Consider the following 115343-nt stretch of genomic DNA (forward strand, 5'->3'; position numbering starts at 1 on the left):
GTGCGGTGCAGCAGCCAGCCGATGTAGGTCGCCAGTTGCTGGGCCTCGGGGCCGGGCAGCAACATGCAGTAATTGAGCGCGTGCAGGAAGCGCCGTTCGGAAATCCAGCGCCGGCGCTCCACCAGTTCCTGATGCATGATCGCGATCTGCCCGGCGGGGCCGCCGAAGCCGATGCAGCCTAGTTTCAGCCAGAAGGGCCAGGCCTGGCGCAGGCTGACAGGCTCGGGCAGGGGCAAATCCTCAGGGGGCGTTGTGCTCAAGTGCGACTCCACGTTCGATTGGTGCGAGCCGCTATCAAATCAGGTTTTTGTTGCATTCGACAGTACCCGGTCAGGCATGCGCCAGACTCCAGCGAAACGCCGCATTCTGATCACTCTTCCGCGCCTCGACCCAATGCGAACCCTCGGGCGTGGTCTCACGCTTCCAGAACGGCGCACGGGTCTTGAGCACATCCATGATGAACGCACAGGCCTCGAACGCCGCATGTCGATGCTTGCTGCTGACGCCAACGAACACGATCGGTTCGGTCACCGACAGCGCGCCGACCCGATGCACGATCTCCACCGCCAGCAGCGGCCAGCGTTCGCGGGCCTGTTCGGCGATCTGTTCCAGAGCCTTCTCGGTCATGCCCGGATAGTGCTCCAGAAACAGCTCGGTCACCGACTGCCCGACGTTCAGATCCCGCACGTAGCCAATGAAATTCACCACCGCGCCTACCCGTGGATTGCGCGCATGCAGGTCGGCAATCAACTGACCGGCATCGAAGCCTTTACGCTGGACTCGAACACTCATGCCTCACCCCCCCGTGACCGGCGGAAAAAACGCAATCTCGTCGAAATCCTCGATCGCCTGATCCGGCTGGCACAGCTCCTGATTCACCGCGCACATCAGGTTGCCGGCGCCGAGCACCTCACGCCAGATATCGCCGCGCTGCATCAGCATCTGCCGCACGTCTTCGACGCTGGCGAGGGTGCTGCTGGCCGGAATCTTTTCACCGCCCAGATTGAGCCGGTCACGGTAGCTGGCAAAGTAGTTGATCAGAATCATTGCGGGTTCTCCCATTGAAAGTGGCCAGAGCGGCCGCCCTGTTTGCTCAGCACGCGGATGTCGCCGATGACCATTGCCCGGTCCACCGCTTTGCACATGTCGTAGATGGTCAGCGCGGCGACGCTGGCGGCGGTCAGGGCTTCGAGTTCGACGCCGGTCTGGCCGGTGAGGCGGCAGGTGCTGGTGATCTGCACGCGGTCCGGCTCGCAGGCCTTGAGCTCGACGTGGATCGAACTGAGCAACAGCGCATGACACAGCGGAATCAACTCGTGGGTGCGCTTGGCCGCTTGAATCCCGGCGATCCGCGCCACGGCGAACACATCGCCCTTAGGGTGGCCGTTGGACTGGATCATTTGCAGGGTTTCCGGGCGCATCTGCACCCAGGCTTGCGCGGTGGCTTCGCGTCGGGTCGCGGCTTTGTCGCTGACGTCGACCATGTTGGCGCGACCCTGATCGTCGAGGTGGGTGAGGGTGTCGATCATGCGCTGGGCTCCTGGATCGGGCTGTAGATTCGCGGGGCGTTGCGGTGCGGGACGTGGATCAGGTTCAAGCGGTGCTTGAGCGCCCAGCGCACGGTCAGCGCAGTAGGGGCGGACAGGCTGACCAGGGTGCCGAAGCGGGCGCGCACGGCTTTGTGGATCAGTTCGAGGCTGCAACGGCTGGTGACCACGACGAAGCCCTGACGCGCATCGAGGCCTTCGAACTTAAGGGCGCCAATCAGCTTGTCGAGGGCGTTGTGGCGGCCGATGTCTTCGCGGCACAGCAGCGCTTCGCCGTCTGCGTCGAAGTACAACGCCGCGTGCAGGGCGCCGCTGCTGCGGGCCAGTTGCTGGGCCTGTTCGATGCGCTGGCGGATACCGTCGAAGTGCGCGGCCGGTGGCAGCGGTATCGGGGTCAGGAATTCCAGTTGCGGCAGCGCCTGCTCAAGGGCTTCCACACCGCAGAGGCCGCAACCGCTGGTGCCCGCCATCTGCCGCCGATGATCTTTCAGAGCCCAGAATGCACGACTGGAAATCTGCACGTCGGCCTGGCAGGCCTGGTCGAAATGGGTCAGGCGGATGTCATGGATATCGTCGAGGCTGTCGACAATGGCGTTGCTCAGGCTGAAGCCGCGAATGAAGTCCTCGATGTTGCCCGGCGAGACCATCATCACGGCTTGATTCAAACCGTTGTAGCTGATCGCCAATGCGATTTCTGCCGCGAGGGCTGCGTGGGACACCGGCGCGTCGTCGAGGTATTCGCGGTAGGCCACTTGCGCCGGTTGTGGCGCGGGGGCGTTGGCGTCGCCCGGCTCGATGAGTTGTTCAACTTGGCACAGCATCTTGAAAGTCCCCGAAGCGCTGAAGTGGGTTCAGGCTACGGGGCAGGGAAAAGTGCGTCCAATCGCTTGTTCCGATGCAGTGATTGGATTGGTCGATCACTGCGGGTGAACCTGAAGACGTTGCACCGAAGTGCAACTTTTCAGGGTTGCTTGAGGGGGTGTTAAACGGCAGGCATCTCGATCCCGAACATCTTGCGCGCCTCGGCAAAACACTTCTCGGCAATCGCCGAGCGCGGTTCGGTCTTGCGCATCACCAGCCCCAGCGGCGCGAGCACGCTGGCATCCGGCAGGTTGATGAAGGCCAGATGTTCGATCGGTTCTTCCAGGCCGCTGTCCAGCGGCATGATCGAGCAGCAGAAGCCCTGGTGAATCGCCTGCAGCAGTTGGTAGGTCGAGTCGCTTTCCATGATCGGCTGCGGATTGAGGCCGCGACTGCGGAAACTCAAATCGATGGATTTGCGGTAGTGCATGCCGGTGGTGATCATCCCCAGCGGCAGTTCGGCGGCGTCTTCCCAGCTCATCTCCGGGCCTTCGAAATGGAAGTGGCGGGTGTCGTAGAGCAGGCCGACGCGGGTTTCGCCGATCTCGAAGAAATCGAAATAATTCGGGTTGACGTGGTCCAGATAACACACGCCCAGGTCGAGCTGATTGTTGCCCAGACCTTCGATGATTTCGTCCGAACTCAGTGACGACAGGCTGTATTTCAGCTCCGGATAGATCGCGGACAAACCCTGAATGTAATTGACCGGATTGAAGTTGCTCAGCGGCACCAGCCCCAGGCGCAGGCTGCCGACCAGTTGCCCCCGGCAGGCAGCCGCTTCGGCGAACAACCCGTCGTGGGCCGCCAGCAGCGTGCGGGCCCAGGCCAGTACGCGCTCGCCAGCCTGGGTGAAACCTTCGAAGCGCTGGCCGCGATTGACCAGCACCAGATCCAGCTCGTCTTCCAGATTGCGCAGGCGCATCGACAGGGTCGGCTGGGTGATGTGGCAGCGCGCGGCGGCCTGGCCAAAGTGACGGGTTTCGTCCAGCGCGATCAGGAACTTGAGTTGTTTGATGTCCACGATGGCACCTGCTCGATTGAGAATTTTGATTGAGTATTGACGCAGATGCGTACGGCGCACGGAAAGCGCAGGGGGTGACGATCCCACTGATCGCGTTTTACGTCCAATCGGAAGCGTTTAAGAGGCTATCGAGGGTTTCGATGACGGCCGGTTCCATTGGCGCGGACGGGAGTCGAAGTTCTTGGAAAAACGACCGATAGAGCGGGTCGATAGTGCGGTTGGTTAGAGTGATTAGACAGTCTTGATAAGTGGCACTTAGGCTCTGGTCCAATTGAATTGGCGAATGCCGGAGAGTGCCATGAGTGTTAAAGCGGATGCCTTGTTTGTTCCCTTGAATATTGCCGTGCTGACGGTCAGCGATACTCGCGATTACGCCAGCGATACCTCCGGCCAGTTGCTGGTCAGCCGCTTGCTGGAGGCGGGCCACACCTTGAGTGAACGCAACCTGCTCAAGGACGACCTGTACAGGATCCGTGCCCAGGTCGCGCAGTGGATCGCCGACGACGGCATTCAAGTGGTGCTGATCACCGGCGGTACCGGCTTCACCGGGCGTGACAGCACCCCGGAAGCGGTGGCTTGCCTGCTGGATAAGCAGATCGACGGCTTTGGCGAGCTGTTCCGCGCCATCTCGATTCTCGACATCGGCACCTCCACCGTACAAAGCCGCGCGCTGGCGGGCCTGTCCAACGGCACGCTGGTGTGCTGCCTGCCGGGTTCCACCGGTGCGTGCCGCACGGCGTGGGAAGGCATCCTTGCCGAGCAACTGGATAACCGTCACCGCCCGTGCAACTTCGTCCCGCACCTCAAACCGGTGCAAGCCTGTGGGCCACGGGGATGAGTACGCTCGGACTGATGCCGGTCGAGGAAGCGCTCGACCAACTGTTGACGATGGCCAACGAACAACGTCTGCCGGACAGCGAACGGGTGCCGCTCAATGAGGCGCGCGGGCGAGTATTGGCCAGCGATCTGGTCGCCACCCTCGACCTGCCGCCATGGCCAAACAGTGCCATGGACGGCTACGCACTCAATCTTTCGGACCTGCATCGCCAGCCGTTGAGGGTGTCGCAGCGGGTCTACGCCGGGCTGGCGCCGGACGCCTTGCTGCCCGGCACCTGCGCCCGGATTTTCACTGGTGCGCCGTTGCCCCACGGCGCCAATTGCGTGGAGATGCAGGAAAACGTCGAGGTGCTGGAGGACGGTCGCGTACGGTTTCTGCAACCGCTGAAAGCCGGCCAGAACATCCGCGCCCAAGGGCAGGAGAACCGTGTCGGCGACACCTTGCTGCGCGCCGGCAAACGCCTCGGCCCGTTCGAACTGGCGGTGGCTGCGGGGCAGGGTATGACCCATTTGCCGGTGGTGCGTCGTCCGCGGGTGGCGTTGCTGTCGACCGGTGATGAGCTGGTGGAACCGGGGCAGCCACTGCGTCCCGGCAGCATCTACAACAGCAACCGCACCTTGCTCGACCACTGGTTGCGCGAACTGGGTTGCGAGGTGATCGACGCCGGGATTCTTCCCGATCGCCCGGCGCAGACCCGGCTCAAACTCGAGCAACTGCAAGTGGCGGCCGATCTGATTCTGACCACCGGCGGCGTGTCTGCCGGTGACGCCGATTGCCTCGGCAAGGTACTGCGCGACAACGGCAAACCGCTGCTGTGGAAACTCGCGATCAAACCCGGCAAACCGCTGACGGTCGGCCATTTCGGTACAGTGCCGGTGATCGGTCTGCCGGGCAATCCGACCTCGGCGCTGGTGACGTTCGGCCTGCTGGCGCGCCCGTACCTGCTGCGCATTCAAGGCGTGGAAGAGGTAATGCCGTTGAGGTTCACGGTCAACGCCGGGTTCGACTGGCCGAAACCCGGCAGCCGTCGCGAATACCTGCGGGTGCGCCTGGAGGGCGGGCAGGCGGCGCTCTATCCGAACCAGAGCTCCGGGGTTCTGCTCGGCGCGACCTGGGCCGACGGGCTGGTGGAAATCCCCGAGAACAGCACCTTGCAGATGGGTGATCCGCTGCGTTTCATTCCGTTCAGCGAGTTGTTCTGAGCGCGATTAAAAGGTGCAGACCGCTTGCCGGGAAACTGTCGAAGACTGTGAAGGCGGCTATCGGGTCAATCCCAGCCGCTCGTGCCATTGGGCGATGGATTCTTCGGGGTAGACCTCGAATTGCTGATCCTTCGCGCTCGCCTGCACTTCGACCCACGGCGCTTTCGAACCGAGCATCAGATGGGTGTGTTCCGGCGGCACCGGCAGCGGCGTGTCGATGGCCGAGGCGAACGGGTGGATCAGCTCCGGCCACTCCGGGCTGAACAGCCACAGAGCGCTGCCACACAACGAGCAGAAATGGCGTTCGGCGGTACTGCGGTGGGCGCGGGTATCGCCTTCTTCTTTCATCTTCGCGTGGTAGATCGTGATGTTCTTGCGACCGCGCACCTTGAGGCTGGCCGCGTCGCCGCCGAGATTGATCGCATAGCCGCCTCCGCCCTGGGTCTTGCGGCAGATCGAGCAATAGCAGCGTTGATAAGGGTAGGGGTGGGCGCTGTCGAGGGTGAATGAAACCGCGCCGCAGTGGCAGGAACCTTCGAGGTGCATGGTGGCCTCCGATGTTTTTGTCGATGCGGTTCAGCCTAGAAGAGATGTCGCGGCTGTGCCGCCGCCATCGCGAGCAAGCTCGCTCCCACAGTTGGAACTCATTTCAAGTGCGGGAGCGGGCTTGCTCGCGATGAACGATAACGCGGTGCAACTGGACGCCTACGAAAAGCCCGGTCAGCATGTCCGCAAAAAAGGGACCCCGACCCATGCGCCGACTACCTTCCCTGGCCGCCCTGCGAACCTTTGAATGCGCTGCCCGTCACGCGCATTTCGGCCGCGCCGCCGCCGAGCTGTGCGTCACCGACAGCGCCGTCAGCCATCAGATCCGCCAGCTCGAAGAGCAACTGGGCGTGTCGCTGTTCATCCGCGAAGGCCGGCAGATTCGCCCGACCATCGCCGCCGGGCGCTTGATGCAAAGCCTGCAACAGGCCTTCGAGCTGATCGGTGATGCCTGCGACGAGTTGCGCGATCCGTCCTCGCTCGCCGTGTTGCGGCTGGCGGTCACGACGGAGCTGGCGCAGAAGTGGTTGATGAACCGTCTCACCGATTTCTATGCGCGTTATCCGCACATCACCTTGCATCTCTACGAACAACCGATCGACGCCACGGCGCCCGGCGAAGACATCGACCTGGCGATCACCTACGGCACCGGCCCGGTGGACAGCAGCGCGTATTTCGTTCGCCCATTGCCGGCGTTGCAGTTCTTCCCGGTGTGCAGCCCTGGCCTGTTCAACCAGGGCAACTTGAAAACTCCGAAGGACCTGGCCCGGCATTGTCTGCTGCACGATGATCAGGACGGCAAGACCTGGACCGCCTGGCTGACCGGCCATGCCGGCGACCTGCGCCCGGAACGTCAGTTGTATTTCGCCCACGCCGGGCTCGCGCTGGAAGCTGCAGCGCAAGGGCAGGGCGTGGCGATGGGCGACAACCTCACGGCGCAGGAAGACTTGCAGAACGGGCGACTGGTGCGGCCGTTCACCTCCAGCATGACCGCGTTGGGCCAATACGCGCTGGTCTGCGAGCGGGTGCGGCTGGAGCGTCCGGCGGTGGCGCAGATGCTGGAATGGTTCAACGATCAACTGGCGGATTGATGAGTTGAATTCAACTGTTCCGAAATAATCATCGTTGGCGGGTCGACCGCCCGCGACCGTAGCCTGAGGTCATTCCCATCCCGATGACGAGGTTTGACCATGGCACGTTTGCTCGACACCACCCCGAAACAGGACGGCTTCCGTCTGCCCGGCGAATTCGAAGCGAAGTCCGGTTGCTGGCTCGGCTGGCCTGAGCGTACCGATGTCTGGCGCAACGGCGCCAAGCCTGCGCAGAAAGTCTGGGTGCAGATCGTCACCGCGATCTCCCGCAGCGAACCGGTGACGGTCTGCGCCTCCGCTGCCCAGTTCGCCACCGCCCGCCGCCAGTTGCCGCCGCAAGTGCGCGTGGTCGAGATGAGCTGCAACGACACCTGGTTCCGCGACAGCGGCCCGTGCTTTGTGGTCAACGATCAGAGCGGTGAAGTGCGTGGCGTCGACTTTGAGTTCAACGCCTACGGCGGCCTCGATGGCGGGCTCTACTACCCATGGGACAAGGACGACCAGATCGCCAGCAAGATCCTCGAAATCGAACGCTTCGACCGTTATCGCGCGCCGTTGATTGCCGAACTCGGCGGCATCCAGAGCGACGGCCAGGGCAGCATCCTCACCACCGAGCAATGCCTGCTCAACCGCAATCGCAACCAGCACCTGGGCAAGGACGAGGTGACCCGCCGGCTGACCGATTACCTCGGCGCCGAGCAAGTGATCTGGCTGCCACGCGGTTGCAAGTTCGACGAAACCGATGGCCATGTCGACGACCTCGCGTGCTTCGTCCGGCCCGGCGAAGTGGTGCTGCAATGGACCGACAACCGCGACGATCCACAGTGGGAAATCTATCAGGAGGCTTACGACATCCTGCGCAGCACCCGCGACAGCCGTGGCCGCGAGCTGATCGTGCACAAACTGCCGCAACCGGATGTGCTGGAGTGGACCGCCGAAGAAGCCGAAGGCCTCGATCAGCAGGACAGCACCCACACACGCCAGGCCGGCACCAAAATCTGTGCCTCGTACATCAACTACTACGCCGGCAACAGTTCGATCGTGGTGCCGCTGTTCGGTGATCGCAACGATCAGGTGGCGCTGGCGACCCTCGCCGAACTGTTCCCGCAGCACAGGATCGTCGGCATCGAAAACTCCCGGGAAATCCTGCTCGGTGGCGGCAACGTCGCATGCATCACCATGCCGCAATACGCCGGCCAGAAAAAAGGAGCCTGACCATGGGCCTGCACAAACTGAGTAAAGCGTTATTGCTGGTGCTTGCACCCTTGTGTGTGCAGGCTGCCGAAACGGCGAAACCGGTGGTCAATCTGTACATCTGGGGCGAGTACCTGGCCCCGGATACCTTGAAGAATTTCGAGGCGAAAACCGGGATTCAGGTGGTCGCCGATCACTTCGACTCGCTGGAGACCGTCGAGACCAAACTGCTCACCGGCCGCAGCGGCTACGACCTGGTGCTGACCGCCGGCCAGCACCTGTCGCGGGCTATCGAGAGCGGCGCGATCCAGACGCTGAACAAACAACAGCTCCCGCACTTTGCCGGGGTCGGAGACGAATTCCGTCAGCATATGGCGGTGTTCGATCCGGGCAACCGCTACGCCGGGATCTACGCCTGGGGCACCACCGGTGTCGGCTATCAGGAAGAGGCCGTGAAGCAGCGCCTGCCGCAGGCGCCACGGGACAGTTGGGCGATGCTGTTCGATCCGCAAGTGGTGTCGAAATTCGCCGATTGCGGGGTGAGCCTGCTCAACGATCCGAACGAAGTGTTCGCGGCGGTCATGAAGTACATGGGCCTGGACATCAACCGCCAGAGCCTGGATGACCTGAAACTCGCCGAGCAGCAACTGGCGAAGATCCGCCCGTACATCCGCTACTTCGATAACGACCTGAACATCAGCGACCTGGCCAATGGCAACACTTGCGTGGCGATGTCGTGGAACGGCAACGTCGCCATTGCGGCCGGTCAGGCCGAAGCGGCGAAAAAACCGTTCAGGTTGAATTACCGGATTCCGAAAGAGGGCACGCTGATCTGGTTCGACGCCATGGTCATACCCAAGGATGCACCGCATCCCGAGGCCGGATTGGCATTGATGGATTACCTGATGACACCTGAAGTGATCGCGCCGATCACCGACACCATTCACTACGCCAATGCGATCACGGCGGCGGACGGGTTGATTGATCCGGCGATTCGCAATGATCCGGGGACTTATCCGCCTGAGGCGGTGAGGGCTTCGCTGTACAGCAAGAATGACAATGGCAAGGTGTTTAACCGGGCGTTGGTGAGGGCGTTCAGCAAGTTGAAATCGGGTCTGTAGCTCCCCCTCACCCCAGCCCTCTCCCGGAGGGAGAGGGAGCCGACCGAGGTGTCTTACGCTATACATCGACCTGAAACACCGAGTCGACTATGGATTCGCCAAAGTCTTGGCAACTATGGGTTCGCAAACCTCTTGGCGCCTATGGATTCACAGTTGCTATTTCAGGTCGGCGTATTTCTAAAGCATCCCCGAATCGGTTCCCTCTCCCCCCGGGAGAGGGCTAGGGTGAGGGCGCTTTTGGCACTCGCCACAAATACCAGGCCGCCACCGTCCGAAACGGCTTCCAATCCAACCCGATCTCAATCATCCGCTTGCGCGTCGGCTGCACCTCAAACCCCTTCAAGCGCCGATATCCCTCGCGAACCCCAAAGTCATCGGCCGGCAGAATATCCGGCCGCTCCAGGCTATAGATCAGCAACATTTCGACGGTCCACCGGCCAACCCCGCGCAAACTGACCAAGCGTTCAATCAGCGCTTCATCCTCCATCGCCAGCGCAGTCGAGTAATCCGGCACAACGCCGTCCAGAGTCGCTTGGGCAATCCCCTGAATCGTCGCAATCTTGCCCGCCGAAAACCCGCAACCGCGCAGTCGATCAAAATCCGTGGTAAGGATCTGTTCGGGACGCGGAAACCTCTGCCCGGGAAACAACCCCACCAACCGCCCCACAATCGCATCGCCCGCCTTGGCATGCAGTTGCTGATAGGCAATCGCCCGCACCAACGATTCATAGGGATCACGCGCCGGATGCGGTTGATGCAGGCAGGGGCCGATGGCCGCAATGTGGCGCTGCCAGTCGGCGTCGAGGCTGGCCAGAAATTCGCTGGCCGGTTGATAGGGGTCGGGTTTCGGCAACTTCAGTGATCCGTTGATTTCGCCATGGTTGAAAGCCTTGAGGGCGCGAGTGTTGATTTCTCAGAAAACCAGCGGTTGCGTCAGTTGCACGGCAGCGCTTTCCAGCCTGAGCAAAAACGCCTTGCGCGGTTGTCCTCCACCATAGCCGGTCAGCGAGCCGTCCGCACCGATCACCCGATGGCACGGCACCACGATCGACAGCCGATTGTGCCCGTTGGCCAGCCCCACGGCGCGACTGGCGCCGGGTCTGCCAAGACGTGCGGCGATGCTGCCGTAAGTGCTGGTGTGGCCGTAGGGGATTTGCCGCAGTTCGGCCCAGACCTGCCGGGAAAACTCGCTGCCGGGCAGGTGCAGCGGCACGCTGAACTCGCTCAGCTTGCCGGCGAAATACAGCGCCAGTTCGTTTTCGATCTGCTGCAAATGCGCGTTGTGCCCCGGTGCGACTGCATAGCCGTAGCGGTTCTGCAGTTCTTCGACTTCCCGGGTCAGCGCCGGGCGGTCGAGAAACTCCAGCAACACCAGTCCGCGTTGCTCGGCCATGGCGATCATCGGCCCCAGCGGCGTTGTCAGCCGGGTGAACAGCAGCGGTTCGCTGGTCGCTGCGCGTCCTGGTGTGATGTGGAATGACTTCTGGAATGCATCGCGAAAACCGCTGAGAGATTCATAGCCGGAATCGAACGCCGCGTGGTCGATGGACGTGCCTTGTTTGATCCCGCCCAGCGCCACGCCGAGCCGACGGGTGCGCAGCCATGCATGAAAAGTCATGCCGAAATGCTGCTTGAACCAGCGTCGCAGCTTCAGTGGTTCGATGCCTTCGGCGAGCAATTGCGCATCGCTCCAGCGCAGCTCCGGATCGGCGTCCACGGCCTTGAGCAGTCGTTGCACCCAGTCCGGGGCGATGGCTGCGGCATCCAGCGGTTTGCAGCGCAAACAGGCGCGATAACCGGCGGACAGGCATTCGTCAGCGTGGGCAAAGAACTCGACGTTCTGCGGTTTCGGCTTGCGCGCCGTGCAGCTTGGGCGGCAGAAGATCCCGGTGGTTTTCACAGCCGTGAAGAACACGCCTTCGTAGGCAGTGTCGCGTTCGAGCATGGCGCGAACCATTTCGGCGTGGGGCGGCAGGACAGCGGTCTGTATGTTCATGGGCCGAGGATAAAACCAGTTATTCGATGGCTCCACCGAAAAATCGACAGTGAATTTTCGGGCCGCTGCACTACAGTGATCGGGTCGCTACAACTCGGGAAATAAAGGTATGCCACCGTTCACGATTCACCACATCGATCACATCGTGCTGCGCGTCGCCGATCTGCAACGCAGCATTGATTTCTACGACCGGGTCTTCGGCGCCGAAGTGGTCAAGCGCAACGAAAAGTTCGGTCTGGTGCACCTGCGCGCCGGTACGTCGATGATCGATCTGGTCGACCTCGAAGGGGAAATCGGCCGCAAGGGCGGCGCCGCGGCCGGCAGCGAGCGGCGCAATGTCGATCATTTCTGCCTGCGCATCGAGCCTTTCGATGAAGAGGCTTTGATCAGTCATTTGCAATCCTGCGGCCTGACCGTCGACAAGGCCGCCACTCGTTTTGGCGCCGAGGGCAACGGCCCGTCGTTGTATTGCTTGGACCCGGACGGCAATCAGGTCGAACTCAAAGGTCCGTCCGAAGCCTAGGCCCGTTTGGCCATCAGCAACACCGAAGCCGCCGCCGAGAGCAGCCCCGCGCAGCAACGGTTGAAAATCCGTTTGCCGCGCGGCTCGGCGAACCAGCGGCGCATGTGCAGGCCCATGTAGGCGTAGGCGCTGATGGCGATCCATTCCAGCAACAGGAAAAGCACCCCCAGCAGCATGAACTGCGGGGTGATGGCGCGGTTCGGGTCGACGAATTGCGGCAGGAATGCGGTGAAGATCAGGATTGCCTTGGGATTGCCTGCGGCCACCAGAAACTCCTGACGCGCCAGGGCCAGAAGTCCGTTCGCCGGCGCTGCAACGGCATCTTCGGCGGCCGGATTGGCCCGCCACAGCTGCCACGCCAGATACAACAGATACCCCGCGCCGACAATCTTGATTCCATAAAACAGCAACTCGGACGTTTGCAGCACCACCGCCAGCCCCGCCGCCGCGAGGGCGATCATCCCGGCGAACGCCAGCAATCGGCCGACCCCGGCCACGCAGGCGCGACGATAGCCGTAACGGGTGGCGTTGCTGACCGACAGCAGGTTGTTCGGGCCGGGCGCCATGTTCAAGGCAAAACAGGCGGGCAGAAACAGGGAAAGGGTGGCGAGATCCATGGCGCGGGCTCCGGTGGCGGGACGGCTATTTTTATCATGCTGGCGGCAGGCCGGAACCGTACAGTCAGGCTGCGGAGTCACGGTACAGCGATTTTCGGGCGTAATCCGTTCGAACTTTCCGCCGCCCTGTCAACTCTGAAACCGTCACAGGGTGATGAATCCGCCAGAAAAAACCATCTGCCGGGTCAGAAAGGACAATTGCCGTGTAAGATTTCGCGCCAAGCTTTTCCATCACCCATGGCCCCAGGCGGCCCACAGTACGAGCGACCTACATGCAAGCAAAGGCCCGCGAGGTTCATGTACCACCTGTGTTGCAGGATCTGCGCGCCGGCACCGCCGAACTGCACATTGCATTGGAAAAACGCCTTCCTTTCTTCTCCGACACCCTTGATCTGCAGGCTTTCGAGCGACTGATTCGCGCCTATTACGGCTTCTATCAGCCACTGGAAAACGCATTGCAGGACAGCGGCGCGATCCCCGCCGATTTCGATCTGGTCTCGCGCCTCAAGACCCCGACCCTGCAACGCGATCTGCAGGCGTTGGGCGCAAATGCCGGGGACTTTTCGCTCTGCTGTCAGTTGCCCGCCATCGACTCCGCTGCTGCGTGCCTGGGCGTGCTGTACGTGCTGGAAGGCGCGACCCTCGGCGGGCAGATCCTGCGCCGGGAAATCGCCGCGCGACTGGGCTTGGGCGCGGACAACGGCGCAGCGTTTCTGGACATTTACGGCGCTGCCACCGGCCGGCGCTGGCGCGATTTCATCGAATACCTGGGCAGCCGCCCGATGCACGCCGACGAGCGCGAAATCGTCGTGACGGCCGCCCACACCACATTCAGCTGTTTCGAGCGCTGGCTCGAAAGCCAGGAGGTTCTGGTATGACCCCGCAAGACAAAGAAGCCTTTGAAGAGTTGCTGGCCAACTGCGCCGACGAGCCGATCCGCTTTCCCGGCGCGATCCAGCCCCACGGTTTGCTGCTGACCTTGAGCGAGCCGGACCTTTCGATCATCCAGATCAGTGCCAACGTCGAAACGTTGCTCGCCCGTCCGGCGCAAGAGCTGATCGGCCAGCCACTGCAAAGCCTGATCGGAGGCGCCCACGCTGCACAGGTTCGCGAGGCCTTGCAACAGCCGGCCTTGTCCGACGCGCCACCGCTGCACTTTCGTCTCAACGGCACCGCGTTCGAAGGCTTGCTGCACCGGCATCAGGATGTGCTGATTCTGGAACTGGAAATCCACGTCGAGAACTTCCAGCCCCGCAACGTCGCCGGCACCGAAACCCACTTGGGGCGGATGCTCGCGCGCCTGCAGAAGGCCAAGAGCCTGCAGGCGCTGTACGACATCAGCGTCAAGGAAATCCAGGCCATGACCGGTTACGACCGGGTGCTGATCTATCGCTTCGAAGAGGAGGGCCACGGTCAGGTCATCGCCGAAGCGTCCGATCCGTCGATGGAAGTCTTCAACGGTTTGTTTTTCCCGGCTTCCGACATTCCCGAGCAGGCCCGCGAGCTGTACCGCACCAACTGGCTGCGGATCATCCCGAATGCCGATTACCAGCCGGTGCCACTGGTGCCCAAGCTGCGCCCGGACACCCAGACCCCGCTGGACCTGAGCTTCGCGACGTTGCGCAGCGTGTCGCCGATCCACTGCCAGTACATGAAGAACATGGGCGTGCTGTCCTCGATGAGCATTTCTCTTCTCAAGGGCGACCGGCTCTGGGGGCTGATCAGTTGCGGCAACCGTCAGCCGCTGCACGTGCCGCACGAGTTGCGCACCGCATGCCAGACCATCGGCCAGGTGCTGTCGCTGCAGATCAGCGCGATGGAAGCGCTGGAAGTCAGCCGCCAACGGGAGGAAAAGGTCGAGGCGCTGGCGTTGCTCAATCAGGCAATGATCGATTCGCCACAGAACGTCTTCGATGGCCTGGCCAATCAGCCGCAGGTCCTGATGGCGCTGGCCAATGCCGGTGGCATCGCGATCATCGAAGACAAGCAATTGCACCGTTACGGCAATTGCCCGGAGCCGGAAGAGATTCGCGCTTTGCACAAATGGTTGCAGGAGCGCGGCGAGCCGGTGTTTGCCAGTCATCATCTGGCCAGCGTCTATCCGCCGGCCGCGCACTATCAGCAAGTTGCCAGCGGCGTGCTCGCCATGAGCCTGCCAAAACCCGTGGACAACGGCGTGCTGTGGTTCCGCCCCGAAGTCAAAGAGAACATCAACTGGAGTGGCGACCCGCGCAAGCCGCTGGATCTGGAGAACTCCGACGCCGGCCTGCGCCTGCGGCCGCGTACTTCGTTCGAAATCTGGAAGGTCGAAATGGCCGGAATCTCCACCAAGTGGAGCCACGGCGACCTGTTCGCCGCCAACGACTTGCGTCGTTCGGCCCTGGAAAACGACCTGGCCCGTCAGGTGCGCCGCGAGCAGGAAGCAGTGCGTGCCCGCGATGAGCTGGTGGCCGTGGTGTCCCACGACCTGCGCAACCCGATGACCGTTATTTCGATGCTGTGCGGCATGATGCAAAAGGCTTTCAGCTCCGACGGCCCGCACACTTCGCGGCGCATCTCCACTGCCATCGACACCATGCAGCAAGCCGCAGGACGCATGAACACGCTGCTGGAGGATTTGCTCGATACCTCGAAAATCGACGCCGGGCGCTACACCATCGCGCCGCAGAAACTCGATGTCGCGCAGATGTTCGAAGAGGCGCAGTCACTGCTCGCGCCGCTGGCGCTGGACAAGGACATCAGCATCTCGTTCGAGGCCGATCCGGATCTGAGTATTCATGCCGACCCCGAACGGCTGTTCCAGGTGCTGTCGAATCTGGTGGGCAATGCGATCAAGTTCACGCCGCGTCTGGGCACGGTCGACGTGTATGCCAAGTCGGTAGGTGATGAGATCGTCTTCACGGTACGCGACAGCGGCGAAGGCATTCCCAAGGATCACTTGCCGCACGTGTTCGACCGTTACTGGACGGTGAAGGAGGGAAATCCGACCGGCACCGGGCTGGGGCTGTACATCACGCAGGGCATCGTCGAGGCCCATGGCGGGCAGATCGTGGCCGAGAGCGAGCCGGGGCAGGGCAGCGAGTTCCGCTTCACCGTGCCACGTCTGGACTGAGTACCGGTTCGCGTCGGGTGGCCTGCAGCAGGGTCACCCATTCGCCGGCGAATCGATGGCAGTCGCCGGGCCAGCGGGCCGTGAGCAGGTTGCCGTCGCGCACCACAAAACCGATTTGCGAGTTCTCTGCCTTGTCGCGTTTGGCAATGAATGGCCCGCGTATGAAATCGGCCTTGCTGGCCAGTGCGGTTTTCACTTCTGCCTCGACTGTCTGTCTGTAGGTGCGGTAGTAGCGCCCCAGCCACGCGGCGGTCATCAGCCACGCCGGCAGCTCCATGGTTGCCGCCAGCAATGCTGTGACCTTGCGCCCGAACAACACCGAACGCCCGGTGTCGGGATCAAGCGTGCGGGCCAGCAACAGCACGCCATGACACACCGCCGCCACGGGTTTTTCGGCTTTGAAAAATTGCAGGGCGATCTGTTGGGCCTGCTTGGATTCCAGCAATGTGCGCATGCCTTCGGCATGACCGCCGGGAATCAGCAAACCGTCAAATCGGTTCGTGTCGACATCGGCATACGCCAGCGGCTGCTTGAACGCATCGGACTCGATCATCTGCTTGTAGCTGTCCAGATCGGCCTTGCGTGTCATCAGCATCGAATTCAGCAGGCCGAAACCGATGTTCACCAACCGTGGATCGGCGTGGGCGGGCAAGCCTTGCGGGGTGGCAAAACGTACGTCGATGCCCGCGTCGCGCATTGCCTGCCACGGCACGCTGCTTTCGGTAGGGTCGTAATCGGCGCAGGGCAGCAGAATCAGAATCATGGAGGGCGACTTCCTGGTCGAGAGTGGTCACTGAGGTAGAGCGTAGTGGGTCTGCAGGCGCGAGGGTAATTTCGTTCAATACCCAAGGGCAGGGCGCTGGTTACCGTGAGCGCCTTGTTCCTCTCGATTTGAAGCAGGTGTGCGATGAGTCTGATTGTGTCGATGGCGGCGTTTGCCCTGGCCGCGTCCATTACCCCGGGGCCGGTGAATATCGTGGCGTTGAGCTCCGGCGCGCAGTTCGGCTTTCGCGCCAGTCAGCGGCACGTGGCCGGAGCGACGCTGGGGTTTGTGCTGTTGCTGGTGTTGATGGGGCTGGGGCTGCACGAAGTGCTGACGCTGTGGCCGTCGCTGACCCGTGTGGTGCAACTGGCCGGGGTGGCGTTTCTGCTGTTCATGGCCTGGAAACTGGCCACCGATAACGGTCAGCTGAATACGGGAGAGTCGGGCAGGGCGCCGTCGATGCTCTACGGCGCAGTGATGCAGTGGCTCAACCCCAAGGCCTGGCTGGCCTGTGTGGCGGGCATGGGCGCGTTTGTCGCCGATGGCGAGGCGCGGCTGGTCTGGCAATTTGCGGCGGTGTATCTGGTGATCTGTTATCTGTCGGTGGGGTGCTGGGTGTATGTCGGGACGTTCTTGCGTGGGTACCTGGGCAACCCGACAGGGATGCGGTTGTTCAACCGGGTAATGGCGGCGTTGCTGGTGATGAGTGCTGTGTATCTGTTGCTGCCCTGACCCGTACCCCGGCGAACGGGGTACGGGCGCGTTGGAATCCATTCAATCGAGCGTCATCAGAATATGCCGTTAAGCTCCCGGAATACATGGGGCGGCATCGGCGTGAATCTGTTATTGCGCAGTTGGCTGATCGAGTACAACGCACTGGCGGTGCGACCGTTGCCATCCCCAAAGCCCTGGAAACCGACGACTGCCGCGAGCAGGTGTTTGTCAAAGTGCTGATGGTTTACGTCCAGATGCTTCAAATGCTGCTCCAGCAAGGCGAAGCCGGTCGGGCTGCTTCCATATTTGGTCGGGGCCCCCGCATCGCGCACTCGGCCAACGGCATCCGGTACAAGTTTGCGATGGATTTCCCTGATCACATTCGGATCGGTCAAGGAGGCCTTGTTGCTGGTGTATTCGCGCAGCACGCCAAGAATATTGTCGAAGTCATTGCCGCTGGAGGTCGAGCCGTTCAACATCCACGCGGTCGCTCTTTGTGATGGATCGGTATAGCCCAGGCGATTGAAGAGGGCTTCCGGCATCACGTCGCTGTAGGGCGCCCTGCCCAGATCCAGTTTCAGTATGTCCTGCTGATAGCCCTGCATGTACCGGGCTTTTTTGCTTTCAAGCTCATAAAGGACAGCCAGTGTTTCGGTGTAACTTTGTGCCGTGCCGTGTACGTTGTTGAACGGGACCGGATGGCCCTTTATGAATGCTTGTGTCAGTTCATCCAGTGCCTGTCGCCCGATCAGAGACTCCAGATTGCCTGCCTGTTTTGATTGAAACGCTGTTTCCTTGACCGCGTTATTCACCAGATGCCGCCATTCTGTTTCGGCCACATTGCCGGGTAATTTGAAGTGTTTGTCGCTCAAGTGCGAGACAACCTGTTGGACGGTCTCCATAGTGTCGTTTTTCAGCAGTGCTCGCCCGTGGGACAGTGTGTCCAAGGACATCCGCACTTGGGCAGCCGAGCCTGTGTGATCGATGGCCTTGATCAGGTCGTAGGTGTTGGCACCCGTCAGATAGCGCAGATGCTGATGGGTCTTGCGCAGGGCAGTGGCGGTGTGACCGCCGAGTTTCGAAATGCCTCGGCCGATCAGTTTTCCGCCGCCCTTGATCAAATCGGGGAGCCCGCTCAAAGGGTTGAACAGACTCAATGTCGTGCTCGCAAGCACTCGAGATCCGGCAAGCAGTCGGGTGGTCAGGGACGAGGCTTTGCTGGCGCTCAGTGCGACCCCCGCGGGCAAGGCTGCAAAGGTCATCAGCAGTACTGCGGCGTCCACGATGCAGTCGAGAATGGCCGGGCCTTGCTTTTTGGGGTCCCCCGAGGAAAGTCCCTCAACACAACTCTTGAATGGAATGATCATGTTGAGAATGACTTGGAAAATGGCATCGGTCTTTTCAATCGCTCGTTCCCGGTCACTTTGATGCAGGCCCAGCCGATGTATTTCGCTTTGTGTTAAATGTGGGTTTTTTTCGGCCACGAGCCTGCCGAGGGCCTCTTTGCGTGGCGAACGCAGGAGTGTCGTCGGAGCGTCCGCATCCGCATCTCCGGTGGGCGTGCGCAACTGACCGATCTTGCGCAGGTACAGCCGGGATTGGATGCCATTTCTCGGTGCCACATTCTGCAGATAGGCCTGGAGGTCAACGGGGACTTTTTCCAGTTTCTTCTTATTGGCGAATTGTGTGTCGAGATTGAAGTAGTCGCCTGATACGAGAGGTGCCAGGAACGCCTCGAGTTCAGGATTTTCACGACACTCCATCCGCATGGGAAACAACTCAAAGCACGCAATTTTGTTTTGCAGGTACTGGGCACAGAGAATGACGCCGTAACGCCCGGTTTCTCCGGGCAACTCTGCTGCGGGAATGGTGACCCCCGGACGAGCGGACGGAGACTCTGGTCGATAGTCTATTTTCTGCACGCTGTATATACCGATGGCTCCATATTCAATCTCGGGTACAAGTCGGGAAGAAAGTTGCGAAAGTGCAAACTCGATATTGCTCGCCAGTGCGCCGGTGATGTTGTCGAAGTAGGTCTGGACGGCAGGGTCGTAAAGTTCGGAAACAGGGAACAGATATTCCAGATCGGGAAATGACTCATAGATACTCTGACCTCTGACACGATCCCAGTCACGTGTGTGGAGTTCATCGCCCATATACAGATCAAGTACGGAAACCCTGCGTCCGCCACCGCCGCCACTGCCCCGGTGCTTGACCAACTGCTCATCCGGATCGCAGTCGGGAAACCGGGCTTTCAATTCGTTCAGCGCCAGTTGTTTGCGGTCAGGGAGAGGGCTGCTCAGGGCCTTGATGGCACTCAGCATCTTGTCCGTGTAGCGGGCATATTCATCGCAGGCATGCGTGATGGCCGCTTCGTTTACGGTATTGTCGCTGTCGCGGGCGATGACCCCGTTCATCAGTGCCCAGGTCACCACCGGATCGACCGAGAAGGGAGCCTGCATCGCTGCCAGTTGCGGCATCGCCTTGACGGACTGGCCAAACCCCATCAAATGTTGATAGGTCATGTCGCGGGTGCAGCCCGGAATCAGCGACTCGACCAGATGGAGCGTCTGACAGCCAACCACCCAGGCCGGTGTTCCCAGGCGCATCTCGCTCGGCCAGTGCGCAAACTGATATTCGGGAGCCATGCCGCCCAGAACCCATTGTGCGACCAAGGGGGCAAGCTGCCTATTCAATTGCAGCGCTTCGATCAGGTGCTTTTCCAGTCGCGTTCGCACCTGGGCTGGATGCAGGTGCAGAAACTCCTTGGCATAAAGATCGAAGCCGGCGAAGTGGGTGGATGCGATATCCAGTTCCGGATCCAGGTCCAGCAGCATGGCGGCAATCAGCAATTGCTCGATGAGCGCCGTCGGTGGAGGTGTTCCCGAGTCGGGAAACCAGCCCAGTGCATTGATGTACTCTCGAGCCTCGGCAGAAGCCCAGACAGCAATGTCCGTCAGTCGCTGCAAACGGTAGTTCTGGCTGGTTTTCAGGTTGTCCGACGAAGTGTTTTCCAGCAACAGGTGGTTGCCGAAGTCCGCGACCAGGGACATTTCCCCGCCCGTGTAGCGTTCGGTGACTTGCCCGATGATGGCACGGCTATTTTCATCGAGCCTGTAAGGGGAGTCGGCAGGAGCGTCCAGCACTTGCCAGTAATTTGCATGTCGGGGGGCGTCAGGCAGTCGGGAGAAACGCAACAGATCGAGCAGTAAACGAGTTTCTTCTTCGCCGGCGGGAATGTGCAGCTGTTGGAAGCGCAACCATTGGCCAATGAGCAGGGTTCCCCCCGTCGTTATCCAGCCTCCACACAGGCTGGCGATACGGGCCAGCGCGGCCAGATCTTCGCTGAAACCCGCCAGGCCGGTGACGTCCGCGGTAATGTCCCGAGGCGACACATAGGGTGTAGCAGGCTCGTTTGCGTTGCCGACGAGATTTGGAAAGGAAAAATAAAGACGGCCTGTTTCGTCTACCAGAAAGATGGCGTGTGCGGGAATCGAGCGCCGTTCGCGAATCTCGGAAAAACCGGCGCGCCGAAGCAGAATCGACAAGGAAACACTGGCGCTTCGATGGGCCCTGGAAAACAGAGAACCTTCCACCATGGGGGCCTGGATACGATCCCAATCCCAGGCAAGTTGCTCTACAGCGTATGGACTTTCAATAAAGTGAGTGAGAGTGTCGATAATGCTCTGCTTTTGTTGTTCATCTAAATCGGCGTCAAGTTTTGAAATGTCTGTTTGCATTGAATAAGTTCGGCTTTGTAAGTGTTAATGGGCAGGTGCCGAGATTAAGCGAATGATCAAAAAAGTGTTGTTGAAGTTGTGTATGGAAGTGTTTTTTGAATGAGGGGGCGTGTGAGGGTTGAAGTAAATCTATTCTGGATGTCGTAAATATGCTGATGGTTGGTGATGTTTGGGTGGGGGCTGGATTCTCTTGTTTCATATTGTTTGAAACATGATTGATGTTACGCAACGGTATTCGAGAGGAGATCGCTCACCGGTTGTTAGCGGCAAGATGCTCCATGCCGTGATGAATCGTACAGGCACAACGCGTTTAGACTTCAAGTCAGCCTGCTCTTCATTTCGTGTTGGAGCACACTCGGGCGTTTCGTTAATTACCGCTAAATTTATCTTTCGGACGTACGACTCTAAGGAGGAGCTTCTTGAGATGCGGCTGTTCGATGAGTCCCCTGCAGGTCCCCATGATTTGTTCTTTTCGGGGCGAGATGTCACAAGGCTGAAGTCGAACTGATCAAGTCAGGTGATGTGGCCGCAAGTTTGATACCCGATACCTTCAGATTCAACCCCGATACTGCCCCGGCGTCACCGCCAGATGCTGCTTGAACGCCCGCTGAAAATGCGCCTGATCGGCAAACCCCGCCTCCAGCGCCACATCCGCAATCAACTGCCCGCGCCTCAGTCGCTCGCGGGCAAACTGAATGCGCTGGTTGACCAAAAACGCATGGGGCGTCATGCCGAAGTGTTGTTTGAAGGCGCGGATCAGGTAGGACGGTGACAGCTCGGCAGCGGCGCAGATGTCGTCGAGGCTGAGCAAGTCGGTGCAGTGTTGGCGGATGAAGTCGGCGGCGCGTTCGAGTTTGAAGTTTGGTTCGCGCAACGGTTGTTCGATGGGGTTCAGGCGCAGTTGCAGATCGGTGAAAAATTCCACCGCTGCGCTATGTTTGCGCAGCACGTCTTGCTGATCGTCGACCAATACCGCGTACAACGCATTCAAGTCGCGAAACAGGCGAGCGTCATTCAAATGGGTATCGGAAAACCGCCGAAACTCAAGTTCTACACTGAAATCCAACTGATGCTGCAAGTCCGTCAGCCACGGCGTTTCCACATACAGCATAAGATACGACCACGGCAGATCATCGATCGGGTTGCACGCGTGTACGTCCCCCGGATTCATCAGCACCACGGTGCCGGCTGCCACTTCGAACGTTGATTGCTCATGCACATAGGTGCTACGCCCGGCGGTGATTGCCCCGATGGAAAAATGCGCGTGTGAATGTCGGGAATAACAGACCTCGCGCCCATCGGCGATGGCCCGGGCCTCGATGAAGGGCAGGGCGTCGTCGCGCCAGAAGCGCGGGGCTTGTTCAGGGTTTTTGGCGGCAGTGTGTTTCATTGTTGAGGTTCCCGGCAGTCGGGCTTGAGTTTAGCGAGTGCTGACTGCCGTTAGCCAGTCAGCGCTATTTCGTGAATCGCAGCTCATCGATGTACACACTATCACCGGGGACTGCGATCTGAACCTTTGTAAACGGACGTTGGATGGTGTACCCGAATGACTTCTCGCCAGCACCATGCGCAGGTTCATTGAACTCGACGATCTTTGAACCATCCTGCGCAAAAAAACGCACAGTCATTCCTTTTGCGGCGTTTGAAAACCAAAAGCTCAAGCTGATTCGCAGCTCGTCCAGGTCAATGTCCACTATACCTGTGCGAATGATCAAGACTTGTCCGTTAACATGCGTACCGCCTGCTTTCTTAATGGACATCGGGACTGTAGACGCCGGCAGAAGGTGAAAGCGTACCCCGTTGCTGGTGAAAGTCTGTCCGGGAGCAAAATCCTGTGAGGTCTGATCTTCGAAATCCACTGTAATGAGGTTGTTCATGACGGTATACCTTCAAATGGAGGAATAACCAGTGTCAAACAACGACAGAACAATGACACCTGTCAGATCTGACAGGTGACAAAGATTCCCGATGCACGGTTGACTGAATCCGGAGGCTCAACTCTGGCCGGCAAAGGCTCGCTCCAGTTCGGCGATGTCGAGTTTTTTCATTCCGAACATGGCCTGCATCGCCCGTTGGGCCTTGGTCTGGTCGGGGTCGGTCATCATGTGCATGAACGCCACCGGCACGATCTGCCACGACACGCCGAACTTGTCCTTGAGCCAGCCGCATTGCTGCGCTTCCACCGGCCCGCCGGCCGACAGGTTGCCCCAGAAATGGTCGATCTCTTCCTGGTTCTGGCAATTGACCTGAAACGAAATCGCCTCGTTGAATTTGAACACCGGCCCGCCATTGAGACCGGTGAAGGTCTGGCCGTCGAGTTCGAAGCTGACGGTCATTACCGAGCCTTCCGGGCGACCGTGGAATTCCTGGCCAACCTTGCTGTAATGGGTGAGGGCGGTGATTTTCGAGTGATCGAAGATCGAGCAGTAAAACTTCGCCGCCGCTTCGGCCTGATCGTCGAACCACAGGCACGGAGTCAGCTTTTGAAAGCGTTGCATGGCAGTCATCCTCGGCAGGTTGGATACGCTGGATTAATAGCGTAGTCAGTCTGTGATCAGCAGGCGGTGCCGTGGATCGAGTGGTTGGCTGTTGTGAGGATCGAGTGTAGTCGTATTGACTTTTATGGGTGTAAAAAAGACTCTTTTATATTTATGTCAAATTGACTCGTATTTTCGCAACTGGCTGATATTGCTGGGCTAAAAATCTGGCGCGCAAGTTGAATTGCCTTACGTACAAACTGATCCGCTCAGGAGTACGAAACATGTTCACTCTCTTCGAGAGTCCTCTGAACGTTCTGTATCTGTCGAGCAAAGTGCTCGTCGCCGGCCTGGTCATGTTGCTGGCCGGGATCTACGGCGCTTATTTGTATCAGGGCCACATGCCCATTGCGTTGCTGGTAGCGATGCACGCCATGACCATTGTCGGTCCGACGCTGATCAAGATCGGCTATGTGATGCGCCTGCTTTCACAATACCGGTTGGGCCAGTCCCCGGCAGGGGCGGTGGCCTGAGATGCGCAGACTCGCAACCGCACCTGTGTTCAGCCTGGGCTTTCGGCTGCTGTTTCTGGCCGGCGCCGGATTTGCGGCTCTGGCGATTCTGATTTGGGGTTTGTGGCTTTACGGCCACTGGTTCGACCTGCAACCGGCGGGCGGCATGCTCGCTTGGCATCGGCATGAAATGCCGTTCGGTTTCGCGGTGGCGATCGTTGCCGGGTTTCTGCTGACGGCGGTGCCCAACTGGACCGGGATTCCAGGCGTGCGCGGCGGGGCGCTGATTGCGTTGGTTTCGGTCTGGCTGCTCGGACGTATGGCGTGGTGGTTGCCGTTGCCCGTTGCATTGATCCTCGCGCTGCAATGGGCATTTCTGCCCCTGCTGGCGGTGGTGCTGGCACGGGATCTGATCGCTGCGGGCAAACGCGACAATTACCCGATCGTGCTGGTACTCGGGTTGATGGCGGGTTGTCAGGCGCTGACTCTGATCGGCATCTTCAGGGACGACGCCGGTTTGCAGCGTCAAGGCGTACTGGGTGCTTTGTGGCTGATGGCGGCGCTGATGACCGTGATCGGCGGGCGGGTGATTCCGTTCTTCATCCAGCGTGGCTTGAACCGTCCACCGGCACCGAGCGCCCATCCGTTACCCACACGGCTGCTGTTGATCGGCAGTCTGCTGACGGCGATCACGTTTGCGGCGAGTCTTGACGATTCGCCCCGGCCGTGGCTGGCAGCGCTGTTCGTGCTCACCGGCAGTTTGCAGATACTGCGGCTGATCCGCTGGCATGATCGCGGGGTGTGGCGGGTGCCGCTGCTCTGGTCGCTGTACCTGGCTTACAGCTGGATGGTGCTGGCGATCTGGGCCATGGCGGCTTGGCATCTGGGGCTGCTCGGCCAGCAAAGCCTGGCAACTCATGCGCTGGCGGTTGGCGGCGTGGGCGGATTGATTCTGGCGATGATTGCGCGGGTCAGCCTCGGTCACACCGGGCGGCTGTTGCAGCCACCGAAGGCCGTGGTGCTGGGTTTTGCGCTGGTATTGATCGCGGCGGGCTGCCGGGTGTTGCTGGTGCCGTTTTCCAGTCTTGGGCTGGGGTTGTCCGTGGTGCTCTGGTGCGCGGGGTTCGCGCTGTTTTTGCGGCATTACACCGGGATCCTGCTCAAACCGAGGCTGTAGTTTTTTATCCGCGACGCTCTGCAATCATCAACAACGACTGCGGCACGGGACTTTGCGGATGTTGCGGCTCCCGCAGGCTGGTCAACTGAAACCCGGCCATGTCCAGCGCATTCAGCCAGCTGGACAAGGTGCGGAAATACCATGGCATCGGCTGCCACTGCCCCTTGAAGCCGTCGAAGGTTTCCTCGCGCCAGCCATCCTGATAATCACCTGCGGCCACCGACCACGGGTGCAGCGTCTGGATGACCAGCGCACCGCCGGGCACGAGCAGGGCATTCAGGGCGGCAAGCAGCGGGATGATGTCCTGATGCAGCAGGGAAAAATTGGCGCAGATAATGTCGTAGCCGTGGCCGATGTCGACCTTCGCCTCCGCCAGATCTTCATAGCTGGCGACGTGCACAGGAGACGATCCCGCCGCTTGTGCCGCCTCGACCAGCGTGGCATCGCCGTCCACTCCGACCACTTCGATCCCGCGCTCTGCCAGCGCCCGCAACAGCCAGCCTTCGCCGCACCCCAGATCGAGCACACGTTCAGGTTGGCGCCCCATCAACGCCAGCAGAATCGCCTGATCGGTGACTTGCCGGCGGCTCTCGATGGCGCCGCTGCGGATGGCTTCGGTCCAGGCCCGGGCATTGTGGTGCCAGCTCTGGAGGAGGGTGGATTCAGGCGAGGACATGGCGAACTCCGAGGATGCGGGTGCAGGCAAGGATAGGTCAGGTGCAGTCGACCAGACGAATCCGGTTGCGTCCGCCGCGCTTGGATTCGTAGAGCGCGCTGTCGCCCTGTTCGATCAATGCCGCGAGGCTGGTCGGTGGCTGGTCGAACACCTTGGCGCCAATGCTCAAGGTAACGGCTTCAGGGGTGATGTAGGCCTGCGAAGTCAGCGCCTGAAACTGCTCACGCAGCTCACTGCCCAGCACCATGATCTGTTCGTGGGAAGCATCGCCCAGCAACATGACGAATTCATCACCGCCAAGTCTTGCCGCCAGCGCGCCCTGAGGCAGCTGCGAGCGGATCATTTCGCTGAGCGAGATCAGCAGGCGGTCACCGGCGGTGTGGCCATACAAGTCGTTGATCAGTTTGAAGTTGTCGATGTCGATCAGCAGCAGGGCGCCGGGGCGGGCGCTGGAGACTTCCCCGAGCAGGCGCGGTGCGCTGACTTCGAGGGCGCGGCGGTTGTACAGCGCGGTCAGCGGATCCCGGGCGGCCAGTTCGGCGATCTGTTTCTCCCGGCGGTAGCGCTCGGTGCCGGTCATCGACAGCGCAATCAGCATGATTGCCATCGCGCCTTCGACCAGAGAGATCTGAATGATCTCGCCGCGCAGCGACGCCAGATCGATCAGCGTGCCCGGAATCACCGCGATGATCGCCTTGGTGAAATAGAACACGCCGTGGATCAACAGCACATAACGCAGTTGCACGGCACCGATGCTCAGCGACTTGCCGTGCGGACGCAGCAACAGACTGGCTCGCACCATCAACAAGGCCACCAGCAGCGAGTTGGCCACCAGCATGATCTTCGACCACGAGGGATCTTCCGGTAACAGCAGCAACGCCAGCCACACGAGGAACATCAAGTACCAGGCTCGCGATAGCGACCGCTGGGTAAACCGCGCGACGCCCAGCAGGAACAGCCAGTGCGCAACGACCAGCAAGCCGTTGGCGAACCAGATGCCAATCAATGGATAACCGTTGGCGCGCAGCAGGGCCAGGCTCGAACCGACGGTGATGGTGGCGAAACCGGCGCTCCAGAACAGCAACGAGGATTCGCGGATGCTGCGCCATTCGACCGCCAGGTAAAGGGCGGCCGCCGCTGCCAGTGCGGTGGAAATGGTCAACATCGTAAGGGGGTCGAGCGCCATGAAGGGAGTGGTCTGTCTGAATGGTGGTAATGGGCCACGATTGTAAGCGTTCCCCCATGGCGCTGCTATTTCACTCACCGGATATTCCATTTTGCGGGAGGTGTGCCATGGATCGACTGACTGGCGGTTGCTTGTGCGGCGCGTCGTGGCTGCCGGCCTTTCCATTGGCCAGACATTACGTGCGTGACCGCGAGGGAACGGAACGAACCGAAGCATAGCCGGGGTCAGGCCTGGTGCCTGACCCCGGCCAATAGGGTCAGCCGCGAATGAAGGCCAGCAGATCCGCGTTGATCGTTGGCGCCTCGGTAGTCGGCATGCCGTGGGGGAAGCCCGGATAAATCTTCAGCGTGCTGTTCTTCAGCAGTTTCGCCGAGAGCACACCGGAGTCTTCATACGGCACGATCTGGTCGTCATCGCCGTGCATCACCAGCACCGGAATCGAAATGTCTTTCAGGTCTTCGGTGAAGTCGGTCTGCGAGAACGCGACGATACCGTCATAGTGAGCCTTGGCGCCGCCCATCATGCCCTGGCGCCACCAGTTGAGCACGACGGGTTCCGAAGGCTTGGCGCCCGGCCGGTTGTAGCCATAGAACGGACCGGCCGGCACGTCGTGATAGAACTGCGCACGATTGGCTGCCAATTGCGCCTGAAGATCGTCGAACACCGACTTCGGCAGACCACCCGGATTGCTCTCGGTTTTCACCATCAGCGGCGGCACGGCGCTGATGATTGCGGCTTTGGAGACCCGATCCTCGCCATGCCGGGCGATGTAATGGATGACTTCGCCGCCACCGGTGGAGTGGCCGACGTGCACGGCTTTCTGTGTCCCCAGATGATTGACCACTGCCGCCACGTCGTCGGCGTAGTGATCCATGTCGTGGCCGTCCCAGACCTGGCTCGAACGCCCGTGACCCCGTCGGTCGTGGGCCACCACGCGAAAGCCTTGTGCAAGGAAGAACAGCATCTGCGCATCCCAGTCGTCCGAGCTCAGTGGCCAGCCGTGATGGAAGTGGATTACCGGGGCGTCTTTCGGGCCCCAGTCCTTGTAGAAGATTTCGACGCCGTCTTTCGTTGTGACATAGCCCATGTTCGCGACTCCTGGAAAATGTGAAAAGGCACGTCTTGCGGTGATAGCCGGAATCAACTGTAGGAGCAAAGTCGGCACTTTGGTCGATGAATTCCCGAACGGAGCGGCATGACCGGTGGTCGCGGCGGCTGGTCGTCGGGGCAAAATGCGCTTAGCTGAAAGGGATAAGCCGAGGCGTGCACGGCATCGAATGCTGTCGCAATGCCCCTTCAGAACACCGTGAGTCTGAGGAAATCCCCGATGCTGACCTTGAACATCAATGGCAAGGATCAGGAGCTCGATGTCCCCGCGGACATGCCGTTGCTCTGGGTCCTGCGCGATGTCGCGCACCTGACCGGCACCAAGTTCGGCTGCGGCATGGCCCAGTGCGGTGCCTGCACCGTGCATGTCGATGGCGCGCCGCTGCGATCCTGCATCACGCCGGCCACGGCTGTCGCCCATGGCCAGAAAATCCTGACCATCGAAGGCCTGTCGAGCGACGGTTCGCACCCGGTGCAACAGGCCTGGGCAGAGCTGGACGTGGTGCAGTGCGGCTACTGTCAGTCCGGACAGATCATGTCCGCCGCCGCATTGCTGGCGAAAATCCCCAAACCCACCGACAGCGACATCGATCAGGCGCTCTCCGGCAACATCTGCCGCTGCGGCACCTATCCAAGAATCCGCGCGGCGGTCAAACGTGCTGCCGACATCGGTTAAGCGAGGGGAGGTGAGTGATGAACAGTCCTGTATCCCGTCGCGGATTTCTCAAGGGCAGCGCCGTACTTGGCGGTGGTCTCGTCGTGGCGTTCGTGGTGCCCGGTGGCAACCGCTTTGCCACGGCGGCGGAAAATGAAGGCAAAGTGTTTGCGCCGAACGCGTTCCTGCGCATTGCGCCGGACAACAGCGTCACCGTGCTGCTCGGCCATTCGGAAATGGGCCAGGGCATCTGGACCGGGCTGACCATGCTGATTGCCGAGGAACTGGACGCCGACTGGTCGAAGATCCGCGTCGAGCACTCGCCGGCCTCGGCTGCCGACTACGGCATGCCGGCGTTTGGCGGGATGCAGATCACCGGGGGTTCGACCTCGACCTGGATGGAGTTCGACCGTTACCGGCTTGCGGGCGCTACGGCACGGCAGATGTTGATCGAAGCGGCTGCCAAGCGTTTCAACGTGGCACCCTCGACGATCCGCACTGAGTCCGGCGTGGTGATTGCCGGCGACAATCGCGCCACTTATGGCGAACTGGCGGACGCCGCCGGACAGCTGCCGGTGCCGGATCCGAAGTCGATCACCTTTAAAGAAGCGAAGGACTGGAAAGTCATCGGCAAACCCACCAAGCGCCTCGACACCCCGGAGAAAATCACCGGCCGCGCCAAGTTCGGCATGGACGTGCAGTTCGATGGATTGATGACCGCCATGGTCGCCCGGGCGCCGGTATTCGGCGCCAGCGTCAAATCCTTCGAAGGCGCCCAGGCGCTGGCCGTTCCCGGTGTGCACAAAGTGGTGCAGGTGCCCACTGGCGTGGCGGTAATTGCCGATCATTACTGGGCGGCGAAGCTCGGTCGTGATGCATTGAAAGTCGATTGGGATCTGGGGCCGCACGCCGATCTGAGCAGCGAAAAGCTGCTGGAGAGTTTTCGCAAAATCGCGGCCACACCAGGCATTTCCGCCAGTAAGGCCGGGGATGCCAAAGGCAGCTTTGGTAAAGCGGCGAAGAAAATCGATGTCGAGTACAGCGTGCCGTACCTGGCTCATGCGCCGATGGAGCCGCTGAACTGCACGGTGAAAATCAGCGCCGAAAAATGCGAGATCTGGACCGGCACCCAGTTTCAGACGCTGGACCAAATGATCGCCGGCAAGATCACCGGGCTGAAACCGGAGCAGGTGGAAATCCACACCGAATTCCTCGGCGGTGGTTTCGGCCGGCGGGCCAACCCGACTTCCGACTTTGTGGCCGAAGCGGTGCAAGTCGCGAAGGCTGCCGCGATGCCGGTGAAAACCGTGTGGTCGCGGGAGGATGACATTCGCGGCGGGTATTACCGTTCGATGTTTCTGCATCAGGCGCGAATCGGTCTCGGTGTCGATGGTTTGCCGCTGGCCTGGCAGCATGCGCTGGTGGGCCAGTCGATCATGGCCGGCACCATGCTGGAAAAAACCATGGTCAAGAACGGCGTCGATCAAACCTCGGTCGAGGGCGTGGCGGACAGTCCATACATCCAGGGGCTGGCGGACCATCAGGTCGATCTGCATTCGCCGGCCACCGGGATCAACGTGCTGTGGCTGCGCTCGGTGGGTCATAGCCACACCGCGTTTGTCATGGAATCGCTGATCGATGAAATGGCCACAGCGGCGGGCAAGGATCCGGTGGAGTACCGACGAACGCTGCTCAAGGAGCATGCCCGGCATCTCGGCGTGCTGAACCTGGCGGTGGAGAAGGCCAACTGGAAAGCCCCGCTGCCGGACGGACACGCATTGGGTGTGGCGGTGCACGAATCGTTCGGCAGCTACGTGGCGCAAGTCGCCGAGGTATCCCAGGACAATCTGAAGATCCGCGTGCACCGCGTGGTCTGCGCTGTGGATTGCGGGATTGCGGTCAACCCGCAGAGCATCGCGGCGCAGATGGAGTCGTGCATCACCTTCGGCCTGAGCATGGCGCTGCACAGCAAGCTGACGCTCAAGGACGGTCAGGTCGTGCAGTCCAACTATCACGACTATCAAGTGTTGCGGCTCAACGAAATGCCGGTGGTCGAGGTGCACATCGTGCCGAGCACCGACAAACCAGGCGGCATCGGCGAGGCCGGTGTGCCGCCCACGGCGCCGGCGGTGGCCAACGCGCTGTTCGCCCTGACCGGGCAGCGCCTGCGGGAACTGCCGCTGCAACTGTCGGGGGTGTGAGATGAAACGACATCTGTTGTTGGGCACGGTGATGCTGATCGGGCTGGGCGGCTATGCGTCGGATCTGTTTGCCGACGATCAGGAAGCCTTGAAGGCCTTCGGCACGGTGCAGAAAGTGTTCCAGAGCCCGCGTTGCCAGAACTGCCACATTCCCGGCGATTCGCCGTTGCAGTTCGACGCTGGCACGCCCCACGCGATGAACGTGGTGCGCGGCATGGACGGCAAGGGCGCCGCCGGTTTGCCTTGCGCCACCTGCCACGCCGAAAGCAATCCACCGGCCAGTTACGGCCCCCACGCGCCACCCGGCGCGCCGCACTGGAGCCTGCCGCCGACCGCCCACAAAATGGCCTGGATCGGCCTGCCGCCGGATCGTTTGTGCGCCATGATCAAGGACCGCGCCAGCAACGGCGACCGCGACTTCGCCGCGCTGATCAAGCACGTCAGCGAGGACAAGCTGGTGCTCTGGGGCTGGAATCCCGGGGCAGGGCGGCAACCGGTGCCGGTGCCGCACGACATCTTCGTCAGTCAGTTCAAGCTGTGGGCGGACGCTGGCGGGCCATGTCCGGTGGCCGGCGGATGAGCATTTGAGTCATCGCCGAATCGGTCTACGCTAAAGACCACTGATGACAATGGAGTGTACTGATGCTGGTTCCAGGCAAACCCGCCAATGAGGCGGCTCGGGTTCAGGCGCTGTATGGATTGAACCTCCTCGATACTGCCCCCGAAGAACGCTTCGACCGCCTGACCCGTCTGGCCAGGCGACTGTTTAATGTACCGATTGCGCTGGTCACGCTGGTGGACAAGGAGCGGCAATGGTTCAAGTCCTGCGTGGGGCTGGACACTACCGAAACGCCACGTTCTGTTTCGTTCTGCGGCCACGCGATCCTCAAGGACGAGCTGCTGCTGGTGCCCGATGCCCGCGAGGACGAGCGTTTCCACGACAATCCGCTGGTGACCGGCGATCCGAACATCCGCTTTTACGCCGGTTACCCACTGACCGTGCCCAATGGCAACAAGATGGGCACCTTGTGCCTGATCGACAACAAACCCCGGGAACTCGACGACGAAGAACGCGAGTTGCTGCGCGATCTGGCCGGCATGGCCGAGCAGGAACTGATGGCCGTGCAGATGGCGAGCATGGACGAGCTCACGCTGCTGTCCAACCGCCGGGGCTTCAAGATGCTGGCCCAACATGCGCTGGACGCCTGCGCGCGGATGGACAAACCGGCGACGCTGCTGTTTTTCGACCTCAACGATTTCAAGCAGATCAACGATCTTTATGGGCATGCCGAGGGCGACAGTGCGCTCAAGACCTTCGCCGATGTGTTGCGCATTGCCTTTCGCGAGAGCGACGTGGTCGGGCGGTTGGGCGGCGATGAATTCGTGGCGCTGCTGACCGGCTCCAGCCACATTGAAACCACGGCAATCATGGCGCGGCTCAAGGAGATCCTCGAGGAGCGCAATGCGACGTTGCATCGGGGTTATGCGATTCGCTTCAGTGTCGGGCAGATCGAGTACGACCCGCGACGGCATGAGACCGTGGACAAGCTGCTGGCGGATGCGGATGGGGCGATGTATGCGCACAAGCAGGCGCTGAAGCGCTGTTAGGGTCGGCCTCATCGCGAGCAGGCTCGCTCCCGATTTCAAAGGGTGGGAGCGAGCTGTCTGTATGGACGCTGCTATTTGGCAAACAACTGCCCGATATCCTTGAACGCCTTGAACTCCAGCGCATTGCCGCAAGGGTCGAACAGAAACATCGTTGCCTGTTCACCCACCTGACCCTGAAAACGAATCCCCGGCTCGATCACAAACCGCGTGCCCAGCGATTTCAGGCGCTCGGCCAGGGCGTGCCATTCCTCCATCCCCAGCACTACACCAAAATGCGGCACCGGCACGTCATGCCCGTCCACGGCATTGGTGTGGGCCGCTTCCTGCGAGGCGTTTTTCGGCGCCAGGTGAATCACCAGTTGATGGCCAAAGAAATTGAAGTCGACCCAGTGCTCGCTGGAACGACCCTCTTCGAGGCCGAACACTTCACGGTAAAAATGCCGGGCGGCGGCGAGGTCGTATACGGGAATGGCCAGATGGAAAGGGCTGAGCTGCATGGGAAGGCCTCAATCGACGGTTGGGTGACCTGAGTCTAGCGCTGTGCTTTTCAATTGTGGGAGCGAGCCTGCTCGCGATGACGGTATCAGGCGCACCGGGGGGCGTTGACTGACAAACCGCATTTGCCTGCAGGTTGGCTCCCACAGGAAAAACGGTACCAATTAAATCTCAGGCAAGAAAAAGCCCGCCAATCGGCGGGCTTTTTATCGGCAGCGCGAAGATTACTCTTCGATGTTGCCCATGGCGGTGGTGTTGAAGCCGCCGTCCACGTACATGATTTCACCGCTGATGCCCGACGCCAGGTCGGAGCACAGGAAGGCGCCGGCGTTGCCGACTTCTTCGATGGTGACGTTGCGACGCAGCGGAGTTTGCGCTTCGTTGGCGGCCAGCATCTTGCGGAAGTTCTTGATGCCGGAAGCGGCCAGGGTGCGGATCGGGCCAGCCGATACGCAGTTGACGCGGGTGCCGTCCGGGCCCAGGGAGCCGGCCAGGTAACGCACGCCGGCTTCCAGCGAAGCCTTGGCCATGCCCATCACGTTGTAGTTCGGCATGGTGCGCTCGGCGCCCAGGTAGGACAGGGTCAGCAGGCTGCCGTTGCGGCCTTTCATCATTTCGCGACCGGCCTTGGCCAGAGCCACGAAGCTGTAGGCGCTGATGTCGTGAGCGATGCGGAAGCCTTCACGGGTGGTGGCTTCGGTGAAGTCGCCGTCCAGTTGGTCGCCCGGGGCGAAGCCGACGGAGTGCACGATGCAGTCCAGGCCGTCCCACTTCTTGCTCAGTTCTTCGAAGACCTTGGCGATTTCTTCATCGCTGGCCACGTCGCACGGGAAGCACAGCTCAGGGCTCGAACCCCAGCCCTGTGCGAACTCTTCAACGCGACCTTTCAGTTTGTCGTTCTGATAAGTGAAGGCAAGCTCAGCGCCCTCGCGATGCATGGCGGCAGCGATGCCGGATGCGATGGACAGCTTGCTGGCGACACCGACGATCAGTACGCGCTTACCGGCGAGAAAACCCATGTGTTGCTCCTCTTTCAGGTTATTGCGCAGTGGCTGGTGCCAGGAAAGCGGCCTCCAGCAACTGCTGTGTATACGGATGTTGGGGGGCGGCAAAGATACTTTGCGCGTCTCCCTGTTCGACCACTTGGCCATGCTTGACCACCATCAACTGGTGGCTCAGCGCTTTCACAACAGCCAGGTCATGGCTGATGAACAAATACGTCAGGTTGTACTTGGCTTGCAGTGAACGCAACAGCTCCACCACTTGCCGCTGCACCGTCCGGTCGAGGGCCGAAGTCGGCTCGTCCAGCAGGATCAGCGCCGGTTTGAGCACCAAGGCCCGGGCAATGGCGATACGCTGCCGCTGCCCACCGGAAAATTCGTGGGGGTAGCGGTGCCGGGTTTCCGGATCCAGACCTACCTCCTTCAATGCCGCAATAATTGCCGCTTCCTGCTCGGCGGCGGTGCCCATCCTGTGAATCCGCAAACCTTCGCCAACGATGTCGCTCACGCACATTCGCGGGCTCAGGCTGCCAAACGGGTCCTGGAACACCACCTGCATCTCCCGCCGCAACGGGCGAACCTCGTTCTGCGTCAGGCAGTCTAGCTGCTTGCCTTCAAAACGGATCGCGCCTTTGCTGCCGATGAGCCGCAAAATCGCCAGGCCCAGGGTGGATTTGCCGGAACCGCTTTCCCCCACGATCCCCAGGGTTTGACCCTGAGGCAGGCTGAAATTGATGCCGTCCACTGCCTTGACGTGATCCACCGTGCGCTTGAGCAAGCCTTTTTTGATCGGGAACCAGACTTTCAAGTCCTCGACCTCAAGCAGCGGCGCCCCGATTTTATTGCTCGCCGGGCCTCCGCTGGGCTCCGCCGCCAGCAGCTCCCGAGTGTACGGATGCTGCGGAGAACGGAACAGCTCTGCGCACGATGCCTGTTCGACGATGCAACCGCGCTGCATGACACATACACGATGCGCAATTCTTCGCACCAGGTTCAAATCGTGACTGATCAGTAGCAGCGCCATGCCCAATCGAGCCTGCAATTCCTTGAGCAGGTCGAGGATTTTCAGCTGAACGGTCACGTCCAGCGCGGTGGTCGGTTCGTCGGCGATCAACAGTTCCGGCTCGTTGGCCAGGGCCATGGCGATCATCACCCGCTGGCGCTGGCCGCCGGACAACTCGTGGGGCAGGGCCTTGAGCCGTTTGTGCGGCTCGGGGATGCCGACCATTTCCAGCAGCTCCAGAGTGCGCCTGGTCGCGACCTTGCCAGTCAGGCCCTTGTGGATGCCGAGCACTTCGTTGATCTGTTTTTCGATCGAGTGCAGCGGGTTGAGCGAGGTCATCGGCTCCTGGAAGATCATCGCGATCCGGTTGCCGCGGATGTGACGGATGGTCTTTTCGCTCAGTTCCAGCAAGTTCTGCCCGGAATAGCTGATGCTGCCGGCAGGGTGGCGAGCCAGCGGGTAGGGCAGCAGGCGCAGGATCGAGTGCGCCGTCACCGACTTGCCCGAACCGGACTCGCCCACCAGCGCCAGAGTCTCGCCACGCTTGATGTCGAAACTGACGCCCTCGACCACCCGGTGCGAGCGCTCGCCCGTTCCGAATTCGACGGCGAGGTCGCGCACTTCGATCAGATTGTCCTGATTCATTTCACTTCCTCGGGTCGAAGGCATCGCGAGCGGACTCGCCGATAAACACCAGCAAGCTCAACATCAGCGCCAATACCGCAAACGCGCTCATGCCCAGCCACGGCGCCTGCAGGTTGGATTTTCCCTGGGCTACCAGTTCACCCAGCGACGGACTGCCGGCCGGCAAGCCGAAACCGAGGAAATCCAGGGCGGTGAGGGTGCCGATGGCGCCGGTCAGGATGAACGGCATGAAGGTCATGGTCGAAACCATGGCGTTGGGCAGGATGTGGCGGAACATGATCGCGCCGTTCTGCATGCCCAGCGCTCTGGCTGCGCGCACGTATTCGAGGTTGCGCCCGCGCAGGAACTCGGCGCGCACCACGTCCACCAGGCTCATCCACGAGAACAGCAGCATGATCCCCAGCAGCCACCAGAAATTCGGCTGGACGAAGCTGGCGAGAATGATCAGCAGGTACAGCACCGGCAAACCCGACCAGATCTCCAGGAAGCGCTGGCCGGCCAGATCCACCCAGCCGCCATAGAAGCCCTGCAGCGCACCGGCGATCACGCCGATGATCGAACTGAGCACGGTCAGGGTCAGGGCGAACAGCACGGAGATACGGAAACCGTAGATCACCCGCGCCAGCACATCGCGGCCCTGATCGTCGGTGCCCAGCAGGTTGTCCGCCGAGGGCGGGGCAGGGGCCGGGACTTTCAGGTCGTAGTTGATGCTCTGGTAGCTGAACGGGATCGGCGCCCACAGCACCCACGCGTCCTTGGCCTTGAGCAGTTCGCGGATGTACGGGCTCTTGTAGTTGGCTTCCAGCGGGAATTCGCCGCCGAAGGTGGTTTCCGGGTAGCGCTTGATCGCCGGGAAGTACCAGTTGTTGTCGTAGTGCACCACCAGCGGCTTGTCGTTGGCGATCAGTTCGGCACCCAGGCTCAGGCCGAACAGGATCAGAAACAGCCACAGTGACCACCAGCCACGCTTGTTGGCCTTGAACAGTTCGAAGCGTCGACGGTTTAGCGGGGACAGGTTCATCTCAATGCTCCCGGCTGGCGAAGTCGATGCGCGGATCGACCAGGGTGTAGGTGAGGTCGCCGATCAGTTTCACCACCAGCCCCAGCAGGGTGAAGATGAACAGGGTGCCGAACACCACCGGGTAATCGCGGTTGATCGCCGCTTCGAAACTCATCAGGCCGAGGCCGTCGAGGGAGAAGATCACTTCCACCAGCAGGGAACCTGTGAAGAAGATGCCGATGAACGCCGAGGGGAAACCGGCGATCACCAGCAGCATCGCGTTGCGGAACACATGGCCGTAGAGCACGCGGTGGCGGGTCAGGCCCTTGGCCTTGGCGGTGACCACGTACTGCTTGTTGATTTCGTCGAGGAAGCTGTTTTTGGTCAGCAGGGTCATGGTCGCGAAGTTGCCGATCACCAGCGCCGTCACCGGCAGCGCCAGGTGCCAGAAGTAGTCGAGGACCTTCCCGCCTAGGCTCAGCTCATCGAAGTTGTTCGACGTCAGCCCGCGTAAAGGAAACCAGTCCAGATAACTGCCGCCGGCAAACACCACGATCAGCAGAATCGCAAACAGGAACGCCGGAATCGCATAACCGACGATGATCGCCGAACTGGTCCATACGTCGAAATGACTGCCGTGCCGCGTGGCCTTGGCGATCCCCAGCGGGATCGACACCAGGTACATGATCAGCGTGCTCCACAGCCCGAGGGAGATCGACACCGGCATCTTTTCCTTGATCAGGTCGATGACCTTGGCGTCGCGGAAGAAGCTGTCGCCGAAATCCAGTCGCGCGTAGTTCTTGACCATGATCCACAGACGCTCCGGGGCCGACTTGTCGAACCCGTACATCTTCTCGATTTCCTTGATCAGCGCCGGGTCCAGGCCCTGCGCACCGCGATAGGAGGAGCCGGCCACCGACACTTCGGCGCCGCCGCCGGCGATGCGGCTGGTGGCACCTTCGAAGCCTTCGAGCTTGGCGATCATCTGCTCCACCGGGCCGCCGGGCGCGGCCTGGATGATCACGAAGTTGATCAGCAGAATGCCGAACAGGGTCGGGATGATCAGCAACAGTCGTCGAAAAATGTACGCCAGCATCTGATTACTCCGTGCCCACAGGGTCGGCTTGCAGTTGGGTTTGCACTTCTACCGCAGGTTTTGTATCGGGTTTGACCCACCAGGTGTTAATGCCGATGTCGTACTTGGGGGAGACTTTCGGATGGCCGATGTGGTTCCAGTACGCCACGCGCCAGCTCTTGATGTGCCAGTTGGGGATCACGTAGTAACCCCATTGCAGCACGCGGTCGAGAGCCCGGGCGTGGGCCACCAGGCTTTTGCGCGAGTCGGCGTTGATCAGGCTTTCGACCAGGTGATCGACGATCGGGTCTTTCAGGCCCATGGAGTTGCGGCTGCTGGGCTTGTCGGCGGCGGCGCTCATCCAGAACTCCCGTTGTTCGTTACCCGGTGAGTTGGACTGCGGGAAACTGCCGACGATCATGTCGAAATCCCGCGAACGCACGCGGTTGACGTACTGCGAGACGTCGACACGGCGGATCACCAGATCGATGCCCAGGTCGGCGAGGTTGCGCTTGAACGGCAGCAGCACCCGCTCGAATTCGGTCTGGGCCAGCAGGAACTCGATGACCACCGGTTTGCCGGTGGTGTCGACCATTTTGTCGTCGACGATCTTCCAGCCGGCCTCTTGCAGCAGTTGATAGGCTTCGCGTTGCTGCAGGCGGATCATGCCGCTGGCGTCGGTCTTAGGATTTTCGAAGGCTTCGCTGAACACCTGCGCCGGGAGCTGGCGGCGGAACGGGTCGAGGATCGCCAGCTGATCGGCATCCGGCAGGCCGGTGGCGGCCATTTCCGAGTTCTCGAAATAACTGCGGGTGCGCACATAGGCGCCGTTGAACAATTGCTTGTTGGTCCATTCGAAGTCGAGCAACAGACCCAGTGCCTGACGCACGCGAACGTCCTGGAACACCGGCCGGCGCAGGTTGAAGACGAAGCCCTGCATGCCCGTCGGGTTGCCGTTGGGGATCAGCTCCTTGACCAGTCGGCCCTCGGTGACGGCCGGCATGTTGTAGGCGTTGGCCCAGTTCTTCGCGGTCATTTCCAACCAGTAGTCGAACTGGCCGGCCTTCAGGGCTTCCAGGGCGACGGTGTTGTCGCGGAAGTAGTCGGTGGTCATCACGTCGAAATTGTAGAAACCGCGATTGACCGGCAGGTCCTTGCCCCAGTAATCCTTGACCCGCTCGTATCGTACCGAGCGTCCGGCCTTCACTTCGGCGACCTTGTACGGGCCGCTGCCCAGCGGGATTTCCAGATTGCCCTTGTTGAAATCGCGACTGGCCCACCAGTGTTTCGGCAGCACCGGCAACTGGCCGAGGATCAGCGGCAGCTCGCGGTTGTTGTTGTGCTTGAACTTGAACAGCACCGTCAGCGGGTCTTCGGCGACGGCTGCTTCGACGTCGCTGTAGTAACCGCGAAACATCGGCGAGCCCTCTTTCGTCAGGGTCTCGAAACTGAACACGACGTCTTCGGCGCGCACCGGGTGGCCGTCATGGAAGCGCGCTTCGGGGCGCAGGTAGAAGCGCACCCAGCTGTTGTCCGGGGCCTTTTCGATCTTGCCGGCGATCAGGCCGTATTCGGTGAACGGCTCGTCGAGGCTATGCCGGGTCAGGGTGTCGTAGATCTGCCCGACGTCATCTGCCGGCACGCCCTTGCTGATGAACGGGTTCAGGCTGTCGAAACCGCCGAAGCCGGCCTGACGGAAGATCCCGCCCTTGGGAGCATTGGGGTCGACGTAATCGAAATGCTTGAAATCGGCAGGGTATTTCGGTGGCTCGTTGTACAGGGTCACGGCGTGTTGCGGGGCGGCACAGGCCAGCCCGGCGAACAACAGGCTGCAAGCCTGCATGAGCAGGGTGCGAACGGCGTTCATTGACCTTTCTCCGAAGATTTCAGCCACCACGCGCTCAGGCCCAGGGTGTAGGGCGGCGTGCTGACGAAGGCGAACCGGTTGCGGTACGCCAGACGGTGATAATTGAGGTACCAGTTGGGAATGCTGTAGTGCTGCCAGAGCAGCACGCGGTCCAGGGCCTTGCCGGCGGCGACCTGTTCATCGCGAGTGCGGGCGGCGAGCAGTTGCTCCAGCAGATGGTCGACCACCGGGTTGGCGATGCCTGCGTAATTCTTGCTGCCCTTGACCCCGACCTGGCTGGAATGGAAGTACTGCCACTGCTCCAGTCCCGGGCTGAGGGTCTGGTTGAGGGTCATCAGGATCATGTCGAAATCGAACTGATCCAGACGTTGTTTGTATTGGGCGCGATCCACCGTGCGCAGGCGCGCGTCGATGCCGATGCTCTTGAGGTTCTCGATGTACGGCTGGAGGATGCGCTCAAGGTTCGGATTGACCAGCAGCAGTTCAAGACTCAGCGGTTGGCCGGTGGCGTTCTGCAGACGCTGGCCGTTGAGCTTCCAGCCGGCCTCGGCCAGCAGCGCCAGCGCCTTGCGCATGGTTTCCCGGGGAATGCCGCGCCCGTCGGTCTGCGGCAGCGTGAACGGCTCGGTGAACAGCCGGGCCGGCAGTTGCTCCTTGTAGGGCTTGAGCATCAGCCATTCGTGGCCGACCGGCAGACCGCTGGCGCTGAATTCGCTGTTCGGGTAATAGCTGGTGGTGCGCTGGTAGGCATCGCTGAACAGCGCGCGGTTGGTCCACTCGAAGTCGAACATCAGACCCAGCGCTTCGCGGGTCTTGACGTCCGAGAAGGTGGCACGTCGGGTGTTCATGAACAGGCCCTGGCTCTGGGTCGGGATCTGGTGCGGGATCTGCGCCTTGATCACGTCGCCACGGCGTACGGCGGGGAAGTTGTAGCCGTTGGCCCAGTTCTTCGCCTGATGCTCGATATAGATGTCGAACTCGCCGGCCTTGAACGCTTCGAAGGCCACGTCGCTGTCGCGATAGAACTCGACTTCCATGCGATCGAAATTGTACTTGCCGCGATTGACCGGCAAGTCCTTGCCCCAATAATCCTTGACCCGTTCGAAAATCAGCTGCCGCCCCGGCGTCACCGAGGTAATGCGGTACGGCCCGCTGCCCAATGGCGGTTCGAAGGTGGTGGCCTTGAAGTCGCGGTCTTTCCAGTAGTGCTGAGGCAGCACCGGCAACTCCCCGAGGCGCAGGATCAGCAACGGATTGCCCGAGCGCTTCATGATGAAGCGAATGCGTTGCGGGTTGAGAATGTCGACCCGCGACACTTCCTGAAGCGCCGTGCGGTACAGCGGGTGGCCTTCCTTGAGCAGCGTTCGATAGGAGAACGCCACGTCATAGGCGGTGATCGGCGTGCCATCGTGGAAGCGTGCTTCCGGGCGCAGGTTGAACACGACCCAGCTGCGGTCTTCGCTGTACTCCACCGACCGGGCGATCAGGCCATAGCTGGAGGCCGGCTCGTCACCGGACGGCGAGTACTGGCCGGTGCCGACCATCAGCGGCTCGTTCAGCTCGTTGATGCCGTACTGCAGGAAATTCGGAGTGGTGACCGGGCTGGTGCCCTTGAACGTGTAGGGATTGAGCGTATCGAAGGTGCCAAACGCCATCACCCGCAAAGTACCGCCCTTGGGCGCTTGCGGGTTGACCCAGGCGAAGTGGGTAAATCTGGCCGGGTACTTGAGCGTGCCGAACTGCGCATAACCGTGGCTTTCGGTGATTGTCGCGCTAGCGGGGGAGCTCAAGGCCAGGCTGATCAGGAGCAGGAGGAGGGGACGCTTCAAGTCAGATCCGATCCAGGCGGCTTGGGCTTTGTGGGCCGTACAGTAACAGCTTGTATGGACAGGAAAAAGACAGAGACTTAATGCGCGGTTAATTGTGGGAGTCGCCTGCGCCGAAGACAAAAAATGACAGGCGAAAAAAAGCCCCTGAAATTCAGGGGCTCTTTGTCAGTGCGGCTGGTAGACCGTGAGCATCTGCCCAGGCTTGAGCGCTTTGCCGGCGCCCGGATTCCAGCGCTTGAGATGTTGCATCTCGACGTTGAAGCGCTTGGCGACCACATACAGCGTGTCGCCACGTTTGACCTTGTACTGGGTCTGCTGCTTGCCGTCGTCCCTGTCTTTGGTCTTGCTGCTGGACTTGCTGTTGGCAGCGATGACCGTATTGATGCGCCCGCCACTGTTGCGCGCCGGCGTGCGCTTGGTGGTGTCCTGCATCACCAGCGTCTGGCCGACCTTGAGGTTCTTGCCGGTCAGCTTGTTCCAGCGTTGCAGGTCCTTGACCTCGACCTTGTTGGCCTTGGCAATGGAGCCGAGGTTGTCGCCACGCTTTACCCGATAGGCGCGCTTGGCCTGTGCGATCTCGCTCGGATCGGCGCCCTCGAACACCGGTTTCAGCGAACGCGGGCTGATCAGCTCTTCAGGACGCATGGTCTGCAGGCTGGTGGTCAGCAATTGCGCCTTGGACGTCGGCACCAGCAAATGCTGCGGGCCGTCGACGGTGGTGCGCTGCTTGAACGCCGGGTTGAGCTGGAACAGCTCGTCCTCGTCGATGTTGGCTACCGCGGCGACCTTGGACAGGTCCATGCGCTGGTTGATTTCGACGACCTGGAAGTAAGGCTCGTTGGCGATCGGGTTGAGGTTGACCCCGTAGGCTTCCGGCGCCAGCACCACTTGCGACAGGGCCAGCAGTTTCGGCACGTAGGCCTGGGTTTCCGCCGGCAGCGGCAGGTTCCAGTAGTCGGTTGGCAAACCCAGGCGTTCGTTACGTTCGATGGCGCGGCTGACCGTGCCTTCACCGGCGTTGTAGGCGGCGAGAGCCAACAGCCAGTCACCGTTGAACATGTCGTGCAGGCGGGTCAGGTAATCCATCGCAGCGGTGGTCGAGGCGGTGATGTCGCGACGGCCGTCGTAGAAACGGGTCTGGCGCAGGTTGTAGTAGCGCCCGGTGGACGGGATGAACTGCCAGAGGCCTACCGCATCGGCGCGGGAGTAGGCCATCGGGTTGTAGGCGCTCTCGATGACCGGCAGCAGCGCCAGTTCCAGCGGCATGTTGCGTTCTTCGAGGCGTTCGACGATGTAGTGAATGTATAGGCTGCCGCGTTCGCCGGCGTTTTCGAGGAAGGAAGGATTACTGGCAAACCACAGGCGCTGTTGCTCGATGCGCGGGTTCACGCCCAGACCTTCCTGCAGCTGAAAACCGTTGCGCATGCGTTCCCAGATGTCCTGGGGCACCTGAGGGCTGGGCTTTTCGGACAACCAGATCGGCTTCTGCTTGGCTCGCGCAGCAATGTTCGGCGTATGGGTCGCTTCAGTCTGCGGAGCATGGCTGGAGCAGCCCGCCAGCGTGGCGGACACAGCCACCGCGATGGCTTGCGCCAGGCGGGTCAATGCGTCTGAATTGACGGACTTACGTATGGATGACGACATTGGCTGGAAGTAAGTTCCGGGCAAAAATGTCGGGCGATTCTAGAAAGCGCACCCCTTGCGGTCAACCATTCACGGTTTTTGTACCCAGTGGTGAGCGGCTTAGAACTTATCTTTCCAAGCCCGCAGAGCCGCAAAAACCTCACTCGGCGCCCGGTTTTGAGCGCCGTTCCGTTCGTCCACTTTTTGTGTAACTAATGTTTCACCGGTACGCAGAAACGGGTTTGTGAGCTTTTCCAGTGCGATGGTCGAGGGCAGGGTCATGACCCCGTTCTGCCGTTGCCGGGTGACTTTTTCCAGACGGGTGGCAATGTCCGGGTTGCCCGGCTCCACGGCGGCAGCGAATTTCAGGTTGCTCAGGGTGTATTCGTGAGTGCAGTACACCAGAGTGTCTTCCGGCAGCGCCGCCAGACGACCAAGGGAATGATGCATCTGCTCCGGTGTGCCTTCGAACAACCGGCCGCAACCGGCGGCGAACAGAGTGTCGCCGCAGAACAGCAGGCCGTGATGGTAATAGGCGATGTGCCCCAGGGTGTGGCCGGGGACGGCGTAGACCTCGAAGTCCCAGCCGAGCACACGCACCTTGTCGTTGTCCTTGAGCGCGACGTCCCGCCCCGGGATGCTTTCGCTGGCCGGACCGTAGACGGTGGCTCCAGTGGCTTTCTTGAGCGCCTCGACGCCACCGACATGGTCGTGGTGATGGTGGGTGATCAGAATGTCGCTCAGCACCCAGCCCGGATGCACGTCGAGCCACGCCTGTACGGGGGCGGCATCTCCCGGATCGACCACCGCGCAACGTTGGGTGGCATGATCCTGTAACAACCAGATGTAGTTGTCGGTGAAGGCGGGCAGGGCACTGATCTGTATCATCTTCGGATTCGCCAAGCGGGTAACATTGGCGCATCTTAGAGGTTCCTGGCGTGTTGGAGAATGCAATGATCGATAAAGCGTTCGCTCAGGCCGATCCTGACTGGCTGGCCCTGATCGGGGCGGCCCGTGAGTGGCTGTCCGGCCCCCTCGGGCAATTTCTGCTGGACGAAGAGCGGCGCATGCTCGAAGACGAGCTCGGCCGGTTCTTCGGCGGCTATCTGGTGCATTACGGTCCGTCCGCCGAAACACCGCCGTCGGCGCCACAGGTGCAGCGCAATGTGCGGCTGGGCGCGCCGTTGCCGGGCGTGGAGATCGTCTGCGAAGAACAGGCCTGGCCGTTGAGCGAGCACGCCGCCGACGTGGTGGTGTTGCAGCACGGTCTGGATTTCTGCCTGTCGCCCCATGGCTTGCTGCGTGAGGCGGCCAGCAGCGTGCGCCCCGGCGGACACCTGCTGATCGTCGGGATCAATCCCTGGAGTACCTGGGGCTTGCGCCATGTGTTCGCTCACGACGCGTTGCACCAGGCCCGCTGCATCGCGCCGTCGCGGGTCGCCGACTGGCTCAACCTGCTGGGCTTCGCGCTGGAGAAACGCCGCTTCGGGTGCTATCGTCCGCCGCTCGCGTCACCCAAGTGGCAGGCCCGTCTGGCCGGCTGGGAACGCAAGGCCGGCGACTGGCAACTGGCGGGCGGCGGTTTCTATCTGTTGGTCGCGCGCAAGATCGTGGTCGGCCTGCGTCCGGTGCGCCAGGAGCGCCGCGAGCCCATGGGCAAGCTGATTCCGCTGCCGATGGCCAAGGTCAATCGTCGCCGTATCGAACCGTAAACCTTCTTTTATTGTGGCCGGGTTTGTCCCGGCCCTGGCCGTCGTCGATCCTTGATCGGCGAGGCCACGCATTTATCTGGATAGATTGGCATGAGCGAAAGCGTCGATAGCGTAGAACTGTTCACTGACGGCGCCTGCAAAGGCAATCCCGGCCCGGGCGGCTGGGGAGCCTTGCTGGTGTGCAAGGGCGTCGAAAAGGAACTGTGGGGCGGCGAGGCCAACACCACCAACAATCGCATGGAACTGCTCGGCGCGATCCGTGGCCTGGAAGCCCTCAAGCGTCCATGCGAAGTGCTGCTGGTAACCGACTCGCAATACGTGATGAAAGGCATCAACGAGTGGATGGCCAACTGGAAGAAACGCGGCTGGAAAACCGCTGCCAAGGAGCCAGTCAAAAACGCCGATCTGTGGAAAGAGCTCGACGAGCAGGTCAACCGCCACAAGGTCACCTGGAAATGGGTGCGCGGCCACATCGGCCACCACGGCAACGAGCGTGCCGACCAGTTGGCCAACCGCGGGGTGGATGAGGTTCGCGGTTACAAGCAGAGCTGAGTCCTTACCACTGAAACCCTCCCGGCGAGCGTGTTAACATCGCCGCTTTTGCACGATTGACCCCGTTGAGAGCTGAACACTGATGGCCACCAGATCCGTTGTACTCGATACCGAAACCACCGGCATGCCGGTGACCGATGGTCACCGGATCATTGAAATCGGTTGCGTCGAACTGATCGGTCGGCGTCTGACGGGGCGGCACTTTCACGTCTACCTGCAGCCGGATCGCGAAAGTGACGAAGGCGCGATCGGCGTCCACGGCATTACCAACGAATTTCTCGTCGGCAAGCCGCGCTTCGCCGAAGTGGCCGACGAATTCTTCGAGTTCATCAACGGCGCGCAACTGATCATCCATAACGCGGCGTTCGACGTTGGCTTCATCAACAACGAATTCGCCCTGATGGGCCAGCAGGATCGAGCTGACATCACGCAGCACTGCACGATCCTCGACACCCTGATGATGGCCAGGGAGCGTCATCCGGGTCAGCGCAACAGCCTCGATGCCTTGTGCAAACGCTACGGCGTCGACAACTCCGGCCGTGAGCTGCACGGCGCATTGCTCGACTCGGAGATTCTCGCCGACGTCTACCTGACCATGACTGGTGGCCAGACCAGCCTGTCGCTGGCCGGCAATGCTTCCGACGGTAACGGCACGGGCGAGGGCGCGGACAACTCCGCCACTGAAATCCGCCGTCTGCCGGCGGATCGCAAACCGGGGCGAATCATTCGCGCCACCGAAGCCGAACTGGCTGAACACCAGGCGCGCCTGGAAATCATCGCCAAGTCGGCCGGCGCCCCGGCGCTGTGGACACAGTTGCTGGAAGCCGAAGCTCAGGCGTAAGGCACAAAAGGATCGTCCGGACACCAAAGCCGTGTCCGGACGATCCTTTTTTTGTCAGTACTGACAACTGGCCACCCTCGCCACATCCGCTCCGACCCTCTACCCTGAGGACTTTGGCAGATCACTCTCCGCCGCCTCAGGACACTGAGCCCCATGTACAAAGATCTGAAGTTCCCGGTATTGATCGTCCACCGCGACATCAAGGCCGACACGGTTGCCGGCGAACGCATTCGCGGCATTGCCCGTGAACTTGAGCAGGAAGGTTTCAGCATCGTTTCGGCCACGGACTACACCGAGGGCCGGCTGGTGGCGTCGACCCACCATGGTCTGGCGTGCATGTTGATCGCCGCCGAAGATGCCAGCACCCATTCCCATTTGTTACAGAACATGGCCGAACTGATCGGCCTGGCCCGGGTGCGGGCGCCGGATCTGCCAATCTTCGCCCTCGGCGAGCAGGTCACCCTGGAAAACGCCCCGGCCGATGCCATGGCCGAATTGAATCAGTTGCGCGGCATCCTTTATCTGTTCGAAGACACCGTACCGTTTCTGGCCCGGCAGGTTGCACGGGCGGCGCGTAAATATCTGGACGGGCTGCTGCCGCCATTCTTCAAGGCGCTGGTGCAGCACACCGCCGATTCCAACTATTCCTGGCACACCCCCGGTCATGGCGGCGGGGTGGCGTATCACAAGAGCCCGGTGGGGCAGGCGTTTCATCAGTTCTTCGGGGAAAATACTCTACGTTCGGATTTGTCGGTGTCGGTGCCGGAGCTGGGTTCGCTGCTCGATCACACCGGGCCGCTGGCTGAAGCGGAAGCACGGGCGGCGCGCAATTTCGGCGCCGATCACACCTTTTTCGTGATCAATGGCACCTCGACCGCCAACAAAATCGTCTGGCACTCGATGGTCGGGCGCGATGATCTGGTGCTGGTGGATCGCAACTGCCACAAGTCGGTGTTGCACGCGATCATCATGACTGGCGCGATTCCTCTCTATTTGTGCCCTGAACGTAACGAGCTGGGCATTATCGGGCCGATTCCGCTGAGCGAGTTCAGCCGCGAATCGATCCAGGCCAAGATCGACGCGAGCCCGCTGACCAAGGGCCGGGAGCCGAAAGTCAAACTGGCCGTGGTGACCAACTCCACTTACGACGGCCTCTGCTACAACGCCGAACTGATCAAGCAGAGCCTTGGCAACAGCGTCGAAGTCTTGCACTTCGACGAAGCCTGGTACGCCTACGCGGCGTTTCACGAATTCTTTGCCGGACGCTACGGCATGGCCACCTCGCGCAGCGCCGACAGCCCCCTGGTGTTCACCACCCATTCCACTCACAAACTGCTGGCCGCGTTCAGCCAGGCTTCAATGATTCATGTGCAGGACGGCGGCGCGCGTCAGCTGGATCGCGACCGGTTCAACGAAGCGTTCATGATGCATATCTCGACATCGCCGCAGTACAGCATCATCGCTTCGCTGGACGTGGCCTCGGCCATGATGGAAGGCCCGGCCGGGCGTTCGCTGTTGCAGGAAACCTTCGACGAAGCCCTGAGCTTTCGCCGGGCCCTGGCCAATCTGCGGCAACACATCGACGCCAATGACTGGTGGTTTTCGATCTGGCAGCCGCCGGGTGTCGAGGGCATCGACCGGGTGCAGACCGAAGACTGGCTGCTGAAGCCCGAGGCGGACTGGCATGGTTTCGGCGAGGTCAGCGACGACTACGTACTGCTCGATCCAATCAAGGTCACCCTGGTGATGCCAGGCCTGACCGCCGGCGGCGCGCTGAGCGACAAGGGCATTCCGGCGGCGGTGGTCAGCCGTTTCCTCTGGGAGCGCGGGCTGGTGGTGGAGAAAACCGGGCTGTATTCGTTCCTGGTGCTGTTCTCCATGGGTATCACCAAGGGCAAGTGGAGCACGCTGCTGACCGAACTGCTGGAGTTCAAGCGCAACTACGACGCCAACGTCAGCCTCGATGCCTGCCTGAAGTGTGTCGCCCAGGAAGATCCTGTGCGGTATCGCGGCATGGGCCTGCGCGATCTCTGCGATCAACTCCACGCCTGCTACCGCAGCAATGCCACCGCCAGACACCTCAGACGCATGTACACCGTGCTGCCGGAAATCGCCATGAAACCGGCTCACGCCTACGATCAACTGGTGCGCGGCGAAGTCGAGGCGGTGCCGATCGATGAGCTGGAGGGGCGTGTCGCGGCGGTGATGCTGGTGCCTTATCCGCCGGGGATTCCGTTGATCATGCCCGGCGAACGCTTCACCGAATCCACCCGGTCGATCATCGATTACCTGAAATTTGCCCGCACGTTCGATGCGAGTTTTCCGGGTTTCGTGATCGATGTGCACGGACTGCAACACGAAGACGAGGGCAATGGACGGCATTACACCGTCGATTGCGTCAAGGAATGAGGGCGTTTCCCAGTATGCAACCGGTCATGAATCCAAAATACCCAGGGCTGTCGGTGCGCGTTGCCGACGACGGCTTTGCCGCCTATATCTGGGGCAGCGATTTCAGCTTCGAGGTCGCCGCCTATGGCGCGGCCGAAATCGGCAAGCCCGTCGCGCAGTGGGGCGTGACGCCCATCGTGCCGTATCGCAAGTGCTACGGCATCGACCCCGAAGAATTCAGCAGTTTTCGCGATGCGCCCGACAGTGCGATCTTCATGGCCTGGCTGGAAGATCAGCCTGTGGGGCATCTGGTGATCAGCACCAACTGGAACGGTTTCGCCCATATCGATGAGCTGGCGGTGCATGCGCCGGCACGGCGCCATGGTGTTGCCAAGGCGTTGCTGGAGGTGGCGCAGTTCTGGAGCCGCAAGAAAAAACTGCCGGGGATCATGCTCGAGACCCAGAACAACAACCTCGGCGCCTGTCGCTTGTATGAGCGCTGCGGTTATGTGATCGGTGGCATCGACCATCTGCGTTATCGCGGTATTGACCCCAATACCGCCGAGGTGGCGTTGTTCTGGTATCGACTGTTCGATAATCCGCTGGAAAGCCCGATCAGCTCGCCAGCATCGCCGCGGCTTGTTCCGTGACGATACTCAGCAATGTCTGGACTGCCGATGTCGCCGGCGCGTGCTTGAAGGTCAGTGCATAAAGGCTGATCGGCACCGCCGGTGACAACGGGCAAGTGTCTATTCCACTGGCCCGGGCACCCAGCGCGGTGAACGGGTCGACGATGGCCAGGCCTTCACCGGCCTCAACCATGCTGCGCATCATCTGATGGGTCTGCACCCGGGTGTGGATGCTCGGTGCCGGGCGCAGTGCCTGAAGTTTGTGTTCCAGCGCCGGGCTCAGCGGGTCCTGACCTTCGAGGCCGACCATCGCCTGACCTGCCAGATCCTGCAGCGAAATGTACTTCTGCTTCGGTTGCAGCCAGCCGTGGGGCGCGAGCAATTGCAGCTTGCCTTGCGCCAGCGGCTGGCAATGGATATCCGGATGTTCGGGATCGTGCAGGCTCAGACCCAGATCGCTTTCGCGCAGCAACAGACTGCGAACGATGTGGCGGGTGGGCTCACTGAGCAGCGTGCAGGGTACGTCCGGCAGGCGTCGGCGCAGTGCAGCGAGACTTTGCGGCAACAACTGCTGTGCCAGCGGCGGGGTGCCGATGATTCGAAGGGGTGGGGCGAGGTATTGCTTGAGACTGCTGGCCAGCCGTTGCACCGGTTCCAGCGCGTCATAAATGTGGGCGATTTCAACTTGCAACGCTCGAGCTTCGGCTGTGGCTTGAAGCCGGCCGCGCACACTGGCGAACAGCATGAACCCCAGCTGACTCTCGGCTTCGCGCAGTCGCTCCTCGACATCGCCCGCCGGCAATTGCAGCCATTCGGCGGCGGTGCCCACGTGACCCGCCTGTAAAAGCGCCTGTATCACCTCGATATGACGTAAACGCATGCGTGAAGTCCATGTCCGGCCGTTGGGGTCAGTGGCTGAATCCTACCCCAACTCGGCGCGGATGACTTCTGCTCATAACAATCGGTTATGAAGCGACCGATGGCTCGGGTTCGCGGATCAGCGTGATGCCTGACTGAACCAGCAGGAACTCGTTTTCGTCGATTTTATTGACGCGGTCACCAATCGCCAGTTTGTAGGTTGTAACGGGCTCCATGCCGGTGAAACCGTCTGCCGACGGGGTGGATTCCTGGAACTCATGCACGGAATAAACGCGGCCTTCCGCATCTCTTGCATGGAACTGACCGACGAGTACTGCTGCCATCTGCTTAGAACCTCTGGAGATAAAACGCTTGATTTGCGGCTTGGTAGACCGTCATCGAGCTTGGTAAGTTTTCCTACAGGAAAAAAATAATCCGGATGCGGGAAATATCCCTTGTCGTCTGGTGGAATCGTCGCCGGATCATCTATAACTACAGGCTCCTCCCCACGGACAGTCGAGAGTCTTCCCATGAGCAATGTCTATAACGTCGCGGTAGTGGTTGGCAGCCTGCGTAAAGCTTCGATCAATCGCAAGGTCGCGCTGGCGCTGGCGGAACTGGCACCGGCCAACCTCAAGCTGAACATTGTGGAAATTGGCGATCTGCCACTCTATAACGAAGACATTGACGGCGATTCACCGCCGGCAGCCTACAGCACTTTTCGGCAAAAAGTGGCGTCATCCGACGCGGTGCTGTTTGTCACCCCGGAGTACAACCGCTCTGTGCCGGCACCCTTGAAGAATGCGATTGACGTTGGCTCGCGGCCTTATGGCAAGAGTGTCTGGGGCGGCAAACCGGGCGCAGTGATCAGTGTTTCGCCGGGTGCCATCGGCGGTTTTGGCGCCAACCAGCATTTGCGTCAGTCATTCGTTTTCCTCAATGTGCCTTGCATGCAACAGCCTGAGGCTTATCTGGGTGGCGCCGGTACGGCGTTCGATGAGTCGGGCAAGCTGAACGAGTCGGTCAAGCCGTTTCTGCAGAGCTTCATCAATGCCTATGGCGAGTGGGTAGCGCAGCACAAGAAGTGATCCACTGATTTTTCTGACAACATAACGAACCTGTGGGAGCTGGCTCCCACAGGTTTTTTTGTGGTCTGATTCTTTCCCTTTTATTGAAGGCTGTCGCGAATGTTTGCTGCTTCATTGATTTTCCTGCTGACCATTACCCTGGTGATCTGGCAACCCAAGGGCCTCGGGGTCGGCTGGAGTGCGACCTTCGGAGCGATTCTGGCGCTGATTTTCGGCGTGGTGCACCTGAGCGATATTCCGCTGGTGTGGCAGATCATCTGGAACGCCACCGGCACTTTCGTGGCGCTTATCATCATCAGTCTGTTGCTCGACGAGGCGGGGTTCTTTGCCTGGGCCGCATTGCACGTGGCGCGATGGGGGCGGGGCAGCGGTCGCAAGCTGTTTGCCTACATGGTGTTGCTCGGCGCACTGGTGTCGGCGTTGTTCGCCAATGACGGCGCGGCGCTGATCCTCACGCCCATCGTGATTTCCATGCTGCTTGCGCTGCGCTTTTCTCCGGCGGCAACCCTGGCGTTTGTCATGGGCGCGGGGTTCATTGCCGACACCGCGAGCCTGCCGCTGGTGGTGTCGAACCTGGTCAACATCGTCTCGGCAGACTTCTTTCACATCGGTTTCAATCGCTATGCGGCGGTGATGGTGCCGGTCAACTTTGTCAGTGTCGCCGCCACGCTGGCGGTGTTGTTGTGGTTTTTCCGACGCGACATTCCGACAGCCTACGACCCTGAACAGCTGGAGCACCCGGAGACGGCGATCCACGACAAGGCCACGTTCTACGCCGGTTGGGCGGTGTTGGTGATCCTGCTGGTGGGTTGTTTTGCCCTGGAACCGCTGGGGATTCCGATCAGCGCCATTTCGGCGGTGTGCGCGGCGTTGTTGCTGGGTATCGCCGCTCGGGGGCACAAGATCTCCACGCGCAAAGTGATGAAAGAAGCGCCGTGGCAGATCGTGATTTTCTCCCTGGGCATGTATCTGGTGGTCTACGGTCTGCGCAATGCCGGGCTGACGGATCATCTGGCCGGTTGGCTGGATGTCTTTGCCGGGTATGGCGTGTGGGGCGCGGCCATGGGCACCGGCGTGCTGACGGCATTGTTGTCGTCGATCATGAACAATCTGCCCACGGTGCTGATCGGTCTGCTGTCGATCGATGCCAGTCAGGCGACCGGTGTCGTGAAAGAAGCGATGATCTACGCCAACGTGATCGGCAGTGACCTGGGGCCGAAGATCACCCCGATCGGCAGTCTGGCGACTCTGCTCTGGCTGCATGTGCTGGCACGCAAGGATATCCGGATCGGCTGGGGGTATTACTTCAAAGTCGGGATTGTGCTGACGGTGCCGGTGTTGCTGGTCACGCTGGCCGCGCTGGCGCTGCGGCTGAGCGTCTAACTCTGTCCGGGCACGTTCGGCCACAGATCCGAAACCAGAAACAGCCGCTCGGCCTCTTCCCATTCGCCCCGGGCATTTTCGGTCAGGCGCACCATCAACTGCGCCGGGGCCAGCGGTTCAAGTTCATCGAACCAGGCACGCAACTGCTGGTGGCTCCAGGCCTGATCGGCCGGGTAATGCGCCGGCGCCAGCCACGCGTGGCGGGGCAGGGGTTGCCAGCGCCCGGCCGGGCGCTGGGCGACAAACGCCGGCCAGTCCTTTTGATGCAGCCAGCTGCCGCGCAGATGCTGCGGATGGGCACCGCTCGGCGGTTCGGACTGCCCGGGCCATGGATACAGCAGATAACCGCCCAGCCACAACTGCGCACTGAACGACTCGATATCCAGCGCCGCGAGGGCCTCGCGGCTTTCCGGGCGGGCGGAAATCGGTAGCTGGTGCTCGCTCAGGTGGGCCAGTTTGCGGTCCAGTCGATCATGGCAGCCGGGGCCGAGCCACTGCGCCGGATCGCGGCCGTCACCGTTCTGCGGGCCGAGGTAGAGCTTGATCGCCAGTTCCAGGTGATGCACGCCGTCACGGTCGCGCAGCAGCATGTCCAGTTCACCCAGGGTGTGGCCTTCGCGGCGGATCGGCAGGTTGGCGGCGATCAGTTCGATGCCCGGCGCGTGTTCCACCGCAAATTGCCACAACCGCTCGTAATACAGGCCCAGGCGCCGGGTGCGGGCCTGGGACAGCCATTGCAGCAGACCATAGCTGTCACGATCGAGCCGATGCAGCCAGTGCGCCAGTCGCTCAGGGTCATGCACCCAGTCGCTGCCGGCCAGTGGATGACGTTGCGGCCACGGCGTGGCGTCGAGCATCGGCGGGGCGAGGATCACCCACGCCAGATCGCGCACTTCAGGATGGCGCAATTGGTGGGGCAACTGGAGCAAATCGGGAAATAGGATCATCTTGCGAGCATAGCCTTAAACACAGGCGCACTCTTGGGCTGAAAGGGTTTTGTCTATCCGGCGCTTTCGCCCATAATCGTCGTTTTCGCCGTCGCAGCCCCCCGCAGGAGTCCCATGGAGCAATTTCGTAATATCGGCATCATCGGTCGCCTGGGCAGTTCCCAGGTGCTGGATACCGTCCGCCGACTGAAACGCTTTCTGCTCGATCGTCACCTGCATGTGATCCTCGAAGACACCATCGCCGAAGTCCTGCCCGGCCACGGCCTGCAAACCTCGTCGCGCAAGATGCTCGGCGAAGTCTGCGACATGGTCATCGTCGTCGGCGGTGACGGCAGCCTGCTTGGTGCGGCAAGAGCGCTGGCCAAGCACAACATTCCGGTGCTCGGGATCAACCGTGGCAGCCTCGGCTTTCTCACCGACATCCGCCCCGACGAGCTGGAAATCAAGGTCGCCGAAGTGCTCGACGGCCACTATCTGGTGGAAAACCGCTTCCTGCTGCAGGCCGAAGTCCGCCGCCACGCCGAGGCCATCGGCCAGGGCGATGCGCTGAACGATGTGGTGCTGCACCCGGGCAAATCGACGCGGATGATCGAGTTCGAGCTGTACATCGACGGCCAGTTCGTCTGCAGCCAGAAGGCCGACGGCCTGATCGTCGCCACGCCGACCGGTTCTACCGCGTACGCATTGTCGGCCGGTGGCCCGATCATGCATCCCAAGCTCGACGCTATTGTGATTGTGCCGATGTACCCCCATACCTTGTCGGGCAGGCCAATTGTGGTCGATGGCAACAGTGAGCTGAAAATCGTCGTGTCCAAAGATATGCAGATTTACCCGCAAGTCTCCTGCGACGGGCAGAACCACTTCACCTGCGCGCCGGGTGACACCATCACCGTCAGCAAGAAAGCGCAGAAGCTGCGGCTGATCCATCCGCTCGACCACAACTACTACGAAGTCTGCCGGACCAAGCTCGGCTGGGGCAGCAAGTTGGGTGGTGGAGGCGACTGATGCTCGATCCCGCGCGCAGTTATGACCTGATTGGTGACGTGCACGGATGCGCCCTGACCCTGGAACACCTGCTGGACCGTCTTGGTTACCACAAGCAGGGCGGGGTCTGGCGGCATCCTTCGCGCATGGCCGTGTTTGTCGGCGACATCATCGACCGTGGCCCGCGGATTCGCGAGGCGCTGCACATCGTCCACGACATGGTCGAGGCCGGTCAGGCGTTGTGCATCATGGGCAACCACGAATTCAACGCGCTGGGCTGGAGCACACCGGCTCCGCCCGGCAGCGGCAAGCAGTTCGTGCGCGAGCACACGCCACGCCATGCCCGTTTGCTGCACGAAACCCTGACCCAGTTCGAAGACCATCCGGGCGATTGGCACGACTTCCAGCAATGGTTCTACCAACTGCCGCTGTTCGTTGATGCCGGACGTTTTCGAGTCGTACATGCCTGCTGGGATGCCGGCCTGATCGAGCCGCTGCGCGCGCTGTTCCCCGATGGCTGCATCGATGAGCACTTCCTTCAGGCTTCCGCCGTGCCGGGCAGCTTTGCCTGCACGGTGTTCGATCGCCTGCTGCGCGGCACCGACATGCGCCTGCCGGATGGCCTGACCATGACCAGCGGCGACGGTCTGGTGCGTTCGTTCTTCCGCACCAAATTCTGGGAAGACGATCCGCAGACTTACGGTGACATCGTGTTCCAGCCCGACGCCTTGCCGGAACCGGTGGCGCAGAAGCCGCTGACCTCCAGCGAAAAGAATTCCCTGTTGCGCTACGGCGTCGATGAGCCGTTGCTGTTCGTCGGTCACTACTGGCGCAGCGGCAAACCGGCGCCGATTCGCCCGAACCTCGCGTGCCTGGATTACAGCGCCGTGCTCTACGGCAAACTGGTGGCTTATCGTCTGGATCAGGAAACCCGCCTGGATCCGCATAAATTTGTCTGGGTCGATGTCGAGCGGCCGGAGGTGCTGCGATGAGCGCGGTAGCGGTATTGCGTCTGCCATTGGCGGCGGACCTGAGTGGTTTCGTCAAACTGCTGCAACGCATGCAGGTGCCGCATCGCGTCAGCGAAGAGTCGGGCGAGCAGGTGCTGTGGGTACCGTCGGAAATCAGCGAAGACGTGCGCTCTCTGTACGAACGCTTCCCGGCGGGTGACCCGGATCAGCAACTGGATGTTCCGGTGGCGCCGACCTTCAAGCGGCCGAGCTTCGCCGAGCAACTGAAACACGCAAAGGCTACCGGCTTCATCCTGTTGCTGAGTCTGCTGGTCGGCGGCCTGACGTACCTGGGCGACAACCTCGACACGATGCGCTGGCTGACCTTCCTCGATTTTCGCGTGGTCGGCGACTACATCCATTTCACCTCACTGGCCGACAGCCTGGCGGCGGGGCAGTGGTGGCGCCTGTTCACGCCGATGCTGATCCACTTCGGCATCCTGCACCTGGCCATGAACGGCATGTGGTACTGGGAACTGGGGCGGCGCATCGAGTCGCGCCAGGGCAGTATCAACCTGATCGGCCTGACGCTGCTGTTCAGCCTCGTTTCCAACTATGCGCAGTTTGCCTGGAGCGGTCCCAGCCTGTTTGGCGGCCTGTCCGGCGTGCTTTACGGGCTGCTCGGCCACTGCTGGATCTTCCAGTTGCTGGCACCGAACCCGGCCTATCGTCTGCCCCGCGGCGTGCTGGTGATGATGCTGGTGTGGTTGCTGGTGTGCATGTCCGGGCTGATCTCGATGATCGGTTTCGGCCAGATCGCCAACGCCGCCCACGTCGGCGGGTTACTCATCGGATGCTTCACCGGTTTGTTGGGCGGTTTGTACAACCGCCGTAAACTGGCCGCCTGAATTTTTGAATAAAGAGCACGGAGACCCTGATGTCCTCTTTTAACGATTTGATCAAGAACATCACCCCGGACATCTACCAGAGCCTGAAACTGGCCGTAGAGATCGGCAAATGGTCCGACGGTGGCAAGCTCACCGCCGAACAGCGCGAGCTGTCGCTACAGGCAATGATCGCCTGGGAAATCCAGAACCTGCCTGAAGAAGAGCGCACCGGTTACATGGGCCCGCAGGAATGTGCGTCGAAGTCGATCGAAGTGCCGAACATCCTGTTCAAGTCGGACGCCCTCCATTGATCGAGATTGGCCGCGGTGCAATCAGCAAAATGTCGGCGCGCCTGGACGGGCCGAATGTGCAATATGCGTTTCGTCTGGATGACGTCGAGGTGCCGGTCAACCCGTTGATCGGCACGACGGTGCGTCTGGAATACCTGGGGGCGATCCATTGCACCCATTGTGGACGCAAGACCAAGACCAGTTTCAGTCAGGGCTACTGCTACCCGTGCATGACCAGGCTGGCTCAGTGCGACGTGTGCATCATGAGTCCGGAGCGCTGCCATTTCGAGGCCGGCACCTGCCGGGAGCCGGAGTGGGGCGAGAAGTTCTGCATGACCGACCACGTCGTCTACCTGGCCAACTCGTCGGGAATCAAGGTCGGCATCACCCGCGCCACTCAGTTGCCGACCCGCTGGCTCGACCAGGGCGCGAGCCAGGCGCTGCCGATCATGCGCGTCGCCACGCGGCAGCAGTCGGGCTTCGTCGAAGACCTGTTCCGCAGTCAGGTGGCGGACAAGACCAACTGGCGCGCCTTGCTCAAGGGCGACGCTGCGGCGGTGGATCTGGCGCAGGTGCGCGATCAACTGTTCGCCAGTTGCGCCGAAGGCCTGCAAGGCTTGCAGGAACGTTTCGGTCTGCAGGCGATTCAGCCGGTGACCGACGTCGAGCCGCTGGAAATCCGTTACCCGGTCGAGCAGTACCCGGCCAAGATTGTCAGCTTCAACCTGGACAAGAACCCGATTGCCGAAGGCACGCTGCTGGGGATCAAGGGCCAGTACCTGATCTTCGACACCGGCGTGATCAACATTCGCAAGTACACGGCCTATCAGCTCGCCGTGCATCAATAAGGACTTCAGCATGCGCACCGAACAACCGAAGATGATTTACCTGAAGGACTATCAGGCGCCCGAGTACCTGATCGACGAAACACACCTGACCTTCGAGTTGTTCGAGGACCACAGTCTGGTCCACGCGCAACTGGTGATGCGCCGCAACCCGGCCCGTGGCCCGGGCCTGCCGCCGCTGGTGCTCGATGGCCAGCAGCTGGAACTGCTCTCGGTGACCCTGGCCGACCAGGAGCTGAGCGCCGCTGACTACCAACTGACGGAGAATCACCTGACCCTGCAACCGGCCAGCGAAACCTTCACGGTCGACACCAGCGTCAGGATCCACCCGGAAACCAACACCGCACTGGAAGGCCTGTACAAGTCCGGCACGATGTTCTGCACCCAGTGCGAGGCCGAAGGTTTCCGCAAGATCACCTATTACCTCGACCGCCCGGACGTGATGAGCAAGTTCACCACCACCGTGGTCGCCGAGCAGCACAGCTACCCGGTGTTGCTGTCCAACGGCAACCCGATCGCCAGCGGCCCCGGCGAAGACGGCCGGCACTGGGCGACCTGGGAAGACCCGTTCATGAAACCGGCGTACCTGTTCGCACTGGTGGCCGGTGACTTGTGGTGCGTTGAAGACAGCTTCACCACCATGACCAACCGCAACGTGGCGCTGCGCATTTACGTCGAGCCGGAAAACATCGACAAGTGCCAGCACGCCATGAACAGCCTGAAGAAGTCGATGCGCTGGGACGAAGAGGTCTACGGTCGCGAGTACGATCTGGACATTTTCATGATCGTCGCCGTGAACGACTTCAACATGGGCGCGATGGAGAACAAGGGCCTCAACATCTTCAACTCCAGCGCCGTACTGGCCCGCGCCGAAACCGCCACCGACGCCGCGCACCAGCGGGTTGAAGCGATCGTCGCTCACGAATACTTCCACAACTGGTCGGGCAACCGCGTGACCTGCCGCGACTGGTTCCAGCTGTCGCTGAAAGAAGGCTTCACGGTGTTCCGCGACGCCGGTTTCTCGTCCGACATGAACTCGGCCACGGTCAAGCGCATTCAGGACGTGGCCTATCTGCGTACCCACCAGTTCGCCGAAGATGCAGGCCCCATGGCCCACGCCGTGCGCCCGGACAGCTTCATCGAGATTTCCAACTTCTACACCCTGACCGTGTACGAAAAGGGTTCGGAAGTGGTCGGCATGATCCACACCCTGCTGGGCGCCGAAGGCTTCCGCAAGGGCAGCGACCTGTACTTTGAACGTCATGACGGCCAGGCCGTGACCTGCGATGACTTCATCAAGGCCATGGAAGATGCCAACGGCGTCGACCTGACCCAGTTCAAGCGCTGGTACAGCCAGGCCGGCACACCGCGTCTGGCGGTGAGCGAGTCTTACGACGCCGCTGCGAAAACCTACAGCCTGACCTTCCGCCAGAGCTGCCCGGAAACCCCGGACAAGGTTGAAAAACTGCCGTTCGTGATCCCGGTGGAACTGGGCCTGCTCGACAGCCAGGGCAACGAGATTGCCCTGCGTCTGGCCGGCGAAGCCTCGGCCCAAGGCACCACTCGAGTGATCTCGGTGACCGAAGCGGAACAGACCTTCACCTTCGTCGACATCGCCGAACAACCTTTGCCTTCGTTGCTGCGTGGTTTCTCGGCGCCGGTGAAACTGAGCTTCCCGTACAACCGCGATCAGTTGATGTTCCTGATGCAGCACGACACCGACGGTTTCAACCGCTGGGATGCCGGCCAGCAACTGTCGGTGCAGGTGCTGCAAGAACTGATCGGCCAGCAGCAGAAGGGCGAAAGCCTGGTGCTCGACCCACGTCTGATTTCGGCCCTGCGCACCGTGCTGTCGGACGAGTCGCTGGATCAGGCGATGGTCGCGGAAATGCTCTCGCTGCCAAGCGAAGCCTACCTGACCGAAATCAGCGAAATCGCCGACGTGGACGCGATCCACACCGCCCGCGAGTTCGCCCGTCAGCAACTGGCGGACAACCTGTTCGAGGCGCTGTGGCTGCGTTATCAAGCCAACCGCGAGCTGTCGAAGCAAACCCCGTACGTGGCCGAGGCCGAGCACTTCGCCCGTCGCGCGTTGCAGAACATCGCGCTGTCGTACCTGATGCTCAGCGGCAAGCCGCAAGTGCTGGCGGCAACCCTGGAACAGTTCGACAGCTGCGACAACATGACCGAGCGCCTGACCGCGCTGGCGGTGCTGGTCAACTCGCCGTTCGACGACGAGAAAGCCAAAGCCCTGGCCAGTTTCGCCGAGCACTTCAAGGACAATCCGCTGGTCATGGATCAGTGGTTCAGCGTGCAGGCCGGCAGCACCTTGCCGGGCGGTCTGGTGCGGGTCAAAGCGCTGATGCAGCACCCGGCGTTCAACATCAAGAATCCGAACAAGGTGCGTGCGCTGGTCGGAGCGTTCGCCGGGCAGAACCTGATCAACTTCCATGCGGCGGATGGTTCGGGCTATCGCTTCCTCGCGGATCTGGTGATCGAGCTGAACGGCTTCAACCCGCAGATCGCTTCGCGCCAACTGGCGCCGCTGACCCGCTGGCGCAAGTATGACAGCGCTCGTCAGGCGCTGATGAAGGCGGAGCTGGAGCGGATTCTCGCGTCCGGTCAGCTGTCCAGTGATGTGTATGAAGTGGTCAGCAAAAGCCTGGCCTGACGCTGTTTCAGGGCAATAAAAAAACGCCGCTCAATGAGCGGCGTTTTTTGTGGCTGGATGAAAAAGCCCTTATTGGCGCAAATCAAACCGATCCAGATCCATCACCTTCGCCCAGGCCGCAACGAAGTCTGTGACGAACTTTTCTTTCGCATCGGAACTGGCATACACCTCGGCCAGCGCCCGCAGCACCGAGTTGGAACCGAACACCAGATCGACCCGGGTCGCCGTCCATTTCACGCTGCCGGTTTTACGATCCCGGCCTTCGAACTCGGTTTTCGATGTCGGTTTCCATTCCACGCCCATGTCCAGCAGATTGCGGAAGAAGTCGTTGGTCAGGGTGCCGGGCTTGTCGGTGAATACCCCGTGTCTGGTTTTGCCGACGTTGGTGTCCAGCACGCGCAGGCCGCCGATCAGTACGGTCATTTCCGGGGCGGAAAGGGTCAGCAGTTGCGCCTTGTCGATCAGCAACGCCTCGGCCGGCACGCGGTAGGTGTTGGCGGCGTAATTGCGGAAGCCGTCGGTGCGCGGTTCGAGGAAGCCAAACGACTCGACGTCGGTTTGCTCCTGAGTTGCATCCGTGCGCCCCGGATTGAACGGCACGGTCACCGTGTGCCCGGCGTTTTTCGCCGCTTGCTCGACTCCGGCGTTACCGGCCAGCACGATCAGGTCCGCCAGCGAGATTTGCTTGCCCGACGACCCGGCATTGAACTCGTTCTGAATGCCTTCCAGAATCTTCAACACTTTGTCCAGTTGCTCCGGCTGGTTGGCCTGCCAGAACTTCTGCGGTGCCAGACGCAGACGCCCGCCATTGGCGCCGCCACGTTTGTCCGAACCCCGGAAGGTCGACGCGGCTGCCCACGCGGTAGAGACCAGTTCCGAAATGGACAGCCCGGACGCCAGCACTTTGCCTTTCAACGCCCTGATATCGCTGTCGTCCACCAGTGGATGCGTGGCCTCGGGAATCGGGTCTTGCCACAGCAGTTCTTCTTGTGGCATTTCCGGGCCGAGATAGCGTGACAGCGGGCCCATGTCGCGGTGGATCAGCTTGTACCAAGCGCGGGCGAAGGCGTCGGCCAGTTGATCGGGATTGGCCAGGAAGCGCCGCGAAATCTTCTCGTAGGCCGGGTCGAAACGCAGGGCCAGGTCGGAAGTGAGCATGGTCGGGTCGATGCGTTTGTTCGGGTCGTGGGCATGGGGAATGGTGCCGGCACCGGCGCCGTTTTTCGGTTTCCACTGATGGGCACCGGCCGGGCTCTTGGTCAGTTCCCACTCGAAGCCGAACAGGTTTTCCAGGTAGTTGTTGCTCCACTTCGTCGGGGTGGTGGTCCAGGTTACTTCCAGGCCGCTGGTGATGGTGTCGGCGCCCTTGCCGGTGCCGAAGCTGTTTTTCCAGCCCAGACCTTGCTCTTCGAGGCCGGCGGCTTCCGGTTCCGGGCCGACGTTATCGGCCGGGCCGGCACCGTGGGTCTTGCCGAAGGCGTGGCCGCCGGCGATCAGGGCGACGGTTTCTTCGTCGTTCATGGCCATGCGGCCGAAGGTTTCGCGGATGTCCTTGGCCGAGGCCACCGGGTCGGGATTGCCTTCGGGGCCTTCCGGGTTCACGTAGATCAGGCCCATCTGCACGGCGGCCAGCGGATTTTCCAGGTTGCGTTCGCCCTGATTGGTGCGGCTCTGTTCATGGCCGTGCTCGGCAGGTTCGGCCACCAGCGTGCCGTCGCCCGGTTCCTGCATGGCTTCGGGGTGTTTGCCGTAACGGGTGTCGCCGCCCAGCCAGGTGTTTTCCGAACCCCAGTACACATCTTCATCCGGCTCCCACACATCGGGACGTCCGCCGGAGAATCCGAAAGTCTTGAAGCCCATGGATTCCAGCGCGACGTTGCCGGTGAGGACGATCAAGTCGGCCCAGGAAATGTTGCGACCGTATTTCTGTTTGATCGGCCACAGCAGGCGGCGGGCCTTGTCGAGGCTGACGTTGTCCGGCCAGCTGTTGAGCGGGGCGAAGCGTTGCTGGCCGGAACCGGCGCCGCCACGGCCGTCAGCGGTGCGATAGGTACCGGCGCTGTGCCAGGCCATGCGGATGAAGAGCGGGCCGTAGTGGCCGAAGTCCGCTGGCCACCACTCCTGAGAGTCGGTCATCAGCGCCGTCAGATCGCGTTTGAGGGCCTGGAAATCCAGGCTTTTGAAAGCCTTGGCGTAGTCGAAGTCCGGGCCCATCGGATCGGAGGCGGACGAGTGCTGACTCAGGATTTTCAGGTTCAGTTGATTCGGCCACCAATCGCGGTTTGTCGTGCCACCGCCGGCGGCGTGATTGAACGGGCATTTCGATTCATTTGCCATGTTCGGGTCCTTATCAGGTCTTCTGCGGCCGGCTCGTGCCGACTTCGGAGTAGTAAGGCTAGACCCGACTCGGGATGTCGGCTAATAGGCCGACTATTGGTGGCCGATAGGCAAAGTCTTTTACCGCCCTCTGCGGTGGATTTTTCTGGAAATGCACAGACCGTTCGTTCGCGAGTGGCAGGGTTGAGCGCTGAAAGTCCCGCGCTTGAGCGGTTGTCGTAAACATCGTGGCAAGAATCGTGATGGCCATTGGAAATGTTATTGTATAACATAAAAATGATTTCATCTGATCGATGTCACTGACATGTCCGCGTGGCAGTGGCGTCGGTCCCGTCCTTTCTGCCTTACGGAATTCTAGAAATGTCTGCCCGTTTTCCCTCCTTCCAGCCCAGCCTGCTGGCCTCCGCGCTGCTGATCGCATCCCCCGCGTTCGCTGCCGACCCCCTCGAACTGCAACCCCAAGTCATCACTGCCAATCCACTGGGCAGCCAGACCCTCGCGTCGCCCTCGACCGTGTTGAGCGGTGATGACCTGACGCTGCAGCAGAAAGGCAGTCTGGGCGAAACCCTGAACAAGCAGCCGGGGGTGTCATCGTCTTATTTCGGCCCGGGCGCGAGTCGCCCGATCATTCGCGGGCAGGACGGCGATCGCATTCGCATCCTGCGCAACGGCGTCGGCGCGCTTGACGCTTCGTCGCTGTCCTACGATCACGCGGTGCCGCTGGATCCGGTCAACGTCGAACGCATCGAGATCGTCCGTGGCCCGGCTGCGTTGCTTTATGGCGGCAGCGCCATCGGCGGGGTGGTCAACACCTTCGACAACCGGATTCCGACCGAAGCCATCGACGGCATTCACGGCGCCGGCGAACTGCGCTATGGCGGCGCCGACACCACTCGCAGCAGCGCGGGCAAACTGGAGGCCGGTAACGGTCAGTTTGCCTTGCACCTGGACGCCAGCGCCCGCGAGTTCAATGACCTGAAGATTCCCGGCTACGCCAAAACCGGCCGCGAACGGGCGAACGACGATGGCGATTCGAAGAAACATCGGCTGGCCAACAGCGACGGTTGTCAGGACGGCGGCGCGGTCGGCGGGTCGTACACCTGGGATGACGGTTATGCGGGGCTGTCGTACAGCAACTACGACTCCAACTACGGCTCGCCGGCCGAAGACGACGTGCGGATTCGCATGCAGCAGGAGCACTACGCGTTCGCCTCGGAAATCCGCAACCTCGACGGCCCGTTCAGTTCGGTCAAGTTCGACGCCGGGTACACCGATTATCAGCACCGCGAGATCGAGGGTGGCGAGGTCGGTACCACGTTCAAGAACAAGGGCTACGAAGCCCGTGTCGAGGCCCGACACCAGCCGTTGGGACCGTTCAACGGTGTGGTTGGCGCACAGGTCAGCCGTAATGAATTCTCGGCACTGGGCGAAGAAGCCTTCGTGCCGCACACCGATACCAATGCCGGCGCACTGTTCGTTCTGGAAGAGCTGCAAGCCACAGATCGTTTGCTGTTCACCCTCGGCGGTCGCCTGGAGCACACCACGGTCGATCCTGACGCCAAAGGCAACGAGCGCTTCGCCAATGCTGACCGCTCCAGCAGTTTCACCGCCGGCAGCCTGTCATCCGGCGCGGTGTACACGCTGACGCCGATCTGGTCGGTCGCCGCCACGCTGGGCTATACCGAACGGGCACCGACGTTCTACGAGCTGTACGCCAACGGCGCCCACGTCGCGACCGGCACTTATGAAGTCGGGGATGCGGGTCTTTCGAAGGAAAAAGCCGTCTCCAGCGATCTGGCATTGCGTTTCGACAATGGCACGCACAAGGGCAGCGTTGGCGTGTTCTACAGCCACTTCTCCAATTACATCGGTCTGCTCGGCACCGGGCGCACCCTCAATGATGAAGGCGAAGAAGACGCCGCCGGCATTCCCGAATATGCCTACTCCGGTGTCCGTGCGCGCTTCAGCGGCATCGAAGCCCAGGACCGCTGGAAACTCGGCGAGAGCGCCTATGGCAAGTTCGCGCTGGAATTGTCGGGCGATTACACCCGGGCCAAGAACCTCGACAACGGTCAGGATCTGCCGCGCATCGCGCCGTTGCGCCTGAACACCGGGCTGCTGTGGGAGCTGGACCGCTGGCAGGCGCGGATCGATGTGGAGCACGCCAGTTCCCAGCATCGGGTGCCGGACAATGAAAGCAGCACCGATGGCTACACCACGCTGGGTGCCAATGTGGGGTATCACTTTGACGTCGGCCAGAGCAAATGGCTGGCCTTCGTCAATGCCGAGAACCTGACCAACCAGACCGTGCGCTATGCCAGCTCGATTCTGCGCGACATTGCGCCGGCAGAAGGGCGAAGCATTCAGGTCGGTTTGCGCACCACGTTCTGATCGTTCCCCGCGATCTTGCGCCAGCGTCCCGCGAATCGCGCGACGCTGGCGCCGACATCAGCTCGATTGAGCGGTGTCGTCCTCGGGGATTTCTTCCAGCAGATCCTGTTGCCCCGGCAATTCGGTGATCACGCTGAAATCCGTGACCTCCACCGCACCCAGTCCGTAGCCCAGCAAATGGAACGAGAAGGCTTTACGCGGTTGCGGGTTGTCGAAGCTGAAATCCATCTCCAATGGCTGATCCGCCGTGGCGACCATTTCCGATGGCAGGCCCAGTTGCACGTCCTGCTCGAATTCCTTGGCCTTGAGCTGGATGTACGCCGTCTGTTGCGGATCGACCGAACGTACGGTCAGGCGCACGCGGGTGTGGGAGCCCTTGGGCATTTCCAGGTACTGCGCGCCGATAAGGTTGTCGGCCCAGTCATCCTTGATCTGCGCTTGCAGCGGGATGACGTCGGCGCTGCCGAACTGATAGCGCTGATTGAGCGGGGTGCGCAACAGCGACAGGTCCAGCGCATCGGCGCGGGCTGCAATCTGCCGCGCATTCTGGCCGCTGGCATTGCCCTTGAATATGGCGCTTTCGGCGATGAAGCCTTCGCTGGCATAAGCGCGGCAACGTCGCGGCATGTCGCATTCGGTGAGGATGCCGTGCCCGTCGTGGTAGCGCAGTTTGCCGTTGGTGAACGACATGATTTCGCGACCGGTGTCGTAGTCGCGAAACAGCGAGCGGCCGCTGAGTGCAGCAGGTACCGGCAGGTCAAAGTAGTCGAGGATCGATGCACTCAAGTCGACATGCCCGTAGACCCCGGCGTTCAGGTGCGGCAACCGGGCCTGTTCCGGCGCAAGCGTCAGGTTGAAACCCCAGGACGACGCCAGGCGCACGCCATCGATGCCATGGGATTCGTCCGACGTGATCACCACCAGCGTGTCTTTCAACACGCCCTGATGTTCGAGGCCGCTGAGGAACTGGTCCAGGGCATCGTCCAGATAACCGACGGCGGCCTGTTTCGGAGTGTCGTAGCGTTGCAGGTATTCATCCGGCGCGGAGTAGGGCTGATGGGTGCCGACGGTCAGCAGGGTCAGCATCCACGGTTTTTTCTGTTTGTTCAGTTGGCCGACGTAACTCAGCGCGCCTTCGAAGAAGGCCTTGTCGTCCTTGCCCCAAGGGAATTCCAGGTAGTTGGCGTTGGTGAACCACTCAAGGCCATGCGTCACATCGAAGCCGATGTGCGGCATGATCTTGTCTTTGGCCATGAAGCGCAGGCCGGCGCCTTGCAGGTAGTGGGTGCTGAAGCCGTGCTGGCGCAACTGGGCCGGCAGGCAGGCCTGATTGCGTTCGTTCTGGGTCAGCATTTCCACGCCTTTGGGCGTACCGTTGTTCAACTTGTCGTAATCGCCGCAGAGCATGGCGTACAGGCCGCGAATGGTCTGGTGCGTGTGCAGCACGTAGTCGGGCGTGTTCATGCCGCGCTCGGCCCAGCGGCTGAGCCTGGGCATCAGGTCTTCCTGATAATGGCTGCCGATGGCTTCGCGATTGGCGCGGATATAAGCACCGGGAATGCCTTCGACCGCAACGATCAGCACGTTGCGCGCCTGACCTTTTGCTGCCAGCAACGCGTGGCCATTCAAGTCGAGGTCGGTGAGCCCGGCCATCGATGGCGCCGGAGCTTCGCTGCCACCTTCCAGCCATTCCTCGGCCTGCATCTGCGCGTCGGCCACTTGCGTGGCGAGCAATTGGTGGGGCAGGTTGTACAGACGCCATGGGTCGGCATCGCTCGGCGAAAGGTTCTGTGCGCCCCAATGGGCGGCGAACAGCAACACCGGTGCCGCCCACACAGCGCGGGGAAGGGCCGGAGCCGGTGCTCGACGGTTCGCCCATTGTGCGCTCAGCCACAGTATCAAACCCAGCAACAGCGCGCCGGCCACCGCCGGATGGGCGAAACCGCCGCCGGTGGAGTTTTCCACGAATTGCGGGTCGATCAGGTAATGCAGATCCTGAGGGTTGGGCAAGCGTCCGACTGCGCTGACCAGTTCCGCCGTCGCCAGCGCCAGCAAGCCCCAGAACACCAGCACCGGCAGGGCCAGCCACCACGGCCGGCGATGCAACAGAACCACCAGCAGGCTGCCGATGGCCAGGTCCGACAGATAGCCGAACAGGCTCGACCAGCCGAGTGCCGCACGCAGGCACACCGGCACGATCAGTACCAGAAAAATCAAAGAGAGAAGACGGGCGTCGGGGTGCCGAAACCGTTGAAAAAGAGCGCTCACAAAAAAGACCTTCCAGCCATCAAACCGTCATAAAAGTGTGCGCGATGATACCAAGGGTGGGCTGTCTGATCGCCCTTTTAAACACATGGCTGATCTGCTCCGGTATGCGACAAATTGGGCTTGAAACCCTGAACGGCGTTCGTGTCAGCCCGATAGCGGCGAATGGACGGGGGGGGGCGCGACGGCAAATTTATTGTTTCAGGCTGTTTAAGGTCTGCAACCCCAGGCCCACGCCGGCTGCGTTTCTGGACAGGGAAATAGCCACTCAGTAGCATTCGAAACCGACGGCTTTTCCCTTTGCACGTCGTCCAGCGTGGAACTCTCAAGGAGCAGGCATGCAAGCGTTCACATGGAGAAACCGAGCAGGCGTTATGTGCGTGAAGCGACCCGGGGCAAGGTCACACCGTTGCTGGCGACATGCCTTTGAAAAAACGGGCGCTTGCAGCGCCTGGATTATCCGGAATATCGATTCACCAAGGGACAGGCATGAAAGATTACATTTACGGCAGCGTCCAGATCGAATTCTGGAGTTGGGAAGGGGTGGTCGTACGCGCTGACCGGCTCAGTGAGCCCCGCGGACGGGTCGAAGGGATCATCTGGGTCCGCGCGGATAATGGTGATGAATATCCGGTCGACGTTTCATCGTTGACCTTTCAAGTGCATCCGGATGATGAGGTCTACATCCTCTGTGGCCAGAACAAAGTGACGGGCGCCTCAACCAATGTATTTCTGTACAACGCGCGCAACGACTTTGGTCACTTGCTCGGTGGAGCAGAAGAACTCTACAAGGCTCTGGTCGAAACCAAGCGTTTCAATCTGGAACTCTGGAGTTCAGTGTTACTCGGTTTCGTGGCGGGCTGGTATATCGATGGCTGGGGGCTGTTGGCGGCGCCAGCACTTTATGTGTTCCTGCGTATAGGCAAAGTCGTACGAAAGAAACGCTGGAGTGCAGGGTTTGCAAGGCATGTCGAGAGGATGATCACTCAGCAATACCAGCGAGACGTCGTTCTTGATGCGCTGGCTCGAAATATCGAATAACCGCTGTTGAGCGGCAAGACCGGTTGGCGTTGAAGCTACGGGTGCGAGCACATGCTCAAAAAAAGGGGCGGCCTGATCATCGATCGGGCCGCCCCTTTTTTACTGCTGAGTCAGATCAATGCATCTTGCTGTGATCGTGGCCTTCCATGTTGGTCAGCGAGCGCACCGGCGCCTGGACTTCGATGGCTTGTTTCTCACCCTTGGCGTTTTCCACGGTCAGAGTCAGCGGCACGTTGTCGCCTTCCTTCAGTTGACCCTTCAGGCCCATCAGCATCACGTGGTAGCCATTCGGATCGAACTTCACAGCCTTGCCGGCCGGCAGGTCGACCGAGTTGACCGGGCCCATGCTCATCACGTCGTTCTTCATGGTCATTTCGTGAATCTGCACGTCTTTGGCCACCGGCGACGCAACGTTGAGCAGCTTGCTGTCGCTGTCGGCCGTAACGGTCATGAACGCTCCGCTGGCCGACTGGCTTGGAACGGTTGCACGGACCCAGGCATCATCGACCGTGGTCTGCGCCGAAACCTGGAAAGCCAGGCCCAGCAGGGACAGGCCCAGTGCGGCACGTTTGATGTTGTTCAGAAAAGGGTTCATCAGCAGACCTCCATGACGGTAAGCAAGTCTTCCGTACACTCTTGTGCAGAAAGCGATTGGGACAGACCCACGCGCAGATTGCCGCGGGTGTCGTAGACATAACTGGTGGCCGTGTGCGACAGGGTGTAGGTGTCGCCGGCAGGGACTTTTTCGTAGAAGACGTCGAATTCCTTGGCGGTTGCCTTGGTTTCCTCGAGGGTCCCGTACAGGGCGACGAAGCTTGGGTCGAAGGTCTTGACGTAGGTGTCGAGGATTTGCGGCGTGTCGCGTTCCGGGTCGAGGGTGATGAACACCACTTGCAAGATGTCGCCGTCCTTGCCCATCAGCTTCTTGATTTTTGCCGCGCGGGCCAGCGTCGTCGGGCAGACGGCCGGGCACTGGGTGAAACCGAAGAAGATCATCGGCATCAGGCCGCGAAAGCTCGACAGCGTCACGGTGTTGCCTTCGGTGTCCTTGAGCTTGAAGGTGCGTCCCAGGATCTTGTCACTCAGATCCTTGCCGTACTTGTACGACAGTTGGCCGCGGGTGTCGCAGCCGGCGAGCAGGCCCAGACCGAGCACGCCCATTCCCGCAAGCACCTTGCGGCGAGTCAACAAAGCCGTCATCTAATACCGCCCTTTGCAGCCCGCCGGTCGACAAGACAGGCGGGGGGTTAACCGTAAAAGCGGCGCATGATACCAAAATGAACCGGTAGGTCGGTTTTTGATCACCGATGGATGTCAGATCTGCCGACAAAAGGTGTAAGAAAACATGACGCAGGGTGAGGGGTGCCATCTCTCTAGTTGTATCAAGGGATGATTTTCATATCGTCAGCGATAACAACCCCACTGGGCGATGACCGGAACAGGCAATTGACGACAGCGCCCAGGTTGTTCATCAGAAACCACAGGGGAAGTGTGCATTCCATCGTCGGAGTACCCAGGAAATTCGTCATGTGCAGATCTACTGAGGTGTTGGTTCCGGTAAAGATAAGCTGTTCTATGTTTGCGCCAGCCAGGGTTTGAATCCTCGCGCCGGGGGGGCTGACCTTTGCCAGGGAAAGGGTCTTGGTCGCGGGGTCGAAACCCTCGATGTCATAGGGCAAGAACTGAGTGAATTTATCCGCCATGGAATGTGCTCCCTTCGTTGATCTCGGCAACTTCCGAGTAAAGGGAGCATATGAGTCCACCCTGTTTATCTTCTACTGTCACTTCTGACAGTTATTCAGACCGATATGGAATAGTGGGCAACGCTATTTATTGACATCGTATATATAAAGTTACTGAAGATTTGATGCCTCATCAGCACTCCAGCCTCCGCCCAGCGCGGTGTAAAGGTTCACCTGTGCGACCAGTTGCGCCAACCGGTCAGTGATCAGGCCCTGCCGGGAGCTGAACAGCGATCGTTGGGCATCGAGGAAGGTCAGGTTGCTGTCGACCCCGGTCTGATAGCGGTGCTGCGCCAGGTTGTAGTAGTCCTGGGTGGCCTGTACCAGATCGCGCTGGGCCTGAAGCTGTTGCTGATAGGTCTCCCGAGCGGCGAGGCCGTCGGAGACTTCCTGGAATGCTGTCTGAATGGTCTTTTCGTATTCGGCGACGGTGATCTCCTTCTGCAACTTCGCGTAATCGAGGCTGGCGCGCAGGCTGCCGGCGTTGAAGATCGGCAGGTTGATCTGCGGCTGGAATGTCCAGGCACCGGAGCCGCCCTTGAACAGTCCCGACAGGTCCCGACTCGATGTGCCGGCATTGGCAGTCAGGCTGACACTGGGGAAAAACGCCGCCCGGGCTGCGCCGATATTGGCGTTGGCAGCTTTCAGCTTGTATTCGGCCTGGAGAATGTCCGGCCGGCGCTGCAGTAGATCCGACGGCAACCCGGCCGGTACTTGCGCCACCAGATCACTGTCCAGCGCAAGCGCCGGGAGCGTTTCGGGAACCGGCGCACCTACCAGCAGTGTCAGGCTGTTCAAGTCTTGGGCGACCTGGCGTTGATAGCGGGCGAGGCTGGCACGGGTGCTGTCGACGCTGGTCTGCGCCTGGATCTGATCCAGCGCCGATGATTTGCCGGCCTCGCGGTTGCGGGTGGTCAGGTGCAGGCTTTTCTCGTCGGCGGCCAGGGTTTCCTGGGCCAGGGCCAGCAATTCCTGGTCAGCGCGCCAGGTCAGGTAGGCGTTGGCGACGTTGGTCACCAGGCTCAGTTGCGCACTGCGCCGAGCCTCTTCGGTGGACAGCCAGGTCAACAGCGCCTGTTCGCCGAGACTGCGAACCCGGCCGAAGAAGTCCAGCTCGTAGGCACTGATGCCGAGGTTTACGGAGTAGGTCGAGGTGATCGCCCCTTTGGTCCTGGTCACGCTGGCCGGCACCCGTTGGCGCAGCTCATTGGCATTGGCTGAAACCGCCGGCAGCAGATCGGCGCGTTGAATGCGGTATTGCGCCTGGAATGCTTCGACGTTCAGTGCCGCAACGCGCAGGTCACGGTTGTTGACCAGTGCGCTTTCAATCAATTGCTGCAACGCAGGGTCATTGAACAGCCCACGCCAGTCCTCGACAGCGGTCGCGGTCTGGGTTGACGCAGGATAAGCGGGGCCTTTTGGGTACTGCGCCGCGCTGGGTGACGCCGGACGCTGGTCATCGGGAATCAGCGAGCAGCCGCCCATCAGCAACGCCATGGACAGCATGGAGATCGGCAACCTGGACATCAAACAGCCTCGTTCACAAACAGGAGTGGGCGCGAACGCCGGTAATTGAGAAAACGCCGGATCAGGCCCCGGCCATCCATTTCGCCAGACCGTGACGCCCACTGACCCCGAGTTTGGCCGCGGCGCGTTTGAGGTAAGTCTCGATCGAGCTGTTCTTGACGCTCAAACGTTCGGCCATCTGCGGAACGGTGCCGCCGGTCAGCAGGCCCAGGCAGACTTCCTTCTCACGCACTGACAAGGTGATGTCGCCCAACGCCAGGCGCTCGTCGAACACCTGTTGCAACGGTGTCTGCTCCTGATCGGCCTGGAGTGGGCGCGGTTGTCGGGCGACGATTTGCCGACGGATCTGCGCGTGACGCTCGATCAACGGCAGCAGGGTGTCGGACAGGCTTTTGAGAAACGACAGCTCCGGCAGGGAAAACACCCGGTGCGTGTGAGGGCGACAGAACGAGATGACACAGCGACGGTTAGAGGTGCGTGACACCAGGTTGCACTGGTGGACGCTGTGGTGCGGGTGTCGTTGCTGCAGCGAGGCTTTGAGTTGAATCAGCAGCGAGTCATTCATCTCGATCATCTTCTGTAACAGCGGATGATCGTCCTGACATTGCAGCGGGTCCGGGGGAGGGAAGGTATCCGGCAAACCGGCGCTGCCCAGGGCCTTGATCTCGACAACGCTGGCCTGGCGCTCGTCGAGTGTCCATTCGCTGAGATCCACCCGGTTGACCGGCACCAGGGTGTCGACCAACTGAAACATGTTGGAGGCGAATCGTTCATTCCCCGTACTGGCGATCAACTCGCCCAGTTGCCAGTAGAAATGCGGGTTTTCCATGTTGCGAAGACTGCCGGTCAGATTCATATCCTTGTCATCCCTGATTTAAAGCCATTGCCGAATCATCTGCCGTGCATACACCTGTGAAGCCGCCAATCCATTATTTCTCCTTGAAATCGATCTGCAGCCGGATTTAAGCCTATACATTTGTCCTACGTCTGTAGGGGAAAACGGGGACACAAAGTGCCACTAACTCCGGATTAATGGCGCCACGTTTCTGTCAGTCGGAAGGTTACAGGCATGTAGGACGTATCTGTACGGTCCAGTGAGAACCCCGAAAAACGGCTTCAGAGCGTCAAGTCCCACGATTGCGAAGTCGTAGTCAGCGCAAGTTGATGGCGATTGTCCTACAGGATTTTCAGTCATTTCGTTCCGATTTTTTGGAGGGATGGCCGGCGGGTCAGGCCCAGTCAGCCCGCAGGGCAGCATCAGGAGGGGGGAGTTGTCCGGGTTTCACGTGTCATGCGGGTTTCGGGGCCGATGCTTGAATACGCGCCAAATCACATGAGACGGATCTTATGAACCAATTTGCTGCCGATGCGGCGGACGGTCTGTCCGCGATTTCCGAAACCTTCCCGCTGACGGCTGCCCAGCGTGATATCTGGCTCGATCAAGTGCGTCAGGGAAATTCGCCGGTGTACAACATCGGTGGTTACGTCGAACTGACCGGTGCCCTTGATCCTGCGTTGATGCAAGCGTCCCTTGAAGGCCTCGTGGCCCGGCATGACGCCCTGCGCACCAGTCTGCTGTTGGGGGCCGGTGAGCACGGTCTGCCGTTGCAGCGTTTTGCGCCATCGATGCCGGTGCCGATGCCGTTCCATGACTTCAGTGCCCATCCCGAGCCCGAGGTTGCGGCGCGCCAGTTGACTCAGGCGCGCATCGAACAGCCGTTCACGCTGGACGGCGGGCCGTTGTTCCGTTTCTGCCTCATCCGTCTCGAAGATCGCTGCCATTGGTTTTCGCTCCAGGCCCACCACCTGATTGTCGATGGCTGGGGCTTTGGCGAAATGCTCAAGTCCCTCGGCGAGATCTACAACGCTCTGGCGCTCGGGCAACTGTCGCCGGATTCGGCGCCGTCCTATGTCGACTTCATTCATGATGACGCACGGTATTACGAGTCCGCCCGCTATGCGCGTGACCGTGCGTACTGGCTGGACAAATACCGGCATCTTCCCGAACCGCTGTTGTTGCCGCGCTATCAGGAACGCTTTGCCGGCGCGACGGCACCGACACGGATTTTCTCGCAGGTCTTTCCGGCACGCCTTCACGAACGCATGAAACAGGTGGCCCTCGAGTACGGGGCTTCGGCGTTGCACTTCCTGCTGGCGGCGATGCATGTGTATTTCAGCCGCATTGGCCAGCGTGATGAATGGGTGGTGGGCTTGCCGTTGCTCAATCGTTCCGGGGCCCGTTTCAAGTCGACTCTGGGGCTGTTCACTCAGGTCAGCGCCGTGCGCATGGGGTTCGGGCGCGAGCTGGCGTTCAGTGCACTGGTCAAGGCCGTTCGTGATGAGCTGAAACAGGATTTCCGCCATCAGCGTTTTCCCCTGAGTGAGATGAACCGCGCGCTGGGTCTGCTGCGCGAGGATCGTTCACAGCTGTTCGAAGTGACCGTCTCCTACGAGCGGGACGCCCATGAATACCGGTACGCAGAGGCCCGGGGACGGGTGGTGAAAGTGTCAAACCACGAAGAAGGCACGCCGCTGTCCGTGCACCTGTTGAGCAGCCGTGGCGATGACGAGGACAGTTTGTACATGGTGTACAACGAGGCCTATTTTGACGCGGACGAAATCGCGGCGCTGTGCGAGCGATTGCTGTGGGTGCTGGAGCAGGGGCTTGAAGACACCTCGCTGGCGGTGGGCGATTTCAGTCTGAACCTGCCGGCCGAATCGACGCTGCTGCAAGAGTGGAATGACACGCGCGCGGATTACCCCAACGAGCTGACTATCCATCAGCGCATCGAAGCGCAAGCGGCGGCGCGCCCAGATGCGGTGGCAGCAGAATTCCAGGGACAACGGCTGACCTATGCCGAGCTGAACCGACAGGCCAACGCCCTGGCCCATCACTTGACCGGGCTCGGTGTGCAGCCCGATGACCGCGTGGCGCTGGTCGCCCGCCGAGGGCTGGACACGTTGGTCGCGTTGCTGGCGATCCTCAAGTCCGGCGCCGGTTACGTGCCGGTCGATCCGGCGCATCCTGCGCAACGGCTGAGCTATTTGTTGAGCGACAGCGCGCCGGTCGTGGTCCTGACCCAGAGCCATCTGCGGGAACGTCTGCCGGTGCTGAATGTGCCGGTGATCGACATCGACTCGCGCACTTGGCCGGTCAACGATCTCAACCCCGACGTCTCGGGCCTGACCACCGCGCATCTGGCCTACGTGATTTACACCTCCGGCTCCACCGGCCAGCCCAAAGGCGTGATGGTCGAACATCGGACCCTGTCGAATCTGGTGGACTGGCATTGCACGGCTTTCGACCTGGGCGCGGGTCGCCACACCTCGAGCCTGGCCGGCTTCGGCTTCGACGCCATGGCCTGGGAGGTCTGGCCCGCGCTGTGTGTCGGCGCGACCCTGCACCTGGCGCCGTCCCGCGACGGCAGCGAAGACATTGACGCGCTGCTCGACTGGTGGCGTGCGCAACCGCTGGACGTGAGTTTCCTGCCGACCCCGATTGCCGAGTACGCCTTCAGTCGCCACCTCGAACACCCGACCCTGCGCACACTGTTGATCGGCGGCGATCGTCTGCGTCAGTTCAACCGCGAGCAGACGTTCGCGGTGATCAACAACTATGGCCCGACCGAAGCCACAGTGGTCGCCACCTCGGGCCGAGTCGAACCGGGGCGGACGTTGCACATCGGCAAACCCGTGAGCAATGCCACGGCCTATCTGCTGGATGACCGACAGCGTCCGGTGCCGATTGGCGTTCCCGGGGAGTTGTACGTCGGTGGTGCCGGCGTAGCGCGGGGTTACTTCAACCGGCCGGAGCTGACCGCCGAACGCTTTCTCGACGATCCATTCAGCAACCAGCCCAACGCGCGGATGTACCGCACCGGCGACCTCGCACGCTGGCGCCCGGACGGCAACATCGAGTATCTGGGCCGCAACGACGATCAGGTGAAAATCCGTGGCGTGCGCATCGAACCCGGCGAGATCGAAGCGGCGTTGAACAGCCATGAGTCGGTGCGCGATGCCGTGGTGCAGGTGCGCGACGGGCAGTTGCTGGCCTGGTTCACCGAACATCAAACGCTGGACATAATGCAGCTGCATGCCCATCTACAAACCCGTCTGCCGAGCGCAATGCTGCCTTCGGCTTACGTGCGCCTGGAGGTGTTGCCGCTGACGGCCAACGGCAAACTGGATCGCCAGGCACTGCCGGCGCCGGGGCCGGAGGCGTTGATCCGCCGCGAGTACGAAGCTCCGCAAGGTGACGTCGAAATCCTCCTGGCGCAGATCTGGGCCGAGGTGCTGCAAGTCGAGCGAGTAGGGCGTCACGATCACTTCTTCGAACTGGGCGGGCATTCGTTGCTGGCGGTCAACCTGATCGAGCGCATGCGTCAGCTCGGCATGAGCAGCGATGTGCGCGTGCTGTTCGGCCAGCCGACCCTGGCGGCGCTGGCCGCGTCGGTGGGCAGTGGTCGCGAAGTCGAAGTGCCGGCCAATCGTATTCCGCCGGGTTGCACGCAGATCACCCCGGATCTGTTGCCGTTGGTGCAACTGGATCAGGCAACCCTCGACCGGATCATCGCCACGGTGCCGGGCGGGGCGGCCAACGTGCAGGACATTTATCCGCTGGCGCCGTTGCAGGAAGGCATCCTTTATCACCACATCACTGCCTCGCAGGGCGATCCGTACCTGTTGCAATCGCAACTGGCGTTCGACAGCGTCGAGCGGGTCGAGGCTTATGCGGCCGCGCTGCGTCAGGTCATGGCGCGGCACGACATCCTGCGCACTGCGGTGGTCTGGGAGGGCTTGACCACCCCGGTGCAGGTGGTCTGGCGCGAAGCCGAACTGCCGGTGCAGGAAATCACCCTCGATCCGGCCGGGGGCGATGTCCTTGCGCAACTGCACGCGCGCTTCGATGCCCGGCGTTATCGCATCGACGTCAGTCAGGCGCCGCTGATCCGGCTGATGTATGCCCGCGACCCAGCCCTCGGGCGGATCGTGGCGATTCTGTTGTTCCATCATCTGGCGCTGGATCACATCGCCCTGGAAGTCTTGCGCCATGAAATGCGCGCCAACCTGCTGGGGCTCGATGAACCGCTGCCGCCAGCGGTGCCGTATCGCAATTACGTGGCCCAGACCCGACTCGGTGTCAGCGAGCAGGAGCATGAAGCGTTCTTCCGCGAAATGCTCGCCGACATCGACGAGCCGACCCTGCCGTTCGGTTTGCAGGATGTGCAGGGTGACGGGCGCGGGATCGACGAAGCCGTGCGCACGCTTGCACCTGAATTGGACCGGCGCGTGCGCCTTCAGGCGCGACAGGCTGGCGTCAGCGTGGCCAGCCTGATTCACCTGGCCTGGGCGCAGGTGCTGGCGGCGACTTCCGGGCAGGAACATGTGGTGTTCGGCAGCGTTTTTATGGGCCGGATGCAAGGCGGCGAGGGTGCGGATCGGGCGCTCGGGGTGTTCATCAACACCTTGCCACTGCGGGTGGACATGGACCGGGGTGTGCGCGATGCCGTGCTGCTGACCCACGCCCGACTGACCGACCTGCTCGGGCACGAACATGCGTCACTGGCGCTGGCCCAGCGTTGCAGCGGCGTTGCGTCGCCGGCACCGCTGTTCAGTGCGTTGCTCAACTATCGACATACCGACCTTGAGGCCCAGGAATCGGCGTCGGACCCAGCCTGGCAAGGGATCCAGACCCTGGAGAACGAAGAGCGCACCAACTACCCGATGACCCTGAGCGTCGATGATCTGGGCAGTGCTTTGCAGATCACCACGCGAACCCTGCTGAGCATCGGCGCCCAGCGCATCGGCGACTATGTACAAACCGCGTTGCAGGTGCTGGTCGATGCCCTTGAGCAAACCCCGCAACAGCCGCTGAATCGCTTGCCGATCCTGCCGGCGGCGGAGCTTGAACAACTGCTGGTCGAGTTCAATGCCAGTGAAGTCGATTGCCCGATCGATCAGCCGCTTCAGACCTTGTTCGAGCAGCAGGTGCAACGTCGACCTGACGCCATCGCCTTGCAGGCCGGTGAACAACAGCTGACGTATCGCCAGTTGAACGAACGGGCCAATCGTCTGGCCCATCATTTGCGTGAACAAGGTGTGCAACCGGATTCCCGGGTGGCGATCTGCGTCGAACGCAGCCTGGATCTGATAATCGGCCTGCTCGGCATTCTCAAGGCGGGCGGCGCGTATGTGCCGCTGGATCCCGACTATCCGCTGGAGCGCCTGCATTACATGCTGCAGGACAGCGCCCCGGTGGCGGTGCTGGTCCATGACGCCACCTGCAATCTGTTGGGCGATCCGGGCGTGCCGGTCATTGATTTCGACCATTGCACCTGGCAGCACGCGTCCGCCGACAATCTGCAAGTACCGGGTTTGGGCGCTGCGAATCTGGCCTACATGATCTACACCTCGGGCTCCACCGGCACGCCGAAGGGCGTGATGATCGAGCATCGAAGCGCCTGCAACATGGTGCACTGGGGCTCGCAGATCAGCCCGCCGACCGAGCACGGCGCGCTGTTGCAGAAGGCGCCGTTCAGCTTCGACAGTTCGGTGTGGGAGATTTTCTGGCCGCTGTGTTCCGGCCTGCGGCTGGTGCTGGCGCGTCCCGACGGCAACCGCGATTCGGCCTATGTGACCCAAGTGATTCGCGAACGGCAGATCACCGTGGTCAAGTTCGTGCCGGCGCTGCTGCAACAGTTCATCGAGCAGGACGATGTCAGTCAGTGCACCAGCCTGACCGACGTGCTCAACGGTGGCGGTGAGCTGAGTGCCGCACTGGCCCGGCGCGTCCGCGAGCGCCTGCCATGGGTGCGTCTGCATAACGTCTACGGCCCGACCGAAACTACGGTCGACAGCACCGGCTGGTCGCTGGAACCGGATCAACCGGTGCCGGAAGCCGTGGTGCCGATCGGCAAGGCGCTGAGCAACACTCGGCTCTATGTGCTGGATGTCCACGATCAACCGGTACCCTTCGGTGTCAGCGGTCATCTGCACATCGGCGGGGTCGGGGTCGCGCGGGGGTATCTGGGCTTGCCGGACATGCAGGCCGAGCGCTTCATCGATAGCCCGTTCGTGGCCGGTGATCGCCTGTACCGCACCGGCGATCTGGTGCGCTACCGGGCGGACGGCAACCTCGAATTCCTCGGCCGCAACGACTTCCAGATCAAGCTGCGCGGCTTGCGTCTGGAGCCGGGGGAAATCGAGGCGCGACTGATCGAGCATCCGGCGGTGCGTGAAGCGGTGGTGCTGGTGCGCGACGAACGACTGGTGGCGTATTTCACCGTACGCGAAGGCTTCGACGCGCCACCCATCGAAACCTTGCGCGCCCACGTGCTGGAGCGTTTGCCGGAGTACATGGCGCCGGGCGCTTACGTGAAGCTCGACGCATTGCCCCTGACCCCGAACGACAAGGTCGACCGCAAGGCCTTGCCGACACCGGGGGCGGAGGCGGTGCTCAGTCGTCGCTACGAGGCGCCCGAGGGCGAAGTCGAAATCCGGCTGGCGCGGATCTGGGCCGAGGTGCTGCAACTGGAGCAGGTCGGGCGCAACGACCACTTCTTTGAACTCGGCGGGCATTCGTTGCTGGCGGTCAGTCTGGTGGCGCGCATGCGTCAGGCCGGGCTGCACGTTGATGCTCGCGCGCTGTTCAGTCAGCCGACTCTGGCCGCGCTGGCGGCCCAGACTTCGGCGCAGGCCAAACAGGTTGAAATTCCGCAAACCACCATACCGACGCTCAACCGCAAACGCCGGCTCTGAGCCGACATCGGCGTCGATTCGCGGTTCCAGCGGATCGACGCCATGACTGGTCGGTCACGGGGCTTGTCCCCGCTTCCCATGTCAGCCACCCAGGCCCCGATGTTTTAGCTTTTCCAGGCTGCGCGCAGCCGTACGGACTCGCTGCTGCGCGCTCCTTTTTTCTGAATTTACAGCAGGTTACCCCCATGCAATTTCGCGAGCTGATGGCCGTTATTTCCACCCATGCGATCCGCCTTCAACAGGACGATGAAGACCTGGTCATTCTGGGCGATGACGACGCACTGGACGATGCGTTGTGGGACAGCCTCGCCAAACACAAGGCGCAGTTGCTGGAACTGGTGGCGAGCCACGGCGGCGACTGGTCGAGCCCGGCGCTGCGCATCACCCCGGACATGCTGCCGCTGGTGCAGCTGGATCAGCCGGCCATCGACCGTATCGTTGCCACGGTGCCGGGTGGCGTGGCGAATGTACAGGACATCTATCCGCTGGCACCGTTGCAGGAGGGGCTGCTTTATCACCACCTTTCCGCACCCGAGGGTGATCCCTATGTGTCGCAGGCGCGGTTCACGTTCGACAGTCGCGAACGGCTGGAGGCATTCACCGAAGCGTTGCGTCGGGTGATCGAGCGCCATGACATTTTGCGCACCTCCATCCTCTGGGAGCATCTGGACGAACCTGTGCAGGTGGTCTGGCGTGAAGCCCCGCTGGTCTGTGAGGAAGTCGATCTGAATGTCCGCGAGGACATCCTCGCGCAATTGCTGGCACGCCACGACCCGCAATACTTTCGCCTCGACCTGCGACAGGCCCCGTTGTTGCGGCTGGTGTTCGCCGAGGATCCGGCCAACGACCGGGTGGTCGCGTTGTTGCTGTTCCATCACATGATCATGGATCACGTCGCGCTTGATGTGGTGCGCCGGGAAATTCAGGCCTATCTGTCCGGCCGCGACGCCGACGTCGCGAGGGCGGTGCCATTTCGCGATCATCTGGCGAGGGCACGCCTGGGGTCGGATGAGCAAGCGCATCAAGACTTTTTCCGCGAGATGCTCGGCGACATCGACGAGCCGACACTGCCCGGTGGCTTGCACGACGTACAAGGTGACGGACAGGGCATCGAGGAAGTCTCGTGCATGCTCGACAGCGATCTGAGCCAGCGCCTGCGTACCCAGGCGCGACAATCGGGCGTGAGCGTGGCGAGCCTGATGCACCTGGCCATGGCGCGAGTGCTTGGGCAACTGTGCGGGCGCTCGGCGGTGGTGTTCGGCACCGTTCTGTTGGGACGGATGAACGCGGCTGACGGTGTTGAACAGGCCTTGGGGATGTTCATCAATACCTTGCCTTTGCGGGTGGATGTCGGCGCGTCGAGCGTTCATGACGGCGTGCTGGCGACGCACCGGCGCCTGACCGCGCTGCTCGCCCATGAGCAGGCGTCCCTGGCACTGGCCCAGCGTTGCAGCGCCGTGGCGGTACCGACGCCGCTGTTCAGCGCCATGCTCAACTACCGCCACAGCAGCGTGGAGGAAGTCGCCGAGGTGATCGAGCTGTCACCGGGGGTGCACGTGTTGGGTGCCCGCGAGCGCACCAATTACCCGCTGACCGTCAACATCGATGACCTCGGTCAGGACCTGCGCATCACGGTACTGGCCGATGTGACGCTTGGCGCCTCACGCATCGCCGGTTACCTGCGCACGGCACTGGACAGTCTCGTCGATGCGTTGCAGAACAACCCGCAAGCCGCATTGCACAGCCTCAACATCCTGCCGCCCGCCGAGCGTGAACACTGGCTGTATGGCGTCAACTCACCGAAGGCAACGTTTCCCGACACGCCTTTGATCCATCAGCAATTCGAAGCGCATGCGCACAATCGGCCCGAGGCGGTTGCGTTGCTGTTCGAGGGCCGTACTTACAGCTATGGAGCACTCAACCGACAGGCCAACCAGGTGGCCCATCGTTTGCTCGCCCTTGGCATTCGTCTGGATGACCGGGTAGCGATCTGCGTCGAGCGCGGCCCGCAAATGATCGTCGGCCTGCTCGGTGTGCTCAAGGCGGGTGCCGGTTACGTGCCGATCGATCCGGCTTATCCGCTGGAGCGCATCACCTTCACCCTGCAAGACAGTGCGCCGGTGGCGGTGCTGATGCAGGCAGCGACTCTGGATCGGATTGCCGGGCTCTCCGTGCCGCAGATCGACCTTGACGACCAAGGTTTGCAAAATGAACCGGAGTCCAATCCACAGATCCCGGACTTGAATCCGGCGCATCTGGCCTACGTGATCTACACCTCGGGTTCCACCGGGCTGCCCAAAGGCGTGATGGTCGAGCACCGCAACGTGGCACGTCTGTTTGGCGCGACCCACGACTGGTTCCGGTTCAGTGCGCAAGACGTCTGGGCGTTGTTCCACTCGTTTGCCTTTGACTTCTCGGTCTGGGAAATCTGGGGCGCGCTGGCTTACGGCGGTCAGTTGCTGGTGGTGCCGCAACACATCAGCCGCTCGCCGGACGAGTGTTACGCGTTGCTCTGCCGCACGGGTGTCACCGTACTCAACCAGACGCCGAGCGCGTTCCGTCAGTTGATCGCCGCCCAGGGCCGCAGCCCGTTGCAGCATTCGCTGCGCGAAGTGATTTTTGGCGGTGAGGCGCTCGATCCGGGATCGCTCAGACCCTGGTACGCGCGGATCGGCAACGCCGGCACCCGGCTGGTGAATATGTATGGCATCACCGAAACCACGGTGCATGTGACCTATCGACCGCTGGTGGCGGCAGATGCGCAATTGACCGCCAGCAGCCCGATCGGCGTGCGCATTCCCGACCTGCAGCTGTACGTCCTCGATGCCCGGCGGGAACCGGTGCCGGCCGGGGTGACCGGTGAGTTATACGTGGGCGGCGCCGGGGTTGCCCGAGGGTATCTGAATCGTGAGGCGTTGACTGCCGATCGCTTCATCGCCGATCCGTTCAGCGGGCATGCCGAAGCGCGTTTGTACAGGACCGGCGATCTGGCACGCTGGACGGTGGACGGCGAACTTGAATACCTGGGACGCAACGATGACCAGGTGAAAATCCGTGGTTTCCGTATCGAACTTGGCGAGATCCAGGCACGTCTTGCCGCCTGCGACGGCGTGCGCGATGCGCTGGTGATCGCCCGCGAGGACAGCCCCGGCGACACGCGTCTGGTGGCCTACTGGCTGGCCGCCGAAGGTGTCGAACCGAGCGTTGCTCAACTGCGCGATCACCTGCTGGCCTCGCTGGCCGAGCATATGGTGCCGGGCGCGTTCGTGCGCCTTGATGCCTTCCCGCTGACGGCCAATGGCAAACTCGATCGCCGGGCGTTGCCGCAGCCTGACAACGAAGCCTTCGCCCGGCGGGCGTTTGAAGCACCGCTTGGCGAAATCGAGACCCGCATCGCTGTGATCTGGCAGACCATGCTCGGGCTGGACCGGGTGGGCAGGCATGACAATTTCTTCGAGCTGGGCGGTCATTCGCTGCTGGCGGTGAAGCTGATCGAGCGCATGCGTCAGCAGGACATGCAGTGCGACGTCCGTGTGCTGTTCGGCCAGCCGAGCGTGGCGGCACTCGCGGCGACGCTGGGAGGGGACGCGACGGTCAGCGTACCGGCCAATCGCATCGAACCCGGTTGCACCCGCATCACCCCGGACATGCTGCCACTGGCCACGCTGGATCAAGCGGCCATCGACCGTATCGTTGAGACCGTCGAGGGCGGTATCGACAACGTGCAGGACATCTACGCCCTGGCACCGTTGCAGGCGGGAATTCTCTATCACCATCTGGCCATTGCCGACGGTGACCCTTACGTGTTGCAAGCGCAGTTCGCCTTCGACGGGCTGGCGCAGATCAAGGCGTTCGTCCGCGCATTGAACAGTGTCATCGCCCGGCACGACATCCTGCGTACCAGCGTGGTCAGGGAAAACCTTGAGGAGCCGGTGCAAGTGGTGTGGCGTGCGGCGCCGCTGGCACTGGAGCGGGTGGATGCCGATCCGCAGGACGGTGATGTGTTGCAGCAAATGCAGGCACACTTCGATCCGCGACACTATCGCCTGGACTTGCAGCGTGCGCCGTTGATGCGCTTCGCCTACACCGAAGACCCGTTGCAAAACCGCTGGGTCGCAATCCTGCTGTTGCACCACATCGTGCTCGATCACACCGCGCTTGAGGTGTTGGTGGCCGAGATGAGCGACGCCCTTGACGGGCAAGTCGACGCGCTGCCGCCCCCCGTGCAATACCGCAACTATGTCGCTCAGGCCCGTCTCGGTTCGAATACCGGGGCACATGAAGCGTTCTTTCGCGACATGCTCGGCGACATCGTTGAACCGACCCTGGCGTTCGGCCTGCGAGACGTACTCGGCGATGGCACAAACATCGTGGACAGCGAACTGGCACTGGATGAGCATCTTGCCGGGCGCCTGCGCCAACAGGCCCGCACGCTGGGCATCAGCGTTGCGAGTCTGGTGCATCAGGCCTGGGCCCAGGTCCTTGCACAGATCTGCGGGCGCGAGGAGGTGGTATTCGGCACGGTGCTGCTGGGGCGCATGCAGGGTGGAGAGGGCGCCGACCGTTCCTTGGGTATGTTCATCAACACGCTGCCGCTGCGGGTCAATGTCGGGGCGACGGCGGTGGAGGCGGGTGTCAGGGCGACCCACGAGCGTCTGGCGCAACTGCTGGTGCATGAGCAGGCGCCGCTGATGCTGGCTCAACGTTGCAGTGGCGTGACGGGTTCAGAACCGCTGTTCAATACCTTGCTCAACTATCGCCACAGCGCGCAACAGACGGCTACGCCGGGATGGGAGGGCATCCGGATTCTCGATTCTCGTGAGCGCAGCAACTATCCGCTGGTGGTCAGCGTCGATGACCTTGGACAGGGTTTCCGGCTGTCTGTACAGGCAGTGCCCGAAGTGGATGGCGCGCGGGTTTGCGATTATCTGCAAACGGCGTTGGACAATTTGCTGAGCGCGCTGGAACAGGATCGCAATGCGCCATTGAATCAGGTGGCGATTCTGTCGGCGGCCGAACGCCAGCGCGTGCTGGTCGGTTTCAATATCACCGGTCGCGACTTTGCCCACGGTCATGTTGTGCACCAGTTGTTTGAAGCGCGAGCGGCGATCCAACCCGACGCTGTAGCAATGGTGCAGGGCGGGCAACGTCTGAGCTACGACGGGTTGAACCGCCGCGCCAACCGCCTGGCCCATCACCTGATCGGTCTCGGCGTGCAACCGGACGATCGCGTCGCGCTCTGCGTGCAGCGGGGTCCGCAGATGCTGGTCGGGCTGCTGGCGATCCTCAAGGCTGGCGCCGGTTATGTACCGGTCGATCCGGCGCATCCGGCAGAACGGATCATTTATCTGTTGCAGGACAGCGATCCGGTGGCGGTACTGGCACAGACGGCCACTCGCGATCTGCTGGGCGCCGTGCCGGTGATCAATCTTGACAGTGACGCCTGGCAGCATCTGCCGGACAGCAATCCACAGCTGCCGGACCTGACCCCCGAGCATCTGGCCTACGTGATCTACACCTCGGGCTCCACCGGCCAGCCGAAAGGCGTGATGGTCGAACACGCGACCCTGGAAAACCTTGTGCACTGGCATGCCGAAGCCTTCGACCTGCACGCCGGCAGCCACACCGCCAGCGTTGCCGGGTTCGGCTTTGATGCGATGGCCTGGGAAGTCTGGCCGGCGTTGTGCGTCGGCGCGACGTTGCACCTGCCGCCGGAAACGGTGAGCAACGAGCACCTGGACGAACTGCTCGAGTGGTGGCGAGCGCAGCCGTTGCAGGTGAGTTTCCTGCCGACACCGGTGGCCGAATATGCCTTCAGCCGCGAGCTGCAACACCCGACCCTGCGTACCTTGCTGATCGGCGGCGACAAGCTGCGTCAGTTCAACCGTGCGCAGACCTTCGCGGTGATCAACAACTACGGCCCGACCGAAGCCACGGTGGTCGCCACGTCCGGCCCGGTTGAAGTGGGTCAACCGCTGCACATCGGCCGGCCGATGGCCAACGCCCGCATCTATCTGCTGGATGACCAGCAACGTCCGGTGCCTGTGGGGGTGACGGGCGAGTTGTACGTCGCTGGTGCGGGCGTGGCGCGGGGCTATCTGAACCGTCCCGAGCTGACCGCCGAGCGCTTTCTGAATGATCCGTTCAACGAAGGGCGCATGTACCGCACCGGCGACCTCGCACGCTGGCTGGCGGACGGCAATATCGAATACCTGGGCCGCAACGACGATCAGGTGAAACTGCGCGGTGTGCGGGTTGAACTCGGGGAAATCGAAGCGGCGCTGGCCAGCCATCCGGCAGTGCAGGACGCGGTGGCGCTGGTGCGCGACGGCCAGTTGCTGGTGTGGTTCACCGAGCGTGCGCCGACCGATATCGAAGCCCTGCGCAATCATCTGCAAACCCGATTGCCGCAAGCGCTGATCCCGGCCGCCTACGTGCGACTCGACGCCTTGCCGCTGACCGCCAACGGCAAACTCGACCGCAAGGCCTTGCCGGAACCGGATCAAAGCGCCTGGCTCAGCCGCGAATACGAAGCCCCGCAGGGCCCGGTGGAAACCGCGCTGGCGCAGATCTGGGCCGATGTGTTGAAACTGGAGCAGGTCGGACGCCACGACAACTTCTTCGAACTGGGCGGCCACTCGTTACTGGCGGTCAGCCTGATCGAACGCCTGCGCCAGATCGGCCTCAACACTGACGTGCGCGTGCTGTTTAGCCAGCCGACCCTGGCAGCGCTGGCCGCGGCGGTGGGCAGCGGTCGCGAAATCGAAGTGCCTGCCAATCGCATTCCGGCCGGCTGCACTTACATCACCCCGGAGCTGCTGAGCCTGACCGAGCTGGATCAGGCCAGCATTGACCGGATCGTTGCCACCGTGCCCGGCGGCGCCGCCAACGTGCAGGATATTTATCCGCTGGCGCCGTTGCAGGAAGGCATTCTTTACCACCACCTGAGTGCCGCCGAGGGCGATCCCTACTTATTACAGACATGTCTGGCCTTTGCCAGCGTCGAGCGCTTGCACGCTTTTGCCAACGCCTTGCAAAAGGTGATTGCGCGCCACGACATCCTGCGCACCAGTCTGGTTTGGGAAGGATTGCCGAGCCCGCAGCAAGTGGTGTGGCGAGAGGCTGCGCTGATGGTGCAACCGGTGGCTCTTGATCCACTGGATGGCGATATCCTCGATCAGTTGCGCGCACGGTTCGATGCCCGGGATTTTCGCCTCGACCTCGGTCAGGCACCGCTGATCCGTCTGATGTATGCCGAGGATCCGCTGCATGGCCGGGTGGCAGGCGTTCTGTTGTTCCATCACGTCGTGCTGGATCACACGGCGCTGGAGGTGGTTCGCCGGGACATGCAGGTGTATCTGCCGGGGCAGATTGAGTCTTTGCCTCCCGCCGCGCCGTACCGCAACTACGTCCATCAGGCCCGCCAGGGCATCAGCGAGGAAGAACACGAAACCTTCTTTCGCGAAATGCTCGGTGATATTGACGAGCCGACCCTGCCATTCGGCTTGCAGGACGTACAGGGCGATGGCCGCAGCATCGAGGAGTATTCGCTGGCCCTGCCGCAGGAACTGAATCGGCACCTGCGCCGCCAGGCGCGGCAATTCGGGGTCAGCGTCGCGAGCCTGTTTCATCTCGCCTGGGCACGGGTGCTGGCGGCGACCTCCGGACGCCGGGACGTTGTGTTCGGCACGGTGCTGCTGGGGCGCATGCAAGGCGGCGAGGGCGCGGATCGGGCTTTGGGGATGTTCATCAACACCTTGCCACTGCGCGTGCAGGTAGATGGACAGAGTGTGAGTGAAGCGGTTCGCACGGTTCATGAGCGGCTGGCGGCTTTACTGGGACACGAACATGCGTCGCTGGCCCTGGCTCAGCGTTGCAGCGCCGTGGCCGCCCCTTTGCCGCTGTTCAGCGCGGTACTCAACTATCGACACAGCGGCCACGACGCTGCGCGACAGACGGTTGATCAGGTCTGGCAAGGCATCGAATTCCTGGCCCAGGACGGCCGCACGAATTATCCGCTGACCCTCAGCATCAATGACCAGGGCGATGGCTTCAACCTGTCGGTGCTGACTCCGGATCATGTGGGGGCGCAGCGGGTCTGCGAGCTGATGCACACCGCTCTGACGGAGCTGGCGACAGCGTTGGCTGACAACCCCGGACAAGCCTTTGAACGTCTCAACGTCCTGTCAGCAGCGGCGCGCACGCAGCTGCTTGGCGACTTTAACGCCAGCGCCGCGCATTACCCTTCAGCGCAAGGTGTTCATCGTCTGTTCGAAGCGCAGGTTGCGCGCACGCCGGATGCCGTGGCGGTTCAGGCGGGCACGCAGCGCCTGACGTTCAGGCAGTTGAACCAGCGCGCCAATCGCCTGGCCCATCATCTGCTGGGGCTGGGGGTCACTACCGAGACGCGAGTGGCGATCTGTCTCAAACGCAGCCCGGACATGCTGGTCGGCTTGCTGGCGATCCTCAAGGCCGGCGCCGCTTATGTACCGGTCGACCCGGCTTATCCACCCGAGCGCATCGCTTACATGCTGGCCGACAGTACGCCGAGGGTGGTACTGGTTCGCGACGCCGCACTGCCTGATCAGGCTGGCGTACCGGTGATTGATCTCGCCCATGAAACCTGGTCAGGCCTGTCGGTTGCTGATCCGCAGGTCGCCGATTTTACGCCGGACAACCTGGCCTACGTGATCTACACCTCGGGCTCCACCGGCCAGCCGAAAGGGGTGATGGTCGAACACGCGACCCTGGAAAACCTTGTGCACTGGCACGCCGAAGCCTTCGACCTGCACGCCGGCAGCCACACCGCCAGCGTGGCCGGGTTCGGTTTCGATGCGATGGCCTGGGAAGTCTGGCCGGCGCTGTGCGTCGGTGCGACGTTGCACCTGCCGCCGGAATCGGTGAGCAACGAGCACCTGGACGAACTGCTCGACTGGTGGCGAGCGCAGCCGTTGCAGGTGAGTTTCCTGCCGACACCGGTGGCCGAATACGCCTTCAGCCGCGAGCTGCAACACCCGACCCTGCGTACCTTGTTGATCGGTGGCGACAAACTGCGTCAGTTCAACCGTGCGCAGACCTTCGCGGTGATCAACAACTACGGCCCGACCGAAGCCACGGTGGTCGCCACGTCCGGCCCGGTTGAAGTGGGTCAACCTCTGCACATCGGCCGGCCGATGGCCAACGCCCGCATCTATCTGCTCGATGACCAGCAACGCCCCGTGCCGGTAGGTGTGACGGGCGAGTTGTACGTCGCCGGCGCTGGTGTCGCACGGGGTTACCTGAACCGTCCCGAGCTGACCGCCGAGCGCTTCCTGAATGATCCGTTCAACGAAGGGCGCATGTACCGCACAGGCGACCTCGCACGCTGGCTCGCGGACGGCAATATCGAATACCTGGGCCGCAACGACGATCAGGTGAAACTGCGCGGTGTGCGGGTTGAACTGGGAGAAATCGAAGCGGCGCTGGCCAGCCATTCCGCGGTGCAGGACGCGGTGGCGCTGGTGCGCGACGGGCAGTTGCTGGTGTGGTTCACCGAGCGTGCGCCGACGGATATCGAAGCCCTGCGCAATCATCTGCAAACCCGATTGCCGCAAGCGCTGATCCCGGCGGCTTACGTGCGACTCGACGCCTTGCCGCTGACCGCCAACGGCAAACTCGACCGCAAGGCCTTGCCGGAGCCGGATCAGAACGCTTGGCTCAGCCGCGAATACGAAGCCCCGCAAGGCCCGGTGGAAACCGCGCTGGCACAGATCTGGGCCGATGTGTTGAAACTGGAGCAGGTCGGCCGCCACGACAACTTCTTCGAACTGGGCGGCCACTCGTTGCTGGCCGTCACCCTGATCGAACGCCTGCGCCAGATCGGCCTCAACACCGACGTGCGCGTGCTGTTCAGCCAGCCAACGCTGGCTGCACTGGCCGCTGCGGTGGGCAGCGGTCGCGAAATCGAAGTGCCTGCCAATCGCATTCCTGCCGGCTGCACTTACATCACTCCGGAGCTGCTGAGCCTGACCGAGTTGGATCAGGCCAGCATTGACCGGATCGTTGCCACGGTGCCGGGTGGCGCTGCCAACGTGCAGGATATTTATCCGCTGGCACCGTTGCAGGAAGGCATCCTCTATCACCACTTGAGCGCGGAGCAGGGTGACCCGTACCTGCTGCAATCGCGGCTGGCCTTCGACAGTCTCGAGCGGCTCGACAGCTTTGTTGCGGCGCTGCGCCAGGTCATTGCGCGTCACGACATCCTGCGTACGGCGGTGGTCTGGCAGAAACTGGCCGAACCGATGCAAGTGGTGTGGCGTCACGCAGACCTGCCGGTGCAGGCGATCGTGCTCGACCCGGCGGATGGCGACATCCTCGAGCAATTGCACGAGCATTTCGATGCCCGGCACTACCGCCTCGACATCAGCCAGGCGCCATTGTTGCGTCTGGTGTATGCCCGTGATCCGGCTCACGACCGGGTAGTCGCGATGTTGTTGTTCCACCATGTGGTGATGGATCACACCGCGCTGGACGTGGTACAGCACGAAATGCTCGCCTGCCTGCAAGGGCGCGAAGCCTCGCTGGGCGCGGCGGTGCCTTACCGCAACTACGTGGCGCAGGCGCGGCTGGGTGTCAGCGAGCAGGAGCACGAAGCGTTCTTTCGGGAAATGCTCGGCGACATCGACGAGCCGACCCTGCCGTTCGGCTTGCAGGATGTACAAGGCGACGGTCGCGACATCGAGGAAACGCAACAGGCCCTGACCGCCATAACCAGCCAGCGTCTGCGCAGCCTGGCCCGGCAACTGGGCATCAGCGTGGCCAGCCTGTTCCACCTCGCGTGGGCCCAGGTGCTGGCGGCGACGTCGGGTCAGGAGCGGGTGGTGTTCGGCACGGTACTGATGGGCCGGATGCAGGGCGGCGACGGGGCCGACCGGGCGTTGGGGATGTTCATCAACACCTTGCCACTGCGGGTCGATCTGGGGGCAACCCCGGTGCGCGAAGGCGCTCGGGCGACGCATGCGCGGCTCAGTGCGCTGCTCGGCCATGAACACGCGTCACTGGCGCTGGCCCAGCGTTGCAGCGGTGTGGCCGCGCCGTCGCCGCTGTTCAGTTCGATGCTCAACTACCGGCACAGCGCCGACGAGGCGCAACAGCAAAACCTGCGTCAGGCCTGGCAGGGCATCGAGACCCTGAGCAGCGAAGAACGCACCAACTATCCGCTGAGCCTGGGCGTCGATGATCTGGGCAGCGGGTTTGTGCTCACCGCCATGACCCCTGCGAGCATCGGTTCGCAACGCATCTGCGACTACATGCAGACCGCGCTGGATAAACTGGCGGATGCGCTGGAACAGGCACCGGATCAGCCGCTGAACCGCTTGCCGATCCTTGAAGGCGCAGAACGTCAGCGAGTGCTGTACGACCTCAACGCCACCGGCACCGCAGACAATCTGGAGCAAACCGTTCACGGGCTGTTCGAAGCGCAAGTACAACGCACGCCGCAAGCCGTTGCGTTGCAGGCCGGTGAACAGCGGCTGACCTACGCCGAACTCAACGCTCAGGCCAACCGTCTGGCCCATTACCTGCGCGAGTTGGGCGTGGGGCCGGATTCGCGGGTGGCGATCTGTGTCGAGCGTGGGCTGGAACTGATCGTCGGTCTGCTCGGCATCCTCAAGGCGGGCGGTGCCTATGTACCGCTGGACCCGGCGTACCCGGCCGAGCGCCTGGATTACATGCTCAAGGACAGCGCGCCGGTAGCGGTGCTGGTGCACGGGGCGACTCGTGCATTGCTCGACGAAAGCGCCGCGCTGGTGATCGATCTGGATCAGGACCACTGGACATTCAACCCGCAGGACAACCCGCAAGTACCGAACCTGAGCGCTTCGAACCTGGCCTACGTGATCTACACCTCCGGTTCGACCGGTGCGCCGAAAGGCGTGATGGTCGAGCATCGTGGCGTGGGCAACCTGTTGCACTGGAGTTCGCAGCTGTGTCCCGCCGTGACGGACGGTGCCCTGTTGCAGAAAACCCCGTTCAGTTTCGATGCCTCGGTCTGGGAGCTGTTCTGGCCGTTGAGCTCCGGGCTGCGGCTAGTGCTGGCTCGCCCCGATGGACACCGCGAGCCGGCGTATCTGGTGCAGGTGATTCGCGAACAGCGGATCAGCGTGATCCAGTTCGTGCCGGTGTTGTTGCAACAGTTCCTCGAGCAGAACGATGTCAGCCAGTGCAGCAGTCTCACCGACGTGTTCTGTGGCGGCGGCGACCTGACGCCGGCGCTGGCTCGTCTTGTGCGCGAGCGCTTGCCGCAAGTGCGTTTGCACAACGTCTACGGCCCGACCGAAGCGACAGTCGACAGCACGGTGTGGACGCTGGAGCCGTCGATGCCGGTGCCGGACAGTGCGTTGCCGATCGGACGGCCGATCAACAACACCCGTTTGTATGTACTGGATGCCGCCGGGCGGCCGGTGCCGATGGGGGTCATCGGTCAGTTGTTCATTGGCGGTGCCGGGGTTGCGCGGGGCTATCTGGGCCTGCCGCAATTGATGGCCGAACGGTTTATCCCGAGCCCGTTCGTGGTCGGCGACCGGTTGTACGCCACGGGCGACCTTGTGCGCTACCGCGTCGATGGCCAGCTCGAATTCATCGGGCGCAACGACTTCCAGGTCAAGCTGCGTGGCCTGCGCCTGGAGCCGGGTGAAATCGAAGCGCAGTTGCTCAGCCATCCAGCCCTGCGTGAAACCGTGGTGCTGGTGCGTGAGGAACGTCTGGTGGCGTACTTCACCTGGCACGCCGAGGCCGGTCAGCCTGGGATCGAGGCGTTGCGCGAACACTTGCTGGCACGCTTGCCCGATTACATGGTGCCGTCGGCATTCGTCGCGCTCGACAGCCTGCCGCTGAGCCCCAACGGCAAGGTGGATCGCAAGGCGCTGCCGGCACCGGATCAGGCTGCGGTCAGTCGCCGCGAATACGAGGCGCCGGTCGGCGAGATGGAAATCCTCCTTGCGCGACTGTGGTGCGAATTGCTCAAAGTCGAACGCGTCGGGCGGCAAGACCATTTCTTTGAGCTGGGTGGGCATTCGTTGCTGGCAGTCAATCTGATCGGGCGTCTGCAACAGGAAGGTATCGAAGCCGATGTCCGGACGTTGTTCGAGCAACCGACTCTGGCTGGTTATGCAGCCATCACGGAAAGAATGGAGATCGTCCTGTGAACCTGAATGAACTGTTGGCGACACTGAAGACAAAAGACATCCAGTTGGCAATCACGGACGGGCAATTACGGGTCAATGGCAACAAGCAGGCCCTGAGTGAGCCGGGTTTGCTGGCCGCGTTGCGCGAGCACAAGCCGGCATTGATCGAGCTGATCGAGGCGGGCGATTACTCGGCCGCACGGGAGGGACAGGTTGAAGTGCCGGTCAATGGCATTTCACCGGGCACCACACGGATCACCCCGGCGATGCTGACGCTGGTCGAGCTGAGCCAGGACACCCTCGATCAAATTGTCGCGCAGATCCCTGGCGGCGGCGCCAATGTCCAGGACATCTATCCGCTGACGCCGTTGCAGGAGGGCATCCTCTACCACCACGCGAGCGCTGCACAGGGTGACCCGTATGTGATGCAGGCGAAATTCGCGTTCAGCGGACTCGCGCGGTTCGAGGCATTCGTCCAGGCGTTGCAGACCGTCATCCAGCGCCACGACATTCTGCGCACCGCCATCGTCTGGGAAGGACTGGACACGCCGGTGCAAGTGGTCCTGCGAAATGTCGGGTTGCCTTTGGAGGCAATGCAGCTCGATGCGGCTGAAGGCGATGTCCTGGAACAGTTGCATGCGCGATTTGACGCCCGGCACTTTCGCCTCGACGTGACTCGCGCGCCGCTATTGCGCCTGGCCCATGCCTGGGATGCAGAGGCCGGGCGTATCGTCGCCATATTGCTGTTTCACCACATGGCGATGGATCACTCGGCGCTCGCTGTCGTCAGCGAGGAAATGCAGGCTTGCCTGTCAGGGCAGAGCGCCAGACTGGGACCGCCCGTACCGTTTCGCAATTATGTCGCCCAGGCGCGACTAGGCATCAGCGAGTCGGAGCACGAGGCATTTTTCCGCGAGATGCTCGGTGACATCGACGAGCCGACGTTACCGTTCGGTTTGCAAGGCGTGCATGGCGATGGCAGCGACATCGAAGAATGTGGTGTGCCACTTGACCCTTTGCTGGGGCAGCGCCTGCGAGCCAGTGCCCGGTCGCTCGGCGTGAGTGTCGCGAGTCTGTTCCATCTCGGCTGGGGGCAGGTCCTCAATGCACTCACCGGAAAGTCGGCCGTTGTGTTCGGTACCGTGTTGATGGGGCGGATGCAAGGGGCGGAGGCGACCGACCGCGCGCTGGGCATTTTCATCAACACCTTGCCGCTGCGGGTCGAGGTCAGTGCGCTGGCAGCGAGTGAGTCGGTGAAGGCCACCCATGTACGTCTGACCAGCCTGATGCGCCATGAGCACGCACCGCTGGTGCTGGCCCAGCGCTGCAGTGGGGTGGTCGGGTCATCGCCGCTATTCAACTCGCTGCTCAACTACCGGCACAGCACCTCGAGCGCCAATGCCAGTGCCGAAGCGCTCTCGGCCTGGGAGGGGATCAGCGTCCTGCATGCGCAAGAACGCACCAATTACCCGCTGACCTTGAGCATCGATGACTTTGGCGATCACTTCAGCCTGACGCTGCTGGCCACCCGTGAAGTCGAGGCACAGCGGATCTGCGGCTATATGTTGTGTGCCATGGAAAACCTGTTGCAGACGCTGGAGCAAGCGGCGGATACGCCGTTGAGCCAACTGTCGGTGTTGCCCGCTCTGGAGCGCGAACAGCTGTTGACGGGGTTCAACGCCAGCAATGTCGAATACGTTCGCGGACAGACGATTCATCAACGCTTCGAGGCGCAGGTCGTCGCGCGACCGCAAGCGTTGGCGGCGGTGCACCTGGACAAGCAACTGACGTTCGACGAACTGAATCGCCAGGCCAACCTTCTGGCGCATCGCTTGATCGATCTGGGCGTGCGACCGGATGACCGGGTAGCCATCGTCGCCCGTCGAGGACTGGATACCCTGGCCGGAATGCTCGCAGTCCTCAAGGCCGGCGCCGGGTATGTACCGATCGACCCCGCGCATCCGGCCGAACGCTTGAATTATCTGCTGAGCGATTGCGAGCCAGTGGCGATTCTGACTTCAAGTGACCTGCTCGCACGGCTGCCGGGACAGGAGCTGCCGGTACTCGATCTTGATCCGCGCACCTGGCGCTCAGGCAATGACGCAAACCCGGTGGTACCAGATCTGTCCGAAGCGAACCTGGCTTATGTGATCTACACCTCGGGCTCCACCGGTTTGCCCAAGGGCGTAATGGTCGAACATCAGACACTGGTCAATCTGGTCGACTGGCACAGCAACGCCTTTGACCTGTGCGCCGGTCGTCATACGTCGAGTCTGGCCGGGTTCGGCTTCGACGCGATGGCCTGGGAAGTCTGGCCATCGCTGTCCGTCGGCGCGACCCTGCACCTGGCGCCTGCGCAGGACGGCGGCGAAGACGTCGACGGGCTGCTGGCCTGGTGGTGCGCGCAACCGCTGGACGTGAGTTTCCTGCCAACGCCCGTCGCCGAGTACGCCTTCAGCCGGCATCTCGAGCATCCGACATTGCGCACCTTGCTGATCGGCGGCGACCGCTTGCGTCAGTTTTCGCGCAATCAGCATTTCGATGTGATCAACAACTATGGCCCGACCGAAGCCACCGTCGTTGCCACGTCCGGACGGATCGAGGCGGGGGAGGTGCTGCACATCGGTAAACCGGTGAGCAATACCTCGGTGTATCTGCTCGACGACCAACAGCGTCCGGTGCCGATCGGGGTATCCGGCGAGCTGTATATCGGTGGCAGAGGCGTGGCGCGCGGTTACTTGAACCGTGCGCAACTGACCGCTGAACGCTTCCTGCCGGACCCGTTCAGTCAACGCCCGAATGCGCGTATGTATCGCACCGGCGACCTTGCCCGCTGGCGCCGGGACGGGACGATCGAATACCTGGGGCGCAACGATGACCAAGTGAAAATCCGCGGCATGCGCATCGAACTGGGGGAAATCGAAAGCCGTCTGCAGCAGCTCCCCGGCATTCAGGAAGTGGTGCTGCTGGCCCGTGAAGACGAGCCCGGACAACCACGGCTGGTGGCCTATTTCACCGAGCAGGCCCAGGTGCAGCCACTGGCTGTGGCGCAACTGCGCGAGCATCTGCTGGGCCAGTTGCCCGAGTACATGGTGCCGGTCGCGTTCGTCAGACTCGACAGCCTGCCGCTGACCGCCAATGGCAAACTCGATCGCAAGGCCCTGCCGTTGCCGGAGCGCACGGCGCTGCTCACTCGCGAGTACGAGGCGCCGCAAGGCGAATTGGAATGCACGCTGGCGCAGATCTGGGCCGAGGTTCTGCAGGTCGAGCGGATAGGGCGTCAGGATCATTTCTTTGAGTTGGGCGGACATTCGTTGCTGGCCATGCGCATGGTTGCGCAAGTGCGCCAGCGGCTGGGCGTGGAGCTTGCGCTCGGCGAGTTGTTCGCCAATGCCGACCTGACGTCGGTGGCGCAGTCGCTCGCCCGGGCCGGACGCTCGACGCAGCCGCCGATCCTGCCGGTGCCACGGGAAGGCGTATTGCCGCTGTCGTTTTCCCAGCAGCGATTCTGGTTTCTGGCACAGATGGAAGGTGCCAACACGGCTTACAACATTCCGATCGGCCTGCGTCTGCGCGGTGTGCTCGACGCCGATGCGCTACAGCGGGCGCTGGCCCGGATTGTCGCCCGGCACGAAAGCCTGCGCAGCCGCTTCGCCCCCTGCAATGGCGACGCCCAGGTGCTGATTACCCCGCCCGACAGCGGCGTGCTGCTGCGTGTCGAGGACTTGCGCCAGCACCCGCAGGCCGACGAAGCCTTGCAGGCGCTGATTCAGGGGGAAGCTTCAGGCCCGTTCGACTTGCAGGACGATCCGTTGATTCGCGGGCGACTGGTGCGTCTGGCCGACGATCACCATGTGCTGCTGATCACCTTGCATCACATCATCTCCGACGGTTGGTCGATGGAGGTGCTGACCCGCGAGCTGATGGCGTTGTATCAGGCTTTCAGTCAGGGGTTGGCGGACCCTTTGCCGCCGCTGGCGTTGCAATACACCGACTATGCCGTCTGGCAGCGACGCTGGCTGAGCGGGGAGGTTTTGCAGCGCCAGAGCGAATATTGGCAACGCACGTTGGCCGATGCGCCAGCCTTGCTGACGTTGCCTGCCGACCGACCCCGGCCGCCGCAACAGGATTACGCCGGCAGCAGCGTCGAAGTATGCCTGGACGAGCGCTTGAGCGCCGGGCTCAAAGCCTTGAGCCAGCGCCATGGCGTGACGCTGTACATGACGATGCTGAGCGCGTGGGCGATGCTGCTCAGTCGTTTGTCCGGGCAATCGGACGTCGTGGTCGGCTCACCGGTGGCCAACCGTTTGCGGGCCGAAATCGAGGGATTGATCGGGTTGTTCGTCAATACCCTGGCGTTACGCATCGATACCTCCGGTGAGCTGAGCGTCGAAGCGTTGCTGGCGCGGGTCAAGGCGCTGACCTTGCAGGCCCAGGACCATCAGGACCTGCCCTTCGAGCACGTGGTGGAAATCGCCCGACCGGCCCGCAGCCTGGCCCACAGTCCGCTGTTCCAGACCATGTTCAACTGGCGCAACAGCGACGGGCCGGTATTGGCGCTGGGGGATCTGACCCTGGAAGCGGTGGCCGAGCCGAGTCACTTCGCCAAGTTCGACCTGACCCTGACCCTGGGTGAATCGCCCAACGGGATAAATGGCTGGATGGAGTACGCCACAGCGCTCTTCGATGAGGCAACGGCGCGGCGCTATATCGGTTACTTCCAGCGTTTGTTGCAGGCCATGGTCAACAACGACCAGGCAGTGCTGGAACACGTGCAGATAATCGAGGATCAGGAACGCACGCAGTTGCTCGACGAACTCAACGCCACCGCGCGGGATTGTCCGCAAGTGTTGACCGTGCAGCGGGTGTTCGAGATGCAGGCCGCCGAGCATCCGCAAGCCGTCGCTGCGGTGCATGGGACGCAGGTGTTGAGTTACGCAGAATTGAACCACAGCGCCAATTGCCTGGCTCATCATCTCATCGCTCAAGGTGTGCGGCCCGGTGATCATGTGGCGATTCTGTTGCCACGCTCTCTGGAGCTGCTGGTCGCACAGTTGGCGATCATCAAGTGTGCGGCGGCCTATGTGCCGCTGGACATCAACGCACCCGCCGAGCGTCAGGCATTCATGGTGCAGGATTGTCAGGCGGTCGCACTGTTGACCGGCAGCGATCAGGCCATCGATTACCCGGTCCGGCGAATGGATCTGGATACCCTGGCGCTTGCCGGGAGTCCTTCGCACAACCCGGATCTGCCTCAGTCCTCGGAGGCGTTGGCGTACATCATGTACACCTCGGGCTCCACGGGCACCCCGAAGGGGGTCATGGTGCCGCATCGCGGCATTACACGCCTTGTGATCGATTGCGGCTATGCCGATTTCAACCCGAGTGACCGGGTGGCATTCGCGTCGAACCCGGCGTTCGACGCGAGCACCATGGACATCTGGGGCGCCTTGCTCAACGGTGGCCAGGTGGCCGTGATCGATCATGGGATCTTGCTCGACCCGCAGGCATTCGGTCGGGAACTGGAGCGCTGCGGGGCGACGATCCTCTTCGTCACCACCGCGTTGTTCAATCAGTACGTGCAATTGATTCCCGAGGCGCTCAAAGGGCTGCGCATCCTGCTGTGCGGTGGCGAGCGTGGTGATCCGGCGGCGTTTCGAAAGCTGCTCGCCGAAGCGCCGGACCTGCGCCTGGTGCATTGTTATGGCCCGACCGAAACCACGACGTACGCCACCACCTTCGAAGTACGTGAGGTGGCGCCGGATGCCGACAGCGTTTCGATTGGCGGCCCCATCGGCAATACCCGCGTGTATGTGCTGGATGACCGGCAACAACCGGTGCCGTTCGGCGTCACCGGCGAGTTGTACATCGGTGGTCAGGGGGTTGCGCTGGGCTATTTGAACCGGCCTCAACTCAGTGCCGAGAAATTCCTCCGGGATCCGTTCAGCGACAATCCGCAAGCCTTGATGTATCGCACGGGCGACCTGGTGCGCTGGCAGGCGCCGGGGCGACTGGAATGTATCGGCCGCAATGATGACCAGGTGAAGATCCGCGGCTTCCGCATTGAGCTCGGGGAAATCGAAAACCGCCTGTTGAGCTGTCCGGGCGTCAAGGAAGCGGTGGTCCTGGCCCGACGCGACGAACAGGAGCCAACGCGGCTGGTGGCCTATTACACGGCGCACGATCCTGCATTGCAGGGCGCCACCCTGCGCGCGCTGCTGCAAGCCAGGTTACCGGAGTACATGGTACCGACCGCCTGGGTGGCGCTGGAGAGCCTGCCGCTGAACAACAACGGCAAGGTCGATCGCAAAGCGTTGCCGGCGCCGACACACCAAGCGCTGGTCATGCGTGACTATGAAGCGCCGGCCAATCCTCTTGAGGCGTCTCTGGCCGGGCTCTGGGCGCAAGTGTTGCAAGTCGGGCGGGTAGGCCGCCATGACAACTTCTTCGAGCTGGGCGGGCATTCGCTGCTGGCGGTGCGGCTCGTCGATCTGATGCAAAAGGCCGACATGCCGGTTTCGTTGGCCGAGCTGTTCCAGCATCCAACTGTCGAGGCTACTGCCACGCTGTTGTGCCAACGCAATGACGCTGTGCGGCACCATGACGGCGTGATCGTGGTGCGTGCAAGCGACCGGGGCACGCCGTTGTTCCTGGTGCATGAGTTCAGTGGTCAGGACCTGTATTTCCCGGCGCTGGGCATGCACATCGGCGGCGAGTTTCCGATTTACGGCTTGCCGGGTATCGATCCCGGTAGCGCGCAACTGCGCACCATGGAGTGCCTGGCAGCCCGGCTGGTCGAGGTGATCCGCGCCAGACAACCCCACGGCCCCTATCGGCTTGCCGGCTGGTCGTTCGGTGGTGTGCTGGCTTATGAAATCGCGTCGCAACTGCTCGGGTTGGACGAGGCAGTGGCGTTCGTCGGGCTGATCGACACCTACGTGCCGCGCCTGGCCGATCCGAACAAGGCGCAGTGGAACGATGCACATGTGCACAAGCGCCAATTGCTTTTGCATTGCACGGCGCATTGGGCCGGGCGTGAGACCCAGGGGCAGCAAGCACTGGCGCGTCTGGCCGTGTTGCAGACCGAACTTGAGCAGTGGGCGTTCGCCGATTTGTTCAACCATTGTCACGAACAACAGCTGCTCAGACCCGAGCTGGCAGCTGTCGCGTCGGCGGATGCCTGGCATTACCTCGACCGGGAGGTGGCCCACGGACATGCGTTGGCCCATTACCGGATCAACCCGATCGGTCTGCCGTTGCATCTGCTGCGTGCCAGGGAGCGTTCGGCGCCAATGTCACGACTCAGCCCCACGTGCGGTTGGGCTGAAGAACTGCCAGGTGTGGAGCTGAACTGCATTGATGTTCCGGGCGATCACCAGAGCATGATGAAAGCACCGCACGTTCAGGCTTTGGGGCAGGCCCTGACTCAGGCGCTGGAAACGGCAACTGCGCCAGCGCCAACGGCTTATCAGCCGATCCTGACGATTCAGACCGGTCACACCGGGCATGCACCGATTTTCTGCGTGCCGGGGGCCGGGGACAGTGTCACCGGGTTCATCCACCTGACCGAGGCGCTGGGGCCGGAGTGGCCGATTCATGGGCTGCAACCCCGGGGCCTCGACGGCGCAACGGTGCCGCACAGCCGGGTCGAAAGCGCGGCCACGTTCTACCGGCGGGCGCTTGAGCAGTTGTACCCGCAGGGGCCGGTGCATCTGATCGGGCATTCGTTCGGTGGCTGGGTGGCTTACGCCATGGCGGCGCAGTTGCAGGTGGCGGGGCGCGAGGTGGCGTCCCTGACCCTGATCGACAGCGAATCACCTGGCGGCAACAGTGTGGTTGGCAAGCCATATACCACGACGGCGGCGATGTTGCGGCTGATCGAGTCGCTGCAGTTGTCCAGCGGCAAGTCTCTGGGCATCGATGCGCTGGCCTTCGCCGAGGCCGACGACAGCACGCAAATGCGCCTGCTGCATGACGGGATGGTGCGCGCGGGTGTGCTGTCCGAACGTGCGTCAGTCGATGCGATGCTGGGGCCGGTACGCACCTTCGCCACGGCGCTGCGTACGGTCTATCGACCGGCGCTGGCCTATACCGGGCCGGTGCGTCTGGCGCTGGTGGACGACCCGACCCTGGACGCCTCGGGCAACCGGCGCGAACAGACGGCGATGCTTGAAGGCTGGCAGCGTGAGGCGAGGGATCTGGCGGTGTGGTACGGCCCGGGCAACCATTTCACGATCCTCAAGGCGCCCAACGTCTTCAGTCTTGCGGCGTGGTGGCATGACGGGCTGACGGTGGCGGCGGGTCAAGTGTTGTCCTGATTGAAGCTTTTATCCTGGAACCCGGCCGCTGGCCGGGCTCAACCCTGAACGGAATTGTGGTCATTTATGGAACAGTCGAAGTTGCGCAAAGTCGGTCTGGGAATCGCCTTGACGCTGGTGGCCGGGTTGGTGTTCTACACGGTGCAGGCGCCGGCCGAGGCACCGCAATACCTGACCGCTACGGTCGAACGCGCTGACATTGAAAACGCAGTGCTGGCCACCGGTCTGCTGGAGGGGATCAAGCAGGTGGACGTCGGAGCCCAGGTTTCGGGGCAATTGAAGTCGCTGAAGGTCAAGGTCGGCGACAAGGTCAAGAAGGGCCAGTGGCTGGCGGAAATCGACCCGCTGGTGCTGCAGAACACCCTGCGTCAGGCACAGGTCGATGAGGAAAATCTCCAAGCCCAGCGCCGGGCGACCCAGGCTCAGTTACGGCAGACCAAGGCGCTCTATGAGCGTTATCAGAACCTGCAGGAGGACGCCTCGATTTCGCGGCAGGATTTCGAAACCGCGCAATCGAATTACGAGGTGCAGCAGGCCAATCTGTTGTCGCTGGATGCGCAGATCAAGAGCGCGCATATCCAGATCGACACCGCCAAGGTCAATCTGGCCTACACGCGGATCGTTGCGCCCATCGACGGCGACGTGGTGGGCATCGTGACTCAGGAAGGCCAGACCGTGATTGCCAACCAACTGGCGCCGATCCTGCTGAAACTCGCGGACCTGGACACCATGACCGTCAAGGCTCAGGTGTCGGAGGCGGATGTCATTCACATCGCGCCGGGGCAGGAGGTGTACTTCACCATTCTGGGCGAGGACAAGCGTTATTACGGCAAGCTGCGCGGCACCGAGCCTGCGCCGCAGAACTTCCTGGAAACCCCGCCTGCAGGCACGCCGAAGCAGAATACGGCGGTGTTCTACAACGCGTTGTTCGAGGTGCCGAATCCCGACCACCGTTTGCGGATCTCCATGACCGCTCAGGTGCGGGTGGTACTCGACACCGCCAAATCGGTGCTGACGATTCCGGTAGCGGCACTGGGGCCGCGCAACAACGATGGCAGTTTCCCGGTACGAGTTCTGGATACGAAGGGGCAAGCGCAATCGCGCAATGTGCAGACCGGGATCAACAACAACGTCAAGGTACAGGTCAACGAAGGCCTCGCCGAAGGTGACCGCGTGGTGATCGGTGATCCGGTGTCGAAAGTGGCAGGGACATGAGCATGAGCGAACCTCTGCTGCAACTGACCGGCATCACCCGCAGTTTCACCGCTGGCGACCGCGAATTTCTGGCGCTGAAAAACATCGACCTGACGATCAACGCCGGGGAAATGGTCGCCATCATCGGGGCCTCCGGTTCGGGTAAGTCGACCCTGATGAACATCCTCGGCTGCCTCGATTACGCCACGAGTGGCAGCTACAAAATCAACGGCCGGGAAACCCGGGATCTGGACAATCAGGCGCTGGCCGAACTGCGCCGCGACTACTTCGGTTTCATCTTTCAGCGCTACCACCTGCTGCCGCATCTGAGCGCGATGCACAACGTCGAGATGCCCGCGATCTACGCCGGCACGCCGGAACCACAGCGGCATGCCCGGGCTCGGGAACTGTTAGCGCGTCTGGGGCTGGAAGGGCACCTGACCCATCGTCCGAGTCAACTCTCGGGTGGTCAGCAGCAGCGTGTGAGTATCGCCCGGGCCTTGATGAACGGTGGGGAGGTGATCCTTGCCGATGAGCCGACAGGCGCCCTCGACACCACCAGCGGCAAGGAGGTGATGCGCATTCTGCTGGAGCTGCACGCGGCCGGGCACACGGTGATTCTGGTGACTCACGACCCCAAGGTTGCCGCCAATGCCGAGCGCATCATTGAAGTCAGCGACGGCGAAATCCTCAGCGACCGCCGCAACGAGCGCGACAGCACGGCATTGAGCAACGAGGACGCGGTGCCCAAGTCGACGGCGGCGCGGCGTCTGGTGGCCAGACTCGGGTTGTTCAAGGAGGCGTTCAACATGGCCTGGGTCGCGCTGATCTCCCATCGGATGCGTACCCTGCTGACCATGCTCGGGATCGTCATCGGCATCACCTCGGTGGTATCGATTTCGGCCATCGGTGAGGGGGCCAAGCGCTACGTTCTGAAAGATATTCAGGCCATCGGCAGCAACACCATCGATATCTATTCCGGCACCAGTTTCGGTGACAGTCGCTCGGCGGCCATCGAAACCCTGGTGCCGGCCGACGTCGCGGCGCTCAATCAGTTGTATTACGTCGACAGCGCGACGCCGGTGGTCGGGCGCAATCTGCTGCTGCGCTACCGCAATATCGACCTTGATGCGCAGGTCAACGGCGTCAGCGATCTGTATTTCCAGGTACGCGGAATCAAGATGGAGGCGGGTATCGCGTTCAGCGAAAGCGATGCCCGGCGCCAGGCGCAAGTGGCGGTGATCGATCACAACACCCGCCATCGGTTGTTCGGCGAGGGTGTCGATCCGCTGGGGCAGGTGATCCTGATCGGCAACCTGCCGTGTACCGTGATCGGTGTGGCGGCAGAGAACAAAAACATCTTCTCGTCGAGCAAGTCGCTCAATGTCTGGGTGCCCTATGAAACCGCAGCCGGACGGTTGTTGGGCCAGCGTTACCTGGACAGCATCAGCGTGCGGATCAAGGACGGTCAGCCGAGCAAGATCGTGGAAGACAACGTCAACAAACTGATGCTGCAGCGCCACGGCACCAAGGATTTCTTCACCAATAACCTCGACAGCGTGATGCAGACCGTGCAGAAAACCAGCCGCTCACTGGCGCTGTTGCTGTCGCTGATTGCGGTGATTTCCCTGGTGGTCGGCGGTATCGGGGTGATGAACATCATGCTGGTGTCGGTCACCGAACGTACCCGCGAGATCGGTATCCGCATGGCGGTCGGGGCGCGGCAGTCGGACATTCGTCAGCAATTTCTGGTGGAGGCGGTGATGGTCTGTCTGCTGGGTGGGGCGATTGGAATTTCGTTGAGTTACGCCATCGGCCACTTGTTTTCGCTATTCATCAAGGAGTGGGAGATGGTGTTCTCGCTGAGCTCGGTGCTGACGGCGGTGTTCTGCTCGACCCTGATCGGCATCGTGTTCGGCTTCGTGCCGGCGCGCAATGCGTCGCGGCTCGATCCGATCGAGGCATTGGCCCGGGATTGACGCCGGCATGAGAAAACCGCCGTCCTTTGCAGGAGGGCGGTTTCGTTTCAGGTGTGTGAATGGTCAGGCTGCGTTCGACGGACCGCAGGCTGCCGGGCAGTCTTTCGGCGAATACATCCAGCGCATCAGCGAGTGACGTCCGCTGATGCCCAGTTTGATGGCTGCGCGTTTGAGATAGCTCTCCACGGTATTGACCTTCAGTTGCAACTGTTCGGCCAGTTCCGGTGCCGTGCGCCCGGCGAGCAGGCCGACACAGACTTCCATCTCACGGTTCGACAGGCTCAGCCCCAGTTGCTCCACACGCTCGCAAAAGCGCAGGCGCAGGGTTTCCAGGCCCAGCAGGGTGGAATCCGACTGCTCCCGGGTTTGTCCCTGGACGTCAGTGTTTGCCGGTTGCAGGGCGTTGATGTGTTTCTCGACCATCGGCAGCAGGACTGGAGAAATATCCTGCAACAAACTGCGCTCATGGGCAGAAAAGCGTTTTGACGGACCGCAACGGTAGACAGAGATCACATAGCGGTAACCGTCCTTGCGCCGGGTCAGGTGCAATTGCGAAGCGTCGGTGACCGTCGAGGGTTCGGGAGTGGGCAAATCATTGGCATTCGGCTGCGTGCTCAACTCGGAATACACCGTTTCAGCCGGCAAGGGCGCTTCCTTGATGCATTCGGGTTCGACGCGCGGTTGCGAGCGTCCCACCGGTTCCACGCGCATCTGCCGGATGTGCGTGGCGTCCACCGCCAGTTGGGTCAGGATCAGGTCATGCAGCATCCGTGGAAAATGTCGGCTGCCAGTGCTGGCAATGACCTTACCAATGTGAGGAAACAGCTGTGAGTTCATGTCGTTCATCCATGAGTTGCAGTGTGGTACTCGTATTCCTGACCCACCGGAAAGAAGCTCCGTGCCCGGCGACAGCGCATCAGGAAATTGGATCCTATCCTAGTACAACGTTTCAGCGACGGTTTAATGAAGGGGCTATTAGCTCATAACTGACGGTGAGGGGGATGTCGGGATGACAGATGTCATGGAAATGCCTTACAGCTGAACAGGGCCAATTTTATAAAAAGTCCAACAAGTGACAGTATCATGGCGCAAAAAAAGCCCGTTTCAGCCGAAGCCAAAACGGGCTTTTTCCCGCATCGACAACCGTTACTTCAGGTTGTCAAAATGGTCTCGCAGGAACTCGTAAAAGCGAAACGCTTGAAACGATCTCCATACGAGGCTCAGCGTACGCAGCAAAAGCTTCATACGTTTTGGCCTCCAGCTCGGGGGCCAAACCTCCAGCGCACTTACCGGACCATGTGTGCCTTTGGACATGCACGTCAATGTTGTCCATGAGGCGGCCGGTTGTGATCCCTCCGAGCCATCATTCCGGCACGGGTGCAAAACCGTGTCGAAGGGGATGAAACCGTTATGGCTCCAGCCAAACCTCATGGACGCACTGGCGAGTGAGCGTCGGCATATTAACCTGTCTTGTTGCGTGATTCTGAGGGGCCTGGATAAAGACTCGATGAGTTTTGTAATTCGTTGTTTCTGTCAGTCTTTTTTCAGCCTCGTCAGGGCCGACCTTGTCATTGCGTGACGTCGTTCAACACACAAAATAACGTTGCAACGAATACCAAAGATTAATAGTATTCCCGCACGTCAATGTTGTCCGTGAGACACAAAGCCCCAGCCGCAAACTGAGGCTTGTCGAAAAACCGCCCCGCAAAGGCGGTTTTTTTTCGCCCATCGTTCGACCACCGCCAGCAAACCTAGGCCTCGCTCACCACGGGCAACCCGGCATCCACCAGCTCGATCCAGTGCCTGACCGGCGTGCGTCCCGCGCCGTCGAGGTGGGCCTGGCAGCCGATATTGGCGGTGGCGATGATCTCCGGATGACCGCTTTCCAGTGCATTGAGCTTTTGGTCGCGCAGTTGCCGGGCCAGCGCGGGTTGGGTTATCGAATAAGTGCCCGCCGAGCCGCAGCACAGGTGGGCGTCCGGCACGGTCGTGAGGTTGAAGCCCAATCGGGTCAGCACCGACTCAACTGCGCCGCCGAGTTTCTGTGCGTGTTGCAAGGTACAGGGGCAGTGGAACGCCAAGCGCTGGTCGGCATGAATACCAAGGGACTCGAGCGGTTCCTCACGCAGCACTTCCACCAGATCTTTCGCCAGTGCACTTACGGCTTTCGCCTTCTCGGCATAGGCCGGATCGGTACACAGCAGGTGCCCGTAATCCTTGATGAACGCGCCGCAACCGCTGGCGGTCTGCACGATCGCTTCGGCGCCTTGTTCGATGGCCGGCCACCAGGCGTCGATGTTCTGGCGGGCGCGGTCAAGTCCCGTGCCCTGGGCGTCGAGGTGATAGTCCACGGCGCCGCAACAGCCGGCATTTCGCGCCGGAGTAATGCTGATCCCCAGTCGATCCAGCACTCGTGCTGCCGCCGCGTTTGTGTTGGGTGACAAACCCGGTTGCACGCAGCCTTCGAGCATCAGCACCTGACGGGCATGCCGCGTTACCGGGCGGGGCGCGATTGCAGAGGGGCGGCGCGGCAATTTGGCTTGCAGGGTATCAGGCAGCAGCACACGGAAGATCTGGCCGGCGCTGAGCAGTCCTTTGAACACTCCGGGATTCGACGCCACGCCACGCAAACCTCCACGCAACAAGCGTTGACCGATGGGACGCGGCACGGCGGCATCAACCACGGCGCGGCCAATGTCGAGCAGATTGTGATAGTCCACACCCGAGGGGCAGGTGGTTTCGCAATTGCGGCAGGACAGGCAACGATCCAGATGCAGTTGGGTCTTGCGGGTGACTTCGTTGCCTTCCAGCACCTGTTTGATCAGATAGATGCGACCCCGTGGGCCGTCCAGTTCATCGCCGAGCAACTGATAGGTCGGGCAGGTCGCGTTGCAGAAGCCACAGTGCACGCAGGTGCGCAGGATGCTTTCGGCTTCTTCGGCCCGGGGCAGTCGTCGGGCCTTTTCGCTGAGAGTGGTTTGCATGGCTCAAAGCTCCGCGTACAGGCGACCGGGGTTGAAAATGCCCTGAGGGTCGAGTTGTTGCTTGAGGCGACGGTGATAGTGCAGGAGGGCGGGTGGCAGCGGGTGGAAGGGCGCGTCGATCAAACCATGGCTGTAGCAGGTTGCATGCCCGCCAACAGCCGAAACCACCTGGCGAATCAGTGCCGCTTGCGCCCCTGACTTGAGCCAACGCTGGGCGCCGCCCCAGTCGAGCATTTGCAGGCCGGCCAAGGCCAGCGGCGGCGTGTTGTTCGGCACCGAAAGGCGCCACAGAGGCTGTTCTTCGTCGAAAAAGCCCAGACGCTGTTCATTCAGGTCGGCCCAGAACGATCCATCGAGCAGTTCGCCACCGAGGCGATCACGGGCCGCCGCCACCGAGCCTTCACCACCCTCCAGACGCAAGTGCAGGCGCTGGCCATCGTGGCAGGCGGCGCTGATCGGCAGCGGTTGTTGACCCCACTCGGCCATACGCTGCAAGGCCCGTTCACTGTCCATTTCCAGGCTGATGCTCAGGCACTCGCGTGGTTTGGGCAGGACCTTGAGCGAGACTTCGGTGATCACCCCCAGCGAACCATAACTGCCAACCATCAGCCGCGACAGGTCATAACCGGCGACGTTTTTCATGACCTCACCGCCAAAACGCAAGTGCTTGCCATGGCCGGTGATGATCCGTGTACCCAGCACGAAATCCCGAACCGACCCCGACCACGGACGGCGCGGCCCCGACAGCCCGCTGGCGATCATCCCGCCCACCGTCGCCTCGTCGGCGAAGGCCGGTGGTTCGCATGGCAACATCTGTTGTGATGCGTCCAGCACCGCCAGCAGTTCGGCCAGTGGAGTACCGCAACGTGCGGTGATCACCAGTTCCGTCGGGTCGTAGCTGACGATGCCACGATGGGTGCGGGTGTCGAGGATTTCTCCGGCGACGATGCGGCCCAGAAATGCCTTGCTGTTGGCGCCCTGAATCCGCAGAGGCGTGGCGTCTTGCAACGCCTGATTCACCTGATCGAGCAGTGCGGCGCTGTCGTCGACATCCCTTTCTCGGACCATCAGAAACGCTCCAGCTCGGGGAAGGGCAGTTGCCCGGCATGAACATGCATGGCGCCGAATTCGGCGCAGCGGTGCAGGGTCGGAATGTTTTTGCCCGGATTGAGCAGCCCGCCGGGGTCGAACGCGGCTTTGACGGCGTGGAACAGGGTCAGCTCATCGTTGTTGAACTGCGCGCACATCTGATTGATTTTCTCCCGCCCCACACCGTGTTCGCCGGTGATGCTGCCGCCGACCTTCACGCACAATTCGAGGATTTTCCCTCCCAGCGTTTCGGCGCGTTCCAGCTCGCCGGGCTGATTGGCGTCGAACAGAATCAACGGGTGCATATTGCCGTCGCCGGCATGGAACACGTTGGCCACCCGCAGGCCGTATTCGGCGGATAACTGCGCGATGGCTTGCAGCACGCCAGGCAGTTCGCGGCGCGGGATGGTGCCGTCCATGCAGTAATAATCCGGGGACAAGCGGCCCACGGCCGGGAAGGCATTTTTGCGTCCGGCCCAGAAGCGCACGCGCTCAGCCTCGTCCCTGGCCTGACGCACTTGCGTCGCGCCAGCATTCTCCAGCACCTGGCGCACGCGAATGCAGTCGGCGTGGACGTCGGCTTCGACGCCATCGAGTTCGCACAGCAGGATCGCTTCGGCGTCCACCGGGTAGCCGGCGTGGATGAAGGCCTCGGCGGCGCGGATCGCCAGGTTGTCCATCATTTCCAGGCCACCGGGAATGATCCCGGCGGCGATGATGTCAGCCACGGCTCGGCCGGCGTTCTCCACGGAATCGAACGCGGCCAACAGGACTTTGGCGGTCTGTGGTTTGGGTAGCAACTTGACTGTGACTTCGGTGATCACACCCAGCAGGCCTTCGGAGCCGGTGAACAGCGCCAGCAAGTCGAAACCGGGGGAATCGAGCGCATCGGCGCCGAGCGTGAGGTGTTCGCCCTCGACGGTCAGGATCTCGACCTTGAGCAGGTTGTGCACGGTCAGACCGTACTTGAGGCAATGCACGCCACCCGCATTTTCCGCCACGTTGCCGCCGATGGAGCAGGCAATCTGCGAGGACGGATCCGGCGCGTAATACAGGCCGAACGGGGAGGCCGCCTGGGAAATCGCCAGATTGCGTACCCCGGGCTGAACCCGTGCGGTGCGGGCTCCCGGATCGATGTGCAGGATATTGTTGAAGCGTGCCATCACCAGCAGCACACCTTTCTCCAGAGGCAACGCACCTCCGGACAACCCGGTGCCGGCACCCCGGGCCACCACCGGCACGTTTCTCTCATGACAGATTCGCAAAACGCCCTGCACCTCATCGAGATGCCGGGGCAGCACAACCAGTAACGGCGTGGTGCGGCAGGCCGACAAACCGTCGCATTCGTACGGCTTGAGATCCTCGCGCTGATGCAGGATTTCCAGTGCGGGCCACCGGTTTTGCAGCGCCTGCAACAGCGCAGCCTTGTCGACGTCCGGCAGGGCGCCGTCGATCTGTTCATCGTAGAGAATGTTCATGCGGGCGCCCCCTGGTTTTTGTTATCGGGTGCGAGCGATCAGTCCAGATCAGCCGCCTCATGCCGTTCCGGCACCTGGCTCGCTTCATCACCCCAGGTGCGGTTGACGCGCTGCCCACGAATGACCGCCGGCCGTTTGGCGATGTCCTCGGCCCAGCGCTGTACATGGGTGTATTCGTGAGCCGAGAGAAATTCGGCCGCGCCGTACACGTTGTTGCGCACCAGTTGTCCATACCACGGCCAGACCGCAATGTCGGCGATGGTGTAATGGTCGCCGGCAAGGTAAGGGCTCTCGGCCAGGCGTCGATCGAGCACATCCAGCTGACGTTTGGCTTCCATGGTGAAGCGGTCGATCGGGTATTGGAGTTTCTCCGGCGCATAGGCATAAAAATGCCCGAAACCGCCACCCAGATACGGAGCGGAGCCCATCTGCCAGAACAGCCAGTTCAGGGTTTCGGTACGACCGGCGAGGTCGGTGGGCAGGAAGGCGCCGAATTTCTCGGCGAGGTAAAGCAGGATCGAGCCTGACTCGAACACCCGGATCGCCGGCTCGACACTTCGATCGAGCAGTGCAGGGATCTTGGAGTTCGGGTTGATCTCGACAAAGCCGCTGGAGAACTGATCGCCTTCACCGATGCGAATCAGCCAGGCGTCGTATTCGGCCTCAGTGTGCCCGAGCGCCAGCAACTCTTCGAGCAGGATGGTGACCTTGACGCCATTGGGCGTGGCCAGCGAATACAGTTGCAACGGATGCTTGCCGACGGGCAGGGTCTTGTCATGGGTCGGCCCGGCGATCGGGCGGTTGATGTTGGCGAACTGGCCGCCGGACGGAGCGCTGTGTTTCCAGACCTTGGGTGGTACGTAAGGCGCCTTGCTCATGAAACGGACCTCGTCGTCAGGTTGCTCAATGGATGTGAGCCGGTAGCAAGCTACCGGTTCCTGCCGAACAGAACACCACAGAAGGGCGTTTGAATTCCACCCTGTTGTCACATCAACTCTTCATATCGTTATTCGATCCGCGGATGCTGCTGCACCAGGTGTTCGCGCTTGGCTTCCAGTTCGGCGATTTCGGCGTCGATGTCTTCGATCTTCTGTTCGATGTTGTCGTGATGTTCTTGCAGCAGCTCCTTGGCTTCTTCGATATCGGAGGCTGCAGGGGCTGCGCCGCGTAGCGGTTTGTTGGCGGTTTCTTTCATGGTCACACCGGTGATCAGCCCGACGACGGCAGTCACCATCAGGTAATAGGCCGGCATGTACAGATTCCGGGTACTCTCCACCAGCCAGGCCACGACGGTCGGCGTCACACCGGCGATCAGCACCGAGACGTTGAACGCACTGGCCAGCGCGCTGTAGCGGATGTGAGTCGGAAACATCGCCGGCAGCGTAGAGGCCATGACGCCAATGAAAAAGTTGAGCACCACGGCCAATATCAGCAGGCCGGAAAAGATCAGGCCGATCTTGCCGCTGTTGATCAGCATGAACGCTGGAATGGCGAGGATGAACAGACCGATGCTGCCGAAGATGATGAAGGGGCGACGGCCGATCTTGTCGCTGATGAAACCGATGGCAGGTTGCACGAACAGCATGCCGACCATGATCGCGATGATGATCAGCACCCCGCGATTTTCGCTGTAATGCAGGTTGTGCGAGAGGTAGCTCGGCATGTAGGTCAACAGCATGTAATAGGTGACGTTGGTGGCGGCCACCACGCCGATGCAGGTCATCAGGCTGCGCCAGTGTTTGGTTGCGACTTCCTTGAACGACACTTTCGGGCCGCCGGCCAGACCTTCACGGTCACCTTGTTCAAGCTTCTCGACATGCTGCTGAAACGCCGGCGTCTCTTCGAGCGCATGGCGCAGGTAAAGCCCGATCATGCCCAACGGCAGGGCGAGGAAGAAGGGCAGGCGCCAGCCCCATTCCTGGAATTTTTCTTCACCGATGATTGCGGAAATCAGTACCACCACGCCGGCGCCGAGGACGAAACCGGCGATGGAACCGAAGTCCAGCCAACTGCCGAGGAAGCCGCGTTTGCGATCCGGCGCGTATTCGGCGACGAAGATCGAAGCGCCGGTGTACTCGCCTCCGACCGAAAAGCCCTGGGCCATTTTCGCCAGCAGCAGGAGTATCGGCGCCCAGATGCCGATCGAGGCATAGGACGGAATCAGCCCGATGGCAAAGGTGCTGAGCGACATGATCACGATGGTCGCTGCGAGGACTTTCTGTCGTCCGTACTTGTCCCCCAGCGCACCGAAGAACAGCCCGCCCAGCGGCCGGATCAGGAACGGTACCGAGAATGTCGCCAGTGCCGCGATCATCTGCACGCCGGGATCGGCGCCGGGGAAGAAAACCTTGCCCAGCACATAGGCAACGAAGCCGTAGACGCCGAAGTCGAACCACTCCATCGCGTTGCCCAGCGCCGCAGCCGTGATGGCCTTGCGCATCTTGGCGTCGTCGACAATGGTGATGTCTTTCAGTCCGATCGGGCTGACGCTTTCCTTTGATTCCATGGGATTCACTCTGCATCTGATCTGTCTTTGTGCAAACCGAAAGGCCCTAAGAGGCAAGGGCCAGAGCGGTTCACCTTGGTCGATGCCATCTCTTTGATGGCACGGCTTCTTCCAGATCAGATACAAGTGGACACGAAAAAATTCACCACTGATTTCGTTTTTTACCGATGGCGAAAGTGGTTACAGCGCTCGGTCGAAACGAAACGATGCCCCATAGGCCGAGGCCGGCAAGTGACTCGAGCCATCGTCGCGCAGCCTTGAACGAAACGTTCCGCGCTGAGGTTCGGTGCGATACAAACCGCGCTTCTGCAACTCGGGAATGATCAGTTCGACGAAGTCTTCAAGGCTCCCAGGGCTGATCAGCGGATTGAGCATATAGCCGCTGGTGCCGGAAATCCGCGCGTGTTCTTCGATGCGATCAGCGACCTGCTGCGGTGTGCCGACCAGAATCAGGTCAGTGCCGCGAGTGACGCTGGCGAAGCGCTGTTTGACGTCGCCCGCGGTCAGCGGCTTGCCGCTGCCATCTGGGCGCATCACGTAAGAGGTCAGGCCTTCGGTGTGTGTCGAGAGCGCTTCGCCGTCGGCGTAGCGGCTGATATCGATGCCGGTGTCACCGGCGTAGCTGACCAGTTGTGCCTGCAAGTGATAGTTGCTTTGCAACTCGTCGTATTTGCGCTGGGCCTCGATTTCGGTTTTGGCGGTGACGATGCGCAACACCGTCAGTGACTTCACATCTTCACGCTGACGGCCGCGTGCCTGGGCCTTGGCCCAGATATCTTCCAGGCCCTGACGGATTTCCTGAGGGTTGGATTTGGCAATAAAGATCAGTTCGGCATGCTTGGCCGCAAACTCGCGACCGCGCCCCGACCAGCCCGCCTGGATCAGCAACGGCGTGCGTTGTGGCGAGGGAGAGGTCAAATGCGGGCCGGCCACCCGATAATGCGTGCCTTCGTGATTGATCGGGCGCACCCGGTCGCCTCTGGCATAGAGCTGGCGGGCCTTGTCGGCGACCACGGCGTCGTCGGCCCAACTGCCTTCCCAGAGCTTGTAGGCCACATCGAGAAACTCTTCGGCGCGCTCGTAGCGATCATCGTGTCTGATCATTTGTTCCAGCCCGAAATTGCGCGCCGCACTCGACAGGTAAGACGTGACGATATTCCAGCCGACCCGGCCATTGGTCAGGTGATCCAGCGTGCTGAAGCGCCGGGCATGGGTAAACGGATGTTCATAGCTGGTGGTCACGGTGACGCCAAAGGCGAGGTTTTCCGTCACGGCAGCCAGCGCCGGAATGATCATCAGCGGATCGTTGGCCGGCGCTTCCACGGCCCATTTCATGGCCGCATCGGCATTGCCGCCGAACACATCGTAGAAGCCCAGCACATCACCAAAGAACAGCATGTCCAGGTGAGCCTGATCGGCAATCCGGGCCAGGTTCGACCAATAGCCCAGCGAGTTGATCGCCAGTCGTTCGTCAGCCGGGTGCGTCCAGAGGCTCGGCGCTCCGCCGCACCCGACACTGGCTTGTTCATAGAGCGCAAACAGCAGAGGTTTAGGATCGGACATCTTGGTTCCTGCAAGAAATCATTGAACGGAATAGCTCATCGCTGATGCTTGAAGCCTCTGCCGTAATGGCGTTCGAGGCGATGCTGGATCAGTTCGAGACCGATGGACAACAGCCAATAGATGACCGCTGCGGTGGTGAGCATTTCGATGTAGCGGTAGGACGAGCGCCCGTACGACTGCGCCAGGAACATCACTTCCCAAACGCCCATGACCGAGATCAACGATGAATCCTTGAGCATCGAAATGAACTGGCTGGTGGTCGGTGGAATGATCGTGCGCATGGCTTGCGGCAGAATGATGTGCACGAATGTCGCTGCCGGTCTCAGGCCCAGCGCGGCTGCCGCTTCACGCTGCCCCGGTGCAACCGCGAGGATGCCGGCGCGAAAGATTTCGCTGAGATACGCACCGTAGTTGAGCGAGAGGGCAATGATCCCGGCACTGATGGCGCCCGGCACGATCCCCAGTTGCGGCAGGCCCAGGTAGATCAACAGGATCTGAATCAGCAGCGGCGTACCGCGAAAGAACGAGGCGTAGAAACTCGCGATACCGAACGCCACAGCGCTGCGCGACAGGCGCGCAAGCGCCGTGACGAAACCCAGAAGCAACGAAAACCAGATCGAGCACAAGCACAGGAAAATCGTCAGCGCGGCGCCCTGCAAAAAGCCGTTCGGCCCCAGATGCAGGCCGACGAGGTTCGGCCACTTTTCCAGAATGATCGAAAACTTTAGATCGAAGCGCATGAAAAACAGCACGCACAAGCCGAACAGCACCGCCCACGTCAGATACAGGCGAGTGCGAAAGCCGAACAGCTGACGTACCAGTTGTGGCTGTTTTTCCGGGGTGACAGTGGCTTTGGCCGGATGAGGATTGAGAGCTGTCATTGGCTGATATCGGAACCGATCCACTTCCTGGATATTTTGCTCAACGTGCCGTCAGTCTTGAGTTGCGCGATGACCTCGGTGACTTTCGCATTCCATTGCTGATCGCCTTTTTCGACCGCTACCACGTTCGGCTCGGCATACAGTGGATCTCCGGCAATCTTGAAGCGCGGGTCCTGGGCGATGCGTTCACGGGCGGTGATGAGGTTGGTGACCATGGCATCCAGGCGCACGCCGGTGCCCAGTGCCAGATCCTGGAAGGCGACGGTTTCGTTGTCATACGGCGCGATCTGGACACTGTCGAACGGATAGCTCAAGGGCTTGTCCTCGGCGCCTTCGATGACCAGATTCTTGTTCAGGTAGGCCTCATAAGTCGACGCACTGATCACGCCGACTTTTTTGCCGGACAAGTCCTTGCCCGTGACGATGTCCTTGTCCTTTGCATTGACCACGATCACTGCCGGTGACTGGTAATACTCCACGGGGAAGTCGAACACTTCGGCCCGCGCCTTGCTCGGTGTCATCGAGCACACGCAGATGTCGTAGCGACCGTTCCAGTGCCCGGCGGCAATCACGTCCCAGGACGGGGTTTCGAGTTTCAGCTTGACCCCGAGACGCTCGGCGACAGCCTTGGCGACATCCACATCGAAGCCGTCGAGTTGGTTCTGGTCATTGAGAAAAGAGAAGGGCGGGTAGCTTTCCATCAGGACGCCGGTCAGCTCACCCTTTTGCGTGACGCGATCAAGAATGGGCCCCGCGAAAGCGACAGAACAACTGGCGACCAGCGCCAGGCCGAGGGTCAAAAGTGCCGGGGTCTTCACGTGCGGTGCTCCAGTCAGAAAAAATCTGAATAGATTAAAACGCACTATAAAAATAGTTTGTACTTCGTTTTTGGAATATGGATCTTGCTTGAGGCTATATCGATGTCCGCTATCTGCGCAATTGCGCCGGACTCACGCCCAGTCGCTGCTTGAACGCGCTGGTCATGTGCGCCTGGGAATTGAAACCGCAGGCGAGGGCGATTTCCGACAGGCTGGCGCGGGAGTCGCGCATCAATGCACGGGCCCGGGCCAGGCGTCGAT

General features: G+C 61.6%; 82 protein-coding genes (2 of these 82 running past the window's edge). 35 read left to right on the forward strand and 47 right to left on the reverse strand.

The window, feature by feature from the left end:
- The 6 genes from chrA to ACSPX5_RS06065 form a co-directional block, all read right to left on the reverse strand.
- On the reverse strand, positions 1-260 hold the 5' end (the start) of the coding sequence (chrA, locus tag ACSPX5_RS06040; RefSeq protein ID WP_439821164.1) for a chromate efflux transporter. Its footprint begins 1087 nt before the window's first position; 260 of the gene's 1347 nt are visible here — the first part of the coding sequence; the start codon lies at positions 258-260; its stop codon lies beyond the left edge, outside the window.
- Between the two features lie 70 nt (positions 261-330).
- A complete protein-coding gene (gene moaE, locus ACSPX5_RS06045; protein ID WP_439821165.1) occupies positions 331-792 on the reverse strand; it encodes a molybdopterin synthase catalytic subunit MoaE in 462 nt (153 codons plus the stop codon).
- Positions 793-795: 3 nt separating this feature from the next.
- Positions 796-1047: a MoaD/ThiS family protein gene (locus ACSPX5_RS06050; RefSeq protein WP_439821166.1), complete on the reverse strand. Its 252-nt coding sequence runs from the start codon at positions 1045-1047 to the stop codon at positions 796-798.
- Positions 1044-1529, reverse strand: coding sequence for a cyclic pyranopterin monophosphate synthase MoaC (gene moaC, locus ACSPX5_RS06055; RefSeq protein WP_169429869.1), 486 nt, complete (start codon positions 1527-1529; stop codon positions 1044-1046). Before moaC ends, ACSPX5_RS06050 begins: the two co-directional genes overlap by 4 nt.
- A complete protein-coding gene (gene fdhD / locus ACSPX5_RS06060) occupies positions 1526-2368 on the reverse strand; it encodes a formate dehydrogenase accessory sulfurtransferase FdhD (protein WP_439821167.1) in 843 nt (280 codons plus the stop codon). The genes moaC and fdhD overlap by 4 nt, the downstream gene beginning before the upstream one ends.
- A gap of 161 nt (positions 2369-2529) precedes the next feature.
- A complete protein-coding gene (locus ACSPX5_RS06065) occupies positions 2530-3429 on the reverse strand; it encodes a LysR family transcriptional regulator (protein ID WP_169429871.1) in 900 nt (299 codons plus the stop codon).
- A 298-nt stretch (positions 3430-3727) separates the two neighbouring features.
- Here ACSPX5_RS06065 and moaB point away from each other — a divergent pair, with 298 nt between their 5' ends.
- Together moaB and ACSPX5_RS06075 are read left to right on the forward strand one after the other, a co-directional pair.
- Positions 3728-4267: a molybdenum cofactor biosynthesis protein B gene (gene moaB, locus ACSPX5_RS06070; RefSeq protein WP_169429872.1), complete on the forward strand. Its 540-nt coding sequence runs from the start codon at positions 3728-3730 to the stop codon at positions 4265-4267.
- Positions 4264-5469: a molybdopterin molybdotransferase MoeA gene (locus tag ACSPX5_RS06075; RefSeq protein ID WP_439821168.1), complete on the forward strand. Its 1206-nt coding sequence runs from the start codon at positions 4264-4266 to the stop codon at positions 5467-5469. The genes moaB and ACSPX5_RS06075 overlap by 4 nt, the downstream gene beginning before the upstream one ends.
- Positions 5470-5526: 57 nt before the next feature.
- On the opposite strand, the gene ACSPX5_RS06080 is transcribed toward ACSPX5_RS06075, so the two are convergent.
- Entirely contained in the window at positions 5527-6015 is a 489-nt protein-coding gene (locus tag ACSPX5_RS06080) for a GFA family protein (RefSeq protein WP_439821169.1), read from the reverse strand.
- A 206-nt stretch (positions 6016-6221) separates the two neighbouring features.
- Here ACSPX5_RS06080 and ACSPX5_RS06085 point away from each other — a divergent pair, with 206 nt between their 5' ends.
- The 3 genes from ACSPX5_RS06085 to ACSPX5_RS06095 all read left to right on the forward strand — a co-directional run bounded on the left by ACSPX5_RS06085 (position 6222) and on the right by ACSPX5_RS06095 (position 9421).
- On the forward strand, positions 6222-7106 hold the full coding sequence (locus ACSPX5_RS06085) for a LysR substrate-binding domain-containing protein (RefSeq protein ID WP_439821170.1): 885 nt from the start codon (positions 6222-6224) through the stop codon (positions 7104-7106).
- A 99-nt stretch (positions 7107-7205) separates the two neighbouring features.
- Positions 7206-8321 (forward strand): agmatine deiminase, encoded by a 1116-nt coding sequence (gene aguA / locus ACSPX5_RS06090; RefSeq protein ID WP_207866066.1) that lies wholly within the window; start codon positions 7206-7208, stop codon positions 8319-8321.
- A gap of 2 nt (positions 8322-8323) precedes the next feature.
- Positions 8324-9421, forward strand: a complete 1098-nt coding sequence (locus ACSPX5_RS06095; RefSeq protein ID WP_439821171.1) for an extracellular solute-binding protein — start codon at positions 8324-8326, stop codon at positions 9419-9421.
- A 220-nt stretch (positions 9422-9641) separates the two neighbouring features.
- Here ACSPX5_RS06095 and ACSPX5_RS06100 read toward each other — a convergent pair whose 3' ends face one another.
- Together ACSPX5_RS06100 and ACSPX5_RS06105 are read right to left on the reverse strand one after the other, a co-directional pair.
- The gene (locus ACSPX5_RS06100) at positions 9642-10274 is read right to left on the reverse strand and encodes a DNA-3-methyladenine glycosylase family protein (RefSeq protein WP_439821172.1); all 633 of its coding nucleotides are present in this window, start codon (positions 10272-10274) and stop codon (positions 9642-9644) included.
- A 60-nt stretch (positions 10275-10334) separates the two neighbouring features.
- A complete protein-coding gene (locus ACSPX5_RS06105; RefSeq protein ID WP_439821173.1) occupies positions 10335-11417 on the reverse strand; it encodes a bifunctional transcriptional activator/DNA repair enzyme AdaA in 1083 nt (360 codons plus the stop codon).
- A gap of 109 nt (positions 11418-11526) precedes the next feature.
- On the opposite strand from ACSPX5_RS06105, the gene ACSPX5_RS06110 reads away from it, so the two are divergent.
- Positions 11527-11940: a VOC family protein gene (locus ACSPX5_RS06110; protein ID WP_439821174.1), complete on the forward strand. Its 414-nt coding sequence runs from the start codon at positions 11527-11529 to the stop codon at positions 11938-11940.
- Here the strand turns inward: ACSPX5_RS06110 and ACSPX5_RS06115 are convergent.
- Positions 11937-12557 (reverse strand): LysE family translocator, encoded by a 621-nt coding sequence (locus ACSPX5_RS06115; protein ID WP_207866058.1) that lies wholly within the window; start codon positions 12555-12557, stop codon positions 11937-11939. The genes ACSPX5_RS06110 and ACSPX5_RS06115 overlap by 4 nt on opposite strands.
- Positions 12558-12829: 272 nt before the next feature.
- Here ACSPX5_RS06115 and ACSPX5_RS06120 point away from each other — a divergent pair, with 272 nt between their 5' ends.
- Positions 12830-13435 (forward strand): biliverdin-producing heme oxygenase, encoded by a 606-nt coding sequence (locus ACSPX5_RS06120; RefSeq protein ID WP_439821175.1) that lies wholly within the window; start codon positions 12830-12832, stop codon positions 13433-13435.
- On the forward strand, positions 13432-15669 hold the full coding sequence (locus ACSPX5_RS06125; protein WP_439821176.1) for an ATP-binding protein: 2238 nt from the start codon (positions 13432-13434) through the stop codon (positions 15667-15669). The genes ACSPX5_RS06120 and ACSPX5_RS06125 overlap by 4 nt, the downstream gene beginning before the upstream one ends.
- Here ACSPX5_RS06125 and ACSPX5_RS06130 read toward each other — a convergent pair.
- The gene (locus ACSPX5_RS06130) at positions 15647-16432 is read right to left on the reverse strand and encodes a type 1 glutamine amidotransferase domain-containing protein (RefSeq protein WP_439821177.1); all 786 of its coding nucleotides are present in this window, start codon (positions 16430-16432) and stop codon (positions 15647-15649) included. The genes ACSPX5_RS06125 and ACSPX5_RS06130 overlap by 23 nt on opposite strands.
- Before the next feature lie 144 nt (positions 16433-16576).
- On the opposite strand from ACSPX5_RS06130, the gene ACSPX5_RS06135 reads away from it, so the two are divergent.
- The gene (locus ACSPX5_RS06135; RefSeq protein WP_169429885.1) at positions 16577-17164 is read left to right on the forward strand and encodes a LysE family translocator; all 588 of its coding nucleotides are present in this window, start codon (positions 16577-16579) and stop codon (positions 17162-17164) included.
- A gap of 56 nt (positions 17165-17220) precedes the next feature.
- Here the strand turns inward: ACSPX5_RS06135 and ACSPX5_RS06140 are convergent, their stop codons facing one another.
- The 4 genes from ACSPX5_RS06140 to ACSPX5_RS06155 form a co-directional block, all read right to left on the reverse strand.
- Positions 17221-20886 carry a hypothetical protein gene (locus ACSPX5_RS06140; protein WP_439821178.1) on the reverse strand — a complete coding sequence of 1222 codons (3666 nt, stop codon included), beginning with the start codon at positions 20884-20886 and terminating at the stop codon, positions 17221-17223.
- A gap of 556 nt (positions 20887-21442) precedes the next feature.
- Complete coding sequence (locus tag ACSPX5_RS06145) at positions 21443-22276, reverse strand: helix-turn-helix domain-containing protein (protein WP_439821179.1); 834 nt, start codon at positions 22274-22276, stop codon at positions 21443-21445.
- A 64-nt stretch (positions 22277-22340) separates the two neighbouring features.
- Complete coding sequence (locus tag ACSPX5_RS06150; RefSeq protein ID WP_439821180.1) at positions 22341-22763, reverse strand: hypothetical protein; 423 nt, start codon at positions 22761-22763, stop codon at positions 22341-22343.
- A gap of 117 nt (positions 22764-22880) precedes the next feature.
- Positions 22881-23384, reverse strand: coding sequence for a VOC family protein (locus ACSPX5_RS06155; RefSeq protein WP_323160968.1), 504 nt, complete (start codon positions 23382-23384; stop codon positions 22881-22883).
- A gap of 263 nt (positions 23385-23647) precedes the next feature.
- Here ACSPX5_RS06155 and ACSPX5_RS06160 point away from each other — a divergent pair, with 263 nt between their 5' ends.
- Positions 23648-23896 (forward strand): transmembrane sensor/regulator PpyR, encoded by a 249-nt coding sequence (locus ACSPX5_RS06160; protein ID WP_323160969.1) that lies wholly within the window; start codon positions 23648-23650, stop codon positions 23894-23896.
- A 1-nt stretch (position 23897) separates the two neighbouring features.
- A complete protein-coding gene (locus ACSPX5_RS06165; RefSeq protein ID WP_439821181.1) occupies positions 23898-25052 on the forward strand; it encodes an NnrS family protein in 1155 nt (384 codons plus the stop codon).
- Between the two features lie 4 nt (positions 25053-25056).
- Here ACSPX5_RS06165 and ACSPX5_RS06170 read toward each other — a convergent pair whose 3' ends face one another.
- From ACSPX5_RS06170 to ACSPX5_RS06180, 3 genes are all read right to left on the reverse strand, one after another.
- The gene (locus ACSPX5_RS06170; RefSeq protein ID WP_439821182.1) at positions 25057-25728 is read right to left on the reverse strand and encodes a class I SAM-dependent methyltransferase; all 672 of its coding nucleotides are present in this window, start codon (positions 25726-25728) and stop codon (positions 25057-25059) included.
- A gap of 37 nt (positions 25729-25765) precedes the next feature.
- Positions 25766-26914 (reverse strand): GGDEF domain-containing protein, encoded by a 1149-nt coding sequence (locus tag ACSPX5_RS06175; RefSeq protein WP_323160972.1) that lies wholly within the window; start codon positions 26912-26914, stop codon positions 25766-25768.
- Between the two features lie 256 nt (positions 26915-27170).
- Positions 27171-28001 carry an alpha/beta fold hydrolase gene (locus ACSPX5_RS06180; RefSeq protein ID WP_439821183.1) on the reverse strand — a complete coding sequence of 277 codons (831 nt, stop codon included), beginning with the start codon at positions 27999-28001 and terminating at the stop codon, positions 27171-27173.
- Positions 28002-28241: 240 nt separating this feature from the next.
- Here ACSPX5_RS06180 and ACSPX5_RS06185 point away from each other — a divergent pair, with 240 nt between their 5' ends.
- The 4 genes from ACSPX5_RS06185 to ACSPX5_RS06200 all read left to right on the forward strand — a co-directional run bounded on the left by ACSPX5_RS06185 (position 28242) and on the right by ACSPX5_RS06200 (position 32485).
- On the forward strand, positions 28242-28697 hold the full coding sequence (locus ACSPX5_RS06185; RefSeq protein WP_007956954.1) for a (2Fe-2S)-binding protein: 456 nt from the start codon (positions 28242-28244) through the stop codon (positions 28695-28697).
- 17 nt (positions 28698-28714) lie between these two features.
- Positions 28715-30877, forward strand: coding sequence for a molybdopterin cofactor-binding domain-containing protein (locus ACSPX5_RS06190; protein ID WP_439821184.1), 2163 nt, complete (start codon positions 28715-28717; stop codon positions 30875-30877).
- A 1-nt stretch (position 30878) separates the two neighbouring features.
- Positions 30879-31457, forward strand: a complete 579-nt coding sequence (locus ACSPX5_RS06195; protein ID WP_439821185.1) for a hypothetical protein — start codon at positions 30879-30881, stop codon at positions 31455-31457.
- Positions 31458-31519: 62 nt separating this feature from the next.
- Positions 31520-32485, forward strand: a complete 966-nt coding sequence (locus ACSPX5_RS06200) for a sensor domain-containing diguanylate cyclase (RefSeq protein ID WP_323160976.1) — start codon at positions 31520-31522, stop codon at positions 32483-32485.
- Between the two features lie 71 nt (positions 32486-32556).
- Here ACSPX5_RS06200 and ACSPX5_RS06205 read toward each other — a convergent pair whose 3' ends face one another.
- The 9 genes from ACSPX5_RS06205 to gloB form a co-directional block, all read right to left on the reverse strand.
- Positions 32557-32982: a VOC family protein gene (locus tag ACSPX5_RS06205; RefSeq protein ID WP_192553296.1), complete on the reverse strand. Its 426-nt coding sequence runs from the start codon at positions 32980-32982 to the stop codon at positions 32557-32559.
- 222 nt (positions 32983-33204) lie between these two features.
- A complete protein-coding gene (gene fabI / locus ACSPX5_RS06210) occupies positions 33205-33999 on the reverse strand; it encodes an enoyl-ACP reductase FabI (RefSeq protein ID WP_003202751.1) in 795 nt (264 codons plus the stop codon).
- A 19-nt stretch (positions 34000-34018) separates the two neighbouring features.
- The gene (locus ACSPX5_RS06215) at positions 34019-35629 is read right to left on the reverse strand and encodes an ABC transporter ATP-binding protein (protein WP_169429898.1); all 1611 of its coding nucleotides are present in this window, start codon (positions 35627-35629) and stop codon (positions 34019-34021) included.
- Position 35630: 1 nt separating this feature from the next.
- A complete protein-coding gene (locus ACSPX5_RS06220) occupies positions 35631-36650 on the reverse strand; it encodes an ABC transporter permease (protein WP_085698849.1) in 1020 nt (339 codons plus the stop codon).
- A 1-nt stretch (position 36651) separates the two neighbouring features.
- Positions 36652-37725 carry a microcin C ABC transporter permease YejB gene (locus ACSPX5_RS06225; protein WP_007956943.1) on the reverse strand — a complete coding sequence of 358 codons (1074 nt, stop codon included), beginning with the start codon at positions 37723-37725 and terminating at the stop codon, positions 36652-36654.
- Positions 37726-37729: 4 nt separating this feature from the next.
- Positions 37730-39571 carry an extracellular solute-binding protein gene (locus ACSPX5_RS06230; RefSeq protein ID WP_439821186.1) on the reverse strand — a complete coding sequence of 614 codons (1842 nt, stop codon included), beginning with the start codon at positions 39569-39571 and terminating at the stop codon, positions 37730-37732.
- Entirely contained in the window at positions 39568-41400 is a 1833-nt protein-coding gene (locus ACSPX5_RS06235; RefSeq protein ID WP_169429900.1) for an extracellular solute-binding protein, read from the reverse strand. The genes ACSPX5_RS06230 and ACSPX5_RS06235 overlap by 4 nt, the downstream gene beginning before the upstream one ends.
- 165 nt (positions 41401-41565) lie before the next feature.
- Positions 41566-43044: a transglycosylase SLT domain-containing protein gene (locus ACSPX5_RS06240; protein WP_169429901.1), complete on the reverse strand. Its 1479-nt coding sequence runs from the start codon at positions 43042-43044 to the stop codon at positions 41566-41568.
- 99 nt (positions 43045-43143) lie between these two features.
- Positions 43144-43911, reverse strand: coding sequence for a hydroxyacylglutathione hydrolase (gloB, locus tag ACSPX5_RS06245; protein ID WP_439821187.1), 768 nt, complete (start codon positions 43909-43911; stop codon positions 43144-43146).
- A 65-nt stretch (positions 43912-43976) separates the two neighbouring features.
- Between gloB and ACSPX5_RS06250 the strand changes: the two genes are divergently transcribed.
- The 5 genes from ACSPX5_RS06250 to ACSPX5_RS06270 all read left to right on the forward strand — a co-directional run bounded on the left by ACSPX5_RS06250 (position 43977) and on the right by ACSPX5_RS06270 (position 49166).
- Positions 43977-44735: a methyltransferase domain-containing protein gene (locus ACSPX5_RS06250; RefSeq protein WP_323160980.1), complete on the forward strand. Its 759-nt coding sequence runs from the start codon at positions 43977-43979 to the stop codon at positions 44733-44735.
- Between the two features lie 90 nt (positions 44736-44825).
- Complete coding sequence (rnhA, locus tag ACSPX5_RS06255; protein WP_003224162.1) at positions 44826-45287, forward strand: ribonuclease HI; 462 nt, start codon at positions 44826-44828, stop codon at positions 45285-45287.
- A gap of 82 nt (positions 45288-45369) precedes the next feature.
- On the forward strand, positions 45370-46128 hold the full coding sequence (gene dnaQ / locus ACSPX5_RS06260) for a DNA polymerase III subunit epsilon (protein WP_323160981.1): 759 nt from the start codon (positions 45370-45372) through the stop codon (positions 46126-46128).
- Positions 46129-46281: 153 nt separating this feature from the next.
- On the forward strand, positions 46282-48537 hold the full coding sequence (locus ACSPX5_RS06265) for an Orn/Lys/Arg decarboxylase N-terminal domain-containing protein (RefSeq protein ID WP_169429904.1): 2256 nt from the start codon (positions 46282-46284) through the stop codon (positions 48535-48537).
- A 14-nt stretch (positions 48538-48551) separates the two neighbouring features.
- Positions 48552-49166 (forward strand): GNAT family N-acetyltransferase, encoded by a 615-nt coding sequence (locus tag ACSPX5_RS06270; protein ID WP_207866019.1) that lies wholly within the window; start codon positions 48552-48554, stop codon positions 49164-49166.
- On the opposite strand, the gene ACSPX5_RS06275 is transcribed toward ACSPX5_RS06270, so the two are convergent.
- Together ACSPX5_RS06275 and ACSPX5_RS06280 are read right to left on the reverse strand one after the other, a co-directional pair.
- Complete coding sequence (locus tag ACSPX5_RS06275; RefSeq protein WP_439821188.1) at positions 49132-50025, reverse strand: LysR family transcriptional regulator; 894 nt, start codon at positions 50023-50025, stop codon at positions 49132-49134. The genes ACSPX5_RS06270 and ACSPX5_RS06275 overlap by 35 nt on opposite strands.
- Before the next feature lie 85 nt (positions 50026-50110).
- Positions 50111-50347 carry a hypothetical protein gene (locus ACSPX5_RS06280; protein ID WP_439821189.1) on the reverse strand — a complete coding sequence of 79 codons (237 nt, stop codon included), beginning with the start codon at positions 50345-50347 and terminating at the stop codon, positions 50111-50113.
- 186 nt (positions 50348-50533) lie between these two features.
- Between ACSPX5_RS06280 and ACSPX5_RS06285 the strand changes: the two genes are divergently transcribed.
- Both ACSPX5_RS06285 and ACSPX5_RS06290 read left to right on the forward strand, forming a co-directional pair.
- Positions 50534-51091: an NADPH-dependent FMN reductase gene (locus ACSPX5_RS06285; protein ID WP_114882292.1), complete on the forward strand. Its 558-nt coding sequence runs from the start codon at positions 50534-50536 to the stop codon at positions 51089-51091.
- A gap of 99 nt (positions 51092-51190) precedes the next feature.
- Positions 51191-52474, forward strand: coding sequence for an arsenic transporter (locus ACSPX5_RS06290; RefSeq protein ID WP_439821190.1), 1284 nt, complete (start codon positions 51191-51193; stop codon positions 52472-52474).
- Here the strand turns inward: ACSPX5_RS06290 and ACSPX5_RS06295 are convergent.
- Positions 52471-53421, reverse strand: coding sequence for a DUF1853 family protein (locus tag ACSPX5_RS06295; RefSeq protein WP_169429909.1), 951 nt, complete (start codon positions 53419-53421; stop codon positions 52471-52473). The genes ACSPX5_RS06290 and ACSPX5_RS06295 overlap by 4 nt on opposite strands.
- 114 nt (positions 53422-53535) lie before the next feature.
- Between ACSPX5_RS06295 and ACSPX5_RS06300 the strand changes: the two genes are divergently transcribed.
- Genes ACSPX5_RS06300 through pepN form a run of 6 tightly spaced genes read left to right on the forward strand, consistent with a single transcriptional unit; the run spans position 53536 to position 60048 of the window.
- Positions 53536-54426: an NAD(+) kinase gene (locus tag ACSPX5_RS06300; RefSeq protein WP_011333623.1), complete on the forward strand. Its 891-nt coding sequence runs from the start codon at positions 53536-53538 to the stop codon at positions 54424-54426.
- Positions 54423-55397: a metallophosphoesterase gene (locus ACSPX5_RS06305; protein WP_169432621.1), complete on the forward strand. Its 975-nt coding sequence runs from the start codon at positions 54423-54425 to the stop codon at positions 55395-55397. The genes ACSPX5_RS06300 and ACSPX5_RS06305 overlap by 4 nt, the downstream gene beginning before the upstream one ends.
- Complete coding sequence (locus ACSPX5_RS06310) at positions 55394-56263, forward strand: rhomboid family intramembrane serine protease (protein ID WP_439821191.1); 870 nt, start codon at positions 55394-55396, stop codon at positions 56261-56263. Before ACSPX5_RS06305 ends, ACSPX5_RS06310 begins: the two co-directional genes overlap by 4 nt.
- Positions 56264-56292: 29 nt before the next feature.
- The gene (locus ACSPX5_RS06315) at positions 56293-56553 is read left to right on the forward strand and encodes a YeaC family protein (protein WP_085686493.1); all 261 of its coding nucleotides are present in this window, start codon (positions 56293-56295) and stop codon (positions 56551-56553) included.
- Complete coding sequence (locus tag ACSPX5_RS06320; RefSeq protein ID WP_207866011.1) at positions 56550-57380, forward strand: DUF2797 domain-containing protein; 831 nt, start codon at positions 56550-56552, stop codon at positions 57378-57380. Before ACSPX5_RS06315 ends, ACSPX5_RS06320 begins: the two co-directional genes overlap by 4 nt.
- A gap of 10 nt (positions 57381-57390) precedes the next feature.
- A complete protein-coding gene (gene pepN / locus ACSPX5_RS06325; protein WP_439821192.1) occupies positions 57391-60048 on the forward strand; it encodes an aminopeptidase N in 2658 nt (885 codons plus the stop codon).
- Between the two features lie 69 nt (positions 60049-60117).
- On the opposite strand, the gene katG is transcribed toward pepN, so the two are convergent.
- Complete coding sequence (katG, locus tag ACSPX5_RS06330) at positions 60118-62385, reverse strand: catalase/peroxidase HPI (RefSeq protein ID WP_439821193.1); 2268 nt, start codon at positions 62383-62385, stop codon at positions 60118-60120.
- Positions 62386-62745: 360 nt separating this feature from the next.
- On the opposite strand from katG, the gene ACSPX5_RS06335 reads away from it, so the two are divergent.
- Positions 62746-64776, forward strand: coding sequence for a TonB-dependent receptor (locus ACSPX5_RS06335; RefSeq protein WP_439821194.1), 2031 nt, complete (start codon positions 62746-62748; stop codon positions 64774-64776).
- A 57-nt stretch (positions 64777-64833) separates the two neighbouring features.
- Here the strand turns inward: ACSPX5_RS06335 and ACSPX5_RS06340 are convergent, their stop codons facing one another.
- Positions 64834-67044 (reverse strand): LTA synthase family protein, encoded by a 2211-nt coding sequence (locus tag ACSPX5_RS06340; RefSeq protein WP_439821195.1) that lies wholly within the window; start codon positions 67042-67044, stop codon positions 64834-64836.
- Positions 67045-67530: 486 nt separating this feature from the next.
- Between ACSPX5_RS06340 and ACSPX5_RS06345 the strand changes: the two genes are divergently transcribed.
- Positions 67531-68082 carry a hypothetical protein gene (locus ACSPX5_RS06345; RefSeq protein WP_439821196.1) on the forward strand — a complete coding sequence of 184 codons (552 nt, stop codon included), beginning with the start codon at positions 67531-67533 and terminating at the stop codon, positions 68080-68082.
- A 115-nt stretch (positions 68083-68197) separates the two neighbouring features.
- On the opposite strand, the gene ACSPX5_RS06350 is transcribed toward ACSPX5_RS06345, so the two are convergent.
- The 5 genes from ACSPX5_RS06350 to ACSPX5_RS06370 form a co-directional block, all read right to left on the reverse strand.
- Positions 68198-68677 carry a copper chaperone PCu(A)C gene (locus ACSPX5_RS06350; protein WP_169429917.1) on the reverse strand — a complete coding sequence of 160 codons (480 nt, stop codon included), beginning with the start codon at positions 68675-68677 and terminating at the stop codon, positions 68198-68200.
- Positions 68677-69282, reverse strand: coding sequence for an SCO family protein (locus tag ACSPX5_RS06355; RefSeq protein WP_169429918.1), 606 nt, complete (start codon positions 69280-69282; stop codon positions 68677-68679). Before ACSPX5_RS06355 ends, ACSPX5_RS06350 begins: the two co-directional genes overlap by 1 nt.
- Positions 69283-69464: 182 nt before the next feature.
- Positions 69465-69785: a hypothetical protein gene (locus tag ACSPX5_RS06360; protein WP_169429919.1), complete on the reverse strand. Its 321-nt coding sequence runs from the start codon at positions 69783-69785 to the stop codon at positions 69465-69467.
- 150 nt (positions 69786-69935) lie between these two features.
- On the reverse strand, positions 69936-71351 hold the full coding sequence (locus tag ACSPX5_RS06365; RefSeq protein WP_439821197.1) for an efflux transporter outer membrane subunit: 1416 nt from the start codon (positions 71349-71351) through the stop codon (positions 69936-69938).
- A gap of 61 nt (positions 71352-71412) precedes the next feature.
- Positions 71413-72207 carry a helix-turn-helix transcriptional regulator gene (locus ACSPX5_RS06370; RefSeq protein ID WP_439821198.1) on the reverse strand — a complete coding sequence of 265 codons (795 nt, stop codon included), beginning with the start codon at positions 72205-72207 and terminating at the stop codon, positions 71413-71415.
- Between the two features lie 491 nt (positions 72208-72698).
- Here ACSPX5_RS06370 and ACSPX5_RS06375 point away from each other — a divergent pair, with 491 nt between their 5' ends.
- The 5 genes from ACSPX5_RS06375 (at position 72699) to ACSPX5_RS06395 (ending at position 103763) form a co-directional block, all read left to right on the forward strand.
- Complete coding sequence (locus tag ACSPX5_RS06375) at positions 72699-79109, forward strand: amino acid adenylation domain-containing protein (RefSeq protein WP_439821199.1); 6411 nt, start codon at positions 72699-72701, stop codon at positions 79107-79109.
- Between the two features lie 185 nt (positions 79110-79294).
- Positions 79295-92293 carry an amino acid adenylation domain-containing protein gene (locus ACSPX5_RS06380; protein WP_439821200.1) on the forward strand — a complete coding sequence of 4333 codons (12999 nt, stop codon included), beginning with the start codon at positions 79295-79297 and terminating at the stop codon, positions 92291-92293.
- Entirely contained in the window at positions 92290-100590 is an 8301-nt protein-coding gene (locus tag ACSPX5_RS06385) for an amino acid adenylation domain-containing protein (RefSeq protein WP_439821201.1), read from the forward strand. The genes ACSPX5_RS06380 and ACSPX5_RS06385 overlap by 4 nt, the downstream gene beginning before the upstream one ends.
- A 66-nt stretch (positions 100591-100656) precedes the next feature.
- On the forward strand, positions 100657-101805 hold the full coding sequence (macA, locus tag ACSPX5_RS06390) for a macrolide transporter subunit MacA (protein WP_207865990.1): 1149 nt from the start codon (positions 100657-100659) through the stop codon (positions 101803-101805).
- Between the two features lie 2 nt (positions 101806-101807).
- Positions 101808-103763, forward strand: coding sequence for a MacB family efflux pump subunit (locus tag ACSPX5_RS06395; protein ID WP_439821202.1), 1956 nt, complete (start codon positions 101808-101810; stop codon positions 103761-103763).
- 63 nt (positions 103764-103826) lie between these two features.
- Here ACSPX5_RS06395 and ACSPX5_RS06400 read toward each other — a convergent pair whose 3' ends face one another.
- From ACSPX5_RS06400 to ACSPX5_RS06445, 10 genes are all read right to left on the reverse strand, one after another.
- Complete coding sequence (locus ACSPX5_RS06400) at positions 103827-104600, reverse strand: helix-turn-helix transcriptional regulator (protein ID WP_323162182.1); 774 nt, start codon at positions 104598-104600, stop codon at positions 103827-103829.
- 914 nt (positions 104601-105514) lie between these two features.
- Positions 105515-106747: a glycolate oxidase subunit GlcF gene (glcF, locus tag ACSPX5_RS06405; RefSeq protein WP_439821203.1), complete on the reverse strand. Its 1233-nt coding sequence runs from the start codon at positions 106745-106747 to the stop codon at positions 105515-105517.
- Between the two features lie 3 nt (positions 106748-106750).
- Positions 106751-107815: a glycolate oxidase subunit GlcE gene (gene glcE / locus ACSPX5_RS06410; protein ID WP_439821204.1), complete on the reverse strand. Its 1065-nt coding sequence runs from the start codon at positions 107813-107815 to the stop codon at positions 106751-106753.
- The gene (gene glcD, locus ACSPX5_RS06415) at positions 107815-109314 is read right to left on the reverse strand and encodes a glycolate oxidase subunit GlcD (RefSeq protein ID WP_439821205.1); all 1500 of its coding nucleotides are present in this window, start codon (positions 109312-109314) and stop codon (positions 107815-107817) included. The genes glcE and glcD overlap by 1 nt, the downstream gene beginning before the upstream one ends.
- A 38-nt stretch (positions 109315-109352) precedes the next feature.
- Positions 109353-110192 (reverse strand): glutathione-dependent disulfide-bond oxidoreductase, encoded by an 840-nt coding sequence (yghU, locus tag ACSPX5_RS06420; RefSeq protein WP_207865980.1) that lies wholly within the window; start codon positions 110190-110192, stop codon positions 109353-109355.
- 128 nt (positions 110193-110320) lie between these two features.
- Positions 110321-111820 (reverse strand): glycine betaine/L-proline transporter ProP, encoded by a 1500-nt coding sequence (gene proP / locus ACSPX5_RS06425; protein ID WP_323162179.1) that lies wholly within the window; start codon positions 111818-111820, stop codon positions 110321-110323.
- Between the two features lie 180 nt (positions 111821-112000).
- The gene (locus tag ACSPX5_RS06430) at positions 112001-113383 is read right to left on the reverse strand and encodes an LLM class flavin-dependent oxidoreductase (protein WP_439821206.1); all 1383 of its coding nucleotides are present in this window, start codon (positions 113381-113383) and stop codon (positions 112001-112003) included.
- 35 nt (positions 113384-113418) lie between these two features.
- Positions 113419-114264 carry an amino acid ABC transporter permease gene (locus ACSPX5_RS06435; protein WP_439821207.1) on the reverse strand — a complete coding sequence of 282 codons (846 nt, stop codon included), beginning with the start codon at positions 114262-114264 and terminating at the stop codon, positions 113419-113421.
- Positions 114261-115082 carry an ABC transporter substrate-binding protein gene (locus tag ACSPX5_RS06440; protein ID WP_169429934.1) on the reverse strand — a complete coding sequence of 274 codons (822 nt, stop codon included), beginning with the start codon at positions 115080-115082 and terminating at the stop codon, positions 114261-114263. Before ACSPX5_RS06440 ends, ACSPX5_RS06435 begins: the two co-directional genes overlap by 4 nt.
- Before the next feature lie 109 nt (positions 115083-115191).
- A protein-coding gene (locus ACSPX5_RS06445) for a helix-turn-helix transcriptional regulator (protein WP_439822006.1) crosses the window boundary here: on the reverse strand, positions 115192-115343 show its end. 649 nt of this gene lie beyond the right edge of the window; 152 of the gene's 801 nt are visible here — the last part of the coding sequence; the start codon falls outside the window, past its right edge; its stop codon occupies positions 115192-115194.

Source organism: Pseudomonas sp. HLG18, from assembly GCF_051903985.1.
Taxonomy (GTDB): Bacteria; Pseudomonadota; Gammaproteobacteria; order Pseudomonadales; family Pseudomonadaceae; genus Aquipseudomonas; species Aquipseudomonas fluorescens_BT.

Bases quoted from the DNA above. Each gene is read 5' to 3' on its own strand.
- ACSPX5_RS06335 (WP_439821194.1), top strand. From the start codon at position 62,746: ATGTCTGCCCGTTTTCCCTCCTTCCAGCCCAGCCTGCTGGCCTCCGCG.
- ACSPX5_RS06145 (WP_439821179.1), bottom strand. From the start codon at position 22,276: ATGAAACACACTGCCGCCAAAAACCCTGAACAAGCCCCGCGCTTCTGG.
- ACSPX5_RS06360 (WP_169429919.1), bottom strand. From the start codon at position 69,785: ATGGCGGATAAATTCACTCAGTTCTTGCCCTATGACATCGAGGGTTTC.
- ACSPX5_RS06120 (WP_439821175.1), top strand. From the start codon at position 12,830: ATGCAAGCAAAGGCCCGCGAGGTTCATGTACCACCTGTGTTGCAGGAT.
- ACSPX5_RS06105 (WP_439821173.1), bottom strand. From the start codon at position 11,417: ATGAACATACAGACCGCTGTCCTGCCGCCCCACGCCGAAATGGTTCGC.
- ACSPX5_RS06285 (WP_114882292.1), top strand. From the start codon at position 50,534: ATGAGCAATGTCTATAACGTCGCGGTAGTGGTTGGCAGCCTGCGTAAA.
- ACSPX5_RS06395 (WP_439821202.1), top strand. From the start codon at position 101,808: ATGAGCGAACCTCTGCTGCAACTGACCGGCATCACCCGCAGTTTCACC.
- ACSPX5_RS06225 (WP_007956943.1), bottom strand. From the start codon at position 37,725: ATGCTGGCGTACATTTTTCGACGACTGTTGCTGATCATCCCGACCCTG.
- ACSPX5_RS06215 (WP_169429898.1), bottom strand. From the start codon at position 35,629: ATGAATCAGGACAATCTGATCGAAGTGCGCGACCTCGCCGTCGAATTC.
- ACSPX5_RS06265 (WP_169429904.1), top strand. From the start codon at position 46,282: ATGTACAAAGATCTGAAGTTCCCGGTATTGATCGTCCACCGCGACATC.
- ACSPX5_RS06170 (WP_439821182.1), bottom strand. From the start codon at position 25,728: ATGTCCTCGCCTGAATCCACCCTCCTCCAGAGCTGGCACCACAATGCC.
- katG (WP_439821193.1), bottom strand. From the start codon at position 62,385: ATGGCAAATGAATCGAAATGCCCGTTCAATCACGCCGCCGGCGGTGGC.
- ACSPX5_RS06095 (WP_439821171.1), top strand. From the start codon at position 8,324: ATGGGCCTGCACAAACTGAGTAAAGCGTTATTGCTGGTGCTTGCACCC.
- ACSPX5_RS06240 (WP_169429901.1), bottom strand. From the start codon at position 43,044: ATGTCGTCATCCATACGTAAGTCCGTCAATTCAGACGCATTGACCCGC.
- ACSPX5_RS06075 (WP_439821168.1), top strand. From the start codon at position 4,264: ATGAGTACGCTCGGACTGATGCCGGTCGAGGAAGCGCTCGACCAACTG.
- ACSPX5_RS06280 (WP_439821189.1), bottom strand. From the start codon at position 50,347: ATGGCAGCAGTACTCGTCGGTCAGTTCCATGCAAGAGATGCGGAAGGC.
- glcF (WP_439821203.1), bottom strand. From the start codon at position 106,747: ATGCAAACCACTCTCAGCGAAAAGGCCCGACGACTGCCCCGGGCCGAA.
- ACSPX5_RS06430 (WP_439821206.1), bottom strand. From the start codon at position 113,383: ATGTCCGATCCTAAACCTCTGCTGTTTGCGCTCTATGAACAAGCCAGT.
- ACSPX5_RS06350 (WP_169429917.1), bottom strand. From the start codon at position 68,677: ATGAACCCTTTTCTGAACAACATCAAACGTGCCGCACTGGGCCTGTCC.
- ACSPX5_RS06220 (WP_085698849.1), bottom strand. From the start codon at position 36,650: ATGAACCTGTCCCCGCTAAACCGTCGACGCTTCGAACTGTTCAAGGCC.
- moaB (WP_169429872.1), top strand. From the start codon at position 3,728: ATGAGTGTTAAAGCGGATGCCTTGTTTGTTCCCTTGAATATTGCCGTG.
- ACSPX5_RS06150 (WP_439821180.1), bottom strand. From the start codon at position 22,763: ATGAACAACCTCATTACAGTGGATTTCGAAGATCAGACCTCACAGGAT.
- ACSPX5_RS06125 (WP_439821176.1), top strand. From the start codon at position 13,432: ATGACCCCGCAAGACAAAGAAGCCTTTGAAGAGTTGCTGGCCAACTGC.
- fabI (WP_003202751.1), bottom strand. From the start codon at position 33,999: ATGGGTTTTCTCGCCGGTAAGCGCGTACTGATCGTCGGTGTCGCCAGC.
- fdhD (WP_439821167.1), bottom strand. From the start codon at position 2,368: ATGCTGTGCCAAGTTGAACAACTCATCGAGCCGGGCGACGCCAACGCC.
- ACSPX5_RS06380 (WP_439821200.1), top strand. From the start codon at position 79,295: ATGCAATTTCGCGAGCTGATGGCCGTTATTTCCACCCATGCGATCCGC.
- ACSPX5_RS06200 (WP_323160976.1), top strand. From the start codon at position 31,520: ATGCTGGTTCCAGGCAAACCCGCCAATGAGGCGGCTCGGGTTCAGGCG.
- rnhA (WP_003224162.1), top strand. From the start codon at position 44,826: ATGAGCGAAAGCGTCGATAGCGTAGAACTGTTCACTGACGGCGCCTGC.
- ACSPX5_RS06275 (WP_439821188.1), bottom strand. From the start codon at position 50,025: ATGCGTTTACGTCATATCGAGGTGATACAGGCGCTTTTACAGGCGGGT.
- ACSPX5_RS06130 (WP_439821177.1), bottom strand. From the start codon at position 16,432: ATGATTCTGATTCTGCTGCCCTGCGCCGATTACGACCCTACCGAAAGC.
- glcE (WP_439821204.1), bottom strand. From the start codon at position 107,815: ATGGTCCGAGAAAGGGATGTCGACGACAGCGCCGCACTGCTCGATCAG.
- ACSPX5_RS06155 (WP_323160968.1), bottom strand. From the start codon at position 23,384: ATGCAACGCTTTCAAAAGCTGACTCCGTGCCTGTGGTTCGACGATCAG.
- ACSPX5_RS06345 (WP_439821196.1), top strand. From the start codon at position 67,531: ATGAAAGATTACATTTACGGCAGCGTCCAGATCGAATTCTGGAGTTGG.
- ACSPX5_RS06250 (WP_323160980.1), top strand. From the start codon at position 43,977: ATGATCGATAAAGCGTTCGCTCAGGCCGATCCTGACTGGCTGGCCCTG.
- ACSPX5_RS06175 (WP_323160972.1), bottom strand. From the start codon at position 26,914: ATGGCGCTCGACCCCCTTACGATGTTGACCATTTCCACCGCACTGGCA.
- proP (WP_323162179.1), bottom strand. From the start codon at position 111,820: ATGGAATCAAAGGAAAGCGTCAGCCCGATCGGACTGAAAGACATCACC.
- ACSPX5_RS06400 (WP_323162182.1), bottom strand. From the start codon at position 104,600: ATGAACTCACAGCTGTTTCCTCACATTGGTAAGGTCATTGCCAGCACT.
- ACSPX5_RS06300 (WP_011333623.1), top strand. From the start codon at position 53,536: ATGGAGCAATTTCGTAATATCGGCATCATCGGTCGCCTGGGCAGTTCC.
- ACSPX5_RS06295 (WP_169429909.1), bottom strand. From the start codon at position 53,421: ATGATCCTATTTCCCGATTTGCTCCAGTTGCCCCACCAATTGCGCCAT.
- ACSPX5_RS06180 (WP_439821183.1), bottom strand. From the start codon at position 28,001: ATGGGCTATGTCACAACGAAAGACGGCGTCGAAATCTTCTACAAGGAC.
- ACSPX5_RS06270 (WP_207866019.1), top strand. From the start codon at position 48,552: ATGCAACCGGTCATGAATCCAAAATACCCAGGGCTGTCGGTGCGCGTT.
- ACSPX5_RS06310 (WP_439821191.1), top strand. From the start codon at position 55,394: ATGAGCGCGGTAGCGGTATTGCGTCTGCCATTGGCGGCGGACCTGAGT.
- ACSPX5_RS06115 (WP_207866058.1), bottom strand. From the start codon at position 12,557: ATGGATCTCGCCACCCTTTCCCTGTTTCTGCCCGCCTGTTTTGCCTTG.
- aguA (WP_207866066.1), top strand. From the start codon at position 7,206: ATGGCACGTTTGCTCGACACCACCCCGAAACAGGACGGCTTCCGTCTG.
- pepN (WP_439821192.1), top strand. From the start codon at position 57,391: ATGCGCACCGAACAACCGAAGATGATTTACCTGAAGGACTATCAGGCG.
- ACSPX5_RS06370 (WP_439821198.1), bottom strand. From the start codon at position 72,207: ATGAATCTGACCGGCAGTCTTCGCAACATGGAAAACCCGCATTTCTAC.
- ACSPX5_RS06230 (WP_439821186.1), bottom strand. From the start codon at position 39,571: ATGAACGCCGTTCGCACCCTGCTCATGCAGGCTTGCAGCCTGTTGTTC.
- ACSPX5_RS06080 (WP_439821169.1), bottom strand. From the start codon at position 6,015: ATGCACCTCGAAGGTTCCTGCCACTGCGGCGCGGTTTCATTCACCCTC.
- ACSPX5_RS06365 (WP_439821197.1), bottom strand. From the start codon at position 71,351: ATGTCCAGGTTGCCGATCTCCATGCTGTCCATGGCGTTGCTGATGGGC.
- ACSPX5_RS06110 (WP_439821174.1), top strand. From the start codon at position 11,527: ATGCCACCGTTCACGATTCACCACATCGATCACATCGTGCTGCGCGTC.
- yghU (WP_207865980.1), bottom strand. From the start codon at position 110,192: ATGAGCAAGGCGCCTTACGTACCACCCAAGGTCTGGAAACACAGCGCT.
- ACSPX5_RS06085 (WP_439821170.1), top strand. From the start codon at position 6,222: ATGCGCCGACTACCTTCCCTGGCCGCCCTGCGAACCTTTGAATGCGCT.
- ACSPX5_RS06160 (WP_323160969.1), top strand. From the start codon at position 23,648: ATGTTCACTCTCTTCGAGAGTCCTCTGAACGTTCTGTATCTGTCGAGC.
- moaC (WP_169429869.1), bottom strand. From the start codon at position 1,529: ATGATCGACACCCTCACCCACCTCGACGATCAGGGTCGCGCCAACATG.
- ACSPX5_RS06375 (WP_439821199.1), top strand. From the start codon at position 72,699: ATGAACCAATTTGCTGCCGATGCGGCGGACGGTCTGTCCGCGATTTCC.
- glcD (WP_439821205.1), bottom strand. From the start codon at position 109,314: ATGAACATTCTCTACGATGAACAGATCGACGGCGCCCTGCCGGACGTC.
- ACSPX5_RS06205 (WP_192553296.1), bottom strand. From the start codon at position 32,982: ATGCAGCTCAGCCCTTTCCATCTGGCCATTCCCGTATACGACCTCGCC.
- ACSPX5_RS06190 (WP_439821184.1), top strand. From the start codon at position 28,715: ATGAACAGTCCTGTATCCCGTCGCGGATTTCTCAAGGGCAGCGCCGTA.
- dnaQ (WP_323160981.1), top strand. From the start codon at position 45,370: ATGGCCACCAGATCCGTTGTACTCGATACCGAAACCACCGGCATGCCG.
- gloB (WP_439821187.1), bottom strand. From the start codon at position 43,911: ATGATACAGATCAGTGCCCTGCCCGCCTTCACCGACAACTACATCTGG.
- ACSPX5_RS06140 (WP_439821178.1), bottom strand. From the start codon at position 20,886: ATGCAAACAGACATTTCAAAACTTGACGCCGATTTAGATGAACAACAA.
- ACSPX5_RS06355 (WP_169429918.1), bottom strand. From the start codon at position 69,282: ATGACGGCTTTGTTGACTCGCCGCAAGGTGCTTGCGGGAATGGGCGTG.
- ACSPX5_RS06290 (WP_439821190.1), top strand. From the start codon at position 51,191: ATGTTTGCTGCTTCATTGATTTTCCTGCTGACCATTACCCTGGTGATC.
- ACSPX5_RS06185 (WP_007956954.1), top strand. From the start codon at position 28,242: ATGCTGACCTTGAACATCAATGGCAAGGATCAGGAGCTCGATGTCCCC.
- ACSPX5_RS06195 (WP_439821185.1), top strand. From the start codon at position 30,879: ATGAAACGACATCTGTTGTTGGGCACGGTGATGCTGATCGGGCTGGGC.
- macA (WP_207865990.1), top strand. From the start codon at position 100,657: ATGGAACAGTCGAAGTTGCGCAAAGTCGGTCTGGGAATCGCCTTGACG.
- ACSPX5_RS06165 (WP_439821181.1), top strand. From the start codon at position 23,898: ATGCGCAGACTCGCAACCGCACCTGTGTTCAGCCTGGGCTTTCGGCTG.
- ACSPX5_RS06315 (WP_085686493.1), top strand. From the start codon at position 56,293: ATGTCCTCTTTTAACGATTTGATCAAGAACATCACCCCGGACATCTAC.
- ACSPX5_RS06435 (WP_439821207.1), bottom strand. From the start codon at position 114,264: ATGACAGCTCTCAATCCTCATCCGGCCAAAGCCACTGTCACCCCGGAA.
- moaE (WP_439821165.1), bottom strand. From the start codon at position 792: ATGAGTGTTCGAGTCCAGCGTAAAGGCTTCGATGCCGGTCAGTTGATT.
- ACSPX5_RS06135 (WP_169429885.1), top strand. From the start codon at position 16,577: ATGAGTCTGATTGTGTCGATGGCGGCGTTTGCCCTGGCCGCGTCCATT.
- ACSPX5_RS06050 (WP_439821166.1), bottom strand. From the start codon at position 1,047: ATGATTCTGATCAACTACTTTGCCAGCTACCGTGACCGGCTCAATCTG.